Genomic DNA, 115,343 nt, shown 5'->3' with positions numbered 1-115,343 from the left:
CATCTGGGCCCGGCCGATCGCCGAGGCCGCGGGCACGCCGATGACGTTGCTGGAGTCTTCGCGGCTCTGCACCCGCAGCGCCACGCGGAGGTTCGTGTTCGCGAGGATGTCCTCGCTCACGACGCCGGCGGGGCGCTGCGTGGCCAGGATCATGTGTACGCCCAGTGTCCGGCCCACGGCTCCCACGCTGACGAGCGCCTTCAGCACGTCCGGGAAATCCTTGGCCAGCATGGCGAACTCGTCGATCACGAGGAGCAGCCTCGGCATGGGCTCGGCCGGATTCGTGGCGAGGTAGGCATTCAGGTTGTCGATGCCCTCGCCGGCCGCCGCGAAGACCCGCTGGCGCCGCTCCATCTCCGCTTCCAGGGCCAGGAGGGCCCGGTCGGCCAGTTGCTCGTCCAGGTTGGAGATGGTGCCGATGGTGTGCGGAAGGCGCTCGCAGGCCTTGAAGGCGGCACCACCCTTGAAGTCGACGAGGATGAAGTTCAGGCGCGTGGGATCGTTGCGGGCTGCGAGGCCGGCCACGAGCGAGCGCAGGAACTCGGACTTGCCGGAGCCGGTGGTGCCGCCCACCAGGCCGTGCGGGCCGTCCTTGACGAGGTCCAGCGTGAGGGTCCCGTTCTCGTCCGTGCCGATCGGCGTGGACACTCCCGGGGATGCCTCCCACATGCGGCGGATGGTCGCCGGGTCCGGGCGCTCGTAGCCCAGGAGCCGGGGGAGCCGCACGAGGGCGGGCAACGAGGCCCCGGGCACGCTGAGCTCCGGGTCGTCGAAGCGGGCGAGGCGCATGGCGCAGCGCAGGGCCTCCTCCTCGTCGAGACAGGCGAGGATGACGTCGTCCACGCGGGTCAGGTCCTCCGGCTGCTCCACGGTGGCCGCCGCGTCCGCACCCACCCTGATGATGGTGGTGCAGGCTGCCGGCAGTTGCTCCTCCGAGGTGGCGATGACGATGCCCGCCACCCGGGACGTGCGCTGGTGCGCCGTCAGGGAGGCCCCGGGCATGGAGCGGCCCATGCCGAGCAGTGCGCGGGCCGGGGCGTCCCGGCCCTCGGTGAGGACCTCGGAGTCCAGGACCACCAGCAGGGCCGGTGTGGGCAGGTCGGTGACCGTGTCCTTGAGCGTGCGCAGCATGGCGAGGCTCGTCTCGCGGTGCGCGGACATCCACCGCTGGCCCGTGCTGCTGCCGGCCTGGCGCGTGTGCGGGAGCCAGGAGGCCCACTCCCACTCGTCGGCGCGCCCGGCGTCGCAGAAGACGCCGACGGTGAGGTCCGCCGGTCCTACGTGCACCGTGGCCTGGGCGAGGAGGGACCGGGCCAGCGCCAGGGTCCCCTCCCGCGGTCCGACCATGCCCACCACGCCGGCGTCGGTCAGGTCCACCAGCACGGGGGCGGCCTGCAGGCGCGCGGCCATGAGGGAGTCCTTGACCTTCTCGTGCAGCCGCGGGCCCGCTCCCCGCTCCACCGGGGGCTTCCACGGGACGTCGCCGGTACCGGCGTGCAGGGCCAGGAAGTCGTCCGCGTCGGCGCGGCGCTGCCACAGGGAGGTGGCGGGGAGGGCCGCACGCCGCACGACGGTCGCGGGGTCGGGGATCAGCCGATGGCGCAGGGCGGTCTCGGTCTCGGCCGCCGTACGGATCTGCTGCTCGAACTCCTCGATCGCCCCGGTGAAGCGGGCGTCCTCGTCCTTGAGGCCGAGGGCATGACGGCGTTTCTGTTCGAACCACATGCCCACGGCCATCACTGGGCTGAGCATGGCGAACATCGCGAAGCGGAGGTCCCGCAGGATGATGACCATGGCCACGGCCATCACGAGGGGGGCGAGCACGCTGATGTAGCTGAACTTGCTGGCCGGCGGGACGTCCTTGGGGCTCGGAGGGACCAGCGCGTCGGCCGCCGGAGCCTTCCCGGGACGGGGCGGCCGGTTGAAGGGCGCCGTCGCTGCGGGCGTCAGGTTGTGCAGGCTGCCCGGCGCGGGGGCCGGTGTCTCGTCGAGGGACCGGCGCAGCAGGAGCACTGTCCCGCCCGCGGTGATCGTGGCGATCTCGGGGACCAGGACGCCGTCGTCCCCCACCTTCTCACCGTCCACGAGGGTGCCGTTCGTCGATCCGCTGTCCAGCACCCGCACGCCGTCGTCCTCCCGGCGCAGGCGGCAATGTTCCCACGATGCGCTCTCGGCAGGCAGGGTGAGGTCCGCGTGCGGGGACCGGCCGATGAGCATCTCGCGCCCCTGCGGGACGTCGACCACCCTGCCGGCGTGCTGCCCGCCGGCGAGGGTCACACTCCAGCCGTGGATGCGCGCGGGCACCTGCCACGGCGCCCGGGCGACGCGGCTGCCCTCCAGGAGGACGAGCTCCGACACGGGGGCGGAACCGCGGACCTCGGTCTCGTCGACGAACACGGACTCGTCGGGTGCGAGGCGCGGCCCGCCGGCGGTCTCCACCAGGTCGGCCAGCGTGGTGGCCGGCGCGGCGTGCGCCACCTCGCACTCGAAGCGACGCTCGTCCAGATCGATCAGCACACGCACGGTGGCGTTCCTTCTGTCGGTGGGGCCCGTCCGCTGAGGGCGGACCGGGGGAGATCGGTCAGGGGCTCGTCGGCGTGGGGGCCGGTGCCGGCACCCAGACGAGGCGCGGCGCGTTCTCGTCCGCCGGCCGCAGGCCCAGATCCTGGGGGGACGCATAGACCGGCATGGCCTTGGCGGTGAGCGCCTCGGGGCGCGAGAAGTCCAGCGGCGGCCCGGCAAGGCCCTCGCCGGGGCCCAGCGAGACGGCGCGGAGGGCTTCGCCGATCTCCGCCGGGTCGGCGCTGCCGGCCAGGGCGGTCGCCCGCACCAGGGCGACGACGGCATCGTGGCTGGCCGGGTCCGCCGCCCAGGCATCGGCGGAGAACGGCGCGTCACCCGTCAGGTTCTTGATGTCCGGGTCGCCGGCGGCCAGGCGCACGGCGGAGAGGAAGGCGGACATCCCGCGCCCCTGGGCGTCCTGCTGCAGGGCGGCGCTGTCGCCGGCGGACGATGCGATGCCGACCAGCTGCCCCGAGGCGGTCCCGTCGAGCTCGGAGAGCGCGGAGGCGAAGGCCGGGGCTGTCGCGCCGTCCGGGAGGATCAGGGGTACGGAGACGTCACGGGACTGCAGGGCCTGGACCAGGCGGGCCAGCCGCTGCGGTGTGGCGGCCGAGACGACCACGGCGTCCGCGGGACCGGCGACGCCTGCGGACCCGGTGCCCGCGGGGGCGTCCGGTGCGCGCTGCTGGTCGCCGGTGAGGATCGCGGCCTCCTGCGCCAGGCCCGTCACGTCGTCGAAATCCTGGAGGTCGAGGGTCTGCGCGGTCGGCACCGACGTCGGGGTGGGACCGCCGTCGACGACGAGCAGCACGCTGCTCCTGCCGTTCACCGCGGTCCGGAGGGCCACCTCCACGGAGCTGCCGGACGGCATCGTGGTCCAGACGGACGGCGCGGGCTCCGACGGTTGCGCGTACGGCAGGATGGCCGGGAGGCCGAGGTCCGCGGCGGTACGGGCCGCCGCCCGGGCCTGCGGGCCCGAGCTCGCCACGACGATGCCGGACACGCCCTGCTCCGCGAGCGCCTGGACAGCGGCGCGTGCGCCGTCCTCCGTGCCGCGGTCGTTCTCGGTGGGGAGGGCGACCGCGGCGCCTCCCTGGGCGAAGCGCTGGCCGGCGACGACCGCGCCCTGGGCCGCCCGGTTGTACTCGGAGCCGGGCTCGCCGGACTGGCCCAACGTCACGACGACGCCGATCGACACGTCCTCGGGCAGACCGTCGGCGTCCAGGGCGACGGGGACCGTCGCGGCCACCGGATCGGGCCGGATGGCCTCCGCGGGGCGGTTCAGCATCACGGTCACGGCGATCACGGCTGCGACGAGGACGGCCGCCCCGGCGACGACCAGCGTCATGAGCCCGGTGCGCGGGCTCATGCGCCGGCGTCGATCGTCAGCGTGTAGAGGGTCTGCGAGGTCGCGCCCTCCGGCACCTTGAGATGGAAGGGCGGCAGTTCCTCGACGGCGGCGAGGGAGGCCTTGAACTGTGCCTGGCGCAGCAGCAGCCCGGCGACGTCCCGGGAACGGATGTTGGTGTACCCCTCGGCGTTCTGGGAGGCGAGGGCCAGCTGGAAATCGGCGGTGTCCGCCTTGGCGGCGCTCGTGGCCATGGAGCCGAGGAGGCCGGAGCCGTTCACGGAGCGGTCGCCGAGATCGAGCATTACGTTGTTGAGGCTCGAGGCCAGCAGGGCACCGGCACCCTCGACATCGCGGGTGGAGCCGGACGTGCTGGAGGCGATGTTCGCGAGCGAGGCCTGCGTGCTCTCGTCCAGGCTCGCGGCCAGGGCGGCACCCCGCTGGTTCAGGTCGATCCGCTGCTTGTCCACGGTCCCCCCGGCGTCGGTCACGACCTCGTCCGAGGTGACCTTCAGGCCCGAGATGGAGCGGTCGAACGCCGTGATCACGGACGCGGAGCCCGCGTCTCCGATCTCGGCGACCTCGCGCACCTGGTTACCCACAGTCTTGTCGATCTCGGCTTTCGTGTCGGCCGATACTTTGCCGAGGGACTTCGTGATCTCGGCTCCGAGCCCGTCCTGCTGTGCCTTCAGCTCCGTGAGGGTTGCCCCGATCCGTTCGGAGGACACGATCGCTGTGCCCAGCAAGTCCTTCAGGTCCTCGAGTTCGCGTTCGATGCTCGTGACATCCGCGGTGGCGGTCTCGTCGAGCGCCTCCACGGCGTCCTCGACCGCGTCCAGCCCGGCCTCGGTGTCGTCGATCGTGGTGTCCAGGGCGTCGAACGCCTGGGCGATCTCCTGGTCGGGGTCGGTGGTGTCGACGGCGGCGAGGACGGAGTCCCAGGCGGTGGCCTGGTCGCGTAGCCGGACATCCAGCGGGTCGTCGAAGCCGAGCGGCGGGATCCCGTCCAGCGGAGGTAGCAGCTCGACCTGCATGACCCTGTCCATCGTGGCGCCCGCCGAGGCTCCGTCCGTCGCGGACACGCCGGGCGCGGGGTCGTCCGTCGCGGACCCGTCCGGGGTGGGCACCGGGGGTGCGGGCACGGTCGGCGCGGAGTCCGTGGGCGCAGGTGTGGGGTTGCTGGGCGTGGAGTCCGTGGGCTCGGGTGTTGGGGTGCCCGGCGCGGATCCGGTGGGCGTGGGCGCAGGGGGCTCGGGTGAAGGGGTCGGCTCGGTCTGCTCGGTCGGCTCGCACGGCGTGGACGTCAGGTAGGAGCGCAGCTGCTCCGCGTCCCGGGTGGACAGCCGGCCATTGCGCGGGAACTTGCCGTCGGCCAGTCGGCACAGCTCGTCGGCGAGTCGCTGGCTCTGCTGCATCATCGACCCGTCCAGCAGCGAGCCGTCGGCCAACTCGCTTCTGGCCGCCGTCGCCGTCCCGCCGATGACCTCCAGCCTGTCCCGTAGCTCGTCGATGCTGTCGCGGGCTGCTGCGGATGCGTCGCGGGTCGCGGTGACGGAGTCGCGCGCGGACTCGATCGCGTCCTCCACGGTAGCGAGGGCCGCCGTGTAGTCGTCGTCGGCCGCGGTGGTCTCGAGCAGCGCCTCGAGGACCTCGCTCACCTCCGCCAGCGAGCCTTCTGATGCCTCCTGATTCTTGAGCGCTCGCGGAAGCGACGTCAAGTCCAGGCTCGCGACGAGAGCGTCGCTCTTCGCGACCAGTCCCACCAGCGCGGCGGTGACGGTGACGGCGGAGCCGCGGAGGGAGCAGGTCACCGAGCCCTGTGCGGCGCACTCCTCCGGTGTAGGGTTCTCGGGGCCCACGGTGGTCCTGAGGGAGTCCGCCACCATGTCCCGGCAGTCAGCACTGACCTTCGCGTAGGCATCGAGCTGGGCCGCCATGGTCAGGATGCTCGAGTACACGGTGGCCGTCTGCCCGGGCCTGGGCACCTCGGCGGTGCAGCCGTCGCCGTTGACGGGGACCGTCGTGGGTGCAGCCGAGGTGTCTCCCAGCATCGAGTCCACCGCGGACACGGTCTGCTGCAACTGCGACAGGGTGGTGGACTGCGCCGTGCTCGTCGCGGCTTCCAGATCCGAGCCGAGCGACTGCAGCTGGTCCTTCAGGTCCTGCATGGTCCGGGCCAGGGCCTGGGAGTTGTCGCGCAGCTCACCGGCGGTCTCGACCCCCAGGGTCTCGGAGGTCGTCTCCAGGTTCTGCCGGACGTCCGTGATGGTGGCCCCTGCCTTGGTCAGCACGATGTTGACATCTGCGACGAGGGCGATGGTGCGGCGTTGCAGGTCGAGTTCGGAACCGGTCCCCGAGGAGAACGCGTCGGTGATCACGCCGTCCGCGCTGAGGTCGGTGTTGAGGCCCGGCTGCACCGCCAGATCGAAAGCGGGAACCTGGAAGTCCTCGACGTCGGCCACGAGGCGCAGCGTGGTGCTCGCTCCGGAGCGGGGCGGCGCCAGCACCGTCGCCCACTGCACGACGGCGGCGCCGTCCTCGGTGCTGCTCAGCACGCCATTGGTGCCGGCCGTGCCATCGGCGGAGCCCGGGGTGACGTCGTCGGTCCGGACGCCCTCGAGCTTCGTCGACGCGGCGATCGTCAGGGGGGCGCCTACGAGGGCGGTGGCGGAGCGGGTCTGGCCCGCGGCGTCGTACTCGATGGTCCGTGGCTCGACGGTGAGATTCTCGAGCGTCAGGTCGATCTCCACCGGACCGGTATGGCCCTGCAGCTCGGCGAGGTCGGAACCGGACTTCCCCCCGGCCCGGTACTGCAGGCTCACCCGCACCGGCAGTTCGCCCACCGTGTCGGCCGTGCTGTACTCCGTGTTCTCCGTGGAGGACGCACCGGTGGCGCTCACCGAGATGGTGGTTCCTTCGATCGTCTCGATGCCGGCGGCGGGGGAGAGGCCCACCCGGACGTGCTGCAGGAGCTTGACGGGATCGGACACCGGCTCCGGCTCGGGAGTCGGCGTACAGGATGTCGTGGCGATCAGTCCTGCGGCGATGACGACGGCGCCCAGCCCCCGTCCCGGCGCGCTACGGCGTCTCGAGTTGTGCTGGTGCGTGCGAGACCGTGTGGCCATGATCGTCCCCAATTCCGTTCGGTGCCTCGAGCATCATACTCACGCGCGAACATATTCATTGTTCGGCGCTCTCGAAGGGCTTTTCCTGGTGTTCCGGAATGGTGTTTGTGGCTGTGGTGGCTTTTATGGACCGGTGTTGGTAGCGTCGCGTGCGTCCGCTCGCCGGTGGTTGTTCGTCCGGCATTGAAGCGGTTGTCTCTTGGGGAGGATATTTTTCATGTCGCGTGTGTTGTCGACCGAGCAGGCGAAGGCTGCTATCGGTCAGGTGCAGTCGATCATCAATGGTGGTTTCACCGATCAGATCTCGGCATTGGATTCGCAGGGAAAGATCCTGTCCGATCCGAATATCTGGGACGGGCCGCTGGCTCAGCAGTTCCGTGGGTCGACGTGGCCGGAGACGAAGGCCGCCCTGGACAAGGCGAAGCAGGAGCTCGAGGAGCTGCGGACGCAGCTGCAGAAGATCTCCCAGGACATCTTCTCCGCGGGCGGCGGAGCCTGAGCACGTCGTCGCGGCTGTGAGGTCGGGCTGACCGCTCCACGCGTCTGCGTGGTGCGGTCAGCCCGTCCGTCACGGAAAGTGGTCTCCCCGGCGCTGGGTTCTCCCGGACCGGGTTTTTTTGGGTTGTCCTGCCGTGTGCGGGGCGTCCTCCGCGCCGGCCTTGTTCGGTGTAGGTCTCTTTCTTTGTAGGTCTCTATTCTTCGTGCTTTTCCCGTGCGGGTGCCTGCCGGCATGGTCGATGGTTTCTTCTTGCTGTTGTTCTTGTTCCTTGGGGGGGCGTTCGTTGTGACCGAATTCGTTGAGATGCCGTTGTTGCCGGAGTCGGATGCGTCCAATGGTGGCCGGTTCAGTTACGGGGTGGCCGGGTCGGTGCGGCGGGCTTTCGAGTCGGCCGCGACCCGGCTCGAGAACCAGTCCGGGACCCGGACCTCCTATGTCACGGCGGCGAAAGAGGATTTCAAGGGACATTTCTCCGAGGTCTTCCAGACCAATGGCTCTACCGCGGCCAGTGACGCAAGCGCGTTGGCATCAGCCCTGCGGACCGTGGCCGGCTATGTGGGGCAGATGATCGACGCCGCGCACGAGGAGGACGCCCGGCGCCGGGAGAACAACGAGTGGGTGCGCGAGCACAACGACCGCAACGCGCTCGAGAAGGGCTGGGACTGGCTTGTCGGTGAGGAGGAACGGCCGAACGCGGACCCGGGGAAGGCGCCGTCGTTCGCCCCTGCGTCGGCGTCCACGGGATCCCGTGAGACCCCGGGGCCCGGTAGCGGGTCCGGGGGCGGTGGGGGCGGGACGTCGTCGGCGCGCCCTGAGCACCTGCGCACCTTCGCCACCAACTCCCGCGGGTTGGATGACGGGTTGGCGTCGGCGCCGGGTTCCCTGGAAGGGCACCTCTCCGATTTCGCGTCCAGTTGCTCGTGGGGGTCCCTGGAGGCCTCGGGAGTCCTGGCCGCGTACCGGGCGTTCCTGACCGCCAACGAGAACGACGCGGCGTGGGCGGTCACGATCGCCGATGCGTTCGCGGCCGCCGGGGGCGAGGGGAACGTCTCGACCGTCTCGGACGCGGCGCTGAACGAGGCGTTGGCGGCGGCCGGGGTGAGCGCGTCCCGGTCCGCCCTGACGATCGACCCGCCCGCGGCGGCGGGCGCGATGCCGACCAGCGGGTACGCGAACGATCCGGTGAACACCGCCACCGGGAACTTCATCGAACCAAAGACCGACCTGGGGTTCACGGGGGCCGCCTCGAGCCTGGTGCTCTCGCGCATGTACAACTCGCTCGCTTCGGGCCTGGAGACGGCGGGGGTGTTCGGTCCGGGCTGGGCCTCGGTCCTGGACCAGCACCTGAGCCTTTCGGACGAGGGTGCCCGCTGGGTCATGGCCGACGGCCGGGCCGTCGACTTCCCCCGCACCGGGGACGCCTGGGGTCGGGCCGTGGGCGAGAACTACTGGCTCACCCGGGAACCCGCCACCGCTGCGCACCTCGGGGAACTGGACTCGGTGCCGGAGGGTTCCTCCGAGGTCCTGGTGGTCCGGGACAACCGGGGTGCCTGGTGGGTGTTCAGCGTTTCCGGCGTGTGGCTGGGTGCCGGGTCCGGTCCCGGCCGCACGGTCTCCGTTCACAGGGAGGCGCCGGTCGACGCAGCCGACTCTGATGCCGGCTTCTCCGATGCAAGTACGCCCGCCGATGGTGCTTCCGATGGTGCGGGGCTGATCAGCCGATTGGCGCATGTGCGGGGGCGGTTCCTGGACGTCGAGTACGTGGACGGGCGGGCCGCCGTCGTGCGGGCTTCGGATGGGCGTCGGGTGGAGTACGGGTACGACGACGCCGGCCGGCTGGTGACTGTCAGCACCGAAACCGGGACGCGCACGTACCGGTGGAACGAGGCCGGTCTGATCGACGCGGTGGTGTCCGCCGCGGGGGTTGTGGAGGCGGAGAACTCCTATGACGAGCAAGGCAGGGTGGTCCTGCAGGTCACCCAGCACGGGCGCCGGGTCCGGTTCGCGTATCTGCCGGGCCGGGTCACGGTCGTCTCGGACGAGGACGGGTCCCGGTCGAACTCGTGGGTCGCGGATGCCAAGGGACGCCTGGTGGGTGTCCTGGATTCGGAGGACAGGCGCCAGTCCATGGCCTACGACGTGCACGGGAACCTGGTGTCGTTGACCGAGCGCGACGGCTCCGTTACGGTCCACGGCTACGATGACCGGGGCCGAAGGACCCGGACGGTGACCCCGGAGGGCGCGGATCTGACCTACGGGTGGGACGAGCACGACCGCCTGATCACCCTGGTCACTGCGACCGGGTCCGTCGTCACGTACGAGTACGCCGACGAGGGTGCCGGCATTACCCGGGATCCCTGCGTGGTGGACGACGCCCTGGGCGGGCGGACCGAACTCCACTGGAAGGACGGGCAGCTTCGTCGGGTGACGGACCCGGTCGGGGTGAGTGTCGGGTTCGAGTACGACGGGTTCGGGGACCTGATCGCCACCCGCAACGCCGTCGGCGATGTCGCCCGGATCGTCCGGGATCAGGCGGGCCGCCCTGTGGCGGTGATCAGCCCGTCGGGGGCGCAGACCCGGTTCGTGTACGACAGCAAGGGTCTGCTGGTCCGCCAGGTCGACCCGGACGGGGCGGTGTGGGCGTTCGAGCACGACCCGCCGGGGCGCCTCACGGCGTCGATCGCCCCCGACGGGGGACGGACGAGCCTGGAGTACGGGCCGACGGGGGACCTGGTCCGCACCACCGACCCCCTCGGCCGGACCATCTCTCGGGTGGTCGACGAGCTCGGGAACGTCACCGGAGCGGTCCTGTCCGACGGCGCCCGCTGGGGTTTCACCCACGACACCCTGTCCCGGCTGGTCGGGATCACCGACCCGGCCGGACACGACTGGGTCCGCGAATACGACCGGGTCGGCGCCCTGACCGCCGTCGTGGACCCGACCGGGGTCCGCACTGACACCACCACGGACCGGACCGCCGGGACGGCGACCCTCGCCGACGCGTTCGCGACCACGACCTACAGCTTCGATCAGTACGGGCGCCCCACGAAAGTCCAGGGCGCGGACGGCACGACGGAGCTCACCACCTATGACGCAGCCGGGAATCCGGTCGAACTCCTCGACGGCGAGGGCGGGCTGACGGTCCTGGGCCGGGACGTCGCGGGAAAGATCACCTCCATCACCAGTCCTACCGGAGCAATCACCCGGTACGAGTACGACGTCTGCGGTCGCCCATGGCGGACCACCGACCCGACCGGGGCGGTCACCGAACTCACCTACGACGCCGACCAGCGCGTGGCCTCCCGGACCCTGCCCACCGGTGAGGTCGAGACCTTCACCTACGATCCGTGTGGGCGGCTCGTCCTGCACCGCACCCCGGGCAGTGGCACAGCCCAGTACGGGTACGACGCGTGCGGGCGGCTCACCTACTCCCAGGACACCTGGTACGGGACCCGCCGCTTCGCCTACAACACCGCCGGAGAACTCGTCTCGACCACCAACGGGGTCGGCGGAAAGACACGCTTCGAGTACGACACCCGCGGTCGCCTGATCCGGATCACCGATCCCCTCGGCGGGGTGACCACCCGCACCTACACCCAGACCGATCAGGTCGATTCCGTCACCGATCCGCTGGGTCGGGTCACCACCGCGACCTACGACCCGGCCGGCAGGCAACTGTCCCAGACCGACCCCGACGGTCACACCACCACCTGGACGTACGACGCCGCCGGCCAGGAGGCCACCACCAGTGTCGACGGACGACTGGTGGCTTCGATCGAGCGCGATGTCATGAACCGGCGGGTGGTCATCACCGACCACACCGGGAACACCGGGGCCGGGGCAAGCGGTGATGGGCTGGTCGTCGAGCATGAACTCGGCTTCGACCGGCGCGGACTGCTCACCAGCCGGACCCGGGGAGGTGCGGGCCTGTCCTGGAGCTATGACGCCGACGGGAACCGGACCTCCTTCACCGACGCTACCGGCACCACCACCACCTACACCCGCGACCCCGCAGGCAGGGTTTCCACCGTCACCAACCCGCACCTCGGCGACGCGGTGTTCACCCACGACGCCACCGGGCGCCTCACCCAGGTCACCGCCGAGGACCTCATCCAGGCATGGACCTACCGGGATGGCAGCCTTACAGAACACACCCGCACCCACAGCACCGACGCCGCCGGCGGCACGGATTTGACGCTGATCGGTTGGGACGAGGACGGCCGGATCACCGCCCTGACCCGCGCCGGCATGACCACCCGGTACGGGTACGACACCGCCGGACAGCTGATTTCTGCCGCCACCACCACTCAGATCGGTGGTCCGGAGGGTCCGGCATCGCAATCGGAGTGGGAGTACGACGCCGGCGGACGCCTGGTCCGCGAGGTTACGGCAACGGGGTCGAGGGTGTTCGAGTACGACGCCGCCGGAGAACTCCAAGCGGTCACGGGCCCGGAGGGGTCCCGGACGGAGTTCGTCCATGACGGGCTGGGCCGACGGACCCGGCAGATCGGCGCGGACGGGTCCTGGACCGAATACGCGTGGGGTCCCACCGGGCACCTGAACAGCACCTGTGAGCGGACCCCCGACGGCGAGGTCACCTCCCGGCACGAACTGTGGGTCGACGCCCTCGGCGAACTCGCCGGCATCGACGGCACCCAGCTGTGGTGGGACACCGCCAACCCCATCCCCACCCTGACCGGCATCACCAGTGGTGCCGCAGGTGGTGGCGGACAGGTCCTGTCCCTGCCCGGTGGTGTCACCGGAATCGGGGACGCGTGGATCGCGTCGGGGTGGCGGGCCGCCCGCCCCACTGATCAGACCGACCCGTGGGCGGTCCTCGGCACCCCCACCATCCCCACCCCGACGCGCGGAGGAATGCCCACCGGAATCTCGACCGGGATGGCCGGGGGACTCCCAGCGGGTGTCGGCCTGACCGGCCACGGCGGGGTGGACATCGCGGGCCTGGAATGGCTCGGCGCCAGGGCGTACGACCCCATAACCAGGGGCTTCCTGTCCACGGACCCGCTCGCCCCGGTCCTCGGTGCGGGCTGGGACGGCAACCCCTACGCCTACGCCGGCAACAACCCGCTGAACGCCACCGACCCCACCGGCCTTCGTCCCCTCACCGACGACCAACTCAAGGCCTACGACGGCACTGCCGGCGGGGCCATGGCCGCCGCAGGGGACTGGCTCGGCGACAACTGGGAATACGTCGTCGGCGGTGCCGCCATCGTCGGCGGAGCGGTACTGATGTTCGTCCCGGGTGGCCAGGTCGCCGGTATGGGACTGATCAGCTTCGGCGCCGACGTCGTGATCCAGAAAGCAACCACCGGCCAAGTCAACTGGGCACAATCTGCCGCGATGGGGGCTGTCGGGCTGCTTGGAGGCGGGGCGCTGACTGCCGGGCGGGCTGCCGCTGCTACTGCCTCATCGGTTTCAAGGCTCGGCAGCTACGTCGCCGTCAATGCGGGCGTCAACGGGGCAGCGGGCGCCGTTGGTGGCGCTGCGACTCATCTGATCAAGAACGGGGGCAGAGTCGATAACTGGCGGTCCTTCGCTGGATCCGTAGCCGGCGGTACTTTGAGCGGCGCCGTGGGCGGGCTGGCGGGACCTGCGGGCGGGACCCTGGCTCGTGCAGGCGGTCATGGCGCATATACGCTCACTGCCGCAGGCGCCAGGCCTACACTTCAGGCTGCGGCAGCAACCACTGCGCTTGGAAGTGGTGGTGCGATCGCGGGTACCGTGACTGACAAGTTCATCTCCGGGGAAGCAGTCACATGGGCCGACGTAGGGTGGTCGGGGGTCACCGGCGGTGCGCTCACCCACCTACCTGGCGGACCCAGCTCATCCAGTACACTCCAGCAAGCGGCACGAACGAATGTCAGTACGTTGTCGGGGCTCGCGAGTGGCGGCCCGAACTCGATGGCGTTGGTACGTTCCTCGCTCTATGGAACGACAACGGGATCGGGACTGGATGTTGCCAAGTTTTTCGTTGCTGGAAACTGAGACGCGGAGAAATTGATGGACAACCGTAAATCTGCTCGATTGCGTGGTTCAGGTGAGTCACGTGAATTCCGGCTCCGCCTGCTGATTCCCGCGATACTTCTGGTCCTGTTGTTGTTTCTGCTGGTCGGCTATGTGCCGCGCGAGGCGCTCGTGCCGGCGATCGTAGTAGTGGGAGCGGGGCTACTGATCAGTGGCGCTGTAGGTGTTCGTACGGGCATCCGCGGGCCGGCCTGGCTCATCTACGGTGTAATTCTTGCTGGACTGGCTCTGTTGCTCCTCGCGCCTGCCCCCTGGCGGGGGTTTGCCCTCCTGTCCGTTCCGGTGTCCGCCATCGGATACGTCATCGGGAAGGAACTCGCCTTCTTCGGATACAACCGTCGTCACCAGGCTTCACCGTCCGCATGGGTCGTGGCCGGAGAAGCGATCGACAGTGTCGCGGAAGCCAAACAGCGGGCGCTGTCCCGACTGGGGCGCTGGGAGAGTCTCGAGGATGGTCGGTTCGTCGTCGTTCTCGGTCACCGTCGCTTCGAGGCCTGGGGCGCTGCAGCGGAAGGATTTGTCGTACACATCGCTTCGGACGGTCGAGACCTTGAGACGTTGTCAGTGCTCACTCATATTCCCCACCAGAACGACGAAGTGTCGATCCGCCTGGATACACATGGTCTGACGGGCAGGGTGCCGCAGGGAGTGAAAGTTCCCACCGAAGTGGCGGAGCAGGCCCTCAACGGATTCTTCGAGACCCAGGGAGCCAAGGACCTGACCGGCTGGGCTTGGGAGAGCGGCGCTCAAGCCCAGGACCTTCGTTTCTCCTAGGCGACGGCCCGTATACGCCGGCACCGATTGCTATCCCGTTCGCATCGATGGTCCTGTCGATGCCTGGAGTCCGGAGCCAGCGGTCCCCAGCCCTCGAATGATGGCCGAACGGCGACGTCATGAAGATCTACGCGACCGACACATCGTCCTGGTCCGATACGACCAGGGGCGGAGCCGCGGTGAGAAGGTGTCGGCACGGTAAATCAGGAACGATGAACAGGAATATGAGACGACCAGCGCGTAAACGTGAATCGGGGTTGGGATACCTCGTCCTCGGCGCCGTCATTGCCTGCGGTACTGTCGCGCTGATCGTCTTCGGGCAACTCGAGGCGTCCTGGCCCGCGTTCGCAGCTCTCGCTGCGGGCGTCTTGCTGGGCCTCTGTCTGTTCAGGTTCGGGGTGCGTCACGCCTGGCTGGCGTTGCTGTGCCTGCTCGGCGCTCTGGCGGTCGGTCTGGTGCTTTTCGCCCGCACCGACGTGGCTGGCGCCGCGGGCATCGCCTGGATAGGAGGCTTCGTCGCCGGGACGCATCTGGGCGTCGCCTGGCGGATCGCTGCGAAGAACGGGAAGCCGGTGTCCGCGATTGCTGCCTGGACAGTGGACGGTCGAGGCATGAGCACCGTCGCGGAGGCGCGGAAAGCGGCTGGTGCTGCCCTGCATGCCCTGAACGGCACGAAGGGTGGGCGTCTGTCCGTCGAGCGGCGGGACGCGCGGTTCGAGGTGGCCGGTGCGGTACACCCGGGCTTCATTTGCCATCGCACCGCCGACGCCGCCGACGAAGGATCCTGGGCGGTCCTGGTGCGTACCGGGCCGGTGGCGGATCACTCGGTGGAGATACCGATGGGCGGTCCCAAGGGTTTCATGCCCCTGCGACTGGTTCATGACGTCGTGGCCGTCGAAGAGGCACTGGCCGAATGCTTCGCGGATCCGGGATCGTCCTCGTTCGGACAGGACTGGGAGACAGGCAATCAGGCCGAAGGTACCCGCCTGACAACCCGCTAGTTGTTCTGGGCCGGGAGCTCAGGCTTCCCGGGGAACGGCCGGGAGAGCATCGCTGCCGGGTGATCATCGACAGCACCGGGAGGTCGGGGCTGCTGTGCGGCACCCGCGCTCCGGTTCCCAGCCGAAGCAGAAGGCCCCGCATCCCTGTGTTCACAGGGGCTGCGGGGCCTTCTCAGTGGCGGTGACGGTGGGATTTGAACCCACGTTGGCTTTTACACCAAACAACATTTCGAGTGTTGCACCTTCGGCCGCTCGGACACGTCACCAACGCCACTACGTTACCGGGTGCACCGCCCAGGCCCAAAACGGGGCGCGCGGAGGGCCTAGGGGAGGTCGACGACGTCGTTCTTGCCGACGTCGGGCTTGGTGCCCGTCACGAGGCCCTTGACCATCTTCACGGCCGAGACGACGCGCGGCGCGTCCATGGACCAGTACTCGGCGGTGTCGGCGTCGACGTGGATGAGGGCGACGGCGGGATCCTCGCGCCCGTTCTCGAACCACGCGGACACCGACGGCCCCCACAGCTCGTCGATCTTCGCCTGGTCCTTCGTCAGGGTCGCCGTGCCCGCGATCGAGACGTACCCCTTGCCGGTGCTCGCCGAGACGTTGACCTGCGGGTTGGCGCGGATCTCGTCGGCCTTGGGGGAAGGGTCCTCCGTGAAGAACCAGAGGTCGCCGTCGAAGTCCTTCGCCTGGAGCGCGAGGGGCCTGCTCACGAGCTGGCCGTCGAGGCTCACGGTGGTGAGGATCGCGATGTCGGTCTTGCCGAGGATGTCCTGTACTTCTTTCAAGCCGTCCTGCTGATCTGCCACGTCTACTCCTTCGAGGGGGATGCTGCGGATTTCCTCAGCCTACGCACTATGCCCCCGGTCATCACCCCGGGCCGGAGCCGGACCGCTGGGCGGCGAAGAACTCCGTGAGCAGCTGGGCGCACTCGTCCTCGCGGACCCCCGCGAAGACCTCGGTCCAGTGGTTCAGCCGACGCTCGCGCAGCACGTCGAACACGGAGCCCGACGCTCCTGCCTTCTCGTCCCAGGCCCCGAACACCACGCGGGGGATGCGCGCCAGGACGGAGGCGCCGGCGCACATGGCACACGGTTCGAGCGTCACCACCAGGGTGCAGCCCCCGAGCCGCCACGCGCCGAGGCGGGCGGAGGCGACGCGGATGGCCTGCACCTCGGCGTGCGCCGTCGGGTCCCCGAGCTCCTCGCGCTGGTTCCAGCCCGTGCCGAGCACCTCGCCGTCGGGCCCGACGACGACCGCGCCGATCGGCACGTCGGCGCTCGCGCGGGTCAGTGCGGCCGCCTCCAGGGCCAGCCCCATCCACGCCCGGTGCTCGGGGAGGACAGGGAGGAGGGAGGGGGACATGGCTCCAATGGTACTTTTGAGGCATGCGTGTACTGGTAGTCGACCACCCCCTGGTAGCCCACAAACTCACGGTTCTCCGGGACAAGGACACGTCGTCGCCGGTGTTCCGGCTCCTCACCGAGGAGCTCGTCACCCTGCTGGCCTACGAGGCCACGCGTGACGTCCGCGTGGAGACCGTGTCCATCGAGACGCCCGTCACGAGGACCGAAGGCGTCGGACTCGTGAAGCCCACCCCCCTCGTGGTCCCCATCCTGCGCGCCGGCCTGGGGATGCTCGAGGGCATGACGCGCCTCGTGCCGACCGCCGAGGTGGGCTTCCTCGGCATGGCCCGCAACGAGGAGACCCTCGAGGCCATCACGTACGCCGAGCGACTGCCGGACGACCTCACCGGGCGCCAGGTGTTCGTGCTCGACCCGATGCTCGCCACGGGAGGCACCCTCCGCGAGGCCATCAAGTTCCTCTTCGCCCGGGGAGCCGCGGACATCACCTGCATCTGCCTGCTCGCCGCGCCCGAGGGACTCGCCACGCTGCAGGAGGAGCTCGAGGGCCGCAACGTCACGATCGTCCTGGCCTCGATCGACGAGCGGCTCAATGAGAAGTCGTACATCGTCCCGGGTCTCGGCGACGCCGGAGACCGCCTCTACGGCGTCGTCGGCTAGGACTTCCGCCCGGCCGCTTCGTCTCGTGACGGCTCGGCGTGCTCGGCCATCGGCCCTCCCGGGGGCTTGCAATCGGACGAATCGATCCTGTTCGGCCCAGAGCGTGGACATACTGCGCCATTTCAGAGGGACCGGCTCGCGTCGACGCGCGTTCCGTCTTCCGCGCAAGGCGTCCGCATGCTGGACTATCGACCTTTGTTACTTGCGCGTAGCCAATTGTTACATGCAATAATTCGTCACGTGAACACCCTTTCACTCGCATGTGCAGCCGCAGTCTCCTCCCCGGGCGTCCCGTCCAGAGCAGGCCGCTGCTGTCTTCGAATGCACGCGTAACGGTTACACCCCAACCCTTTTACGCACTTTCAGGCCCAACGGCGGGCGATCCTCTTCATCCCGACCGGGCACATCCCGCATTCGAGCCGCGATGACGGCACACTTCACGAGGTTGGTTCAATGTCAGTTAATCCGGGTTACGTCCATATCTCCCTCCGCTCGCCCCAGAACCGCCAGGCACGCCCGTCCTTCGGGCACGGTCACGCGCAGCAGCCCCAAGGCCCCCAGTCCCGCCTGCAGGCCGTCCCCGGCGGGGACATCGCGCCGGCCATGACGGCGCCCGTCCCCGTCGTCGCGCCCAACGGCGTGCCGGGCCCCCAGGCGGTCACCGGCGACACGACCGCGCGGGGCTTCGTGCTCTACGTCGCCCTCGACGAGGCCACCGCCGCGGCTGCGGGCACCACCTTCGCCAAACTTGCGCAGGACGTGCGGGCCTATGTGCGCTCCCTCGTGCCGACCGCCGAGAGCCACGCGGCCGTCGCCCTCGCCCCGGCGGATGCTCCTGGGTCGGACATCGACGTCGTCCGCGCTGCGCTCGGCGATCCGACCGTCGCCCGCCGTGCCCGCCCCGAGGCCGTGCCCGCGCCGTCCCGGGCGCAGCAGTCCCGCCCCACGGGAGTGCTCATCGACCTGTCGCGGCGCGAGGTCCACCTGGACGGCGAGACCCTGAACCTCACGTTCAAGGAGTTCGAACTCCTGAACTACCTCGTGGAGAACGCGACCCGCACCGTGGGCCGGGAGGAACTCCTCAGCGGCCTGTGGCGGAACGCCGACGAGGTGCCGAACGAGCGCACCATCGACGTGCACATCCGCCGCCTGCGCTCGAAGCTGGGCCGCCTGGCGAACACCGTCCGCACCGTCCGCGGCCAGGGCTACCGCTTCTACGACCACCCCGAAGTAGTGGTCTGGGCGGCGCCCGAGTACTCCATCTAGGCTGCTGGGAACGCCGGGGAAGCTCTAGACTGCGAGGATGGCCTCCCACCTGAAACGACTCATGCTGCTGCGCCACGCGAAGGCCGAGTTCCAGGAGGGCATCCCCGACCACGAGCGGTCGCTGAGTTCGCGCGGCCACGCCGACGCCCCGCTCGTGGGGCGCTGGATGCTGGAACACGATGCCGTCCCCGACTTCATCCTCGTCTCCACTGCCCTGCGCACCCGCCAGACCTGCACCTGGGTCTGCAAGGAGCTGGGGGACAAAGCGCCCACGCCCAAGCTGGAGGACGAGCTCTACGCGGCCCGTCCCTCCGAGATGCTCGCCCTCATCAACCACGTGCCGCAGACCGTGACGAGCCTGCTCGTCATCGCGCACAATCCCGGCGTCCAGGACCTGGCGATGCGCCTGGCTTCCGTCCGCTCCAGCGAACGCGCGGTCATGGATCTCGCGACGGACTACCCGACGTCGGGCCTCACCGTCATGGCGTTCGACGGTCCCTGGGCGGAGCTCGACGGGCGCGACGCCGACGTCACGGACTTCGTGGTCCGCCGGGCATCGACTCTCCGCTGACGGGTCCGGTCCGCTACAGACCGTATTTCTCGAGCAACCGCAGCCACACCTCGCTCACGGTGGGGTAGGAGGGCACGGCATGCCACAGGCGGTCGAGGGGCACCTCCCCGACGATGGCGATCGTGGCGGCGTGGAGCATCTCGGACACCTCGGGCCCGGCGAAGGTGACGCCCACGAGCACCTTCCGGTCCTCGTCGACGACCATCTGCGCCCAGCCCTTGTACCCGTCCGAGTGCAGGGCGGACCCGGCGACGGCGATCTCGAGGGACGTCTCGGAGGCGTTGACGCCGTCCTTCCGCGCCTGCTCGAGGGTGCGCCCCACCATGGCAATCTCCGGGTCGGTGAACACCACCTGGGGGACAGCGGTCCGGTCCGCCGTCGAGGCGTAGGCGCTCCAGTCCTCGGCGGCATCGCCGAGGGTGCCCCGGGCGCGGGCCGCGATTGCGTCACCGGTCACGCGCGCCTCGTACTTCCCCTGGTGCGTCAGTTGGACCACACCGCCCACGTCGCCGACCGCGTACAGCCAGCCGCCGGCGTCGGGGACGCGTCCGGTGGCGTCCCGGGTCAGCGTCTTCGGGTCCAGGCCGATACTCTCGAGCCCGAGTCCGGATGTGTGCGGGTGCCGCCCGGTCGAGACGAGGAGTTTCTCCGCCGTGACGGTCCGGCCGTCGCCGACGTCGAGTACGAAGCCGCCGTCCGCCTGGCGCACCGCGTTCGTCGCCGTGTCCGTCAGGATTGTGAGCCCTTCACCGCGGAGGGCGTCGACGACGAGGTCCGAGGCTTCCTTCGGGTAATTGCCGAGGATCCCGCTGCGGGCGATGACGGTGACCTCCGCGCCGAGTCGAGCATAGGCCTGGGCCAGTTCGACGCCGGCCACGCCGCCGCCGAGGACGGCGAGGCTTGCGGGGATCGTTTTCGCGGAGGTCGCGTCACGAGTGGTCCAGTAGTCGAGGTCGGCGAGCCCGTCGACGGGCGGGACCGTCGGCGTGGAGCCCGTGGCGAGCACGACGGCGTGGTTCGCGCGGTAGCTGGTCTCGGATCCGTCGCCGTGGCCGATGACGACCTCGCGCTCACCGGTGAGTTTCGCCCAGCCGCGTTCCAGGGTGATGCCCGTCGAGGTCACCCATTCCTCCTGTGAGGAGTCGTCCCAGTCGGAAGTGAAGGAGGTGCGGCGCTCGAGCACCTGCTGCGCGTCGAGTACACCCGTCACAGCTTCCCGTGCGCCGGCCACGCCGCGGGCCGCGTTGAGGACGGTGCCCGGGCGGAGGAGGGCCTTGGACGGCATGCAGGCCCAGTAGGAGCATTCACCCCCGACGAGATCGGCCTCGACGAGCACCGCAGAGAATCCCCGCTCGACCACCCGGCCCGCCACGTTCTCGCCGACTGCGCCGGCGCCGATCACGATGACATCGATGCTCTGGGGTTCGCTCATAGGCAGAGCCTTCCATCCGCCCCACCCGGGAGCAACCCACATGCGAAAGGCCCCGACCGGAGTCGGGGCCCTTCGTGGTCTGGTTCGACCGTGGTGCGCGCGAAGGGATTCGAACCCCCAACCTTCTGATCCGTAGTCAGATGCTCTATCCGTTGAGCTACGCACGCATTCGCAGTTCGTCGATCCGCCGGGCGGATGAGTCCCACAAACCGGCCGTTTGGCCGTAAATAACTCTAGCGTGGATTGGCTGCGGCGCCTAATCAGCGTACCCCTCCAGTCCCGGGTAGACCGGTCTACGTGACCTTCATCACAGCAGGGCGTAACGTAAGCGCTGGACATCGGCGCAGTGACGCGGAACACCCCAGGTCCAGGGTGCATGCTCCGCCGATCGGACCCTCACATGAAATATCCCGCCCCTAGCATCGGTACACACCAGGCACCCAACGAAGGGAAGAGTAATGGGCGATCCCGTACGGCAGCTCACGGTCGACACACCCCCCACTGCGCCGACCACCCACCGGGCCCTGCTCGCGTGGGTGGAGGAGGTGCGGCAGCTGACGCAGCCCGCCGACGTCGTCTGGGTGGACGGGTCGGAGGCCGAGAACCGGCGTCTCGCGGATGGTCTGGTCGAGAGCGGCACCTTCATCCGGCTCAACCCGGAGACCTTCCCCAACTCCTTCGCCGCGTTCTCGGACCCCAGGGACGTGGCCCGGGTCGAGGAGCAGACCTTCATCTGCTCGAAGGATGAGCGGGAAGCGGGCTTCACGAACAACTGGATGGATCCGGCCGAGATGAAGGCGAAGCTCACCGGCCTGTTCACCGGGGCCATGCGCGGGCGCACCATGTACGTCATCCCGTTCGTCATGGGCCACCTCGACGCCGAGGACCCCAAGTTCGGCGTCGAGATCACCGACAGCGCCTACGTGGTCACGTCCATGCGCATCATGGCGACGATCGGCACCCCCGTCCTGGACCGCATGACTGAACTCGACGCCGCGTTCGTGCCTGCCCTCCACTCGCTCGGAGCACCCCTGGCCGAGGGTGAGGCCGATGTCCCATGGCCCTGCAACGAGGACAAGTGGATCGTCCACTTCCCCGAGGAGCGCTCCATCTGGTCCTACGGTTCCGGCTACGGCGGCAACGCCCTGCTCGGCAAGAAGTGCTACGCGCTGCGGATCGCATCCGTCATGGCCCGCGACGAGGGCTGGCTGGCCGAGCACATGCTGATCCTCAAGCTCACCTCACCCCAGGACAAGACCTACTACCTCTCCGCGGCGTTCCCCTCGGCATGCGGCAAGACGAACCTCGCCTTGCTCGACCCCACGATCGACGGCTGGAAGGTCGAGACCCTGGGCGATGACATCACCTGGATGCGCTTCGGCAAGGAGGGCGAGCTGCGGGCCGTCAACCCCGAGGCAGGCCTGTTCGGCGTCGCCCCGGGCACCGGCTGGCACACGAACCCGAACGCGATGCGCGCCATCGCCAAGGGCAACTCGGTCTTCACGAACGTGGCCCTCACCGACGACGGCGGCGTCTGGTGGGAGGGCATGACGGAGGAGGTGCCGGCCCACCTCACGGACTGGCAGGGCCGCGACTGGACGCCGGACATGGATCACACCGCCGCGCACCCGAACGCCCGGTTCTGCACCCCGATCGACCAGATCGACATGCTCGCCGAGGAGTTCAACCGGCCCGACGGCGTCGAGCTCTCGGCCATCCTCTTCGGCGGACGCCGCAAGACGACGGTCCCTCTCGTCACGCAGTCGCGCAACTGGGCGAACGGCATCTTCATGGGATCGACGCTGTCGTCGGAGACCACGGCGGCCGCTGCCGGCGAGGTGGGCCGCGTGCGCCGTGACCCCATGGCCATGCTGCCCTTCATCGGCTACGACGCCGGCGACTACCTCCGGCACTGGCTCACCCTCAGCGCCGGCGCGGACCAGGCACGCCTGCCGAAGATCTTCCTCGTCAACTGGTTCCGCCGCACTGCGTCCGGAGGCTTCGCCTGGCCCGGCTTCGGCGACAATTCGCGGGTACTCAAGTGGGTCATCGAACGGCTGGAGGGCACAGCGGACGCCGTCGAGACCCCCATCGGCTTCGTCCCCACAGGGGAAGCGCTCGATCTCACGGGACTGGACATGACGCCGGCCGAGGTGGAGGCCGCCGTGCATGTCGACGCCGCCGAATGGGCCGAGGAACTCCGGGGCATCGAGCAGTGGTACGACCGCTTCGGTGAGTCCCTGCCCGACGAGCTCCGGGGCCAGCTCCACGAACTGAAGGAACGGTTCAGCGTCTCCTGACATCAGGGGCCGACGACGCCGGTCCTCGGTGGGTGCGCACCTGTGGCGGGTCCTGAGTGGTGGGACCCGCCATACGTGCGCTCCCGGCCGGTACCGCGCGGAGGGTCAGTCGCGGATGACCCCGAGGACGCGCTGCACGAGGTCCTGGAGCGTCCGGGGATCCACGGCCTCGGCGTTGAGCCGGAGGTACGGCTCGGTGTTCGAGGGGCGCAGGTTGAACCACCAGTTCCCGTGGTCCGGGGTGAAGGTCAGTCCGTCGAGGTCGTCGACGACGACGCCGTCCTGCTCGAACTCGGCGCGCGCCCGGGCGATGGACGCCGTGAGGTCCTCGACCTTCGAGTTGACTTCGCCCGAGGAGAAGTAGGGCTCGTATTCGCGGCCCAGCTCCGAGAGCGGCCCGTCCTGCTCGCCCAGGGCCGCGAGGACGTGCATCGCGGCGAGCATCCCCGTGTCCGCGTTCCAGAAGTCCCGGAAGTAGTAGTGGGCGGAGTGCTCGCCGCCGAACACGGCGCCCTCCTTCGCCATGACGGCCTTGATGAAGGAGTGGCCCACGCGCGTGCGGACCGGACGGCCGCCGTCGTGCCTGATCAGTTCCGGCACCGCGCGGGAGGTGATGAGGTTGTGGATGATCACGGGTTCGGCCTCGCCGGCGGCCTGCGCACGGGCGATCTCGCGGCGGGCGACCATCGCGGTGATGGCGCTGGGTGAGACGGGCTGGCCGAGCTCGTCGATGATGAAGCAGCGGTCGGCGTCGCCGTCGAACGCGATCCCGATGTCCGCGCCGTGCTCGACGACGGCGGCCTGCAGGTCGCGGAGGTTCTCCGGCTCGAGCGGGTTGGCCGGGTGGTTGGGGAAGGAGCCGTCGAGCTCGAAGTAGAGGGGCACGATCTCGAACGGCAGGGCGGGCAGGATCTTGTCGCCGAGGACGGCGGGGGTGGTCAGGCCCGCCATGCCGTTGCCGGCGTCCACCACCAGCTTGAGCGGGCGCGACGACGAGAGGTCCACCTGGGTGCGCAGGAACCGCGAGTACTCCTCGAGGACGTCGCGCACGCCGGTGGTGCCCTGCACCGCGGCGGCGGGGATCGAGCCGTCTGCGAGGTAGCGTTCGGCACGCTCCTGGACGTCGTTGAGGCCCGTCTCCGAGGACACGGGGACGGCACCGGGGCGCGTCATCTTCATCCCGTTGTACTGGGCCGGGTTGTGGCTGGCGGTGAACGTCACACCGGCCGCATTCAGGGTACCGCTGGCGTAGTAGAGCTCGTCGGTGGAGATGAGGTCGAGGTAGACCACGTTCGCCCCGCGGCGGGTGGCACCCTCGGCGAACGCCTTCGAGAACTCGGGCGACGACGGCCGCATGTCTCCGCCGACGAGGATGGTCTCACCGGACAGCTCGAGCGAGTCGACGAAGGCTGCTCCGACCGCCCGGACCGAGTCGGCGGTGATGGTCTCACCGACGATGCCGCGGACGTCGTAGGCCTTGAAGGATGCAGAGAGATCGAAGGTTGTAGTCACGTCTGGAAGTGTATCGGCTGGTGCCGGAGCGACAGCTGTGCACATAGCGGTTGCACCGCGGGGAGTGGGGGAGGCGGCTGGGATACTGGGGAGATGTCGCCGACCACCACGCTGAACGAGCAAGCCACCGATATCCTGACCACCCTCGTCGGGTCGCCGGACGCACGGTTCCACGACGGACAGTTCGAGGCCATCGAGGCCCTCGTGGAGGGCGGCCGACGCGCGCTGGTGGTCCAGCGCACCGGGTGGGGCAAGTCGGCGGTGTACTTCGTCGCGAGCCTGCTCCTGCGCGCGCGCGGCGCGGGGCCCACCCTGATCGTCTCGCCGCTCCTCGCGCTCATGCGGGACCAGGTCGCGGCCGCGGCCAGGGCCGGTGTCCGGGCGCAGGCCATCAACTCGGCCAACCAGACCGAGTGGCAGGACATCACCGCGAAGCTGCAGGCCGACGAGGTGGATGTCCTCCTCGTCTCCCCCGAGCGCCTCAACAACCCGTCCTTCCGCGAGCAGCACCTGCCGGAACTCATGCGGCGGACGGGCCTGCTCGTGATCGACGAGGCCCACTGCATCTCCGACTGGGGGCACGACTTCCGGCCGGACTACCGGCGCCTGCGTGAGCTGATCATGGGGCTGCCCGCCGGGGTGCCCGTGCTCGCCACGACCGCGACCGCCAACTCGCGCGTGGTGAAGGACGTCGAGGAGCAGCTGGGAGCGGACGGCACCGACGTCTTCACGCTGCGCGGGGAGCTCGCCCGGAAGTCCCTGCGGCTCGGGGTGCTGCGCCTGCCGAGTCCGCGATCGCGTCTCGCCTGGCTTCTCACCCACCTCTCGGACCTGCCGGGGAGCGGCATCATCTACGCCCTCACGGTCTCCGCCGCCGAGGACACCGCGCGTCTCCTCCGGGAGAACGGTCACGCGGTCCGGGCCTATACCGGGCGCACGGATCCGGCCGACCGCGAGGCCGCCGAGGCAGCCCTCAAGAACAACGAGGTGAAGGCCCTGGTGGCCACGAGCGCCCTGGGTATGGGCTTCGACAAGCCCGACCTCGGGTTCGTGGTGCACCTCGGGGCGCCCTCGTCCCCGGTCGCCTACTACCAGCAGGTCGGCCGCGCCGGGCGCGGGACGCCGAACGCGGACGTCCTGCTGCTGCCCGGCGCAGAGGACCGCGACATCTGGGAGTACTTCGCCACCGCCTCGATGCCGTCCCAGGACGCCGCGCTCCGGGTGATCGACGCCCTCCAGCCCGGTGTCGTCCTGTCCACCCCCGCACTCGAGACCCGGGTGAACCTGAAGCGCTCGCCGCTCGAGCTGCTGCTCAAGGTGCTCGACGTCGACGGCGCGGTCCGCAAGGTCACCGGCGGGTGGGAGGGCACCGGGGCGACCTGGGAATACGACGCCGAGCGGTACCGCCGCATCAGCGAGGCGCGCGTCGTGGAACAGAAGGCGATGCTCGACTACGAGAACACCACGGCCTGCCGCATGGAGTTCCTCTCGCGGTCCCTCGACGACCCCGCCGCCACCCCCTGCGGCCGCTGCGACAACTGCGCCGGCCCCTGGTACTCGGACGAGGTGGCTCGCGAGGCATCCGACTCCGCGAACCAGGCCCTCAGCAGGGTCGGCGTGGAGCTCGAGCCCCGCGGCCAGTGGCCCTCCGGCATGGACAAGCTCGGTGTGCCACTCAAGGGGAAGCTGAAGCCGGACGAGGTCAGCCTTCCGGGCCGCGCCCTCGCACGCCTCACCGACCTCGGCTGGGGCAACAGGCTCCGCGAACTCCTGGCGGACGCGACACCCGACGCCCCGCTCGATCCGGCGGTCGTCGAAGCCGTCGTGCGCGTGCTGGCCCAGTGGGGTTGGGAGGAGCGGCCCGTGGCCGTCGTCAGCATCCCCTCCCGGCGGCGTCCCCAGCTCGTCGGGTCCCTGGCGCAGGCGCTCGCCGGTGTGGGCCGCATCCCCTATCTCGGGCAGCTGACCACGCCGCACGGGTTTCCGCAGGGGCAGCCCGGCGGCAACAGCGCGTTCCGGCTCGCCTCCGTGTGGGATCACTTCGCCGTCCCTGACGAGGGCGCCGCATGGTTCGCGGCGAACCCCGGGCCGGTGCTGCTCGTCGACGACTTCGCGGACAGCCGGTGGACCATCACGGAGGCCGGGCGGGCGCTGCGCGCTGCCGGGGCGTCCGGGGTGCTGCCGTTCGCACTGGCGCTCAAGGCGTAGCTCCGGGGTGTCGGCGGGGCTGGATGCAGCAGCCCCTGGGCGTCGGCGGGGCCGGGGGAGCGTTGACACTCAGGGCTGCTGCGGGGCATCCCGGGCATCCCGGGCGTTGCTGTTGGCGCTGAGGCTGGATGTAGCGCCGGTCGTGACGTCTCCGGTTGCCCGGAGACGAAAAAAGAGCCCCTATTTCTAGGGGCCCTTCCAGCGGAGACGGGGGGATTTGAACCCCCGGTAGGCTTTAGGCCCACACTTCATTAGCAGTGAAGCCCATTCGGCCGCTCTGGCACGTCTCCATCGGCTATCGCTAGCCTCCCAAGGTTACCCAGAAGGGGACGGCAAGAGCAAAACAGGCACCCGGCCCCGGACGGACCGGCGACGGGTCGGGCGGGGCGAGCGGATCGCCGCCGGTCAGAGGGAGCCGGTCAGGGCCCGCCAGAGGAACTCGAAGCTCATGGCGTGCATCCTTGCGGCCTGCCGGTTGTCCGCCGCACCCGCATGCCCGCCCTCGAGCGCCTCGTGGAACCAGACGTTCCCGACGCCGAGGTCCTTCATCCTCGCGGCCATCTTGCGGGCCTGGACAGGCCCCACGCGGTCGTCGCTCGTCGCCGTCCAGATCAGGGTCTTCGGGTAGGCCACGTCGTCGCGCAGCAGGTGGTAGGGCGAGAACGTCCGGACGTACTCCCACTCCTCCGGCTTGTCCGGGTCGCCGTACTCGGCGATCCACGAGTACCCGGCGGAGAGCTTCGTGTACCGGCGCATGTCCAGCAGCGGGACACCGCAGGAGACGGCGCCGAACAGGTGCGGGTAGGCGGTGAGCATGTTGCCCACGAGGAGGCCGCCGTTGCTCCGACCGGTGCAGCCCAGCAGGGCCGGCGCCGTCACGCCGCGCTGCACCAGGTCCTCGGCGATCGCCGCGAAGTCCTCGTACGCGCGGTGCCGATCGGCGTGCAGGGCTGCGCGGTGCCACGCGGGTCCGTACTCGCCGCCGCCGCGGATGTTCGCCAGCACGTAGACACCGGCGCGGCCGTCGTCGGTGACGCGGTCCAGCCAGCCGCGGCCGATCACGCCGCTGTAGGCGGGCGTCATGGAGTGCTCGAAGCCGCCGTACCCGGAGAGCAGGGTGGGGTTCCCGCCGTCGAGCACCAGGTTCTTCGCGGCGATCTGGAAATACGGGACCCGCGTGCCGTCGTCGGAGACCGCGAAGTGCTGCTCGACCGCGTAGCGGTCCTCGTCGAAGTACGACGGCGACGACTTGACGGCGGTGTGGTCCCCGCCGATGGTCCCGCGGTAGAGCGTCGAGGGTGTGAGGAAGCCGGTGGCGATCAGCCAGTAGTCGTTGCCGGCGTCGTCGTCCTCGTCGTCGACGGCGTAGGCGTCCACGGAGTGCAGCGGCGGGCAGGCGTCGAGGAGTTCCGCCGCCCAGCCCTGCGCGGGGTCGAGGATGCGGATCTCTGAGGAGACGTCGCGCAGCAGGTTCAACAGCAGGTAGTCCCGGGTCCAGCTCCAGGACTGCAGGGACGTCGACGCGTCAGGGGCGAACACGGTGGCGAAGGAGCGCCCGCCGGCGAGGAACGCCTCGAACCCGATGACGAGCAGCGACCCGGCGGCGTGCGTGCTGCCGTCGACGGTCCAGTCCGTGCGGGGGCGCACGATCAGCCATTCGCGGTGCAGGGAGATACTCGCGTCCTCCGGCACCTCGATCAGCTGCCACGACCCGTCCCGCCGGAGGTAGGTGCGGCGCGTGTAGAAGTCGATGGTGTCGACGGCGACATCGCGCACGAAGCCGGGCGTGGAATCGTGCAGGACGAGGGCCATCATGTGGTCCTCGTCCACGCCGAAGTACTCGTCGGCGTCGTCCAGGGTGCCGCCGCGCTGCAGGGTGCGGACGGTCCGGGGGTAGGAACTCGATGTCATGGAGCCGGGCCCGAAGTCGGTGCCGACATACAGGGTGTCCGGCCCCGCCCACGTGATGCGGCTCTTGGCCGCCGGGATGTCGAACCCGCCGTCCACGAAGGCCAGGGTGCCGAGGTCGAACTCGCGGTACCGTGCGGCGTCGCCTCCGTCGGGGGAGAGCACCACGAGGACCCGCTCGTGGGCTTCGCCGTCCGCGGGGCGCAGGAAGAGCGCGCCGCCCCAGACCCAGTCCGTGCCCTCGGCGGCACTCAGGGCATCGACGTCGAGGAGGAGCTCCCACTGCGGGTCGTCGGAGGCATAGCTCTCCCAGGTCGTGCGGCGCCAGATGCCCTGCCGGTGCGCGGCGTCGCGCCAGAAGTTGTAGTAGAAGTCGCCGTGCTTGCCCACCATCGGGATGCGGTCGGTGGAGTCGAGCACTTCGAGGATCCCGCGCTCGCGGATTCCGAAGTCCGGGGTGACCAGAGCAGCCTCCGTCAGGGCATTCTCGGCGCGTACCCAGTCGAGCTGGCGCTCGCCGTAGATGTCCTCCAGCCAGAGGAAGGGGTCGTCCGTCATGGCGGGGTCATCCGTGTGCAGCGTCATGCGCCCATCCTATGCAGGGACGTGGAAGCGTCACCAAGCCCGGCATCCCGGCGGACCGGCGCAGGCGCCACGTTGGATACTCTTGCAAGGTGGAGAATCAGGACGCACGACAGGTGGCCGTCATCGGTGGTGGACCTCGCGGCACCTCCGTGGTCGAGCGGCTGATCGCCGGACATCGGGCCCTCGGGGCGTCCGCTCCCGCGCTGGTCATCCGCGTCGTCGAACCGCACGACCCCGGACCGGGCCACGTCTGGCGCCCGGACCAGTCACGGCTCTTCCTGATGAACACGCCCTGCCTGTATCCGACGGTGGTGCCGGTCGGGGCCCCGGCCGCGAGCATCCCGGAGTCGTCCGTGGGGCTGTCCTTCGACGCGTGGCGCGACCGTGTGGTCGCCGGCCTCGTCCCGGGGCTCGACAACGACGACGTGGCGGAATGCAGGGGACTCGCCTCGCGGGACTTCCCGAGCAGGGCGCTCTACGGCCGGTACCTCGCCTGGGTGTTCACCGAGGTGGTTCGGACGGCGCCGCCGGGTGTCGCAGTGGTCCATCACCGCAACGAGGCGGTCGGCCTCGACCACAGCGCGGCGGCTCGACACCGCGACGCTTCCGCCGGACGCGGTGGCCGGGAGTGGCGGATCACCCTCGACGACGGGTCGCAGTTCGATGCCGACGACGTCGTCCTGGCGCTCGGCCATCTCGCGGCGACCCTGACCCCGGACCAGGGCCGGCTCCAGGACGCCGCGGCGCGGCACGGACTGCAGTACTGGCCGCCCGCAGTCCCGGCCGACGTCGCCTGGAACCGCCTTCCGGCGGGGAAGACCGTCCTGGTCCGCGGACTCGGGCTCAACTTCTTCGACGCCATGATCCAGCTGACGGAGGGTCGCGGCGGCCGGTTCTCCAGCGAGGACGACGGTCGGCTCGTCTACACGCCGTCCGGGAAGGAGCCCCGCCTCGTGGCCGGGTCGAGACGCGGCGTCCCCTACCGTGCGAAGGCGTCCCTCGACTCGTACTTCCCGCGCAGCGTCGTGCTGCGTTTCTGCACCCCCGAACACGCCCTCGCGTTCCGGGCGTCCGGCGTCCAGCCGGGTTTCGACCACGACCTCTGGCCCCTCCTGCACCGCGACGTGCTCTGGACCTACTACTCGACCCTCAGCCGCACCGCGCCTGCTGCGCTCCTCACGCCGCCCGATATGTTCCTCGCCGGACTCGATGCTGCCCTCGTGAGCGACGGACCGGGCTGGGAGGCCGCCGCCGGGGAGGCCGTCGCGCGGGCCGTGCCGGTGGAGCTGAGGCTCGACGTCGAAGCCCTCGCCCACCCCTTCGCCGGACGTCGCTTCGCGGACGGTGCAGCCTTCACCGCGACGGTGCTCGCCTACCTCGACGCGGATGCCGCGGGGTCGGCGAAGGGCGAGGACGACCCGCTCAAGATGGCGATCGGTGCCCTGAATGCCGGGCGCACGGTGATCAAGCAGGCCGTGGCGGACGGCGGGATCTCCGTCTCGTCCTGGAACGCGGAGCTGCGCGGGTGGTTCGAGCCGCTGGTCGAGGGCCTTGCGAGCGGCCCGCCCCCGCTGCGCATCGCACAGCTCGCGGCGCTCGTCCGGGCCGGGATCGTCCGTTTCGTCGGGCCCAACCCCGGTTTCGGTTTCGACCCGGAGGCCGGTCTGTTCCGGGCTGCCTCACCGTGGGTCTCGGGGGACTCGTTCACGGCGCACTATCTCGTCGAGGCGATGATGCCGGCGAACCGGGTGTCCACGAGCCTCTCCCCACTGATGCGCCAGATGCTGCAGCAGGGGATGGTCCGGCCGGCGACGTTCATGGGGGAGACCGGGACCCCCGTCACCTCCGACGGGCTGGATGTCACCCCGCCGCCGTACCGGGCCGTCGACCGGTCCGGCCGGGAGCAGGAATCCCTCTTCGTCATCGGCCTCCAGCTCACGTCCGTGCAGTGGGGCACGGCGATCGCCGCCCACGCCGGCGCGGCGCTGGAGGCGGGCAGCAGGACCCTGCTCGACGCCGACGCGATCGCGGGCGCCGTCCTGGACCGGGCGTCGGCGCGGACACCGCGTGTGGTTCCGTCGGGCGAGCGGCGCTCCGGGGCCGAGCTGAACGAGGCCTGGACCCCAGTTGACGCGTCGGCGGCGGGCTGACGCCCGCCTCCGGTCAGGGGCGGAAGGCCGGACGGACAACGGAGTCCGCACCAGGCACGTCGAACGACAGAGGGACCCCCGCCCGTATCGAACCGGCGGGGGTCCCTCTGTCATCTCCGACCGGTCGCGGGGCGACCGGCGGCCGACCTAGCCCTTGAGGCAGCGGTCGTAGTTCGCCAGGTGCGCGCGGTAGCTGACCCAGCTGCCGTTGTTCGCGCCCTCGGCCGGTGCCGTCGGTTCGGAGCAGGCCGGCTTGCCGGGCTTGATCGGCTTGACGGGCTTCTCCGGCTTGACGGGCTTGACCGGTTTCACCGGCTTCTCCGGCTTCTCCGGTGCGGGCGGCACGGGCGGTTCCGTCGGGGTGACGGCCTCGACGGTGACCGGCAGGGTCACGGTCGTCGCGCTCGGAGCGGCCGTCAGGACGATGCGCCCCTGTCCGCTTGCCGTTGCGGGAACGGTGAGGTTCACCGTGGCGCTGCCGGCCGTGACCGGGACACTGCCCAGCTCGGTGACCGTGCCGTCCGCAGCCACGAAGCTCGCGGCCAGCGTGGTGTTGGTCGGGCTGCCGAGTGAGGTGAGATCCAGCTTCGACACCGTGAAGGAGACGGCGTCACCGGCCTTCACCGTGGTCGGGGCACCCTGCACCTGCACGCTGCGGCGGTCGAACGACGGCGACAGCGGGCTGTTGGCGCGCACGTAGTCGATCCACGCGTCACGGTCAACGAGTCCCGATTCGCGGGTGTCGGTGCCCTCACGGAAGACCGTGAAGTTGTCGCCACCCTGCGCCAGGAAGCTGAACGTGCCGATCCGGTAGTCCTTGGCCGGATCGAGCGGTGCGCCGTCGATCGTCACCGAGGTGATCCTCGAACCCCGGGCGAGGGCCGGGTCGTAGGTGACACTCACGTTGTCCGACAGGCCGAGGGCCAGGAAGGACCGCGTGTTGCCGTCCGGCTGCCACTGCTGCTCGAGCATGGCCTTGAACTGCGCACCGGTCAGGGTGGTGGTCCAGAGGTCGTTGACGAACGGCAGGACCGCATTCGCCTCGGCGAACGTCACGACGCCGTCCGGAGCGTAGTAGAGCTCGTTGCGGAGCCCGCCCGGGTTGACGACGCCGATCTGCGCACCGCCGCGTTCGGCCGGTGCGAGGCTGGCCCGCAGGGAGTCGGCGACGAGGTTGCCCAGCGTGGACTCGTTGGCGCGGTCGTCACGGGTTGCACCCGTGAAGGCCGTGGTGATGTCCCCGGTGACCGCACCGACCGGCTGGTCGCCGATGACCTTCGCCTGCGCGAGGGCCGCATCGACGATGGTCTTCACCGCGGCGACGCGCGGGTAGGCCGCGACGAGGGCTGCATCCGTCTCGGTGGAGCGTGCGACGTTGCGGGCCGTGTAGGACGCGACGTCGCCCGTCGTGGTGTCGACGGTCAGCGTGATCTGGCCGACGAACTCGCCGTAGGACCCGGTCTGGAGGATGGGCCGGGTCTCGCCTGCGGCGCCGGGGACGGGGGCGTCCCACGCGTACTGCTTGTGCGTGTGGCCGGTGAAGATGGCGTCCACGAGGGGCGTCGTCTCCGTGACGATCTCGGCGAACACGCCACCTGCTGCGACTTCCTGCTCCAGGGTTGCACCCTCGACGGCGCCGTCCCCGGCACCCTCGTGGTACTCGGCGACGATGACGTCGGCGAGGTCCTGTGCTTCGATCTCCTGCGCGACGCGGTTGACCGCCTCGACAGGATCCCCGAAGTCGACGGTCGCGATGCCGCCGGGGCTGACGAGTGACGCGGTCTCCTCGGTGACCACACCGATCACCGCGATGTCGACGCCGTCGACCGTGATGATCGAGTACTCGTCGAGGGCGGGCTCGGTGGTGCCCTTGGTGTACACGTTGGCGCCCAGGTACGGGAAGTCCGCGGCGTCGGCGACACGGCCGGTCAGATCGCCGAAGCCCTTGTCGAACTCGTGGTTGCCCACGGCGGATGCGCGGAGTTCCAGGGTGTTCAGGACGTCGATCGTCGGCTGGTCGTCCTGCAGCGCCGAAGCGAACAGGGACGCGCCGATGTTGTCACCGGCCGAGAGGAAGGCCGTCTTCTCATCGCCGAACTCGGCACGGAGCTTCTCGACGGTCCCGGCGAAGCGCACCGTGTTGGAGTCGATGCGACCGTGGAAGTCGTTGATGTTCAGGAGGTTGAGTTCCGCGGTGGTATCGGCCGGTGCGAGGTTCAGGCCGACCACCACGGGGTCGTGGTCGCTGGCGCGGTAGGGATCCGCCTGGTAGTAGTCGGTGACGTTGTTGTTGTAGCGGCTGTACTCGAGGGCCACCGACTCGACGGAGTTGATGTTCCACGTGTCCACCCCGGACACCGTGGCGTCCGCCGTCGGCGACGCCAGGATGTGGTCGAGGGAGCCGCTGAGGCCCGAGAAGACGTAGGAGAAGCTGTCGTCCTTCTCGGCCTGGTTGACGTATCCCGCCTCGTAGAGGACCTGCATGGGGTCCTCCTGCGTGTAGGAGTTGAAGTCGCCGGTCAGGAAGACCTTGTCCGTCTTCGCCGTCGTCTTCATGGAATCGGCGAACGCGACGAGGGCCCGGGCCTGGTCCACGCGCGCGGCGTTCCAGGCGCCCTGGCCGTCACCGGTGTCGGCGTTGGTGCCCGAGCTCGGACCGGATCCCTTGGACTTGAAGTGGTTGACGATGGCGAGGAAGGTCTCGTCCTCGGTCCCGCCGACGGGCTTGAAGGCCTGTGCCAGGGGCTTGCGCGCGTTGGTGAACACCACGTTGTCGTCGAGGATGACGGACTCGCCCACGGGCTCGGCGGTGGCCTTCTTGTAGATCAGGGCCGTGCGGATGACGTCCTCGTTCTCCAGCGCCGGCAGGGCCGCGGGGGAGCGGACGTAGTCCCAGGTGCCCGGCGCCTGCTCGTTGAGCGCGTCGGTGAGGGTCTTGAGGGCGAAGTCGCGATCCTTGCCGAACTTCGCCGAGTTCTCGATCTCCATGAGGGTGACGACGTCGGCGTCGAGTGCGTTGATCGCCGAGACGATCTTCGCCTCCTGGCGCTCGAAGCTCTCCTGGTTCGCGGCGCCGCGGGCATCGCATCCGCCTCTCACCGTGATGGGGTTCCCCGCGCGGTCCGTGTTGTAGGTGCAGCCCGTGAGCTGCTCACCGGTGGTCGCGAAGTAGTTCAGCACGTTGAACGAGGCGATCTTGACGTTCCCGCCGACCTCCTCGGGGGCGGCAGGGCGCTCGCCGGCGAACTGCACGGGCTGGACGCCGTCCGGGCGGGCGCCGTCGAGTTCGGCCAGCGGCTGGAACTTCCAGGCGCTGTTGCGGTAGTCGAGGACCACCGGGGAGGTGAACTGCGCGCTGTAGCCGACGCGGACGGGCTGCGACGGCGTGAGGTACGGCAGCACCTCGCCGCGGTTGACCTGGGTGAAGAAGTTGGTGGACGCACCGTCGTCGAGCCTGATGCTCCGGGCGGCGTTGTCGGCGATGACCGCAGCGTTCTCGGGCGTGCCGGGGCGTGCGACGTCGGTCGGCTGGCGGAGGCGCTCGGCCCCGGCCGCGAGGGTGACTTCGCCGTACTGGTTCAGGGCGTAGTTGTCGGCCACGGTGAAGGCCGTGGAGGGCTGGAAGAGCATGCCCTCCACGGCTTCACGCGCGGCATCCGTGGCGGGGAGCGCGATGGCGGAGGCCTTCGCTTCCTCGGCGGGCTCGGTGAGCTTGACCGTGCCGCCTGCGGCGACGGTGAGCTGCGTCAGGTTGAAGAACTCGCCGGCGATGCCGGTGACCTCTACGTAGTCGCCCACGGCGACGGAGCCGACGGTTGCGGGGGAGTAGACGAAGATGGCGTCCGAGGCGGTCTGGTCGGCGGCTGCCGAGCTGCCGGCGGCCTGGAGGTAGAAGCCCGCGAAGCCGCCCGTCGGGTAGGCCGCGGTGACCTTCCCGCGCGTGGTGACGGTCTGTCCGGCCAGGGGTGTGGCGGAGCCGGAGCCCTGGATGTCACGGATAGGGGTGACGACGCCCGGCACCGGGGGGTCGGTCGGCGTCGGAGTCGGCGTCGGGGTCGGCGTCGGGGTGGGCGTGCCGGCCTGGCCGGTCGCGTTCATCGGCGTGGTGTCCTGCAGCGTGAAGTCGGCGCCGTTGTTGTCCGTGTCCACGAATCCGGTGCGGTTGGCGGACTTCGTGCTGCCCGCGCCCGGTGTGGCGGCGGCGGTGCCCTCGAAGGCGTTCGCGGTGCCGTAACCCAGGGCGTCGACGACGCCGGGCGTGCCCACGATGCTGCCCAGCGGCAGGACCCCGACACTGGTGGTCTGGTTCGCCAGGATGATCACGCCGCCCGGCGCGCCGGGGTTGAAGCCGCTGGTGAGGTCAGGGGCGGGCAGGGCCGCGCCGTTCGCACCGTTGCTGCCGCCCTGGATCAGGAAGTAGCCCTTGGCCGGGATGGTGCCGCGGAGCACGGTGGCACTGGGTGTGGCGGTGGAGCCCGGTGCGCGGTACTGCAGCGACCAGCCGTCGAGGCTCACCGGAGCGTCGGTCGGGTTGTAGAGCTCCACGTACTTGTTGCTGAGGGGTGTTCCCGAAGAACCGCCCGTGAGGTACGCCTCGTTGATGATGACGCCGTCTCCTGTGACGGACGCCGTACCCGGGGGTGTCTCGACCGCGTTGGCCGGCAGTGCGATCATCGGTGAGGCCATGAGCCCTACCGACAGCGCCGCACAGAGCGCTCCCTTCCATGACGAATTAGCCATTCGTTCTTTCTTCTCCTTGACGATGGCCGCGACAGCGGCCGCGAGTGAAGCCCGCCGACCCGTGGTGGGTGGACGTATTGGCATGTGCACCGTATGTGACGCAGGTGACATTCCTATCCCCAGGAGTAGCCAACCAGAACATCGTTAACAACGGGTTACTAAAACACCAGAGGCCCCGGAAGATCCGGGGCCACTGGCCGTCATCCATGGACGAATGGTGCTATCGACCCGCATCTCGCAGCGTTCCTGTCACCGGCGTCTCCTCCTGTTCCGCGACGAAGCACAGGATCTTCCGGTCGCCCTCGGCGTCCCAGCTCTCCTCGACGGGATAGAAATAGAGCAGTTCGAGGACGGAGGTGTCGTAATCCACGCCGATGAAGCTCTCGAACTCCTCGGCGCAGAAGTCGGTGGCCGCGGTGTTGGCCCCGCCCTGGCCTGGATACTCGCCCTCGGGCATCTGCGTGGTGGCGAAGGCCTCGAACACGTGCTGTTCATCGCACGGGATCACGGCGATGTCCGAGTGGTCCTCCATGCCGGGGTCATCGATGCAATCACCCACGGCGATCCGGGAGGTCGCCGTGGGGGTCTCGGCCGTCCCGGCGGAGCCCGCGCGGCGCTCCGGCTCCGTCGTGGGGGTCTCGGCCGTCCCGGTGGAGCCGGGTCGGCGCTCCGGCTCCTCCGCCCCGAAGACGCCGCACCCTGCGATCAGGGCGGTCGTCGCGACCGACGCCAGGACCGACACCGCTGCACCCCGACGGCGCCGCGACGCCCGTCCGCCCTGCCGGCTACCCATAGAACCCCTGTCCCAGGCCACGCATTCGTGGCGCGGCTGCTGCTCCTCGGGACAGTACCGCACGACGGCGCGGGGCACCACGGCGGAGGCCACTGTCGAGGCGCGACGGCCCGACCAGGCGGTCGGGGACTCAGCCCAGGACGCTCCCCCCGCCGGTACCGGCAGGCTTGGGGTCGGGGATCCGCATCATACGGAAGGATGTGACGAGCCCTGCGAGCCCGGCGAGGATAGGGACGAACAGGGCGATCTGGAGGGCAAGGGGCCGTGCCTCCGTGTTGATGCGGATGATCTCGTCCTGGATCTCCTCCGGCTGGCCCACGAGGATCTCCTCGAGCTGGGTGTTGCTCACCACCTGGGCGTCCTCTTCGAGGGCCGTCGCCACCTGCTGCTGCTCGGCGGACGGGAGGACGGTGCTGGAGGTCGCCATGCCGATGAAGATGGTGGAGAGCGACGCCAGCATGATCCCGCCGGCGAAGGCGAGCCCGAACGACAGACCGAAGGATCCCGCGGCCGAATTCACGCTGGCGGCCTCACTGACCCGCTCGTCCGAAATGGGGGACAGGGTGTAGTTGTTGAGCTGGAATACCAGCAGTCCGAGCCCGCCACCGGCGATGACCAGCGGGATCAGGAGCCATCAGCCGGAGTCCGCGCGCGGCACGACCGGGACCAGCAGTGCCAGACCCACGAGCAGCAGCAGGAAGCCCCACCGCATGAGACCCGCCGGGCGTCGCGCGCCGGATTTCTTCCCGACCAGCAGGGCGACGGCGAACATGGTGAGGGAGAGCGGGGCGATCGAGAGCCCTGACTCCATCGCGTTGTAGCCGAGCACCATCTGCAGTTAGATGGGCAGCACGATCATCGTGCCCCCCAGGGCGATCTGCTGGAGCATCTGGCCGGTGGCGCCGAAGCGGAAGGTCTTCGCCTGGAACAGGTCCGGGTCCAGCAGCGTCGGCTTGCTGTGGCGTTTGCGCTGAACGAGCCAGTAGACCAGGCTGCCCAGCCCCACGACGCCCACCGTCAGGAGTGCTCCCACCGATTCGCCGCCCTCCTGCCACACCAGGATGCCGAGTACCACTCCGCCGATGCCCACGATGGACAGGATCGATCCGACGACATCCAGTGCCATGGATGAGGAACTGCGTGGCGGGAAGGAGGAGCGAGGCACCCAGGCCGCCGATCAGGGCCCAGAAGATGATGATCGGGAAGAGGCTCTGGGCCAGGGTCATCGCCACGGCGCCGTCTGGACGCCGCCTCTGCTCGGAAGGCTCATCAGGTACCTGCTCGACTCGCGGGATTCGGGATGGCGTAGGGGCCCGGGCAAGTCTCCCGCCCTCCGGGCGGTCCGGCCAGAGGACAAAGCCCCACCCGACGGCGATGGCCGAGCGGTCCGCGTGGTCACCCCCTGTGGAGGAGGTACACGACGATCGTGAGCACTACCGTGACCGGCGGCGCACTCGTCACTCCGCCGGGTTCGCCGTGGAACACCAAGACATGGCGCGTTCGCGCGCTGAGCACGGACCGCCCCCCGGACCCCCGGTGCCGGTTCCCTGACGGAAGAGGGAGGCCACCGATCATGGCCGAGACCAAGGTCAAGCACAGGAGTGCCGAGGAACGTGCTGCGAGGGGCAAGGCATGCCGGGAGAAGTCGCCGGTTTCCGGCCACAAGGGATGGGTCCCCTCGTCCGACCGCCCGGATCCGGTCGCGCTGCTCGAGGAACAGAACCTCACCCGCGACCAGGATCTCCTGCCGGTGCGGCACGGGCGGATGATGGCCTCACCGTTCACGTTCTACCGGGGTGCGGCCAGGATCATGGCCGCCGACCTGAAGGACACTCCGCGGGCGGGCCTGGTCTCCCAGCTGTGCGGGGACGCCCACCTGTCCAACTTCGGCGTCTTCGCCTCGCCGGAGCGGAACCTGCTGTTCGACCTGAACGACTTCGACGAGACCCTTCCGGGACCGTTCGAGTACGACGTCAAGCGCATGGCCGCGAGTTTCACGATCGCTGCACGGAACAACGCGTTCACCGCGGAGGAGGTGCGCGACGTGACGCTCACGGCCGTGCGGGCCTACCGCGAAGCGATGGCGGGGTTCGCGCAGATGCGCACGCTGGACATCTGGTACGCCCGTTTCTCCGAGGAGCGGCTGATGGAAGCCATGGACCTGGCCGTGGGTACCCAGAAGGGCAAGGCCCTGAAGAAGGCCGAGAGCGGGGCGAAGGCAGCTCGACGGAACGTCGACAAGGCCCGCGCCCGGGACAGCCTGCACGCACTGTCCAAACTTGCCGAGCTCGTGGACGGGAAGTACCGGATCGTCAGTCAGCCACCGATCGTCATCCCGGTGCGGGAGCTGGGCGAGGTGTACGGCATGTCGCCCGATGAGGTGGGACCCGCCATCCGTAAGCAGTTGCGGTCCTACCGTGCCACCCTGCCCGCCGACCGGCGCCAGCTGCTGGAACGCTTCGAGGTCGTCGACGTCGCCCGGAAGGTCGTGGGGGTCGGCAGCGTCGGCACGCGGGCGTTCATCGCCCTGCTGCAGGGCCGCGACCAGCAGGATCCCCTGTTCCTGCAGGTCAAGGAGGCCACGAGGTCGGTGCTCGAGGACCACTTGCCGAAGAGCCGGTTCAAGCAGCCGGGCGAGCGCGTGGTGCAGGGGCAGCGGATGATGCAGGCCGCGAGCGACATCTTCCTGGGATGGACCAAGGGTGTACAGGACAACCGGTACCTGTACTGGCGCCAACTGCGCGACATGAAGGGCTCGGCCGTCGTCGAGGAGATGAGACCGCTCGCCCTGACCTTCTACGCCGACGCCTGCGGCTGGACCCTGGCCCGGGCGCACGCCCGCTCCGGCGACCCGATCGCGATCTCCGCCTACCTCGGGAAGAGCGACAAATTCGACCGCTCCATCACCGACTTCTCACAGCGCTACGCCGATCAGAACGAACGCGACTACGAGGCCTTCGCGAAGGCGGTCCGTTCGGGCCGCCTGGAGGCATCCGACGCCGTATAGGCATACCGTCCGGCCCGTGAGAAGGCCTGCGCAACGACAGAGGCCGATCGAGCCGATCCTTCGATCGGCCCGACCGGCCTCGTGTCAGCGCAGGTGCGGCGCTCTCGCGGAAGGTAAGGGATTCGAACCCTTGAGACGGGGTAACCGCCCACTGGTTTTCAAGACCAGCTCCTTCGGCCGCTCGGACAACCTTCCCGCCGTTAGTGTTTCATGCGGGGCAGGTGACGCCCAAATACCCGGGAGAGAGTGGAGGTCGGCGTGCGCGCAGTCGTGATCGAGGGGGCTGGTGGGCCGGAGGTGCTCTCGGTGCAGGAGGTCTCCGCACCGGTGCGGGCCGCCGGCGAGGTGCTCATCGACGTCCTCGCCGCGGGCCTCAACCGCGCCGATGTGCAGCAGCGGCGCGGCTTCTACCCTCCGCCCGCCGGGGCGTCCGCCGTCCCGGGGCTGGAGGTCTCGGGGCACGTGGCGGACCCGGGCGAGACCGGCTTCGCGGTCGGGGACGCCGTCGTCGCACTGCTGGCCGGCGGCGGATACGCCGACCAGGTCGCTGTGCCGGCGGGGCAGGCGATTTTGGCGCCGGCGGGCGTGGGCCTCGTGGAGGCCGCCGCGCTCCCCGAGACCGCCGCGACCGTCTGGTCCAATCTCGTGCTGCAGGCCGGACTCGAGGCCGGTGACCACGTCCTGATCCACGGGGCGTCCGGCGGGATCGGCCTGATGGCGATCCAGGTGGTCCTCGCCCTCGGTGCGGTCCCGCACGTCACGGCGGGATCGGCTGCCAAGCTCGACGTCGCCCGGTCCCTGGGCGTGGGATCCCTGATCAACTACCGGGACCAGGACTTCGTCGCGGAGGTCCGGGCGGCAACGGACGGTCGGGGCGTGGACGTCATCCTCGACGTCGTCGGCGCGGGATACCTGGCGCGCAACATCGATGCGCTCGCCACAGGCGGGCGGCTCGTGGTGATCGGGCTGCAGGGCGGTGCGAAGGCGGAACTCGACCTCGCGGCGCTGATGGGCAAGCGTGCGAGCGTGGCCGGCACCACGCTGCGGTCCCGTCCCGTCGCGGAGAAGGCCGCGATCATGCGCGCTGTGCAGGAGCACGTCTGGCCGCTCGTGGCGTCCGGAGCGGTGCGGCCCTTCGTGGACCGGAGCTTCCCGCTCGCGGAGGTCGCGGACGCGCACACCTACTTCGACTCCGGGGAGCACACCGGCAAGGTCCTGCTGACCATGACCTAGGATCGCTGGTTCCCACGGGCCGGGTTCGGCACCGGAGGTGGCTGGAAGCGCCGGGAAGTGGCGGGAAGCGCCGGGAAGTGGCGGGAAGCGCCGGGAAGTGGCGGGAAGCGCCGTCCACTCGCCGCAGGTCCGGGCGCGTTCGGCGCAACCCGCGGCTCGAAGGGCTTGCGCTGTGATGCACGCCTCACTAAGTTGCTACCTTCGTGTGCATCACACTCTCGCCTTCGAGGAGCAACATGAGTAAGAAGCAGAACGGGTCCCACCGGCACGCCGACGTGCTGGTGACGGACCCGAACCTGCCGCCGGTCGCCGTCGACCCGCAGCGGGCTGAAGCAGAAGACCGCCGGTGGACGCCGGCGAAGATCGCCCTGTGGGTGGGCATCGCCCTCCTCGGCGGTGTTTCCTGGACCATCCTCGCGATCGTCCGCGGAGAGACCGTCAACGCCATCTGGTTCGTCTTCGCGGCGGTCTGCACGTATCTGATCGCCTACCGGTTCTACTCGAAGTTCATCGAGCGGAATCTGCTGAAGCCGGACGACCGTCGTGCGACCCCCGCCGAGTACAAGGCCGACGGCAAGGACTACGCCGCCACCGACCGCCGCGTCCTCTACGGCCACCACTTCGCCGCCATCGCCGGAGCCGGCCCCCTCGTGGGCCCGGTGCTCGCCGCGCAGATGGGCTACCTTCCCGGGACCCTGTGGATCATCATCGGCGTGATCTTCGCGGGCGCGGTGCAGGACTACCTCGTGATGTTCTTCTCCATGCGCCGGGGCGGCCGCTCGCTCGGCCAGATGGCGCGCGAGGAACTCGGCATCATCGGCGGCACGGCGGCGCTCATCGCCACCCTCGCGATCATGATCATCATCGTCGCGATCCTCGCCCTCGTCGTCGTCAACGCCCTGGGCGAGAGCCCGTGGGGCGTCTTCTCCGTCTCGATGACCATCCCGATCGCCCTGTTCATGGGCGTCTACCTGCGCTACCTCCGGCCCGGCAAGGTCACCGAGGTGTCCGTGATCGGGTTCGTGCTGCTGCTGCTCGCCATCATCGGCGGTGGCTGGATCTCCGAGACGGCGTGGGGCGTCGAACTCTTCACGCTCGACCGCATCACCATCGCCTGGGGCATCATCATCTACGGCTTCATCGCCGCCGTCCTGCCGGTCTGGCTCCTGCTCGCCCCGCGCGACTACCTCTCCACCTTCATGAAGATCGGCACGATCATCATGCTCGCGGTCGCGATCGTCGTCACGCGTCCCGAGATCAGTGTCCCCGCGGTCACCGAGTACGCGAGCTCGGGGCAGGGCCCGGTCGTCGCGGGCACGCTGTTCCCGTTCCTCTTCGTCACCATCGCCTGCGGTGCGCTCTCCGGGTTCCACGCCCTGATCGCCTCCGGTACCACGCCGAAGATGATCGAGAAGGAGCGCCAGACGCGCTTCATCGGCTACGGCGGCATGCTCATGGAGTCCTTCGTGGCGATCATGGCCCTCGTCGCGGCGCTGTCGATCGACCGCGGCATCTACTTCGCCATGAACTCCTCGGCGGCAGCGACGGGCGGCACCATCGAGGGTGCGGTCGCGTTCGTCAACGGCCTCGGCCTGACCGGCGTCAGCCTGACTCCCGAGGCGCTCAGCACCATGGCCTCCAACGTCGGTGAGGAGTCGATCGTCTCCCGCACGGGTGGCGCCCCGACCCTGGCCGTCGGCATCGCCCAGATCATGCAGGGCGTCTTCGGCGGCGCGGGGATGATGGCGTTCTGGTACCACTTCGCGATCATGTTCGAGGCCCTGTTCATCCTCACGGCGGTCGACGCCGGTACCCGCGTGGCGCGGTTCATGCTGCAGGACAGCATCGGCAACTTCGTGCCCCGCTTCCGCGACACCTCCTGGCGCACCGGGGCGTGGATCTGCACCGCGATCATGGTGGCCGGCTGGGGGGCGATCCTCATCATGGGCGTCACGGACCCGCTGGGCGGCATCAACACGCTGTTCCCGCTGTTCGGCATCGCGAACCAGCTGCTGGCGGCGATCGCGCTCGCGGTCTGCATGGCGATCTGCGCGAAGCGCGGGTACTTCAAGTTCCTGTGGATCCCCGCCCTGCCGCTGGCGTTCGCCGCCGTGGTGACCATCACGGCGTCGTTCCTGAAGATCTTCTCGCCGGTCCCGGCCATCGGCTACTGGGCGCAGCACAGGGCGTTCCGCGACGCGCTCGCGGCGGGGGAGGAGAGCTTCGGCGCAGCGCAGACCGTCGCCGCCATGGAGGCGGTGGTCCGCAACACCTTCATCCAGGGCACACTGTCGATCGTCTTCGTGGTGCTGGCCATCATCGTGATCACCACCTCGATCATCGCCACCATCAAGGCCTACCGGCACGGTGGCGGGGCGGATGCCGAGGATGCTCCCGTGGCCTCGCGTGTCTTCGCGCCGGCCGGCCTGATCGCCACCCCCGCCGAGAAGGACCTGGAGGCCCAGTGGGCGGCCCTCGAACCCGGCAAGCGTCCGGCGAGGACGGGCCACTGATGACCGTGCCGCACAGCCTCACCCGGGTGCGCGACACCGCACGGGAGCTGGCCTGGCTGTTCAAGGGCATCATGGGGGAGAACGCCTACCAGGCGTACCTCGACCACCACGAGCGCACGCACGCCGGTGGCCGGCCCATGACCGAGCGGGAGTTCTGGCGGGACAAGACGGACCGCCAGGACGCCAACCCGGAGGGCCGCTGCTGCTAGTCGGCACCTCACGCACGAAGAAGCCCGACGCCGGAGGATCGGCGTCGGGCTTCGTCGTCCCCGGGAGGTCAGCGCTTTTCCCACCGGAAGCGCTTCGCGGCAGCCAGGTAGGGAAGCGCGATCCATGCCAGGAGGGCGGCGGCGGCACCGGCCACTGTCAGGTCCAGCTCGGTGGCGCCCCACCCCGCCATCAGCAGGTTCTGCAGCGCGCCGCCCGGGGTCAGCCGGGACACGGCCTCGAAACCGTCGTCGAAGGCGGTCCAGAAGAAGGTGCCGATGACGACCGCGAGGAAGGGGAGGGTGGTGATCTGGGCGGCCGCCGCGGAGGGCGTGTAGATGCTGGTCAGCATGCCGGCGGTCGCACAGAGGGCGAGGAACCCGAGGACGGCGCCGAGCACCACGAGCGGCCGTGCCGGGGCGTCCATCCCCGCCACCCCGAAGCCGACGGCGATGATCGCGAGCTGCCCGGCGACGAGGGCGACGATCGGTGCCAGCATGCCGAGCCAGATGACGGTGTCGGAGGACTCACCGCTGCGCAGCCGCTTCAGGAAGAGCTCCTCGCGCCGCGTCGCGATCGTCGTCGTCGCGGTCAGGTAGACGCCGAGCAGGGCGACGATCATGAGGGTCAATCCCGCCATGACGGCGGTGGCCGAGGGCCCGACCATCTGCTCCGCACCGAAGTAGAAGAAGTACACGGCCATGGCGATCGGCATGAGGACGGCGCCGAGGAGCACCGTCTTGTTGCGGAAGATGATGCGCAGCTCCATGAGTGCGATGGACGTGATGCGGCCGGCGGCGGAAGGACCGCGGGGCGTCGAGTGGGCCTCTGCGAGGGTGGTCATGGTTTTCTCCTGTCGGACTGTTGGATCGGGAGCTAGGCGGTGTCGCCGAGGCTGACCCGGCGGAAGACCGCGGCGAGGGAGGCCTCCGACGCGGACAGGCGGTCGAGGCGGACGCCGTCCCCCTCCGCCCACGACAGGACCCTCCAGAGGTCCTGCTGGAGATCCAGGGACGGCACGGTCACCCGGGTCATGGCAGGGGTAGGGGTGAAGTCGGGGGACAGCCCGACGCCGCCGAGCTGCAGGACGTCGACGGACGCATCCACCTCGAAGGAGATGACCGACGGCTCGCGCCGCAGCACCTCCGGAAGGGTGCCCTCCACGGCGATCCGACCGTCGTGCATGATGGCGAGCCGGTCCGCGTAGCTCTCGGCCTCCTCGAGGTAGTGGGTCGTGAGGACCACCGTGGTCCCGGCGTCGTTCAGGCCCCGGACGAGCTCCCACGTCCGTTCCCGGGATTCCGGGTCGAGGCCCGTGGTGGGTTCGTCGAGGAACAGGAGGTCCGGTTCGTTCGCCGTCGCGAGGAGGAGGTCGAGGCGCCGCCGCTGACCGCCCGAGAGCATCTTGACCCGGGTGGTCGCCTTCGCCGCGAGGTCGAGGACCTCCAGTCCGCTCGCGATCACCTCCGCCTGGCTCCCGGTCCGCGGATGGGCCGACGAAAGCCGGAGCCAGAGGCGGCAGGTCTCCTCGACCGTGAGGTCGTCGGCGAACCCGGCTTCCTGCAGCATGATGCCGAGGCGGGGGCGGATCGAGGCCCTGTCGCTGTAGGGGTCGCCACCCAGGACCGACACGCTGCCGGAGGAGGCACGGCGGTGCCCCTCGAGTGCCTCCATGGTGGTGGTCTTGCCTGCGCCGTTGGTGCCGAGAAGCGCGAAGAACTCCCCGTTCCTGATGGACAGGTCGATGCCGCGCACGGCCTCGAATGAGCCGTAGGCGCAGCGCAGGCCCTCGGCCGAGACCGCGATGGTGTCGGCGGGTGCCTCGGACGCGGCCCGCCGGCCCTGCCTGGACGGGGATGCCTGGGTGCTGGGTGATGTGGTCATGGGTCAATCCTCGCCAGCCGCGCCGGCACGTGTCAGTGCCCGTCCGTCATGACCTCACCTGATGGTCTCCACACCGGGACCATGACAAATGTCATGGTCCTACCATGGTGACCATGGCGCTTTTCACTGCTCGACGCAGCACCCGGAACGGGGAGACGACGGAGCAGCCGGAGCCCGGGCGCGGAGTCAGGGCGACCTGGCGCTACACGGTCGGGACGATCGCAGCCTACGGACTCTTCGTGACGGCGGTCTCGACCCTGGTGATGCTCGGTGGCGGCGAGTACGGCATGCAGTTGCCCGACCTCGTGATCCTCGTGCTCGCGCTGACTTCCGCTGCATCGCTGGTCCGCTACTGCTGGTTCTTCAGGAGAGGCCTGGGCGGCGGACTGCCTGCGCGCCACTACACCCTGTGGCTGCTGCTGCCGGGCGGTGCCCTCTGGTTCATCGGCCTCGGACAGCCGCACACCCTGTGGGTGGGGGCCGTCCCGCTCTGGCTGGCCTGCAACGCACTGGCCGTCGTCGTCGGGCGGCGCCCCCGGTGGTGGATCCTCGGTGTCGGGCTGGTTGTGCTCCTCGTGCACGGGCCGCTCGGACTCCTGCTCGGCCACACGGTCGGCGGTCCATCCTGGGAGGGCGGCGCCGTGGCCTCCCTCGCTGTCTGGGCCCTGATGACTCCCATGCTCTTCGTGGCGAGTATCTGGTGGTGGGACATCGTGCTGCGCCTCGACGACAGCCGCCGCACCTCCGGGGAGCTCGCAGTGGCCAAGGAGCGGCTGCGCTTCGCAGCGGACCTGCACGACATCCAGGGTCACCACCTCCAGGTCATCGCGCTCAAGACGGAGCTCGCCGGCCGACTGCTCGACGCCGATCCCGAAGCGGCACGTGTCCAGATCACGGAGGCCCAGCAGCTGGCCCGGACCGCGCTGGAGGACACCCGGGCCCTCGTTCACGGGTATCGGACGGTGTCCCTTTCCGCCGAGGCCGCGAATGCCGCCGAGGTCCTCCGCGCCGCGGGCATCGAATGCTCGGTGGACGTCGACGCCGATGCGCTGCCCGCGGAGGAGAGGACCCTGTTCGGCCTCGTGATCCGCGAGGCCACGACCAACATCCTCCGTCACAGCGAGGCGATCGCGGTCACGCTGTGCCTCGCCCGGACCGGGACCGGATCCGTCCTGACCGTGATCAACGACGGCGTCGGCGCCGACGCCCGCCCCGGCGGATCAGGCATCGACGGGCTCCGACGGCGGTTCGAAGCCGTCGGCGGAGGGATCGAGGTCCGGCAGGAGGACGGGCTCTTCGTGCTCACGGCCACCACACCCGGGCTCCCGGGCACCGCCCTCGGGGCGTCGGGTGCAAGCCGCGCCACCCCTGGCCCGGTCTCCGTGCCGGCTGCACCGACGGAGACGGCCGTGGTCTCCTCAGCTGCCTCCGCCCTCACCGGGACCACCGGTGCCCGAGGGGACCGGACGTGATCCGGGTGGTCCTCGCCGACGACGAGCATCTCATCCGTGGTGCGCTCGAGGCACTGCTGGGGCTGGAACCGGACCTCGAGGTGGTGGCGAGCGCGGACAACGGGACGGACGCGACGCGCCTCGCGAAGGAGCACACCCCCGACGTGTGCGTCCTGGACCTCGAGATGCCGCCGACCGACGGCATCTACGCCGCGGAGGAGATCCTCCGGACGGTGGCGACGCGGGTTGTGATCGTCACCCGGCATGCCCGGCCCGGCGTGCTGCGCCGTGCCCTGGCGAGCAGGGTGTCCGGGTTCGTCCCGAAGTCGACCCCCGCCGACAAGCTGGCGGACGTCATCCGGGATGTCGCCGCGGGCCGCCGCTACGTGGATCCGGACATCGCGGCCAGCGCCCTCACCGGCGAATCGTGTCCGCTCACCGCCCGCGAACTCGACGTCCTGCGGCACAGCCGGCAGGGGGCAAGCCTGCAGACGATCGCCCGCGAGCTCCACCTGGCGCCGGGCACGGTACGGAACTACGTGTCCTCCGCGATGACCAAGCTGGACGCGCCGTCGCGCTACGAGGCCGCGACACTCGCCTGGGAGCAGGGCTGGATCTGACGTATCGGCCCCGGACGGTTGTGGGAGCATAGCGGGATGACTGAACAGCAGCCTGCCAGTCCGTCCGACCCGGCGCCCGCGGCACCCGCCGAGGGCGAGAGCCTCCCCGTGCCCGCCGAGGGGCGCACGGCGTCGCTCACGGACCTCGTCGACGAACCTGCCAAGGTCATGCGGATCGGTACCATGCTCAGGCAGCTGCTGGAGGAGGTCCGCAGCGCGCCGCTCGACGACGCCGGCCGCACCCGGCTCGCCTCCATCCACGAGCGCTCGGTGCGGGAGCTCGAGGACGGTCTCGCCCCGGAGCTGGTCGAGGAGCTGCATCGTATCAACCTGCCCTTCGACGAGGGGGTAGTTCCCACCGACGCAGAGCTACGCGTGGCACAGGCGCAACTCGTGGGTTGGCTCGAGGGCCTCTTCCACGGCATCCAGACGGCGCTCGCGGCGCAGCAGATGGCCAACCAGCAGCTGGCGGCCCGCCTCCAGCTCCGCCAGCTTCCCCCCGGCACCGTGATAGCCCCCGGTGTGGTCATCGGCGAGGACGGCGAACCGAAACGCACCCTGCCCGGCCGGCAGGCCGCCTCGAACCAGGCCGAGGGCCACGGCCCCGGCCAGTACCTGTAACAGCCAGGTGGCATTCTTCGCAGCGGCGCGGCAGGGTCGCAGGGACGACGCCGAGCTCGGCACCGGGGTGTGGCGCCGCGCGCACGACCGCTTCCGCCGGGGCCTCGACCGCTATCACCAGATCCTCGAAGGCATCGAGGACGACGACGTCTACAACGAGCTCGTGGCGGTCGCCGACGAGCTCGGCGCGATGCTGCCGCGTGTGCGGGCCATCTGCGTGAGCGCCCAGGCCTCGTCCCCGAGTACGGGCCTCGACATCCCCGGCGCCCTCCTGCAGGTGCACCGGGCGCTGTCCCGGGCCGGGAACACCCTCGCGACCACCGCGGAGGCCGCTGCGATGACGAGGCTCGACGGCGAACGGTGGGGGGTCGCGTCCTCGGGCCTCGACAACGTACGCCGCCGCGCCCAGCTCGTGGCGGAGGACGTCGAGGAGGCCGAGCGGGCGATGCCCGGCGGTCAGTAGGACAGCAGCGTGGTCCCGGGTTCCACGGCGATGTCCCAGACCTCGAGCTCCTGTCCGCCGCACTCGCCCTGTTCGCCGGTCGGCACGCCGCCGATGAACGGGGCCTGCCGCTGCTCGTCCACGTACGGGTAGCCGCGGTCGTTCAGGACCGTCAGCACCTGCCGACCGCGCCGGGGGTCCCCGTTCGGATAGGACAGGACCTCGATGCGCTCGTAGGCGGAGAAGCCCTCGGGCCAGCGGAGGAGGACCGACCGCCCGGTGTACTCGAAGACCACGCACGCCCGGCCGTCCCCCGCGGGCAGGACGCGGAACGTGCCGAGCCGGTCCGCGGGCAGGTTCTGGACGTCGCGGCCCTCGGCCGGGCGGGTGCCCACGACGGACTCGGCAGGCAGCGACCCCGGTGCCCTCCCGTTCGTGTCCAGCGTGAGCTCCTCCGCGGGTAGGGCACGGATGGCGTCGCGGAGCTCGTCCGGCAGCGGCGCCGGGTCTCCGCCGATCGTCGCCGCCTCCGGGGACCGGCGGTCGATCAGCGTCAGGACGGACCCCTCCCCCTCGATCGGCGAGAGGACGCCGTCGCCGTCACGCACCAGGAACACGAGTCGGTCCGGTGGGAAGAGTTCCCGGCCGTAGGGGCGCTCGAGAGTGCTCCGCCCGGTGACGTCGACGGTCAGGGTGGTTCCGTCGGCGTCCCCCTTCACGATCTGCACCACGGAGGAGGCCTGCAGCATCCGCAGTTCGCCGTCGACCGTCGTGGGTTCGACAGCTGCGACGGACACGACGGCCACGACGTCGGCGAGGGCGAACAGCCGTTCGACGTCGCCCGCGGGGCCGGGGGCGGCGCGCGGAATGAGGGCCGTGGCCAGACCCGCGACGACGACGAGCAGGAGGAGGGTCCCGAGGACCGCCTGGACCCGCCCGCGGGGCATCCCGGCGCGGGCGAGGAGTCGGGGGTGGTCCTCCCGCACAGCCGGGGCATGCTCCGCCGCAGCGGCGGCGGGTGCTGCCGGGGTGACCCGGGTGTTTGGGGTGCCTGGGGTGGCGGCGGCACGCCGCTCGCTGGTCGGAGGGGAGGCACGCCGCTCATCGGTCGAGGGCGCGACTCCGATGCCGGGAAGGCCGCGGCGGCTGCGGGCGAGGTCCTCGGAGGTGATCACGGCGGCGGGGTCGGCGGCGGCCAGTGCGGCGGAGAGCGCAGCGCCGGACGGCAGCTCACCGGCCGTCCCACGCCCGCGCAGGGCCGGATGGGCGCAGGCGGCCTCGACGGCAGGGAGGCGTCCCGGCTCGCCCCCGGCCACCCGCGCGGCGTCCTCGGCCGTGAGACCGTCCCAATGGTGCAGGAGGAGGAGCTCGCGGTCGGCGGGGGAGAGGTCGGAGAGGGCCGCCTGCAGGGAGGCATCGCCGCCGGCGCGCGGTGGCAGCGTCGAGGGAAGGTAACGCTCCAGGACGGCCCTGGTCGCCCGCAGGACGGCGTCGCGGTCCGAGCCGGCCTCGGGTGCGGAGAATCCGTCGTCGCCCGGATCGGGAGGTCCGGTGACGGGTCCGGCGTCCAGCGACTCGATGGCCTCGCGGGCGGCGGAGGACGCGAGCCGTGCCGAGAGCGATCGGCGGAAGGCATACCGGTAGGCGGCGTCATGCAGGGCTGCCTGGTCGTCGTCGAGCACGTCCCACCCCCGTCCCGCGGGCCGACCGGCGCGGCCGCCAGGGCCGGTCCGAAAGCACGCTGGCTGATAGTTGTCGGTGGGAACAGAAATAAACGGGCTGCATCGTTGGTTCCCGCCTATATGACTACATCACCGAATCTTACGTTCAACGACGGCCACACGATCCCGCAGCTCGGCTACGGTGTGTGGCAGGTCGAGGACAACGTTGCCGAGGACGTCGTCGGCAAGGCCTTCAAGGTCGGCTACCGCCACATCGACACCGCCAAGATCTACGGGAACGAAGCCGGCGTGGGCCGTGCCATCGCGTCGTCCGGCCTGAGCCACGACGAAATGTTCATCACCACCAAGCTGTGGAACGCCGACCAAGGCTACGAGAGCACCCTCAAGGCGTTCGAGGAGTCGATGGAGCGTCTCGGCCTCGAGACCCTCGACCTCTACCTCATCCACTGGCTGCAGCCCAAGCAGGGCAAGTACCTGGACACCTGGAAGGCCCTCATCGAGCTGCAGAAGCAGGGACGCGTGAAGAGCATCGGTGTCTCGAACTTCACCATCGAGGCCCTCAACGAGATCATCGACGCCACCGGCGTCGTCCCGGCCATCAACCAGGTGGAGACGCACCCCTTCCTGAACCAGGCCGAGCTCCGCGCGTTCGAGGCCGAGAAGGGCATCCTCCACCAGTCGTGGTCGCCCCTCGGTTCCGGCAAGGGACTGCTCGACGACGCCGTGCTGCAGGACATTGCGCAGAAGCGCAACGCCACCCCTGCGCAGGTCGTGCTCGCCTGGCACCTCGCGCTCGGCAACGTGGTCATCCCGAAGTCCGTCACGGAGTCGCGCATCATCGAGAACTGGGAGTCCCTCGATGTGAAGCTCGAGGACGAGGACATCGAGGCCATCAACGGGCTCGACAAGGGCGCGGCCGGCCGCATCGGCGCCGATCCCGCGACGGCCGACTTCGCGTAGCCTCCACGCACCGTCCGCTCGTTGAGCAGCTGTGGTGGGTGCGCGACAGCGTGACCAGCCACACCTGCACGACGACGTGAGATGACAAGAGCCGCCCGGCATCGCCGGGCGGCTCTTTCCGTCTCCGACCCGTGGTCAGGCGGCCTGGGCCAGGGACGCCCGGAGCGGGTAGTCAGTTCCCTCGAGGATCAGTTGAGCGCAGCGTCCCGTGGTCGGATCCAGGACGATCGGCGCGGCCAGGTTGACGGTGGTACCGCTGGGACCGGGATTGGCGACGACGAACAGGTGGGCCTCCGGGACGTCCGCTCCGAGGACGTCGCGCTGCGCGTCCGAGAAGCGGGGGCTGTACTGCGGGACGTACGTGGCGGCGTCGAGGAGGAACAGGCGCACGCCGGTGTCCTGCGCCGCGGTGAGCGTGAACAGCCCGTCCGCGCCCTGCACCTGCTCGAGGTGGAAGTCCGTGAGCGGCGCGAGCCCCGGGGGAGGGGTGACGAACGCGGCCCTCATCGCAGGAAGTCCATCAGGGAGGGCTGCAGCACGCGGGCCGAGACGGCGAGCGCGCTCTGGTAGGCGGTCTCCTGGAGCTTGAGGTCCAGGATGACGGAGGCGAGGTCGACGTCTTCCACGGTGGCGCGTTCTCCTTCGAGGGTCAGCGAGGCATCGGCGACGGCGTCCTTGGCTTCGAGCAGGCGCGCGTGGCGGGTGCCGATCTCGCTGTGCTCGGTGGTGAGGGCCTGGATGCGCTGCTGGAGCGGCGCGAGGTGCACCGAGACGTCCTTGCCGGCGTCCAGGTCCGCGGCGATCGCGTCCAGCAGGGCGAAGACCGAGCCGGTGCCGCTGCCGAAGACGGCCGTGCCGTCCGCATCGACGCGGATGTTCTGGTCGGGGCCGACCCTGCGCTCCACCGTCCCGCCGGGCTCGAACGTGAGATCCGCACGGAGGGCATCGTCGGCGTCGGAGTTCCCGGCGAACAGGAACCGGCCGGCGTAGGTCGCGTTGGCCTGGGCAGCGAGTTCACTGCGCAGGGACTTGACGTCGAGTGCGAGGGCTTCCCGGGCGGCCGGGGGGAGGGCGGAGTTCGAGCCCTGCAGCGTGAGGTCGTTGACGCGGTCGAGCGCACGCTTCGACGTCGTCATCGCGTTGTCGAGCTGCGAGAGCCAGCCCTCGCCGTTGGAGATGTTCCGGGCGTACTGCTCGTTCGCGCGGATCTCGGCGCGGACGCGCAGCGCCTCCCCTGCGGCGGCCGGATCGTCGGACGGGCGGCTGATCGCCTTCTGGCTGGACGCCTTCTCCTGCAGCTCGGCGAGCCGCGCGAGGTTGTGCTGCAGTGAGCGCTGGGCTCCCTGCATCATGGTGTGGTTGGTGACGCGCGTGATCATGGTGGCCTTTCCCTAGCGTCCGACGATTCCCATGCGGTTGATGAGGACATCGAGCATCTCGTCGACGGCCGTCATCACGCGCGCGGCGCCCTGGTAGGCGTGCTGGTACTGCAGCAGGTTGACCTGTTCCTCGTCCATGCTGACCGAGGTGGCGCTCAGCTGCTGCTGCAGGGCGCTGGTGGCGGAGACCTCCGCGAGGGAGTAGGCCTGCCGCTCGGTGCGCGCTACGGCACCGAGATCGACGACGAACGCCGACCATGCGGCGTCGGGCGATCCGCTGCCCGTGCCGAGCGCCGAGATGCTGTCGGCCACGGAGCCGTCGAGGCCGCCCGCTCCCGGTGCGCCGGCGGCGAGGTCCTCGCGGCGGGTCGGCAGCACGTCGAGGGAGGCGGCGGCGCGGTCCGGCTGGTACGCGAAGAACGGACCCTTGCCTGCGTCGCTGTGGAGTGTGTTCACCTGGTCGGCGAGCGTCGTCGCGAATGCGTTGTACCCGGCCGCTGCCTGGGCGAGGGGACCGCCGTCGCCGGCAGGGGCGAGGAGGGAGAGCGTCGCGGCGAGCTCTCCGCTCTCGACGCCGGCCGGAGTCCCCGGGCGATGCGACCACTCGACCTGCACGGTCCCGGCGCCGCCGAGCCCAGCCGGTCCGGTGACCTGCAGCGTGAGGGCCGTGGTGCCGGAGACGAGGGGGTTGCCGGCCACGAGGACGTCGGTCGTGCCGTCCGCGTTGTCGCGGACCGTGGCACCGGTCAGCCCTGCGAGAGTCGCCGTCAGCGTGGTGCGGCGGTCCATGAGTTCGTTGGCGGAGGTACCGGCGTTGACGGCGGAGCGGATCTGCCGGTTGAGGTCGGCGACCAGCGCGGCGGCGTCGTTGACCTCGGTGGCGAGGGAGGTGGCCGAGGATCGTGAGGTTGCCCACTGGGTCTCGACCTCGCGGTAGCCCGCGGCGATGCGGGAGGTGAGCTGCCCTGCGGCTGCGAGCAGCGTCGACGCCGGGGCGCCCTTCTCGGGTGCGTTGGAGACCTCCTGCCAGCCGGCCCAGAAGTCCTGGAGGGACGCCGAGACGCCGTGGGCGCCGGGCTCCCGTAGCCCGTCCTCGAGTGTGGCGAAGGCCTGCGCGCGGACAGCGGTGTAGCCGGCGGCGCCGGCCGTGATCCGGACGCGTGCCTCGAGGTGGGCGTCTCCGAGTCGGGCGATGCCCGTGGTGAGGACGCCTTCGCCGGGACGGATGCCGGTGGTGAAGAGCGAGGGCCGGGCCGGGGCGGCGGAAGCGGTCTCGAGCCGCTGCCGCGTGTACCCCTGCGTGGTCGCATTGGCGATGTTCTGCCCGGTGACGTCGAGGCCTGCGCGCGCTGCGGCCAGTCCGGAGTACGCCGTGGTGAGTCCGCTGAATGTGCTCATCGTCGCGCTACATGTCCTTGTCGAGGAGGGTGGGTTGTGCGTGGCCCTGGCGGTGACCGCGGGCCGCAGCGCCGTCCGCGGCGTATGTGCCTGTGCCGGTGCCGATCCCCGCGAGGGTCTCCTGGGCGGATCGGCTGGCCGCTTTCAGGAAGAGCTGGTTGCTGTCGCGCAGCGCGCCGATCTGCGCCACGAGGACCGTCATCGCCTGGAGGTGCGCGGTCAGCAGTTCACCCCAGGGTTCGTCGGGGGCTGCTGCGGCCAGCTCACGGAGGGTGGCGGTGCCATCGATGCCCCAGTCCTTCGCGACACCGGAGGCGTGCACGGCACGGGCGAGGCCTGTGTCGCGGAGCCGCTCGAGCACCTGTTCCACCTCACGGGTGGCGTGGTGGAGCCAGCGGGTCCTGCCGGAGGTGAGGAGGAGCTGTTCCTCCTCGAGTTTGAAGACGAGGAGCTCGAGCAGTTCACGCTCCTGCCAGAGCAGTGCCGACAGATTCTGGGCGCTCACGGTTCTACCTCCTCCCCGGTGCCACGAACGGTGGAACCGGGAGAACTATCGGCGGTGCCTGCAGCGATGTAAGGGCTTGTCGTCAGGCGCGTCGCCGACAACCTACCAGCAGGCGCTCATCCGAGAACGCTCGTGGCCGTTGCGGGCCGGGCGTGCCTGGTGAGCCAGGGGACCACCTTCGCGGCCGGCAGCGGCTTGGCGAAGTGGAAGCCCTGGGCCAGATCGCACCCCAGCGCACGCAGTTCCACGAGTGTCTCCCCGTTGTCGACTCCTTCGGCGACCACCCGCAGGTCGAGGCTGTGTGCGAGGTCGATGATGGAACCCACGAGCCCGCCGGCGCGTGGGTCGGTGCGCATCGCGGTGATGAAGGAGCGGTCCAGCTTCAGCTCGTCGGCGGGAAGGTCGCGCAGGTACGCCAGGGAGCTGTAACCGGTCCCGAAGTCGTCGATCGAGATCTGGATACCGGCGCTGCGAAGGCGTGCGAGGATCTTCGCGGAATGGGCGGGGTCGGCCATCAGCATGTCCTCGGTGATCTCGAGCATGAGGCACTCCGGCGGCGTGTTGTGCTGCTCGAGGAGGGTGAGGATCTGCCGGGGCAGATACTGCTGGATGCACGACCCGGACAGGTTCACGGCAACGCTGATCGCCAGCCCGTCGGCATGCCATCGCGAGACCTGGTCCACTGCGGCCTCGAGCACGAGCTCGGAGAGCTGGGGCATGAGGCCGGCTTCCTCCGCCAGGGGGAGGAACGACGTCGGCGGCAGCTGGCCGAGAACAGGGTGGTTCCACCGGACCAGGGCCTCGACGCTGGTCACGGCGTGGTCGGAGAGGTGCACCTTGGGCTGGTAGTGCAGTTCGAACTGCCGCTCGACCAGAGCCGTGCGGAGCTCCTGCAGGGTCCTGAGCTTCCGGGCGCCGCCGTCGTCGTCCATCGAACTGTAGAGATGGTGTCCGCTGCGGGTGGCCTTCGCCCGGAACATGGCGATGTCCGCCTTCCGCATCAGGAGGCTGATGTCCGAGCCGTTCTCGGGCGTGAGGGCGATACCGATGCTGACGCTGATCTTCAGGGAGGCCGTCCCGACCCGGATGGGTTCCGCGAGTTCTGCTTCCAGTCGTCGCGCCACGATCAGGGCTTCCTTCTGGGACAGGCCGTCGAGGAACACCGCGAACTCGTCGCCGCCGAGGCGTGCGAGGAGATCGTCATGCCTCAGCGCCCCGGCGAAGCGCTCGCTGACCTGGACGAGGAGGGCGTCCCCGACGTTGTGCCCCAGGGCGTCGTTGACGTCCTTGAAGCGGTCGAGGTCCAGGAAGAACAGGGCGCCGGGTCGATGCTTGCCCAGGCGTCCGTGAAGGTCCGTGACGAATCCCCGGCGGTTCGGCAGTCCCGTGAGGTCGTCCGTGGTCGCGAGGGTGACCAGCAGCCGGTTCCTGAAGAGGAGGGGTGCCGCGGCGAGGAGAAGGGTGAGGGCGGCGAGGACCTGGGCGAGGGGCGAGATGGGCATCTGGCACCCGATGATCAGGACGGCGAGGGCCGAGGTCGTGGACACCATCAGCGTGGTGAAGGCGGGCAGTCCACGGTCGTGGTGGCGGAAAGCCGTCCCGGCCCGGGCGACGCCGTCGATCCACAGGGAGATCGCGACGATACCCAGGATCCACCCGCTGTCGACGATCGAGCCGACGGCGTACTCCTGCGCGCCCAGCGCGAAGCCGATGTCCGCAGCGGCGAAGAGGATCAGGCCGGCGACGAGCACCAGCCAGCGCGGCCCGAGATCGAGCCCGCGGGAGGCCAGCAGGCCGCCGACGGCTGTGATCAGCAGGAGATCGAGCAGCGGGTAGATGACGACGACGACCATCCCGAACGTCGTGCCGCCGCCGGCGCCGGACCGCAGGACCGGCGCGAGGATCAGGGCCATGAGGGATGCGGCGGCCAGTGCTCCCACCAGGCTGTCCAGCAGCAGGGGCCACGCCGCGCCCTTCAGCTTCCGCACGGTCACGACGAGGGCGCCGAGCATCAGGGGGTAGAAGGCGAGGTAGGCCACGTCCGCGGCCGAGACGACGTCGTGGGCCTGCTGCCCGTTAAGTGTCGACAGGTAGTAGACATCGCCTGCGGTGTAGGCGGTCACGGCCGCGGCTCCGAGCACTACCTGCCATCGCGACAGGCGGGTCCTCAGGACCGCGGCAATGCACACGGCGACGGCGGAGAGCTCGGCGATGACGCCGAGCCACACGCCGAGGACGTCGAACCGCACCAGGTCGCCGAGCAGCAGGGCGACGACATACAGCGCCGAGATGGTGACCAGCACGATCACCGGGATCCGGGAGATCTGCGGCCGCGTCACACTGCCGCCATCGGATACACGGGCATCAGCATGCATCCGGTACTTCCTTCCGTTCAGGATCAGGATCAGGCACCTGACCGAACAGCGAGCTTACGGCCGCCCCGCGGGCCCGATCCCCGATCCGGCCTGTTCCGGCCCAACCCACGGCGAAAACTGGGGCTTCCTTGAGTTTGACCACGCCGCGACACGTGCACGAAAAAAAAGTTCGACGGATTCCTAACACTCCGTGGGACCGCTTCCGATAGCTACGGTTGCAGGCCCATGGATGGGCCTGCGATAGCAACCCTTTCACGGAGGAATACATCATGGGTTTCCAGATCAACACCAACACCGCGGCCAACACCGCATACCGCAACCTCTCCAGCACCCAGGGCGATATGTCCAAGTCGCTCGAGAAGCTGTCCAGCGGTCTCCGCATCAACCGTGCAGCCGACGACGCCGCCGGCCTGGCGATCTCCGAGGGCCTGCGCTCGCAGATCGGTGGCCTGGGAGTTGCAGCCCGCAACGCCCAGGACGGCATCAGCGTGGTCCAGACCGCTGAAGGTGCGCTGACCGAGGTCCACAGCATCCTGCAGCGTGTTCGCGATCTGGCGGTGCAGTCGGGTAACGACTCGAACAACGCAAATGCACGCGACGCGATCAAGGCCGAGGTCACCGCGCTGTCCGAAGAGCTGACGCGAATCGGCAACTCGACGAACTTCAACGGCACCAAGCTTCTCGACGGTAGCGCTGACCTCACCTTTCAGGTGGGTGCAGGAAGCACCGCGGCGAACGATCAGATCGGTGTCAATCTCACGGGTGCAAATATCTCGACTCTGGGTACCACTGTTGGCGGCCTGAACTTCGATTCTGCGGAGAACGCCCTGACGACGATTGCCGCACTGGACACTCAGATCACGGCTGTTTCCAAGTCGCGCTCCGAGCTCGGTGCCGTGCAGAACCGCTTCGAGTCCGCGATCAACAGCATCAACGTCTCGCAGGAGAACCTCTCGGCGGCCAAGTCCCGCATCACGGACACCGACATGGCGAAGGAGATGGCGGACTTCACCCGTTCGAACATCCTCTCGCAGGCCGGTACCGCGATGCTCGCGCAGGCCAACCAGATGAACCAGGGTGTCCTTCAGCTCCTCCGCTAGACGGTGAGTTCGTAGGCAAGAGTGCACGGTGGCGGGACCGATCCTGGACCGAGAGGTCCCGCCGCCGTGCATTCGCCGCGAAAAGCCACGGGGAATTCGCAGATGAACCTGCAGTCGAATCAGCAGCACCTTCCAGCCCCACCCGAGAGGTAGACCCATGGCGTTCTCCATCGACGGCATCGCCAGCGGGCTGGACACCACGAACATGATCAACCAGCTCATGCAGCTGGAAGCCCGCCCGCAGACGCTCCTGAGAGCGAAGGCCTCCTCGACGCAGGGCTTCGTCACCGCCCTGCAGCAGCTGAACACCCGCTTGAGCTCCCTGACCGAGCTCGCCACCAAGACCGCGAAGCCCGCAGCCCTCGACCTCTACAAGGTCGCCAGCAGCTCCGACGCTGCCACCGCCACCGCGACGTCCTCCGCCGGAGCCGGCACCCTCGACTTCACCGTCAGGCAGCTCGCCCAGTCCCAGTCCTCCGTCACCGCGGCCATGACGGCCTTCTCCGCGGAGGCCTCCACGCTCACCCTGCGGGCGAAGGACGGCACCACAACCGAGCTCGCCACCACCGGGACGCTCGACGACGTCGTCGCCCAGGTCAACAAGGCCGACGTCGGGATTACCGCCACGAAGGTCAGTACCGGGACCGTCGGCGGCGTGCAGCAGTATCGGCTCCAGTTCACCGCGCAGGAACCCGGCGCCGAGCACGGCTTCGAAGTCTTCCGCGGCACCGCGGCCGACGTCGCCGCCGGCACCGCGACCGACCTCTTCACCGAGACCGGCGCGGCCACTGTCCGCGCTGCGCAGGACGCCGAGGTGGTCCTCTGGGGCGGCACGGCGGCCGAGCAGACCGTCACGTCGTCGTCGAACACGTTCACGGACATCCTCCCCGGCGTCTCCGTGACCGTCGCCAAGACCACCACCGAACCGGTGTCCGTGACGGTCTCCCGTGATGCCGAGGCCACGTCGACGAAGGCGAAGGAGCTCGTGGACGCCCTGCGGGGCGTCTTCTCCTTCGTGGACGCCAATACGAAAGTCACCCCGGGCGCAACAGCCAGCGCGGCGCCGACGTCGGGCCGGTTCACGGGCGACAGCGCCGTCCGTGGGATCACCCAGTCGATGCTCACGGCGGCGACGGCGCCCATCAACGGCAGGTCCACATCGGAGCTCGGTATCACGCTGACCCGCTCCGGGACCGTGGAGTTCGACGCCGAGAAGTTCGCCGCCGCGCTTGCGAAGGATCCGGCCGTCGTTAAGGACGCCCTCACCCAGCTCTCCGCGCGGGTCGCGGACGCCGGCAAAGCCGCCTCGGACAAGTACGACGGCGAACTCACGCGCCGGATCACCAGCCAGGAATCGACGGTCCGCAGCCTCAACGACCAGGTGTCCGGCTGGGACACCCGGCTCGAGAAGCGCCGCGCGACCCTCGAACGCACCTACTCGGCGCTCGAGGTCCAGCTCTCACAACTCCAATCACAGGGGGACTGGCTGTCATCCCAGCTGGCAGGCCTCCCGACCGGAAGCGGGCTCTAGATGCTGCAGATGAACGGATACCAGGCCAAGCGGTCGCAGTACGTGCAGGACGCCGTCCTCTCGGCGACCCCCGCGGGGCTACTGACCATGCTCTACGACCGGCTGCTGCTCGACCTCGCGCGGGCCGGTGCCGCCCAGGAGGCGGGGGAGTGGACGCAAGCCTCGGAGAACCTGCTGCACGCGCAGGACATCGTGGGCGAGTTGATGTCCTCGCTGCGCACGGACATCTGGGACGGCGCGGCAGGCCTTCTGTCCCTCTATACCTATGTACGGCAGACCCTGGTCGAGGCCAACACCCGGCGGGACCGCGCGAAGACCGCGGAGTGCGCCGAGATCCTCGAGCCTCTGCGTCAGGCGTGGCACGAGGCGGCCCGCGCCGGTCACACGCAGCCAACCGGCCAGACTCCCGCGTTCCAGCAGGGCCAGGACGCGCCCCGCTCCCTCGGAGTGCTCGGTGTCGGCTGATCCCGACAGTCCGATGACTACCGCAGCTCTCACGGCCTGGACCACTGTTCTCGACGCGCTCGAAACCGCACTGGAGGCCGCGGCCGATTCCGTGGTCGACCACGCGGGAAACCCCGCGGCAGGCGACCTCATGCGTCAGACCGCCGTCCTCGCCGGCTGGATACCGCCGCAGGTCGACGGTCCCATCCCCGCCGAGCTCCTTCCGCGTGCGCAGCGCATCAGCGAACGCCAGCAGGCCGTGCTCACCCGCCTGACCGCCGACGCCGAGACCCTGCGGCGCCACCGCAGCGCCGTCGGATCGGTCCGTGCAGCGACAGTCGCACAGGAGTCGGCCGTGTACCTCGACGTCACGGGCTGAAGTTCCACCGGCGAGTACCTAACGGCAGGTACGGGCACGACCGATAGTTCCCGGTGAGCATGGATCGCTCACCCCCAGGCCATGGATCGGCCGCTCAGCCTTGCAAGAAGAGGTTCTGCCGCCGTGCTCGATTCCGTGTCCTCGCTCGCCCTGCGCAGTGCCCTCGACGGGCTCGCCCTGCGCCAGCGCGTCACCGCGAACAACATCGCCAACGTCAACACTCCCGGCTTCCACGCGCAGCGGGTCAGCTTCGAGGACGCCCTCGCGCGGTCGGTGTCGATGGGCAACGGCAGCGTGCAGGCCACCACCGACACCTCCCTCGAACCCACCCGGCTCAACGGCAGCAACGTCAACATGGACACGGAGACCCTCTCCAACATCGACACCGTGCTGCGCTTCCAGTTCGCGGCCCGCGCCGTCGAGGGCCCCTTCACCAGCATCCGCACCGCACTGAGGACCAACTGATGACCTTCGACGCCATCGGAATCTCCGGCACGGGGCTCACCCTGCACCGCAAGTGGCTCGACGCCGTCGCGGACAACATGGCCAACGCCAACACGGTCACTTCGACCGACGGCGCCGCCTTCCAGCAGCGCTACATCACGGTGAGCGCCGACGGGAACGGACAGGGCGCGTACGTCGCCGGGACCGAGTTCGGCAGTGCCGAGGGCCGTCTGGTCCACGAACCCACCCACCCTCTCGCGGACGCGGACGGCTACGTCCGCTACCCCGACATCGACATGAGCGCCCAGATGGGGCAGCTCATCATGGCGCAGCGCGGCTACCAGGCCAACGCCGCCGTCGTCGACCGCGCCAAAGCCACCTACGAAGCCGCCCTCCAGATCGGACGCTCCTGATGCCCGTCCCCGCCATCGGCGCCGTCCAGCCCGTTGCCACCTCCTACCTGCCGTCCGCCGGCGCCGTGTCCGGCACCGGCGGCGAGGGGTTCGCGACCTCCCTCACCTCCGCCGTGGACAACATCCAGGGCCTGCAGTCGGCCTCGAACGCGCTCTCGGTGCAGGCCGTCACCGGTGACCTCACCGACATCCACAACGCCACCCTCGCCTCCACGCGCGCCCAGGTGACGCTGGAGCTCGTCGCGGCCGTCCGGAACAAGGGCGTTGACGCCTTCAACGAGATCATGAGGATGCAGGCCTGATGCCCACGCCCCTGTCCACCGCCGCCACCCGTCTGGGTGACGCCGTGAAGAGTTTCACCATCGCCCAGCGCACCATCGCCATCATCGGCGTCGCCGTGCTGGTGCTCGGCGGGATCGCGCTCACGTCCTGGCTCTCGAAGCCCTCCTACACCCCGCTGTTCTCGGGGCTGAGCGGTGAGGACGCCAGCACCATCGTGGACCAGCTGCAGACCGACGGCGTGCCGTACGAGCTGACCCAGGGTGGCGGCACCATCCTCGTCCCCGAGACCGCCGTCTACGACCAGCGGATCAAGGCGGCCTCCGCGGGGCTGCCGTCGTCCTCCACCGGTGGCTACTCGCTGCTCGACGACATGGGGGTCACGTCCTCCGAGTTCCAGCAGTCCACCACCTACAAGCGGGCGCTCGAGGGAGAGCTTGCCGCGACCGTCTCCGCGATCGACGGCGTCAAGGCCGCGACCGTCCGCCTCGCCATCCCCGAGGACACCGTCTTCGTGGCCGAGCAGGGCAAGCCGACGGCGTCGGTGTTCGTGCAGACGAACCCGGGCGCCACCCTTTCGAGCGACCAGGTGCAGGCGATCACGCACCTCACCTCGGCCTCGATCGACCGCATGGACGCCGCCGACGTCGCCGTGATCGACTCCGAGGGCCGGGTGCTGTCCGCGGTCGGCGTCGGCGCCACCGGCGGCAGCGACCAGCAGGCCTCGGACTACGAGCAGCGCATCCAGGCCTCCGTGCAGGCCATGCTCGACCGCGTGGTCGGGGTCGGCAACGCGACCGTCGCCGTTGCTGCGGACATGCAGCGCGAGAGCGCCGAGCGCGTCGAGGAGACCTTCACGACGCCCGAGAACGCTCCCGCCCTCAACGAGTCCACCTCCACCGAGGAATACGAGGGCGCCGGAGGCGCCCGGGCCGGCGTCCTCGGCCCGGACAACATCGCTGTGCCGGAGGACGGCGCCGACGGCGACGGCACCTTCAACTCCGAGACGAGCACACGCAACAACGCCGTGAACAAGACCACGGAGTCCACCACGGTGCCCGCCGGCGGCATCAACCGCCAGACCATCTCCGTCGCCGTGAACCGGGGTGCCACGGCCAACATGGACGTCGCCGCGCTCACCGCGGTCGTCTCCAGCGCCGCCGGCGTGGACGCAGCCCGCGGCGACGTGGTGACGGTCGAGGAACTGCCGTTCAGCGACGCCGGGGCCAACGCCGCCGCGGATGCGCTGGCCGAGGCCGAGGCCGCCGCCGCGGCACAGCAGCGGGCGGACCTCATCCGGACGCTGTCCATCGTGGCGGCCATCCTGTTCGTCGCCATCGTGGCGCTCATCATCTACGCACGCCGCTCGCGCCGCCAGCGACGCGAACCGCTCGACCTCGGGGAGCTGCAGGGCGTCTACCCGGCGATCCCCGCGCCCAGCACCCCCGCGATCGATCCCGTGCCCGCTCTGCTCACCCCCCTGGAGCCGGCCCCGAGCACCACCACGATCGACGTCGCCGCGGTACAGGCCGCTCTGCAGGCAGGGGCGGCGGAATCCGACCTCGAGCGCATGCGTGCGGAGGTCGAGGCCCTCGCGTCCCAGGACCCCGCGAAGACGGCCGAGTTCCTGCGCAGCATGATGGATGACAGGCAGAGCGTATGAGCACCCTCGCCCGCGCCGCCGTGACCGGGACCCAGAAGGCGGCCATGGTGCTCATGCAGCTGGACCAGCACCGGGCGGCGGAGGTCCTCAAGCAGATGTCCGAGGCCGAGGCCGAGGAGATCGTCGCCGAGATCGTGCGCCTGCGCCGGGTGGAACCCGCCGCGGCGCAGGAGGCGCTCGCGGAGTTCCACGAGATCACCACCAGCGGCCTGCGCCGCACGCGCGGCGGCATGGACGTGGCCATCGGGCTGCTCGAGTCCTCCTTCGGCGCGGAGCGCGCGGCGGGCGTGGTGGGGCGCCTGGCCTCGACGGCGGCCGGCAAGTCGTTCGAGTTCCTCGACAGCGTGGAGCCCGGCCAGATCCAGACGGTCCTCGAGGGCGAGCTCCCGCAGACCATCGCCCTGGTCCTGGCGCACCTCAGGCCCGAACACGCGTCCACCGTTCTCACCGGGCTGAACCAGGACACCGGCACCGACGTGGCCCAGTGCATCGCGACCATGGGTTCCGCGACACCGGAGGCGGTGTCCATCGTGGCCGACACCATCAAGATCAGGGCCGGCGCCGTCGCGGCTCCGCGCCGGGGAACGACGGCGATCGGCGGCATCCAGCCCCTCGTCGACATCATCAACCGGGCGGACGTCAGCACCGAACGTGCGCTGCTCGACGGCCTCGAGCTCCGCGACCCGGTGCTGGCCGAGGAGGTCCGCGCGCGCATGCTGACCTTCGCGGACATCGTCCACCTCGAGCGCCGCGACGTCCAGCAGGTCCTGCGCGGGATCGATTCGGCCGTCCTCGCCCTCGCGATGAAGGGAGCTGCCGAGGCGGTGGTGACCGTGATCCGCTCCAACGTCTCCGAGCGAAACCGGGAGATCCTCGACGACGAGATCCGCGCCGTCGGTCCCGTCCGCATGTCGCAGGTCGAGGAGGCCCGCGCCGAGGTGGTGCGCGCCATCCGCGATCTCGAGGCGCAGGGCACCATCACCATCCAGCGCGGGGACGAGGACGAGTATGTCGACTGACGCCCTCGCACCCTTCGCCTTCCCACGTCTCGGCCCCGGCTCGGGCCAGGCCGCGCACCATGCCGCCGTCGCCCAGGGCCACGCCGCGGGGTACGCCGACGGGCTGGCCCTCGCGCGCGCCGAACTCGCCGAGCACCGGGCGCGGCTCGACGCCGAGCACGCCGCCGCCCGTGCGCAGGCGGACATTGTCCTCGCGCAGCGCCTGCGGGTCCTGGACACGGCCGCGCGGGCCTTCGACGCGCGGACCGCCCCGGTCATCGACGAGGCACGCACCCGGATCCTCGATGCCGCCGTCGGCATCACCGAGGCCCTGCTCGGCCGTGCCCTGGAGGACGGGCCGTCCTCGGCGCGTGCCGCCGTCGCGCGTGCCCTCCGGGGAGCGGAGGGTGTGGAGGTGCGTGCCGTGCGCCTGCATCCCGCGGACCTGGCCGTGCTCACCCCGGGGGACGCCCCGGCCGCCGTGCGCCTCGTGCCCGATGCCTCCCTCCAGCGCGGCGACGCCGTCGCGGAGTGCCCGGACGGTCATGTGGACGCGTGCCTCGGTACGGCGCTCGCCCGTGTGCGGTCCGCCCTGGCCGCCGGGGGTGCCGCATGAGCCTCGCCATCGAGGACGCCTTGGGGCGCGCACTCGCCGCCGCCGTGCCGCAGCGGTACGGCAGGGTCGCCTCCGTGGTGGGGCTCGGCGTCGATGTCGTGGGCCTCGACTGCGCCATCGGGGACGTCGTCACGATCGGCGATCCTGCAGCCGGTTCCGGGACCGTCGACGCCGAGGTCGTCGCCGCCTCGCTCACCGGGCTGCGCTGCATGCCGTACGCCCACCTCTCGGGCATCCAGGCGGGAGCGCCCGTGCGCGCCCAGGGAGGCCCGCTGCTGGTGCCGGTGGGACCGGGCCTCCTGGGCCGCGTGCTCGACGGCGTGGGCCGGCCCATCGACGGGCGCGGCCCGCTCACCGACGTCGCATGGGTGTCGCTGGACAACACCCCGCCGCCGGCGCTGGAACGCACCCGCATCACCGAACCCCTCCAGCTCGGCGTGCGGGTGATGGACACGCTCACCACCGTGGGCCGCGGGCAGCGCATGGGGCTGTTCGCCGGGTCCGGGGTCGGCAAGTCCTCGCTGCTGTCCATGATCGCCCGCGGCACCGACGCCGCCGTCTCGGTGATCGCCCTCGTGGGCGAGCGCGGCCGCGAGGTCAGGGACTTCCTGGAGGACGATCTCGGCGCCGAAGGCCTCGCCCGGTCGATCGTGGTGGTCTCGACGTCGGACGAGCCGGCACTCCTCCGCCTGCGCGCCGCGTTCGTGGCCACGCGGATCGCCGAGGCGTTCCGCGACGGCGGCGCCGACGTCATGCTCATGATGGACTCGCTCACACGGGTGGCGATGGCCCAGCGCGAGATCGGCCTCAGTGTCGGCGAACCCCCCGCCACCCGCGGCTACCCGCCCTCCACCTTCTCGCTGCTCGCCCAGCTCCTCGAACGGGCGGGGACCGGCGCGTCAGGCTCCGTGACCGGCATGTACACGGTGCTCGTGGACGGCGACGACCACAACGAGCCCGTCGCCGACGCCGCGCGGTCCATCCTCGACGGGCACGTGGTGCTCGACCGCAAGCTCGCCGTCGCAGGACACTTCCCGTCGATCGACCCGCTGGCCTCGATCTCCCGGGTGGCATCCCGTGTCACCACGCGCGAGCAGGCTGCGGTGGCCGCCGTGCTGCGCAGGACCCTTGCCGCACGGAAAGCTGCCCAGGACCTCATCGACGTCGGTGCGTACGCCCGCGGGTCCAACCCGCTCGTGGACGCAGCCCTGAACCACGAGGCCGGGATCAACGCCTTCCTGCAGCAGCGGATGGACGAGCAGACCCCGTTCGACGACGCCTGGAACCGCCTGGCCGGCCTCACGACATCGATGGGAGTCTCCTGATGGCACGACAGTTCCCCCTCGCGGGCCTGCTCCGGCTGCGCCAGTTGCGGGAGGAAGAGGCCGCGGGTTCCCTGGCGGCAGCGAACGAACGCCTCCGGGCTTCGCGCACCCACACCGACGACCTCAGCGACGCCCTCGACGGCACGGACATCAGCCCCGCCGGCTCGGCGTCGCTGTACGCGGTGGCCGCGGCCAGGGCGTCGGCCCGCAGCATGCTCGCCGACCTGCACGCTCTCGAGCAGCAGCTGCAGGGTGAGCAGTGCCGCGCCCAGGACCAGTACCGCGCCGCTCGCGCGGCGACCATGGGCCTCGAGAAACTCGAGGACCGCCACCGGGACGCGGAGGCGACGGCGCTGATCGGTGCCGAGCAGCGTGTCCTCGACGAACTCGCCTCGGTCAGCAGTGCCCGGCGCAGTGCAGAGGAGAGATCATGACCATCACCGACGCGGTAGGCCGCATCCAGCAGATCCAGTCCACCCTGACCATGCTCTCCGCCCCGGCGGCGCGGGCGCAGGCTGCTCCGGCGGCGGCGACGACGGGCGCCACCTCGGCAGGTTCGTCCAGGACACCCGCGAGTAGCTCCGCGGACCTGTTCGCCGATGCACTCGCGGGTGTCTCCGGTGCTTCCGGTGGTGCTGCAGCCGCCGAGGCCGTCGACCCGGCGCCCGCCGTCGCACCCGCTGTCAGTTCCCCGGCGCCCGTCGCCGGAGCAGGCACCGCACCTGTACCCGTTCCGGCCTCGGCGGACGCGGCCCGGCTCATCGAGGCCGCACGGTCCTACGAGGGCGTCCCGTACGTGTGGGGAGGCACCGACCCCGCGTCCGGCCTCGACTGTTCGGGCTTCGTGCAGCGCGCATACGCGGATATCGGCATCCAGATCCCGCGCGTGACCTGGGACCAGATGAACGCCGGGACCCACGTCCCGTCGCTCGCGGAGGCCCAGCCCGGCGACCTGCTGTTCAGCCTCGAGGGCGGCCACGTGTCCATGTACCTGGGGGGAGGCAAGGCGATCGACGCCCCGCAGCCCGGCAAGACCGTCGCGGTCCGGGACATGTGGGAGACCGACGCGAACATCACCACCATCCGCCGCCTCCTGCCGACGGCTCCCGCCGGAGCCGCGTCCGTGGCGGCCCCGGTGGTCGGCGCTGCCGCAACTCCGGAGTCTGCCGAGCCGGCCTACGCGGCCCAGGCGGCCTTCCTCGCGAGCATGGCGCGATGACCCCCGTGCAGGGGCTTCCCGTGGCAGCCGTTCCGCGCGCGGCAGCGGATCCGTCGCGCCCGGGTGCCGGTGCCCGGGACACGCACTCGGCGTCGTCCTTCGGCGAGCTGTACCGGAGGCATGCGGGGGAGCGCCCGGGCGAGCGCGGGATCGGCCGTGGTGGCGATGTCGCGGGCGGCGCCGCGGGGCGTGCGACGGATCGCACCGCCACCCCGGTTGTCGGCCGCACCTCCGGCCCTGTTCCTGGCAGTGGCTCCGGTCCTGCAGCGGGCACGGCAGCCGGACCCGGCTCGGGCCCGGCCGTGAGCCGAGCTCGCTGGACCGCGCATGCCGAAGCGAATTGCCCGGATCACGACGCCCCAGGCGGTGTCCGTCCCACGGCCCCTCCCACGGGCCGTCCCCACGGCCCGGACGCCGGCTCGAGGGTGATGCCGGCAGCCTCCGCTGCGGAGGGAACCGACACTGTCATTGCAGCAGCGGTTCCAGGTGCCGGATCCACGGAAGCCCTGACGTCGAGCGTCACCACTGCCTCAGCAGCGTCCGCCCCGGCGCACGGGCACGGGGGCGGACCGGCCACGCAGACATCGCCGGGGCCCGTGGTCGCCCCTGCCGTCGAGGGGACCACCGGCCCCACCGTCCCCGGAGCCGCAGCGTCGTCCAGCGGTGATGCCGGCGTACCCGGTGGCCCGGTATCCCCTGCACGGGCGATTCCGGGAACGGTCCCCGGCGCGGTGCCGACGGAGGAGAACAGTGAGGCGACGCCGGTCATGGACGCGGGAACGGCGACGCCGCGGGCAACAGCCGTTTCCGGTGCGGCGACGTCGGGCACGGACACTGGCGCGCCATCGGCAGATACAGACGCAGACGCAGGCACAGACACCGTCCCGGCGTCGTCGTCGGATTCTCGTGCCACGGCGGGTCCCGTCGGTACGGGCGCCGCGTCTGCTCCAACTGGTACGGGCGCCGGAGCGGCTCCTACCGCCACAGGCGCCGCACCAGGTCCAACCGGCCCAGGCGTCGCAGCTGCTCCTACTGCTTCTACCGTTCCGGCGGACGGCGTCGTGCCTGCATCCGACCCCACACCCGAGGCGACCGCCCCCGCAGCGGTGGCCGGCATGCAGGACACCACCGATTCCGGCACGCCGACCCAGGCCGGTGACGGAGCGGCCGCCGACGGGATCACCGAGCAGGCCGGGGCGGCCCCGCAGCCGGCACCCGGACGCGCCGAACTGCCCGTGCCCTTGCCGCCGGTGTCCGGGACCGCCGTCGTCGGAGCCGGTGATGCGGCAGCAGCGGCTCCGGTCCGACCGGCCACGGTACCCCTGCCGCAGCAACTCGGCGGCCACGCGTTCGCGCTCGCCCGGTCCGCGGCCGACGCCCCGGGCGGGACGAGCACCATCACCGTCACCGTCGCACCCGACGATCTCGGACCCATCACCATCCGCGCCAGCTTCGCCCCGGATGGCACGCGGCTCGAGTTCTTCTCCTCCACGGACGTCGGGCGCGAGGCCCTGAAGCAGGCCATGCCGGACCTGCGGCGCGAGGCGTCGTCGTCGGGACTGTCCGCATCGCTCGATCTCGGGACCGGCACGCCCGAGGACCGCAGGGACGAGCGGCGCGACGAGCCGTCCGGCCATGCCGCTACAGCGATCCACCGCCCGGTGCAGGGCACCCCCTGGACCCCGAGCCCCGCCGCGGGCTCCTCCACCCTCGATCTGTTCGCCTGACCCGGAAGGACACCATGCCCATCGACCCCGTCGCGTCCGCGACCTTCGCCCCCACCGAGGCCCCGGCCACCGGAACCCGGAAGCAGACCATGGACTCCGAGGTGTTCATGTCCCTGCTCGTCAGCCAGCTCCGCAACCAGGACCCCAGCGCTCCCATGGACACCAACGAGATGATCGCGCAGACCACGCAGCTGGCCATGATGGAGAAGATCACGCAGATGACCGGCGTCAGCGAGGAGAACTTCCACCTCCAGATGCGCTCCTCGGCGGCCGCGCTGATCGGCAACGAGGTCTCCTACACGGGGGCGGACGGCGTCGAGGCCCGCGGCCTGGCAACGGCCGTCTCCTACAGCGGTCCCGTCCCCACCGTCACGATCGGCGGCAAGAGCATCGCCCTCGACCTCGTCTCCGGCGTGGGCGTGCTCCCTGCGCCGTCGCCCGCACCCGTTTCCTGATCCCGCACCCCACTTCCTGATCCGCCCGCTCCGCTTTCGAAAGGCACCATCATGCTTCGCTCGCTCTACTCCGGCATCTCGGGGCTCCGCTCCCACCAGACCATGCTCGATGTCACCGGCAACAACATCGCCAACGTCAACACCACGGGCTACAAGGCCTCCGCCACCCAGTTCCAGGACACGCTGTCCCAGCTGACGCAGGGGGCCGGTGCTCCGCAGGAAGCCCTCGGTGGCACCAACCCCGCCCAGGTGGGCCTCGGCGCGCAGGTGGCCGGCATCATCACCAACTTCTCGCAGGGCTCCACCCAGGCAACTGGCCGCGCCACGGACATGATGATCTCCGGCGACGGCTTCTTCATCACCCGCAACGGCGCGGAGACGCTCTACACCCGTGCCGGTGCCTTCACTCCCGACGCGGACGGCAGGCTCGTCACGCCGGACGGCTCCATCGTCCAGGGATGGCCCGCTGTCAACGGCGTCCTTCAGGAGGGTGGCCCGGTCAGCGATCTGCGGATGCCCCGGAAGGGCGAGGTCTCCGCGGCCGGTACCCTCGAGTCCTTCACCGTGGGCCCTGACGGCACCCTGATAGGTGCGTTCAGCGACGGCTCCCGCCAGCCCCTCGGACGCGTGGCGCTTGCCGGTTTCACGAACCCCGCGGGCCTGGAGAAGGCGGGCGGCTCCTCCTACCGCGCGACGGCGAACTCGGGTGCGGCGGAGATCGGCACCGCCGACAGCAACGGCCTCGGATCGCTCGACGCGGGATCGCTCGAGATGTCCAACGTGGACCTCTCCCAGGAGTTCACGAATCTCATCGTGGCGCAGCGCGGTTTCCAGGCGAACGCGCGCATCATCACGACGTCGGACGAAGTGCTCCAGGAGCTCACGAACCTCAAGAGGTAATGATCCGGAACTCCATGCCGTCCCCGGCTCACCGATGGTCCCGAAGGGCTGCCGTCCAAGGCTGCAGGGGACGCTGCCTCCACCAGAGGTCGCATGATTGCAGCAGGCCGAGTCGGCCTGGAGTGAGCGCCGACTCTGCCTGCTGCAGTAGAGGGGAGCGTGCGCCGGGGGCTTGGGCGTGGCGGGCAGCAGCAGTCCCACGGGCAATGGATGAGCAAGAAGAGGTCGCGGGTGACTTTAGGGTTATCTGGTGATGGGTGTCGAGCGGGATCGGCCGCGTGGGGGTCTGGCGGCGCTGTGTGTCGCGCAGACCACGAGCTGGGGCCTGCTCTACTACTCGCTGCCGGTGGCCCTCGTCCCGATCAGCAAGGACACCGGCTGGTCCGTGCCGGCGATGACGGCCGCGTTCTCGGCTGGACTGATCGTCTCCGCGTTCGCCGGTGTGCGGGTAGGGCGTGCGCTGGACCGGACGGGGCCACGGCTTCTGATGAGTATCGGAAGTGTCATAGGCGTCGTGGCGCTGGTGCTGGTGGGTCTGGCCCCGAACTTCCCGGTGTTCGCTGCCGCGTGGATCGTCGCGGGATTCGCGCAGGCTGCGGTGTTCTACCAGCCGGCGTTCGTCGTCATCACCCGCTGGTTCGGGCCGTCCAGGGTGCGGGCCCTGACGGCTCTGACCCTGGTGGCGGGGTTCGCGTCGACGATCTTCGCGCCTGTCACTGCGGCGTTGATCGACGGGCTGGGATGGCGCACCGCCTACCTCGTCCTGGCGGGGATCCTGGCCGTCGTGACGATCCCGCTGCACTGGTTCTTCCTCAACGCCCACTGGTCTTCCACTGCCGCTCCACCTGCCGGGGCAGGGCCGCCGCAGGACACTCGTACGGTGTCCCGAAGCCGGCCGTTCCGTCTGCTCCAGGCCACCATGGCCCTCTCGACGCTCGCCCTCTACGCGGTCACCTTCAATCTGGTAGCCCTGTTCCTGGAGCGCGGCGTGAGTTACCAGAGTGCGGCAGTGGCCTTCGGCCTGATCGGGGTAGGGCAGGTCATCGGCCGGATCGTGTACTCGGCGCTGCCGTCGAACACGTCAGCCGTGGCTCGGACCGTGGTGCTCACCGCCGTCGGAGCCGCATCGGTGTGGGCCCTCGCGCTGATACCGGGCCCACCAGGACTGCTCGTCATCGTGGTGGTGATCGCCGGGATGGTGCGCGGCTGCAACACGCTCCTGCTGGCCACTTCCGTATCGGACCGGTGGGGAACACGGAATTTCGGCGCCCTGCAGGGCGTCTTCGCGGCGCCGGTGACCGTGGTCGGAGCGCTGGCTCCCGCCGCGGGCCCCGCGCTCGCGTCAGTGCTCGGCGGCTACCCGGAGATGGCTCTGGTGATGGCCGTACTCGCCACTATCGGTGTCCTCACCGCTTCGCGCACCCGCACACCCGAGCACCCGCCCGCCTGATCGGCGGCCCGCCGGGCGGCTGCTCCGCGCCACGACTCCCCGGTGGGTGCCCGCCCTTACGAAGCCGGTGCCCGTGCCGACAGTGGGAGGAAGAGACCCCGCCGGGGTGTCCCGACCCCAGGATGTCCGATGATCGTGGTGACCCGGCTCAACGAGAGCCAGTTCGCGGTGAACCCTGACCTCATCGAGCGCATCCACGAGAATCCGGACACCACGCTCGTGATGGTCGACGGCGCGAAGTACATCGTCACGGAGTCCCTCATCGAGGTGATCGAACTCATCGCCGCTTACCGCGCGCGCATCATCTCGCTGGCGCGGTTCATGCCCGGCGACCCGTTCGGTGACCCGTCCGAGGGCAGGGACCAGGCAGCCCAGCGTCCGCTCGGCCTCGTCCGAAATGCGGATACCGCGGCCCCCACCGACACCAGCCAGAGCGGGTCGGCCGGCACCGAGGGTGCCGGCCAGCCCGTCCAGTTCAGACCAAGGACCACGTAATGGATCCCGCAACAATCATCGGTATCCTCGTCGCCTTCGGCGCGCTGTACGCGATGATCACCCTGGAGCACGCGAGCGTCGAGGCGCTCCTGCTGCCGGCGCCCATGATCCTCGTGTTCGGCGCCACGATCGCCATCGGGATCGCCGGCGGCACCTTCAAGGACTTCCTGGTCGCGGTGAAGGCCGTCCCGCCGGCCATGATGGGCAAGACCGTCCCGCCGCAGGAGACGATCGACAGCGTGGTGGTCCTCGCGGAGAAGGCCCGCAGTGAGGGTCTGCTCGCGCTCGAGGAGGAAGCCAACACCGTAGGCGACCCTTTCCTGCGCGGGGCTCTCCAGAACATCGCGGACGGGACGGATGGAGAGGAGCTGCGCGAGATCCTCGAGGACGAGATCGACTCCGCCTCCCAGACGCACCGCACGGCCTCGAAGTTCTTCGCGAGCCTCGGCGGCTACGCCCCGACGGTGGGCATCATCGGGACCGTCGTCTCGCTGACCCACGTGCTCGAGAACCTCTCCAGCCCCGACAAGCTGGGGCCCATGATCGCCGCCGCCTTCGTCGCGACGCTCTGGGGGCTGCTCTCGGCGAACTTCCTGTGGCTGCCCATCGGCACCCGCATCAAGCGCCTGGGTGAGATGGAGACGGCGCGCATGACGCTCCTGATGGAGGGAGTCCTCGCGGTGCAGGCCGGCAGCCAGCCCCGCCTGCTCGGCGAGCGGTTGAAGGCCATGGTGCCGCAGCATGCGCAGGGCAAGGGTGGCAAGGACTCCGGCAAGGGCGCGAAGGGCGCCGCCGACGGGCCGGCCGCGCAGGGCAAGGCCGCGGCGTGAGCAGACGCCCGCACCGCCGCCGGCGCAGCGAGGAGCACGGCGAGGAACATCCGGACGAGCGCTGGATGGCGTCCTACATGGACATGGTCACCGTGCTGATGTGCATGTTCATCGTCCTGTACGCGATGTCCAGTGTGGACCAGCAGAAGTTCGAACAGCTGCGCGCCTCGCTCGCCACGGGCTTCGGCACGGTCGAGACCGCAACCGTGGACACGGCGGAGGGAACCGTCGTCGCCGCGGAGAACGTCAACGCCGAGGGGGAGTCCTTCACCGGGGGAGCCGCACTCGCGGACGTCGCCCCGGAAACACCGAAGGACGAACCCGGCGCCACGGACGTCGCCGTCCCGACGCCGTCGCCGTCGCCATCGGCCGGCGGAGCGTCCGAGACCACCGCACCGACGCCGTCGCCCTCACCATCGGCCGGCGGGGACGCTGCGGAGCCGACGACGGACCGCGAGCGCGCGACGGCGGAAGTGGAGAACCTCCGGGCACTGCAGGAGCGAATCGACGCCGGGCTGCGCGAGCGGGACCTCGAGACGGCCGTCCGCTACGTGATCGACGAGCGTGGCCTCACCATCCGGCTCGTCGGTTCCGAGACCTTCTTCCTCCCGGACAGCGCGCAGCTGACCGAACAGACGCAGCGCGTGCTCGAGAGCGTGGGACCGATCCTGGCGACCATCCCCAACGAGGTGGGCGTCGAGGGACACACCGCGCGCCTGCCCGACTCCGTGCCGCGGCCGCTCGACTGGGAACTGTCCACCGAACGGGCCGTCAACGTGGTGCGGAACCTCATCGACTCCGGCGGAGTCCCCGCGCCCCGCCTGGTGGCCATCGGCTACGGCGAATCGCGGCCGCTGGCGCCCGGCACCACCGAGGCGGAGCTCGAACTGAACCGCCGCGTGGACATCGTGGTGCACTCCGACGAACCCGAGAGCGTGCGCGCTCTCATCCCGGGAATCACCGGCGGCACCTGAACCGCTAACGACCGGCCGACGTCGTCCGATAGTCGTTGGCGTGACGGTCCAGGAACAACTCTCCTTTGGCGTGCCCTCGGCACCCGCAAGGGCGGTGGATGTCTATGACTTCCGCCGGCCCACCACGCTCGCCCGCGAGCACTCCCGAGTACTCGAACTCGCGTTCGAGACCTTCGCGCGCCAGTGGGGCACGCAGCTCACCGCGAAGGTCCGCGTGATCTCGCAGGTGACGAGCGAGCAGGTCCTCATGCAGACCTACAACGAGTACGCGGCGTCGCTGCCCGCCACCACGGCGATGGTCCTGTGCACCATCCCGGACCACACGAGCAAGGCCGTGATCCAGTTCCCCGCCTCCGCGGGCCTGTTCTGGGTGGACTCCATGCTCGGCGGCCACGGGACGGTGCCTCCGGGCGAACGGAAGTTCACGCAGATCGAGCAGGCCCTGATCCGGCGGCTCATGGACGACGCCCTCGAGGGGCTCCACTACTCGCTCGGGTCCGTGCTGACGCACCAGCTTGGGATCGACTCCCTCCAGTACAACTCGCAGTTCGCCCAGGCGGCCTCGACCACGGAGCTCATGATCGTGGGCACCTTCGAGATCCGCGTCGGCGAGCGGTCCTGCCCCGCGACGGTCGCCATCCCCGCGCAGCTCCTGCTCGCACAGCTCGGGGACACGAACCCGACCGCGACCGGCGAGGACGCCCGCGAGCTGATCGAACAGCAGGTCGCGCACGTGCCCGTCGACGTCGCCGTACAGCTCGCGGCGCTGCCCGTCCTGCCCTCACGCATCCTCGACCTGGCCGTCGGGGACGTCCTGAAGCTGCCGCATCCGCAGCACCGGCCCTTCGAGCTCGCCGTCAACGGGCAGCGGCTCGGCGAGGCCGCCCTGGGCCAGAACGGATCCCGTCTTGCCTGCGTAGTAGTGACCACCGAGGAGAACCCCGCACCATGAACACCACCACCGCCGAGTTCGACGCCGCCGCATCCCTCGCCGCGCGTCTGCCCCTTCCCGGGCCGCTCACGGCCCAGACCTGCAACGCCTCCGAGGTGCCGTCCGCCAGCGCGTCGACCGCCGTCGTCGCGTCCTTCGTGGGCGCGGCCTCCGCCGACCTCGCCGTCGTCCTGATCGACACCCAGCCCCTGGCCGCGGCCGCCGGCACGTCGTCACCCCTCGTCTCCCCGGCCGATGTGCTCGTGCCGGCGCTCGAGGCCGCCTCCTCGTCCCTCGGCGACGGCGTGCTCGGCGCCCCCGCCGTGCAGGACGCCCTGCCGCTGTTCCGCGACGCCGAGACCTCCGTGTTCCGGCTCGCCGGGCCCGCCGGCACCGTGGGATGGTTCGCCCTGCGCCTGCGCGGCGCGCGCCCCGGCGCCGCCCCCCGCCGCTCCTCCGCGTCCGCCGGCGCGGCGAACCTCGGGCGCATCAGCAACGTGGAGATGGCCATGACGGTCGAGATCGGCCGCACCCGCATGTCCGTCCGGGACGTCCTGGACCTCGAACCCGGTGCCGTCATCGAGCTCGACCGCTCCGCCGGCGCTCCTGCCGACGTCCTGCTCAACGGCCGGCTCGTCGCGCACGGCGAGGTCGTGGTGGTCGACCAGGACTACGCGGTCCGCATCACGCAGATCCTCGACGTCACCGACGGCGCCCTCTAGTGGACGTCGTGGTCCTCGCGCTGCGGGTGCTGCTGTCCCTCGGCGTCGTCCTCGCGCTGCTCTTCGTGCTGCACCGCAAGATCTCGAAGCTCAACGGCACGCGGGCCGGTGCGGGCCTCGTGTCCGTCGTCGCCCGCCAGGGCCTCGGCGCGAAGGCCTCCCTCGTGGTGGTCGACGCCGAGGGCACCCGGTTCTACCTGGGCGTCACCGAGCAGGCGGTGTCGGTACTGCACTCCGCTGCGGCCCCGCGGACGCTGCAAGCCGTTCCCGCGGCCGACGCCGTCGCCCTGCCGCCCCGTGCCGTCCCGTCCGGAGACTCCGGATCGGATCCTTCCTCCGGCCCGGCACCCGACGCGGACTTCGCCGCATCGCTGCGCCTCGCCACGACCGGGAACGATCCGGTGCCCGCCACACGCCGTGCGGCCCGGGCTGCCCGGGCGGTCGAGCCCGTGCGCCCCACGGCACCACTGCACGGCTCGATCCTCGCGCCGGCCACCTGGAAGCAGACCGCAGCCTTCCTGCGCCAGGGACGGGTCGGGTGACGACGGCGTTCCTGCCGTCGGTCAGCCCGGCACGCTTCGCCGGCGTACCTCACCCCGCTCCGGGCGTGGCCGTGCGCTCTGACGCGGGTGCACGCTCCGCCCGGTGCTTCCCCGCCCGGTCCTTCCGCGCGCCGCTCCCGACGGTGCTCACGGCGCTCGCGGCCCTCGTGCTCGCCGTCGTCGTCGTCCTCCTCGGTGCCGCCGCCGGCCATGCGGGCGAACTGGACCCGGGTGTCCCCGAACCCACGGCGCCGTCCGCACCCGCGGACCCCACCGCCCCCTTGGCGCCGGGCAGCGACGACGGGCTCTCGGTCGAGATCAACGGCGTCAACGGTGCACCGAGCTCCGCGGTCCTGACCCTCATCGGCATCACCCTGCTGTCGGTGGCGCCGGCCCTGCTGCTGATGATGACGTCCTTCACGAAGATCTTCGTGGTGCTCGCCATGACCCGGAACGCCCTGTCCCTGCCGTCCATCCCGCCCAACCAGGTGCTCGCGGGGCTCGCCCTGTTCCTGTCGCTGTTCATCATGGCGCCGGTCCTCACCGAGATCAACAACCTCGCCGTCCAGCCCTACCTCGATGGCTCGACGACGTTCACGGAGGCACTCACGGACGGCTCCGGACCGCTCCAGACCTTCATGCTGGCCCACACCCGCGAGGAGGACCTGGCGCTCATGACGCGGGCCGCCGGGCAACCGAATCCCGAGGACGCCGCGAGCGTCCCGCTGACCACCCTGATCCCCGCCTTCATGATCTCCGAGCTGCGGGCCGCGTTCATCATCGGCTTCGTGATCTTCGTGCCGTTCCTCGTGATCGACCTCGTGGTCTCCGCGGCCCTGATGTCCATGGGCATGATGATGCTGCCGCCGGTCATGATCTCGCTGCCCTTCAAGATCCTGCTGTTCGTCCTCGTGGACGGATGGGGCCTCATCATCACGGCCCTCATCAACAGCTACCAGGGCGGTTGACATGGATACCAACGCCGTCCTCGACATCGGGCTCGCCGGGATCTGGGTCGCCGCGAAGCTGTCCGCGCCCGTCCTCCTGACGGCCCTCGTGGTCGGGTTCGCGATCTCGCTGCTGCAGTCCATCACCCAGATCCAGGAGGTCACGCTCTCCTTCGTCCCGAAGGCCGCCGCCGTGTGCCTGGCCCTGCTCGTCTGCGGCCACTGGATGATCTCCGAGATGATCTCCTTCACGCACGAGATGTTCGAGCGCATCCCCGGGCTCCTCGGGGGCGGCTGACATGGAGATCGTCCTGGACCAGTCCCGCATCGAAGCGATCATGCTCGCGGGTGTGCGGATCGTCGCGTTCCTCGTGATCGCGCCGCCCTTCTCCTACAAGGGCATCCCCGCACGCGTGAAGGCGATGCTCGCCGTCGGGCTCGCCCTCGCGGTGTCCCCGACGGTCGAGGCCGGGTACGAGACCGGCGGGACCGGCCAGTACATCGGCGCACTGGTCCTCGAACTCGTGGTCGGCGCCGCACTCGGCTTCCTCGTCCTGGTCGTGTTCTCCGCGGTCCAGTCCGCCGGCAGCCTCATCGACCTCTTCGGCGGCTTCTCGCTGGCCCAGGGCTTCGACCCGCAGTCCATGGTCAACGGCGCCCAGTTCGCGCGCCTGTTCCAGCTGACCGCCCTGACGCTGCTCTTCACCTCGGACGGCTACCAGTTGATCATCGGCGGGCTCGTGCGCACCTTCGACGCCCTGCCACTCGGCGGCGGGCTGGACCTCGCGGAGCCCGCGGAGGCACTCACCGGCGCCGTGACCGGGATGTTCCTGGCCGCGGTGCAGATCGCCGGGCCGCTCATCGTCGTCCTCTTCCTGGCCGACGTCGGCCTGGGGCTCCTCACGCGTGTGGCCCCCGCGCTCAATGCGTTCGCGCTGGGCTTCCCGCTCAAGATCTTCATCACGCTCAGCCTCGGCGGCGTGGTGTTCATCGCGCTCCCGCGGGTGGTCTCGACCCTCGCGGACACCGCCGCCGAACTCCTGATGGGGGTGGGCTGACGATGGCGGAGGACTCCGGGGAGAAGACCGAGCAGGCCACTGACAAGCGGATGAAGGACGTCCGCTCGAAGGGCCAGCTGTCCAAGTCCGAGGACTTCACGGCGTGGATCGGCGTCGGGGCGGCCGCCCTCATGCTGCCCTCCCTCCTCTCCCGATCGGCCGACGCCGCCACCGAGCAGCTCGTCCGCGTGACCGACACCATTGCGAGTCCCGACCCCGCGGCCGCCCTGGACGCCCTGGCCGACGGCGGCGCCTCGCTCGCCGGGACCCTCGGCCCCTTCCTCGGTGTGCTGCTGGTCGCCGTCCTCGGGACCGCGGCCCTGCAGGGCGGGATCCACGTCAAGAAGTTCTCCGGCAAGTTCGAGCAGTTCAACGTGGTCACCGGCCTCAAGCGGATCCTGGGCGGGCAGGCCCTCTGGCAGGGCGCGAAGGCGCTCCTGAAGACCGGCGTGGTCGGCCTGGTGCTCGTCGTCGTCGTGCAGAACCTGATGCCCGTGCTCATGGCGGCCGGCGGGCTGTCGGTGGCTGCCCTCCTGAACACCGCGGGGGAGGGGACGGCGGCACTCCTGCAGGCCGCCGTCGTCGCAGGCCTCGCCCTCGCGGCGATGGACGTCCTGGTGGTGCAGCGCCGCAACCGCAAGAAGACCCGCATGACCAAGAAGGAGGTCAAGGACGAGAACAAGAACTCGGACGGCGACCCCCTCATCAAATCCCAGCGGCGCTCACGCCAGCTCGCCATGAGCAGGAACCGCATGATCGCCGCCGTGGGCGGGGCCGACGTCGTCCTCGTCAACCCCACGCACGTCGCCGTCGCCCTGAAGTACGAACCCGGACGCTCCGCGCCGCGCGTCGTCGCGAAGGGTGCCGGGGTGATCGCCGCGAGAATCCGCGAGGAAGCGGAGAAGGAGAACGTCCCGATGGTCTCCGACATCCCGCTCGCCCGAGCGCTGCACGCCGCGTGCGAGCTCGGCCAGGAGATCCCCTTCGAGAACTACGACCAGGTGGCCCGCATCCTCGCGTTCGTCATGTCCCTGAAGACCAGGGGAGCCGCACGCGGCGTCCACACCCTGCCCGTCCGACCCGCAACCGCCGGAGGCCTCTAGATCATGCGCTCATCCGCCCCCAAGTTCCTCGTGCCCGTCGGGGTCGTCGGCATCATCCTGCTCCTCGTGGTGCCCGTGCCCTCGGTACTGCTGGACCTGCTGATCATCGTGAACATCCTGCTCGCACTGGTGATCCTGCTCAACACCATGTTCATCCGCAAGCCGCTGGACTTCTCGGTGTTCCCGTCCCTGCTGCTCGTGGCCACGCTGTTCCGCCTGGGCCTCAACGTCGCCTCCACCCGTCTCGTCCTCGGGGAAGGCTACGCCGGGGAGGTCATCGCCGCGTTCGGGCACGTCGCGGTCGGCGGATCGATCATCATCGGAGCCGTGGTCTTCCTCATCCTCGTGGTCATCCAGTTCGTGGTGGTCACCAAGGGCGCCGAGCGCGTGGCCGAGGTGGGAGCCCGCTTCACCCTCGATGCGATGCCGGGCAAGCAGATGGCCATCGACGCCGATCTCAACGCCGGGCTGATCACGGACACGCAGGCCCGCGAGCGGCGCGCCGAGGTCTCTGCGGAGGCCGACTTCTACGGGGCCATGGACGGTGCGTCCAAGTTCGTGAAGGGTGATGCGATCGCCGGCATCATCATCATCATCATCAACCTCGTGGGCGGCATCGCGATCGGGATGCTGCAGGACGGCCTGCCCGTCTCCGAGGCGCTCACCACCTACGGCCTGCTCACCATCGGCGACGGCCTCGTGACCCAGATCCCTGCGCTGCTCATGGCCGTGTCCACCGGCATGATCGTCACGCGCTCCAACGCCGAGGCGGACATGGGTTCCACCGCGGCCCAGCAGCTCGGCCAGTCGCAGAACGCCCTGCGCATCGCGGGTGCGGCGGCGGTCGTCATGGCGCTGATCCCGGGGATGCCGAAGCTGCCCTTCATCGTGGTGGGCGCGGGCCTGATCGTCATCGCGCAGAGCATCAGGAAGTCCGAGGCCGACGCCCGGACGGCCGCCGCCGCGCTCGAGGCCGAGGCGGCCCGGCCGTCGACGGACAACACCGACGACCTGCTGGAGCAGATGCGCGTCCACTCTCTGGAGGTGCTGCTCGCGCCCGACCTGGTGGACGTCGTCACCGGGGCGCCGGACGACCTCCTCGGCCGTGTCCGCGCCCTACGGCGCAAGATCGCCCTCGAACTCGGCGTCGTGGTGCCTCCGGTGCGCACGCGGGACAGCGTGGAGCTGCCTCCGGCCACGTACGTCATCAAGATCGCCGGTGTCGAGGCGGGGCGTGGTGAAGCTCCGCGCGGCAAGGTCCTGGCTCTCGGCGACCACCTCGCGCACCTGCCGGGCACCGCCGTCGTCGAGCCGGTCTTCGGACTCGCCGGGAAGTGGGTGCCCGCCGAGCTCCGGCACAACGCGGAGCTGGCCGGCGCCACGGTGATCGACCGCGTATCCGTGCTCGTGACGCACCTGTCCTCGGTCATCACCGCGAACGCCGCGCGCCTGCTGTCCCGCGAGGATGTCCGGGTGCTGACCGACGGCGTCCGCCAGGTGAACCCATCGGCCGTCGAGGAGCTCGTCCCCGGGCTGCTGTCCCTGGCCGAGGTCCAGCGCGTCCTGCAGGGACTCCTGTCCGAGCAGGTGCCGATCAACGACCTCGCCCGCATCTACGAGGCGCTGACGCTCAAGGCCAAATCGTCCTCCGAGCCCGAGGGCCTCATCGAGGCGGCGCGGCTGGCCCTCGGGCCGGCGGTCACCCAGCAGTACCTCGACGGCACGCTGCTGCGGGTGATCATGATCGACCCCCTGCTCGAGCAGTCGATGCTCGAGGGGCTCCGGCCGTCCGATCAGGGCACACAGATCATGCTCGATCCTGCGCGGACCGACGCCGTGCTCTCCTCCGTCCGTTCGACGGTCGCCGACATCGAGACAGCCGGGAACTCCGCCGTGCTCGTGTGTGCGCCTGCGCTGCGGCCGGCCCTCAGGCGGCTCGTCGGACCGCAGGCGGCGAACCTGCCGGTGTTGTCCTATCAGGAGGTCACGAGCGCCAACGTCGCGATCGAGACAGTAGGAGTGGTCCGTGGCACCGCAGTTATTTCATCTTGAGGGTCCCTCCCTAGAGGAGCTGAAGGCGAAGGTCGCAGGGCTGTACGGTCCGCGCGCCCTCATCGTGTCCGCGGAACTCGTGACGGTCGGTGGGATCCGCGGCGTCCTCGCGCGGAAGCACTACGAGATCGTGGTCGAGGTGCCGGAGCCCGACGGCGACGGTGGTTCTCGCGAGGGCGCGGGCGACGGTTCCACCGGTGGTGCCGGTGCCGTGCGCCGGGGCGATGCCTCCAGCGGGCGTCCTCGCGGACGCCGGAGCGCGGCCGTGGCCCCCTCAGGCCTCGATGCTCTCCTCCAGCAGGCCGAACTCGACGAGGTCCGTATCGCGGGAGGGCCCGACGCCGACCGCGGCGGGACCCAGGAGCGCGGCAACTCGCTCCCGGCTGCGGTCTCCACGGATTCCGGTCTCTTCGCGGCACTCATGGACGAGCTGACGTTCGCGACGAACCCCGCGCCGGTAACGCCGGTATCCTCCTCGGCGCCGGTCGCGCCGGTCGCGCCGGTCGCGCCGGTCGCGCCGGTCGCGCCGGTCGCGCCGGTCGCGCCGGTCGCGCCGGTCACCTCCGGGGCCGGGGCGGCCGGGTCGCGGCAGCCGTTCGCCGTGGGGCCGGATGCGGTGGCCGAGCACCCTCCCGGAGGATCCTCCGGGACTGGAACCGCTGAACCCCGGCGGTCGTTCGCCGTGGACCCGGACGTGGTGGCCGAGAAGCCGGACGCCGATCCGTCCCGGCCCGGGTCCGGATCCGAGTCCGGAGCCGCGTTCCTCCGGGAAGGTGCAGGCGACCCGACCGATCTGCCCGACGTCCCTGGCCAGGTCCTCCGTGCTCCCGCCGCCGCGCCGCCCGCGCCCTCGGTGCTGCGTGCACCCGGCGATCTCGTCGTCGTCATCGGAGCGCCCGCCACAGCGTGGGGGGTTGCCTCCTCGATGGCCACCGTCCTGGGCAGGGGAGCGCCCACGGCCGTCGCGGTCTCGGGACCGCCGCACTGGGTACGTCCTGAGGCCCGATCCGTCGATGACAGCCTGGAGGCGAATGCCGCTCGTGCGGCGGGGGTCGACGGCGGTCACGCCGTTTTCGTCGCGCTGTCCTCGGAGGATCCCGTGGCGGACGGTCGCGCCCTGCTCGCGCTGAGGCCCGACCAGGTATGGCTCGTCGTCGACGCCGGGCGCAAGGAGGCGGACACCGCGGCGTGGGTCGGGGCGCTACGACGCAGCATGGAGCGTGCCGGGCTCGCTCCGGCAGGGCTCGCCGTCGTCGGGTCGGCAGGCACGGCGACACCGGAGACCGTGCAGGCGCTCGGTCTCCCCATCGGATGGCTGGAGGGGCGCCCCGCAGGGGAGGCTCCACCTGTCTCGGCCTCTGCCCCGGCGTCCGCCTCTGCACCGGCCTCCGCCTCTGCACCTGCCGGGCCGCGCAGGCCGGGCGGCGGTCGACGTCGTGCGGAGCCGGCCGGGATAGAGTGACACGGTGCTTGTACTAACGCGAAAGGTCGGCGAGCAGATCCTGATCGGCGACGACATCGTCATCACCGTGCTCGATTCCCGCGGTGATGGTGTGCGCATCGGCATCGACGCTCCTCGGGGCGTCAAGATCCAGCGCGAGGAAGTGCTCCGCGCGGTCACCGAGGCGAACCTGGCGGCCGCGTCGGCCGGGGCCGACGGCGCCGATGCTTTGAAAGCCCTGCTGCAGTCCGGGGCGAAGGTCTCCGCCGACGACGCGGGCGCCGACCAGCCGAATCCCTGACGGGGGCTGCCAGGAGCCTGACCCACGCCTCCACCATGCCGCGGACCCACGGCGGCCCGGCCGATGTCGCCGCGGAACCTCCACCCCATGCGGTCCGACGCCACCGGGCCGAGGCCTGCCGGAGTCGGCCGGCCCGGTGACGCGTGCGCCCCGGCGCTCACCGCACCGATGGTTCCCGGCGCTCGCCGCCTCGGTGGGTCCCGGTTCTCGCCGTCCCTGAAGGCGGAGAAGTATCCGGACACGAAAAAGCCCCGGTTGCGGACCAACCAGGGCGATCGTGGAGCCTCCTGCCAGAGTCGAACTGGCGACCTTCTCATTACGAGTGAGACGCTCTACCGACTGAGCTAAGGAGGCAATGCTTCCTGACCGGGAACATCGTCCGGGCCGATCCACCAGGCACAACTTTATAGGAGGGGTCGGCCCGCGGTCAAAATGGTGTCCCTGCCCGGGAGTTCGCCGACAGTTCACGCGCCGTCAGCCTTGCGGACGGTGACGCGTCAGCACCCTCGGAGAGTGTGGACAGCAGACTTGTCCCGCATCGGAGCGGGGCGGCCACCAAGGGGGATGCCGCATGACACAGGACCGTTCGTTCTCGCTCGCCGTCATCGACATGGCCGGAACCACCGTGGACGAGGGCCGACTGCAGGACGAAGCGCTGACGCGTACCCTCACCTCGCACGGGGTGCAGGAAGGCACCCGCGCGTTCGACCGGATGACGGCGTACGCCCGTCAGGAGATGGGGACGTCGAAGGAGCTCGTCTTCCGGCGCCTGTTTCCCGACGTCGCCGTCGCGGCCCAGGTCAACCGGACCTTCGAGACGGCGTACGACGACCTGCTGGCACGTTACGGAGTGGAGCCCATCCCCGGCGCCGAGGAAGCGATCCTGGAGCTGCGGAATGCCGGGCTCAGGATCTGCCTCGCCACCGGGTTCGGCCGGCACACCCAGAACATGATCCTGGAGTCCCTCGGCTGGATGGGGCTGGCGGATCTCAGCCTGTGCCCCTCGGACGCGGGACGCGGCCGCCCCTACCCCGACATCATCCTCACCGCGGTCCTCGCGCTCGACATCGAGGACGTGCGCTCCGTGCTGGTCGCGGGGGACACGACGTCGGACGTCGTCGCGGGACGGCGCGCGGGGGCGGGCGCCGTCGTCGGGGTCCTGACCGGCGCCCACCCCGAGGCCGAGCTGCGGCTCGCGGGCGCCGACGTCGTGCTGCCCTCCATGTGCCACCTGCCCCGATGGCTTGCGGCAGGGCTCGCCGTCGCCGCGCCGCGCCATGCGTCCGCGGCCGCTTCTCGATCCATCGACCTGCCGGGCTCGCCGGACGGCCTCGGCGTCACGCAGCGGAACTGACTCCTCAGCAGCGGACGCCGTCCTCCGGGACCGTCCCGTCGATGAAGAAATCATCGACCAGGTCCAGGATGCAGTCGTTGGAGCGGCCGTACGCGGTATGGCCCTCGCCTTCCCACGTCACATGGACGCCGGACTCCAGCTGGTCCGCCAGTGCCGTCGACCACTCGTACGGCGTCGCCGGATCGCCGGTGGTGCCGATGACGACGATCGGATCGGCGCCGGCAGCCTCCACGGGCGCGGGGCCGAGGGCCGGCGGGTACTTCCAGGGGGCGCAGGTGACGCCGCCGAACGCGAGGAACCGGCCGAAGGTCGGTGATGCCGAGACGAGTTCGTTCTCGTCGGTGCGCATCTGGAGGGGATCGCTCGTCATCGGGTAGTCGAGGCAGTTGACGGAGAGGAACGCCGCGGTCGAGTTGCCTGCATAGGTGCCGTCCGGCCCACGTTCAGCGGCGAGATCCGCGAGGTAGAGCATGGTGGACGCATCGCCGTCGAGGGCGTCGGAGACGGCCTGGGTGAGCGTGGGCCAGTTGCCGTTGTCGTACAGGGGCAGGATGAAGCCCTGGACGAAGGTGGAGATCGGCACGAGGCGGCCGTCCTCCGCCGTCATCGGTTCGCGCTCGACAGCGGCGAACAGGTCCTGGATCTGCCGGATACCGTCGTCCACCGTCCCGGTGTAGGGGCACTCCGGGCCCTGCTGGCAGTCGGCGACGTAGGCGCGCAGGGCGTTCTCGAAGCCGCGGGCCTGGCCGAGGGTGATGTTCTCGCTGCTCAGCGACGGGTCGATCGCGCCGTCGAGGACGAGGCGCCCGGCCCGCTCCGGGAACAGTTCCGCGTAGGTCGCTCCGAGCTGCGACCCGTAGGAGAAGCCCAGGAAGTTCAGTTTCTCGTCGCTCACGAGGGCACGCAGGATGTCCATGTCCCGTGCGGCGGATTCGGTGTCCACGAAGCCCAGCAGTTCACCCGTGCGTTCGGCGCACAGGTCCGCGAACTCCTCCGCGTCCGCCGTCATGAGGTCGAGGAGCTCATCGGGGGAGGCCTCGGCCGGGTAGGTCTCCTGCCGCGCCTCGTCCTGCTCGGCGTCGGTGTAGCACTCCACGGCGCTGGACCTGTTCACCCCCCGGGGGTCGAAGCCCACGACGTCGTAGTCCTCCCGTAGGCGCTCGCTCGTGACGTAGTCGAGGGAGTCCTTCACGATGTTGAAGCCCGAGCCGCCCGGTCCGCCCGGGTTGATGAGGATCGTCCCCTGCGCCTCACCCGAGGCATCGGCGCGGATGGCCGCGATCTCGATGCTGTCCCGCCCTGGGTCGGTGTAGTCCAGGGGCACCTCGATCGTCGCGCACGAGAACGATCCCTCACAGCTCTCCCACCGCACGTCCTGCGTGTAGAAGGTCCGGAGGCCCTCGGCCACGTCACCGATCGCCGCGGGGTCGGCGGTCTCGAGCCCGCCCGCAGGCGGGACGGGCCCGTCGTCGGGTGCCAGCAGCATGCATCCGGAAAGCCCCAGCACGACGGCGGTGGATGCGGCGAGGAGCGCGGCGGCGCGGCCGAGAGGGCTACGGGGGCTGCTGTCGAGGATGCTGCGGGGGCCGCGGCCGAGGAGGTGGAGCGGTCCGCCGGTCATCGGTCGAGGTCCTTCCGGGACAGGAGGCTCACCGTCATCGCTTCGATCGCTAGCAGCGGCGACACGTTGGTGCTCACGAGCCGGGAACGCACTTCGTTGATGGACTCGAGCCGGAGGAGGGTGTCTTCGGGGCTCTCCCGGCGGGCGAACTCCTCGAGTTCGGGCCGCAGGGGCTCGTTGACGAGCATCTGCCCGCTGGAGACCTGGAGCATCAGCACATCCCTGTAGAAGGAGATGAGATCCGTCAGCGCGCGGTCGAAGTAGTCGTTCTTGGAACGCTTGGCCCGTCGCGTCTGATCGTCCTCCAACCGCTTGACCTGTGCGCGCATCGACGGCGGCAGGACGCCCGTCTCGGGAGCGCCGAGGGTGGTGAGCAGTGCTGTCCTCTCCTCGGCGTCGCGCTGCTCGAAGGAACTCTGGGCCTCCGCCTCGGCGAGCTTCACCAGGTCCGCAGCAGCACGCATGGCACCGGCCACCGAGCGCAGTGTCAGCGGGAGCCGGACGATCTGGTTGCGGCGCTCGCGGGCGCCGTCGTCCGTGGCGAGCCTCTTCGCGATGCCGATGTGGCTCTGGGCGGCGCGGGCGGCCGCTTCCGCCGTCGCGGGATCGATCCCGTCGCGGGCGACGAGCAGATTGGCGACGTCCTGCACGGGGGGTAGGCGGAGGCCGACGGACCGGCACCGGGAGCGGATGGTGACGAGCACGTCGCCGGGACTCGGAGCGCACAGCAGCCAGATGGTCCGCGGCGGCGGTTCCTCGATGGCCTTGAGCAGCACGTTGGTGCTGCGCTCCTGCATGCGGTCGGCGTCCTCGACGATGATGATCCGCCAGCGCCCGGTCGACGGTTTGTCCTGTGCCTTGCGGACCAGTTCACGTGCCTCGTCGATGCTGATGGTCACCTTCTCAGTGGTGACGTTGGTCAGATCGGCGTGTGCCCCGGAGAGGACGGTGTGGCAGGCCTTGCATGTGCCGCAACCACGCTCGGCGAGATTCTCGCGCTCGCAGAGCAGGGCGGCGGCGAAAGCGCGGGCGGCATTGGACCGGCCGGAGCCGGGCGGGCCGGTGAAGAGCCAGGCGTGCGTCGGTGTACCGGATTCCGCGGCACGGCGCAGTTGCTCGACCACCTGTTCCTGCCCGCGGAGGTCCGCCCACACTCCGGATGCGGGGAGGCTGTGCGTCACGGCGCTCATGCCGAGACCCGGGGGAGGGCTCCGAGGATGGAGCGGTGAAGGTCCTCGGGCGTCCTCGACGCGGCCAGGACGAGGTACCGTTCGGGTTCCGCGCGGGCGAGGTCCAGGAAGGCGGCGCGGATCCGGGCGTGGAAGTCGTCGGGTTCCGACTCGAGGCGGTCCTCGGCGGCCGCGCCGGTGGTGCGGCGGCTCCGCCCTTCGGCGGGCTCGACGTCGAGCAGGACGGTGAGGTCTGGGCGGAGCCCGTCGGTGGCCCAGAGGTTCACGTCCAGGACGGCCTGCGCACCCAGTCCGCGCCCGGCACCTTGGTAGGCGACCGAGGAGTCGATGAAACGGTCGCAGACGACGACGTCGCCGCGTTCCAGTGCGGGCACGATCACCTGCTGGACGTGGGCTGCCCGCGAGGCCGCGAACATGAGGGCTTCGGTGCGCGCGTCGATCTGGCCGTGACCGTGGTCGAGGACGAGGGAGCGCAGCTTCTCCCCGATGGCAGTGCCCCCGGGTTCACGTGTGCGGATCACTGTGCGCCCACCGGATTCGAGGGCCGCGCAGAGCAGTGCGGCCTGCGTGGACTTGCCCGCGCCGTCGCCGCCTTCGAGCGCGATGAAGAGCCCGGGAAGCCCGTGCGGGAGGGGAAAGGTCACGCGCCCAGCCTACCGAGTGCCCGTGACATCGAGGTCACACGATCGGCGTTGCGTGCTTCGTGTGCCTTCCCAGGGATGATTCGCGAGAGTTGTCCACATACGGAGTGACCCCCGATTATTCGAATCTCCGTACTAATACGCTGGTCCCATGGCGACAGCAGTAGCAGAGGCACGATCGACGACGGCGCAGGCCGTCGGCGGGGTGCAGTCCCACCTGGCACATATCGCCGAGCAGTTCGAGGTCGAAGCCGGTCTGGCCTCGACGGCCGATCTTGCTGCGGCACTGGGGGCTGTGGAGCACCTTGCCCGGTTGGTCGAGTACCTGCAGGTGGTGGGTGCGGCAGCGGCGGATCAGCAGGAGATCGCGAGGTTCGGGGAGACCCGGCAGGGCCTGGGCTGGAGCGGTCCTCTGGCCGTTCCCGGCGACAGCCACGAGTTCAGGGACACTGCCGAATATCTCCGTGCCCGCCTGGGTATCACGCGGCAGGAGGCGCAACGGCGGATCCGCCTCGGGAAGTCGGTGCTTCCACGACGAACGGCCACCGGTGAGCCTTGCCCCGCCATGCTCGAATCCGTCGGGGACGGGTTCAGGGCCGGTGTGATCAGTTCCTACTCCGCAACCCGTATCAGTGATGCAGTGGAACGCGTCCGGCCCTGTGCCTCGACCCTGCAACTGCAGGCCATGGAGGAGGGCCTGGCCGCACAGGCCGCGGAATCGGATGCCGATCTGTTGAACGTGGTCATCCGACGATGGGAATCCGTCCTCGATCCTGACGGGGCCGAACCCACCGAGGAGCTGTTGAAGGCACAGCAGGGCGTGTTCCTGCGGGGCAGGCGACGCGGACTGCACCGGCTCGAGATCGCGGCGGACGACGAACAGTTCGAGTACCTCCTCACCGTCATGAACACCGCCACCAACCCGCGCACCGCGCGGGACCGCGGTGGCCCAGGAGGGGGCGAGCCCCGGGCGGAAGCCGGGAACGACTGCACCGGCGTTCCCGACCCTGACGGCAGTGGCACTGACGGCATCGGCGCTCCCGCGGGGCCGGTGCCGGACTGTCCGGTGCCAGGTGGGGCGATGTCGAACGACCCGCTGCCGGCCGACTCCGCGTCGAAGTGGGAACGTCGGACCCGGCCCCAACGCCACCTCGACGGGTTGGTCGGTGCCTGCCAGGTCGCCCTCGCCACGGACACGCTTCCTGCCACCGGCGGCCATCGACCGCAGGTGATGGTCACCATCGATTACCGGGCTCTCACCGAGGACCTGCGTAGCCGCGGAGTGGTCCGGCGGCGAGCACAAGGCTCGTACGGGCGTGCGGTCGATTCATCGGACGACGGGTCGGGTGGGGACTTCGGGCTGGACGGGCACGACGGGTCGGGTGGGGACTTCGGGCCGGACGGGCCGGACGAGTCGGGTGGGGACTTCGGGCAGGACGGGCCGGACGAGTCGGGTGGGGACTTCGGGCGGGTCGTGCGCTCCTGGCAGGACCGGCAGTCGGCGCAGGACGGTCGTCCGAAGCGCGACATGGGACCCGCAGGCTTCAGCGACCCCTCAGGCGCTCCACGAACGCATCCCGAAGGTGGCTACAGCGTCTTCGGTGGTCCTGTCACCGCGCGGATCGTTCGCAAGATCGCGTGCGACGCGGACATCATCCCGGTCGTGCTGGGAGGGCACGGGGAGGTCCTCGACGTCGGTCGTGCCCGAAGGTTCTTCGGCGTGGCGCAGCGGCGAGCACTGGTCGCCCGGGACAGGGGGTGCGCCTTCCCCGATTGCACTGTCCCGGCCGTCTGGTCGGAGGCACACCACATCGCACCGTGGGCCGAGGGCGGAAGAACCGACGTCTCCAATGGATGCCTCCTGTGTTCCTTCCACCACCGGCTCGTCGAGCGGGGCAACTGGAGTATTCAGATGAAGCACGGCATCCCCTGGTTCACGCCACCGCCCTACATCGACCCCGATCGCACTCCGCGGCGGAACCGGCACCGTGAGCTCACACTTGGCGGGACGCCGTGACGCCGGTCATCCAGGCGGGCGCGACGGGTGGGGGACCGCACGGGGTCGGCGATTGTGACCTCCCTCTTTTTCAGGCACGCGCTCTCCCCATTTACGCTGACCCCATGACGACATCTCGCGAGGATCTGCCGCACACCGGGCTCGCCCCGGACACCCTCACCGTCGCGGCAGGCAGACCCCCACGCGAGCACGATGCCCCGGTCAACGTGCCGATCGTGCTCTCGACGACCTACCACGAGACGCGCGCCCCCGTCCCGGGCGACCGTATCTACGCCCGTGGCTCCAACCCCACCTGGGATCCGTTCGAGGAAGCGCTCGGTGCACTCGAGGCAGCAGGCCTCCCGGCCCTCGTCTTCAGCTCCGGCCTCGGTGCGGCAGCGGCCGCTTTGTCCCTCGTCCCGACCGGGGGAGCGGTGGTGATGCCACGGCATGCCTATGCCGGGTCGATCAGTCTCGCCGCTGATCTCGCAGCACAGGGCAGGTTCGAACTGCGCACCGTCGACGTCGCCGACACGGCGGGTGTCCTTGCGGAGCTTGACGCGCTCGCCGCGCGGTTCGATGAAGGTCAGGTGATGCTGTGGCTGGAGAGTCCCACCAATCCGATGCTCGAGGTCGCCGACCTGGCGGTACTGACCGACGCAGCCCATGCGACCGGCGCGATCGTCGTCGCAGACAACACGTTCAACACGCCGATCGTCCACCGCCCCCTCGAGTCCGGCGTCGACGTCGTGCTGCACTCCGTCACGAAGTGGCTGGCCGGGCATTCCGACGTCGTCCTCGGCGCGCTGGTCACCTCCGACTCGGCACTCCGTGAGCGACTGTTGGCGCACCGCACCCTGCATGGTGCTGTCGCCGGGCCCTTCGAGGTCTGGCTCGCACTACGCGGACTGCGCACTCTCGCACTGCGCATGGAGCGGAGTCAGGCCACCGCGGCCTTCCTCGCGCACCTCCTCGTGGACCATCCCGTCGTCCGCCGCGTGCGATATCCGGGCCTTCCCGCCGATCCCGGGCACGAGCGTGCGGCCCGCCAGTTCAAAGGTTTCGGCGGGATCGTCAGTATCGAGCTCGACGACGTCCCGACGGCGGATGCCCTCGTCGCGGCCGTGCGCCTCTGGCTTCCGGCGACCTCGCTGGGCGGCGTCGAGTCACTCATCGAACGCCGTCGGCGACAGCCCGCCGAGCCGAAGACCGTCCCCGAAGCACTCGTCCGCCTGTCCGTGGGTATCGAGAACCCCGAGGATTTGTGGGCGGACCTCGACCAGGCCCTCCGGCAGGCGTCGGGCGATCAGCTTGCAAGCGCGACGGCGGGCAAGACGGGCACGCTGACGGACTGGATGACGGACTAGATGACGGACTAGACGGCGGGCGCGCCAGCGGACGGAACGGCAGCCGCGCGAAGGGGCGGCGGGCACGCCGGCGGACGTGACGGCAGACGGGCCGGCAGACGGGCCGGCAGGCGCGCCGGCCGACAGGGCGGCGGAGGTGACGGCGTATGTGGCGGCGGACGTGCACACCGACGTGACGGCCGACGTTACGAGAGACAGGGCGGTGGACGTGAGGACGAACAGGGCGACGGACATGCAGACGGATGCGACAGGGGGCACGACGGCGGGGCGCAGGCCCGCCGCATCCGAAGTGGAAGTCCCGGCTGCGGTGTCATCCGCACCGCGTCCGAGGCAAGCCAGCTAAGCTGATTCCGTGGCCCTCGTATTTGCAATCCAGTCCTACCTGTACCTCGCCCTGGGCGTCGTGGCCCTCGGCATCGAAGTGTGGGCCCTCTCGGACTGCGTGCGGCGTCCCGGCACCGCCTTCGAAGCCGCGTTCAAGCGGACCAAGGGGTTCTGGCTGGCACTCACGGGTGGCGCCGTCGTCGTCGGCCTGTTGTCCGTACTCGGTGGCGGGAGCGGCTTCAACCTCTTCCAGCTGGTCGCCATCATCGCGGCCTGTGTGTACCTCGCCGACGTCAAGCCGGCCGTCAGCCAGACCTCGGGTCGCGGCGGCAATCAGGGCCCGTACGGTCCCTGGTAGCCGTTCCTACCCCGGAGCGACCGCGTCCCAGGCTACGGTGACCTCGCCCAGACGCCATCGCGAGGGTCCGTCCCGCAGCGGCCAGCCCGCTGCCCTCATCGCTGCGCACATCGCCATCCACCGCTGCTGGTTCCCGAAGGATGCGAGGGACGCGGCGTCGAGCCATGACCGGTCGAGCGCCTGCAGGTATCCGTGTACCCGCTCGCCCTCCACGTTCCGGTGGATCAGCGCCTTCGGCAGCCTTTCCGCGACATCGGACGGGAGCGTAAACGCACCGAACCGCAGGGAGATGCTCAGCGACTCCGGTCCCGACGGCCCGATGGCCGCCCAGGTGGAGCGGCGCCCTATCTCGTCGCACGTCCCGTCGATGAGCAGACCATCGGGAGCCAGGCGTCCTCGGACCTCGTCCCAGTGGGCCCCGTACTGGTCCTCGCCGTACTGTCGCAGCACATTGAATGCACGGACGACGACGGGACGCCGGCCGGCGAGCGGCAACTCGAAGCCTCCCTGTCGGAAGCTGAGGCCGGGGCGCGCGAGGGGTTCGGCGCTCGCCACGCGCGCCGGGTCTATCTCGATGCCGACCACCTCGACGTCGTCGCGTACGGACCGAAGGCGGGTGAACAGCTCGACGGCAGTGACGGGAGCGGCGCCGTAGCCGAGGTCGACCACGAGCGGGTCGGCAGTCCGGCGCAGCCGGGAGCCATGGGATCCGGCGAGCCAGCGATCGACGCGGCGAAGCCGGTTGGGGTTTGTGGTGCCGCGGGTGATGGTCCCCAGGGGCTTGGGGGGACGGAGACGCGAAGGCACCCATCAACACTAGGGCACGGGAGGAGTGCCGCCGTGCCGGGTGCCCCGGGCCCGTGCGCGTTCCCCCGGATTCATGCAGAGCGCCCTGCACCGTCCCGGGCTCTGCACCGCCGATCGTCACACGACGCTGCAGCATGACCGCCGCAACACGATGCGGCAGACTAGGACCCATGACCTACACACTGATCCTGCTGCGCCATGGCCAGAGCGAATGGAACGAGAAGAACCTCTTCACCGGCTGGGTGGATGTCGCCCTCACGGAGAAGGGACGCGAGGAAGCAACCCGCGGCGGCCACCTCCTGACCGAAGCCGGCATCCTTCCCGACATCGTGTACACGTCCCGGCAGAAGCGCGCCATCATCACCGCCAACCTCGCCCTCGAGGCCGCTGACCGCAGCTGGATCGACGTCAAGAGGAACTGGCGGCTCAACGAACGCCACTACGGAGCGCTGCAGGGCAAGGACAAGGCCCAGACCCTCGCGGAGTACGGCGAGCAGCAGTTCATGGAATGGCGCCGGTCCTACGACACGCCGCCGCCGCCGCTCGACGACGCCAGCGAGTACTCGCAGGCCGCCGACCCCCGCTACGCCGATCTCGGCGACGCCGTGCCGCGCACCGAATGCCTGAAGGACGTCCTCGAGCGCTTCCTGCCGTACTGGGAATCGGACATCACGGTGGACATCAAGGCCGGCAGGACCGTGCTCATCGCCGCCCACGGCAACTCGCTCCGGGCCCTCGTCAAGCACCTCGACGGCATCAGTGACAAGGACATCGCCTCGCTGAACATCCCCACGGGCATCCCCCTCGTGTACGAGCTCGACGAGGACCTCAAGCCCGTCAAGGCAGGCGGCACCTACCTCGACGCCGACGCCGCGGCCGCCGCGATCGAGGCCGTCGCGAACCAGGGCAAGCACTAGCGCCAGCGCCTCGACGCACGCACGAACACGACGACGGCGGCCCTTGCGGGGCCGCCGTCGTCGTGTCAGTACCGGGGAGGAGTCAGTTCAGCGGAGCGGTAGGGTGCCATTCTCCCGTGACGAGGTAGGTGACCTTCCGGGCCACCGAGACGCCGTGGTCCGCGAAGCGCTCGTAGTACCGGCTGGCGAGGGTGACGTCCACCGTCGTCGGTGCGCTCTCGGACCAGTCGTCGGCCGCGACAGCCTTGAAGACGCTGGCGTGCAGCTCATTGACACGGGCATTGGCGGCACTGATCTCGTTGGTCAGATCGAGGTTGCGCGTCTCGAGGAGCTCCTTGACCTTCGTTGCGATCTGCACGTCGAGTTCGGCGAGTTCGTCGAAGGTCCCGCGAATACCTTCCGGGATCACGTTCGCGGGGAAACGCAGACGGGCGAGCTGGGCCACGTGACGGGCGAGGTCACCCATCCGCTCCAGCGACGCGCTCATGCGCAGCGCACCCACGATCATGCGGAGATCGGACGCCACCGGGCCTTGAAGTGCGAGGATGTCGATGGCCCGCTCGTCGAGGGAGTTCTGCAGGAAATCGATGCGCGCATCGGCCGCGATCACTTCCTGTGCAAGCTCGGTGTCGGCGCCCTGGAAAGCACTGTTGGCCTTCTGAATGGCCTCGGTCACCAGTTGGGAGATCTCGATGAGCTCCTCGCCGATCTGATGAAGCTCGGCCTGAAAAACCTTACGCACGTAGGCGTCCTTCCCTGGAAGTTTCGAATCGAACCGTTCCCACAGTTCTGCCGACGACCCTTCCAGCCAGCGGTGAACTGTTTCTCCGCATTGTGTGAACGTTAGTTGAACCCCTCGCCCAACGCCACCGGATGGGGCGGACCCGAAATACCAGCGCATAAGCTAGGTCCGTGGACCCCCTTCTCCTGACGCTCGTGGCCGGGCTGGTAGGCCTGGCCCTCGGCGTGACCGGTATGGCGGCGTTCCGCGCGAGCGAGGTACAACGGCTCCGACTCCACTACGAGGACGAGCCCTCCCTGCCCGACGGTGCCGCGGAGGTCCTCTCCATCATCGGCAGGGCGTACGTGGTCGTGGACGCGATCGACGGCGTCGTCCGCGCCAGTCCCGCGGCCTACGCCTTCGGCCTCGTCAGGGGACATACCGTGGTGCACTCCGAGCTCCTCGAGCTCACGGCCCGCGTCCGGCGCGACGGCGTGATCGAGCAGCAGCAACTCGAACTGCCGCGTGGCCCCCTCGGCCAGGGGACGATCGTGGTCCAGGTCCGTGTAGCGGCCCTCGGCGCCGAGTACATCCTTATCCTGGCGGACGACCGCACCGAGATCACCCGCACCGAGGAGATCCGCAACGACTTCGTCGCGAACGTCTCCCACGAGCTCAAGACGCCCGTGGGTGCGATCTCCCTCCTCGCCGAGGCGATCGACGACGCCGCCGAGGACGAGGTGGCCGTCCGACGCTTCGCCCAGCGCATGCACAAGGAATCCAGTCGGCTGTCCGCGCTGGTGCAGGACATCATCGAGCTCTCCCGTCTCCAGGGGGCCGACGTCGTCCGCCGCGGCAAGCCGGTGGACATCAACTCCGTCGTCGCCGAAGCCGTGGACCGCAACAAGCTTCCCGCCGAGAGCAAGCAGATCGACATGGTGGTCGGCGGATCGGTCTCCACCCCCGTACACGGGGACCGCGACCTGCTCATGACGGCCTTCCGCAACCTCATCGACAACGCCATCCGCTATTCGCCCGAGGGTACGCGGGTGGGCGTGGGACTCCGGTCCCGGGACGGCCTCGTGCAAGTGTCGGTCACGGACCAGGGCCCGGGCATCACGCCCGAGGAACAGGAACGCATCTTCGAGCGCTTCTACCGCATCGACGCCGCCCGGTCCCGCCAGACCGGCGGCACAGGCCTCGGTCTCAGCATCGTCAAGCATGTGGTGTCCAATCACGGCGGCGAGGTCACCGTGTGGTCGCAGCCCGGACAGGGCAGTACCTTCACGGTCCGGTTGCCCGAGATGGAGGGCGCCGTGGACGACGACGCCGCAGCGGACGAATCTGCCCCGGGCGACGTCGGCAACGGTGCCGTCCCGTCGGTCGAGCGGAAGCCAGGAAAGAAGGGCAGCAGTGCTGCCCATGAGCAGGGAGTCAAGGCTTGAGCCGAATTCTGATCGTTGAGGACGAGGAGTCGTTCAGCGACCCGCTGTCCTATCTCCTCGGCAAGGAAGGGTACGAGGTGTCCGTCGTGGACAACGGCCTCGACGCCCTCACCGAGTTCGACCGCTCAGGCGCCGACCTCGTGCTGCTCGATCTCCAACTGCCGGGACTGCCCGGTACCGAGGTCTGCCGGCAGCTCCGCCAGCGCTCCAGCGTCCCGGTCATCATGCTGACCGCGAAGGACGCCGAGATCGACAAGGTGGTGGGACTGGAGCTCGGGGCTGACGACTACGTCACCAAGCCCTACTCCTCCCGTGAACTCGTGGCCCGTATCCGAGCAGTGCTGCGGCGCCAGGGCGAACCCGAGGAACTGATCTCGAACACCATCCAGGCCGGTCCGGTCCGCATGGACATCGAACGGCACGTCGTGAGTGTCGACGGCGACCAGGTGGCACTTCCGCTGAAGGAGTTCGAGCTGCTCGAGATGCTGCTCCGTAATTCGGGCAGGGTGCTGACCCGCGGCCAGCTGATCGATCGGGTCTGGGGGTCCGACTACGTGGGGGACACCAAGACCCTCGACGTCCACGTGAAGCGGCTGCGTGGCAAGGTGGAACCCGATCCCTCGAATCCCCGCTACCTCATCACCGTGCGGGGGCTCGGCTACAAGTTCGAGCCCTGAGTCCGGCCCCCGGACCAGGATGATCCTGGACCCCGGTGCCGGCCGAACGGCGTGAGGGCCTGCCGACATGACACTGCCCGCACCCGATCGATCGGGTGCGGGCAGTCACGGTGCCGGGGGCTATTCGCCCCCGGCTGCTTCCTCGCCCTCGGATGCTTCCTCGGTCGCCGCGGGTTCACTCGGCCGGGGCGTGAAGCCGCCGGGTACGAAGTCGCGGTATTCCTCGAGGGTCCCGTCCAGTACGGGCACCTGGAAGGTGGCCTCTTCGCCGTCGACCTCGAAGTCGACGTCGACCAGCGAGCCGGGGTTGTTCTCCAGCCCGTCGAGCGTGGCGTCGTCCTCGGTCTCGTCCTCGAACCTGAACTCCCCGTCCCCCTCGACGGTGATGGTGGTTTCGATGCCATCTGCACGGATGGACAGGTCCACGGGCTGGTCTGTCGTGTTGAACACGGTACCGACGATCCGCCCCGCGGCCTCGTCCTCGCTGCCCACGATCAGGAGGTTGCGCAGCAGGACGGGTCCGAAATCCTTCACGATGCCATCCGAGGCGGCGTACTGGGTCGTCGTGGACTGCTCGGTGGTGAAGGTGCAGCCGGAGACACCCAGCATCACCAGCACGGCGCCGGCAGCCACGGACCGCTGCACTCGGTTCTTCGGTGCGAAATTCACAGCACAAACTCCTGGGGTTGAACAGGTGGGACAGGGACGGAATCCGGAGGGGACCTACAGGACAGACTATCGGCAACGCCGTCCGATCGTGGTGTCGGTTTCGGCCGCGCAGGAGCCCCGGATCACTTAATGCCCGGTCCGTCAAGAGGCGAATGATAGACACTTCCGCTTGATTCGAGCCCCTGACCTGCGAAAACGCGCTCATCGGCGTGTCGTTGCCGTGATAAACTGATTCCCGGGAAAGGGGAAAGTCCACATGGTTTTTGAGGTCGGCGAAACAGTTGTTTACCCGCATCACGGCGCAGCGAAGATCGAGGAGATCAAGATGCGTGTCGTCAAGGGCGAAGAGAAGATGTATCTCAAGCTCAAGGTGGCCCAGGGCGATCTGACGATTGAAGTACCAGCAGAGAACGTCGACCTCGTAGGGGTTCGCGACGTGGTGGGCAAGGAGGGCCTCGAGCATGTGTTCGACGTCCTGCGGGCCGAGTTCACCGAAGAGCCGACCAACTGGTCACGCCGTTACAAGGCGAACCTCGAGAAGCTCGCCTCCGGCGATGTCATCAAGGTCGCCGAGGTGGTACGTGACCTCTGGCGCCGCGACCACGACCGCGGCCTGTCGGCCGGCGAGAAGAGGATGCTCGCCAAGGCGCGGCAGATCCTGATCTCCGAGCTCGCACTGGCCGAGAAGACCGACGAGGAGAAGGCCGCAAGCGTTCTCGACGAGGTCCTCGCCTCCTAGGAGATGGGCCGACCACGAAAGAGGGACCTCCGGGTCCCTCTTTTTTGTTGCGCTGTCATAGGGTGACGGAGTGTCCGAGATGAATCCCCAGCACCGCACCCCGGCCGAGGTCGGCGTCGTCATCGTCGCCGCCGGCTCCGGACAACGCCTCGGCCACGGCATCCCGAAGGCCCGCGTCCTCTGTGGCGGACGCACCCTCCTGGACCACGCGGTGGACGCCGTGCTCCTGGCAGGCGTCGCGACCGCCGTCGTCGTGGTGCTTCCCGAGGGCGACGACGTCCTGGCTGCCGTCGTCGCGGAGGCAGCCGCCCGCAGCGCAGCGTCCCGCACGGCCGACACCGCCTCCGGCGCGGCGACGGACAGTCCGGATCCGGCCGGGAGCACAGGGGACGCCGTACTGACGCATCCCCCGGTCGTCGTCTCGGCAGTGGTGGGGGGATCCACGCGGACGGCGTCCGTGCGCGCCGGGCTCGACGCCCTGCCGCCGACGGTCGGCGTCGTGCTGGTCCACGACGCCGCGCGGGCGCTCACACCTCCTGCCGTCTTCCGGCGGGTCGCCACCGCCGTCGCGGAGGGTGCGACGGCGGTCATCCCGGTCCTGCCGGTGGTCGACACCGTCAAGGCCGTCGACGGCGACCTCGTCACGGCAACCCCCGATCGCGCGGCACTGCGGGCCGTGCAGACCCCCCAGGGCTTCGACGCCGGTGCTCTCCGGGCGGCCCATGCCGGCGATGCCGCAGCGCACCCCGGCATCACGGACGACGCCATGCTCATGGAGGCACTCGGCCACGCGGTACGGGTGGTCGAGGGGGACCCCCTGGCGTTCAAGGTCACGACCCCGCTCGATCTCGTCATCGCCGAAGCAGTCCTCGCACAGAGGGCTGCCGGCAGCGCCCAGCGGTCCGACCGGGGCCCGAGCGACCCGGCCCCGGGCGCCATCCCCACCAGCAGGAGCAGCCGTGTACCTGAGTGAGCACCTCCACCTTCCCCGCACCGGGATCGGCGTCGACGTCCACGCCTTCGCAGCCGAGCCCGCGGGCGGCACGCCGGCCGCCCCGCTCTGGCTGGCAGGCCTGCTGTGGGAGGGGGAGCGCGGACTGTCGGGACATTCCGACGGCGACGTGGTGGCCCACGCGGCGGCCGATGCCCTGTTCTCGGCGGCCGGAGTCGGCGATCTCGGGACGCACTTCGGTACGGACCGCCCCGAGTACGCCGGCGCCTCGGGCCATACCCTCCTCTCGGCCGCCGCGGGGATCGTGCGCGCGGCGGGGTTCGATATCGGCAACATCGCGGTGCAACTGATCGGCAACCGCCCGAAGTTCGGACCGCGCCGGGCCGAGGCCGAGGCCGTGCTGTCCGACGCCGCGCAGGCACCCGTGAGCATCTCGGCGACCACCACCGACGGCCTCGGCCTCACCGGCCGGGGGGAGGGCGTCGCGGCCATCGCCACCGCCGTCGTCGTCCGGTCCGCTGCCCGGGCGGCTCCTCCCGCTCCGCAAGAGTGAAGCCCGTCGGCGGGTAATCTGGACCGGTGAGCCTGCGATTCTATGACACCGCCCGCGCCGAGGTGCGCCCCTTCGAACCCCTCGAACCGGGCAGGGCGAGTCTCTACTACTGCGGTGCCACCGTGCAGGGCATGCCCCACGTGGGGCACGTGCGCTCCGCCATCGCCTTCGACCAGCTCACGCGCTGGCTCGAGGCGCGGGGACTGCGCGTCACCGTGGTCCGGAACGTCACGGACATCGACGACAAGATCCTCGCCCGGTCCCAGGACTCCTTCCGCCCCGGGGCGACGGACGAGGACCCGTCCCTGGTGCCGGAGGAACCGTGGTGGGCGCTCGCGTTCCGCTTCGAGCAGGAGTTCCACCGGGCGTATGCGGCTCTCGGCGTCCGGCCCCCCACCTACGAGCCGCGGGCCACAGGCCACGTCCCGGAGATGCACGCCCTCATCCAGCTCCTCATCGACCGCGGCCACGCCTACCCGGCACCGGACGGCTCCGGTGACGTCTACTTCGACGTCCGCTCCTGGCCCGCCTACGGCAGCCTGACGCGGCAGGACATCGACGACATGCAGGCCGCCCCCGACGCCGATCCCCGGGGCAAGAAGGATCCGCGCGACTTCGCGCTCTGGAAGGGGTCCAAGGAATCCGACCCGCCGACGGCGTCGTGGTCGAGCCCATGGGGTGCAGGCCGGCCCGGCTGGCATCTCGAATGCTCGAGCATGGTGACCAAGTACCTCGGCACGGAGTTCGACATCCATGGCGGCGGGCTCGACCTGCGCTTCCCGCACCACGAGAACGAGATGGCCCAGTCCCAGGCCGCGGGGCACGCCTTCGCCCGCTTCTGGATGCACAACGGGATGGTCACCTACGGCGGCGAGAAGATGTCGAAGTCGATCGGCAACACCGTGAGCCCGCAGGAGATGATCGATGCCGCCGGTCCCCGCGTGGTGCGCTACTACCTCGGCCAGGCACACTACCGCTCGGTGCTCGACTACCGGGAGACCTCGCTGCAGGAGGCGGCAGCCGCCGTGGCCCGCATCGACGGCTTCATCGCGAAGGCGTCCGCGCGCGTCGGCGCCCCGGACCGTGACGCACTCTCCTCGGCCGACCTCCCCGCGGCCTTCGCGGACGCGATGGACGACGACCTCAACGTCCCCCAGGCCCTCGCGGTGCTCCACACCACGGTGCGCTCCGGCAACACCAGCCTCGCCGAGGGTGACGACGACGCCGTGCGCGCCGCCCTCGCCGCCGTCGTCGCCATGACCCGTGTGCTCGGGCTCGACGACGCCGGAGCCCCCGTCACGGCGGGGGACACGGCGGCAGCCGCGGCTCTCGACGCTCTCGTCGTCGACCGCATCGACGAACGCAGCGCCGCCCGCAGTGCCCGGGACTGGGCGAGGGCGGACGGCATCCGCGACACCCTGGCAGCTGCTGGGATCACGCTCGAGGACTCCGCCGACGGCGCCACCTGGTCGCTGTCGGGGGACTGACCGGGAGCTCCCCGACGGCGCCGGTCGACGCCCGGATGGCGCCGGGACGAGGCGTGCTGAGGCAGTCGACGCGCTCCGCGTAAACTGGAGTCGATTCTTCTTCTATATAAAGGTGTTCTTCCATGGCCAGTCACGGACGTCCAGGCGCGGTTCGCAAAACGAAAAAGGGCCCCACCATCGGCACCGGCGGCCACGGACGCAAGTCGCTCGAGGGCAAGGGCCCCACTCCCAAGGCGGAGGACCGCCCGTACCACAAGTCGTTCAAGAACAAGGAGCTGGCCGAACGTTCGGCGGCGAAGCGGGCCGGCGGCAAGAGTGCCGGCACCGGCCGCACGAAGGGCAAGGCCGCCGAAGAGGTCGTCACCGGCCGCAACTCCGTCGTCGAGGCGCTTCGCGCGGGCATCCCGGCCAAGGCGCTGCACGTCGCCATCCGTGTCGAGATGGACGACCGCGTCCGCGAGTCCCTGAAGATGGCGGCCGAACGCGGCATCCCCGTCATGGAGACCGGCAAGCCCGAGCTGGACCGCATGACCGACGGCGCCGTGCACCAGGGCCTCATGCTGCAGATCCCGCCCTACGAGTATGCGGACGCGCTCGACCTCGTCGACGAGACCATCGAGCGTTTCCGGCGCGGGCACATCGGCAACGCGCCGCTCTTCGTCGCCCTGGACGGCATCACGGACCCCCGCAACCTCGGCGCCATCATCCGTTCGGCGTCGGCCTTCAGCAGCCACGGCGTGATCGTTCCCGAGCGACGCGCGGTCGGCGTGACGGCGTCCGCCTGGAAGACCAGCGCCGGCGCCGCCGTACGCGTCCCCGTGGCGCGCGTCGGCAACCTGAACTCGGCGTTGAAGTCCCTCAAGTCCAAGGGCATCTTCGTCCTCGGGCTCGACGGCGACGGCGATGTCTCCCTCCCGGAGCTGTCCCTCGGCCGCGACCCCATCTGCATCGTCGTCGGCTCGGAGGGCAAGGGCCTCTCCCGCCTGGTACGTGAGAACTGCGACCAGATCGTGTCCATCCCGATCGACTCCGCCATGGAATCGCTCAATGCCTCGATGGCGGTGGGGATCACGCTGTACGAGGTCTCCCGCCAGCGCTCCGCCTGACCGTCGATGGTGAATCCCGCGCCGTCGCCCCATCCGTCGCGCGAGTTCCCGCTCGGACTCCAGGCCATCGCCGGAGCCTGGGGTCAGGAAGCGCATGCCAACGCCGCGGTATGGGCGCCGGCCATCCCGTCCATCGACGTGCACTGGCGCCGCGCTGACGGGTCCTGGACGTCGGAGACGCTGGTCGGGCTCGACGGCGGCGTCCACCACGGCGTCGTGGGCCCGGTGTCCCCGGGCTCGCTCTACGCCTTCTGGCCCACGGGCAAGGAGCTGCCGGGTGCGGTCGGCGAGGCGCAGCTGCTCCTCGATCCCTACTCCCGTGCGATCGAGGTCGTCGACACACCGCCCGGGGTGGACGAGCCGACGTCGCGCTCCTACTACTCCGTGTTCCTCGAGCACGCCTTCGACTGGGGAACGAGCGAACGGCCCCAGACCCCGTGGCGTGACACCGTCATCTACGAGGCCCATGTCAAAGGGCTCACGAAGCTCCACCCGGACATCCCCGAGGAACTGCGGGGCACGTACGCGGGGCTGGGGCATCCGGCCATGGTCGGGTATCTCCGCGACCTCGGGGTGACCGCCGTCGAGCTCCTGCCCATCCACTTCCACCTCGACGAGCCGCACCTCGAGCCGCTGGGCCTCAGCAACTACTGGGGGTACAACACCCTCGGGTTCTTCTCGGCGCACACCGACTACGCGACGGCGGCCGCACGGGCCGCGGGCCCCGCCGCGGTGCTCGACGAGTTCAAGGGCATGGTCCGCGCGCTCCACGAGGCCGGACTCGAGGTGATCCTCGACGTCGTGTACAACCACACGGCGGAGGGTGAGCAGCATCGGCCGGCCCTCTGCTGGCGCGGACTCGGCGATCTCGACTACTACCGGCACGACCACGCCGGCCACTACGTGGACACGACCGGTTGCGGCAACAGCCTGGACTTCTCCCAGCCCCGCGTCGTCGAGTTCGCGCTGGACTCGCTGCGTTACTGGGTGGAGGAATGCCGGATCGACGGATTCCGGTTCGACCTCGCCGTCACGCTGTCCCGCGACGAGCACAACGCCTTCACCCCGAGGCACCCCTTCCTGGTCGCGGCGGGCGCCTCCAAGGCGCTCCGCGGCACGAAGCTCATCTCGGAGCCGTGGGACATCGGCCCTCACGGCTGGCAGACCGGGCGGTTCCCCGTCGGCTGGGCAGACTGGAACGACGGCTTCCGCGACACCGTGCGTGACTTCTGGCTTCGCGATATCGCATCCCTGACCCATGGCGGCACCGGGTCCTCGCCCGCCCGCCTGGCGGGCTGCCTCGCCGGCTCGGCGGACACCTTCGCACACTCCGGCCGCAGCGCCCTCGCCTCCGTCAACCTCGTCACCGCCCACGACGGCTTCACGCTCGCGGACCTGACGGCGTACGAGCGCAAGCACAACGAGGCCAACGGTGAGGGCAACCGCGACGGCCACAACGACAACCGCAGCTACAACCATGGTGCCGAGGGCCGCACGGAGGACGAGGCGATCCTCGCGGCCCGCGAGCGGACGGCGCGCAACATCATGGCCTCGCTGCTCATCTCGCTGGGGGTCCCGATGCTCACGGCCGGCGACGAGTTCGGACGCACCCAGGCCGGGAACAACAACGCCTACTGCCAGGACAACGAGCTCGCCTGGATGCACTGGCCCGACGACGCCGCATCCCGGCGCCTGCTCGATTCGACCCGCACGCTGCTGGCCGTCCGACGGGCCTTCCTGGCCCAGCAGCCGCCGTCCTTCCCGTCCCGCGGCGACCAGTCGACCCTGCTGTGGTTCAACGCCGCCGGGCTCCCGATGACCGCGCACGAGTGGGAGGACCCGCGGACCCGGACCGTGCAGCTGATCCTCGGATCGGCCGGCGGGACGGTGGACGGGCTCGTCGTGATCAATGGCTCGCTCGAGGACACACGCATCCACCTGCCCTCGGCCTGGATCCTGCAGGGACAGGGCATAGAACAGGAACAACCGCGCTGGTTCAGTCCGATCTTCGACTCCGCCTCCCGCGAACCGATGCCCGCCCGCGTGCGGTTGCGGTCCGGCGACGCCGACACCGTCGCCGCCGACTCGGTGCGCATCTACCGCTGCTGACGCGCCCCCATCGCAGAGCAGTGCCCGTCCGGCGCGGACCGGAAAGGGTGGGCGCGGACCGGCGGCCGGCTCGAGCGAGGTCCGTTCACGACGAAGCCCGGGACCATCCGGTCCCGGGCTTCGTCCTGCACCGCCTGCAGGCGGTCGACGGTCAGGCGTTGACGACGAGTCCCAGTTCCGCCTTCGTGGCGAGGGTCGCGTGCTTCGGCAGCACGCGGACGGTGTATCCGAAGGAGCCGGAGTGGTCGATCCGGATGCCGCCCCTGAACAGGTAGCGCCCGCTGCCGAGGTTCTCGGCGACCTCCAGGTCCTTGACCGTGACGTCGCTCAGCTCGTCGGTCTCGAGGGCACGGCCGTAGGCCACCTCGACGGCGACGTCGTCCGGGTCGAGCCCGCCCAGGGACACGTAGGCGTCGACCGTCAGCGAGTCACCGATCTGCGGGTACTCCGTGACGCCGGTGGAATCGACGTGTTCCACCTGGACGGCCGGCCAACTGCCCTGGACACGGGAACGCCACGCGGCGGTCCGCTTCGCGAGCGAGTAGTTGTCGGCCGCTGCGGCGTGGCCGGCGCGCCAGGCCGGGCGGTAGAGCTTCTCCACGTAGTCCTGCAGCATGCGCTCGGCAGACACCGCGGGGCCGAGGGTCGCCATGGTGTGCTTGATCATCGCGATCCACTGGTGCGGCACGCCGTCGCGCGAGGGCTCCGACGGGCCGGCGGCCCCGGCTCCCTCGGCAGGGACCTGTGAGTAGAAGCGCGGAGCGACCTGCGTCTCCAGGAGGTCGTAGAGTGCGCTCGCCTCGATGTCGTCGCGGGCATCGGCGGAGGCCCCGTTGTTGGCCGTCGGGATCGCCCAGCCGTTGTCGCCGTCGTACATCTCGTCCCACCAGCCGTCCAGCACGGACAGGTTGAGGCCGCCGTTGATGGCGGCCTTCATGCCCGAGGTGCCGCAGGCCTCCAGGGGTCGGAGCGGGTTGTTCAGCCAGACGTCGCAGCCGGGGAACAGGGTGCGTGCCATCGCGATGTCGTAGTTGGGCAGGAACACGATCCGGTGGCGGACCTCGGGGTCGTCGGTGAAACGGACCAGGTCCTGGATCATCCGCTTGCCCTGTTCGTCCGCGGGGTGGGACTTGCCGGCGATCACGAGCTGGATGGGGTGCTCCGGGTGCAGGAGCAGGGCCTTCAGGCGGGCCGGGTCACGCAGCATGAGCGTGAGGCGCTTGTAGGTCGGCACACGGCGCGCGAACCCGATCGTGAGGACGTCCGGGTCCAGCACCGAATCGGTCCACTTCAAGGCGGCGTCGGCCGCGCCACGCTTCTTCCACGAGGAGCGCAGGCGCTGGCGCACGTCGTCGACGAGGTTGGAGCGGAGGCTGCGGCGCAGCGCCCAGATGTCGGTGTCCGGGACGTCGTACACCTTGTTCCACTGCGGGTCGAGGACGGACTCGGCACCGAAGTTGGCACGGGCGAAGTCCGCGATCTCGGGATCCACCCAGCTCGGCACATGCACGCCGTTGGTCACCGACGTGATCGGCACCTCCTGGGTGTCGAACCCCGGCCAGAGCCCCGAGAACATCCCCCGGGACACCTCGCCGTGCAGCTTCGCCACACCATTGGCGCGCTGGGCCAGGCGGAGGCCCATGACGGCCATGTTGAACTTCGAGCGGTCGCCGTCCTCGTAGTTCTCCGCTCCGAGGGCCAGGACCCGGTCCGTCGGGACGGCGGGCGCGAGGCCCGCGTGGAAGAAGTGCTCGATCTGCGCGCGGTCGAACCTGTCGATGCCGGCCGGCACCGGGGTGTGGGTGGTGAAGACGGTCGAGGCCCGGCCGGCCGTGAGCGCTTCCTCCCAGCTCATGGGCGTCTCGTTGGACGGATCCATGAGTTCGCGGATGCGCTCGATGCCGAGGAAGCCGGCGTGGCCCTCGTTGGTGTGGAACACCTCGGGCGCGGGTGTGCCGGTGAGCCGCTCGAAGATGCGCAGCGCCTTCACACCGCCCATGCCGAGGAGCAGTTCCTGCTGCAGCCGCTGGTCGCCGCCACCGCCGTAGAGGCGATCGGTGACGTTGCGCGCCGCCTCGTCGTTGCCCGGGACGTTGGAGTCGAGGAGCAGGAGCGGGACGCGGCCGACGTCGGCACGCCAGATGTGCGCGGAGAGCTGGCGGCCGTTGGGCAGCGGCAGCACCACCTTCGCGGCCGAGCCGTCCTGCTCGCGGAGCAGGGTCAGGGGGAGGCCGTCCGGGTCGAGGACGGGGTAGGTCTCCTGCTGCCAGGCATCCTGCGAGAGGGACTGCTTGAAGTAGCCGGACTGGTAGAGCAGGCCGACGCCGATCAGGGGGATGCCGAGGTCGGAGGCCGACTTCAGGTGGTCGCCTGCCAGGATCCCGAGGCCGCCGGAGTACTGGGGGAGGACCGCGGCGATGCCGTACTCGGGGGAGAAGTACGCGATGCTGCGCGGAGCGTCGTCGCCGAGCCCCTGGTACCAGCGCGGCTTCGTCAGGTAGTCGTCGAGATCGGCACCCACCTCCTGGATGCGCTGGACCAGCGTCTCGTCGTCGGCGAGCTGCTCGAGCTTCTCGCGTGTCACGGAGCCCAGGAAGGACACCGGATCGTGGCCGCTCTGCTCCCAGGCCGCGCGGTCTATCTCCTCGAACAAGCGCGAGGTCGGCAGGTGCCACGACCAGCGCAGATTGCCCGCGAGTTTGCCGAGCGGTGCGATCTTCTCGGGGAGGACGGTTCGGACGGTAAATCTGCGGATTGCCTTCACCCCGATTACGCTAGCGCACTTGCCGAGCAGTAGCGCGGAAGCGTTGCGTAAACGCTTGCTCGATGTGTTATCGGCGCCGATGTTACGCAAAGCTCCCTTAGCAATTCAGGCCATTACTCGCTAACGTCGTACGGGTGACCACCACAACCGACCAGAACCGAAATGCCCCTTATCCCGAAGGACTGCGGTTCGGCCGCATCCCCATCACCGCGGTCAGTCCCGTCGTCGAGGACGGACGCTTCCCTGCCAAGGCGCTTCCCGGCTCGGACATCGCCGTGGGCGCGACCGTCTTCAGGGAAGGACACGACCAGCTGGGTGTGTCGGCAGTCCTGTACGACCCCAGGGGCAAGGAGGTGCAGCGCATCCGGATGACACCGGTCGGCTCGGGGCTGGACCGCTGGGCGGGCATCCTGACCCCGCGCACGAAGGGCCTGCACACCTTCACCATCGAAGGCTGGTCCGACCTCTTCGGGACGTGGGAGCACGATGCGACCATCAAGATCGCGGCCGGCGTCGACGTCGAGCTGATGCTGATGGAGGGCGCAGCGCTTTTCACCCGCGCGGCAGGGGAGCGCAGCGCACGCGATGCGGCTCTCTTCCGCCGCACCGCCGCGACCCTCTCCGACACCTCCCTGGCCGTCGACGAGCGCCTCGCCGCCGGCCTCACGCCCCAGATCCACGAGGCGATCGCCCGCCGGCCCCTCCGCTCGCTGGTCACCGCGTCGCGGGCGTACCCGATCGACGTCGAGCGGGAGCTCGCCGGTCGCGCCGCCTGGTACGAGTTCTTCCCGCGGTCGGAAGGCGCCACCTACGACCCGGAGACGGCGCAGTGGACCTCCGGCACGTTCCGTGAGGCCGCAAAGCGCCTCGACGCCGTGGCCGCCATGAACTTCGACGTCGTCTACCTGCCGCCGATCCACCCGATCGGACACACGCACCGCAAGGGCCCGAACAACACCCTCACGGCCGGCCCCGGCGACCCGGGCTCGCCCTGGGCGATCGGATCCGCGGACGGTGGCCACGACGCCATCCACCCCGACCTCGGCACCTTCGAGGACTTCGATGCCTTCGTCGCACGCGCCGGGGAGCTCGGTCTCGAGGTGGCCCTGGACCTCGCGCTGCAGGCCGCACCCGACCACCCATGGGTCAAGACTCATCCCGAGTGGTTCACCACCCGCGTCGACGGCACCATCGCCTACGCGGAGAACCCGCCGAAGAAGTACCAGGACATCTACCCCATCAACTTCGACAACGACCCCCAGGGCCTGTCGAAGGAGATCCTGCGGATCGTCCTCATGTGGGTCCAGCACGGAGTGAAGATCTTCCGGGTGGACAACCCCCACACCAAGCCCGTGCAGTTCTGGGAGTGGCTCATCGCCAAGGTGAACAAGAAGCACCCCGACGTCATCTTCCTCGCCGAGGCCTTCACGCGCCCGCCCATGATGCACGCCCTGGGCCGCGCCGGGTTCCAGCAGTCCTACTCCTACTTCACGTGGCGCAACACCAAGACGGAGCTCGAGGAGTACTTCACCGAGATCAGCCAGGTCTCCCCGGCGTACTTCAGGCCCAACTTCTTCGTCAACACCCCGGACATCCTCACCGAGTACCTCCAGTACGGGGGACCGGCCGCCTTCAAGATCCGGGCCGTGCTCGCCTCCATGGCGAGCCCCCTCTGGGGTGTCTACTCCGGCTACGAGCTGTTCGAGCACGTTGCCCGGCCGGGTGCCGAGGAGTACATCGACAACGAGAAGTTCCAGTACCGTCCGCGGGACTACGCCGCCGCGGAGGCCGAAGGCCGCTCGCTGGCCCCGTTCATCACGCGGCTCAACGCCATCCGGCGCGCGCACCCCGCGCTCGGTGATCTCGAGAACCTGTCGATCCACAGCAGCACCGACCCGGCCACGCTGGTCTTCGTCAAGCACAAGCAGACGGCGGAGGGCAAGGACACCATCATCGTCGTCGTCAACGTCGATCCCCACAGCACCCGGGAGAGCACGGTGTCGCTCGACCTGGCGAAGCTGGGCCTCGATGCTGCGGATCTCGACGAGAGCGGTACGTTCCTCGTGGACGATCTCATCACGGGACAGACGTTCGCCTGGGGCGAGCACAACTACGTCCGGCTGGACGCCCACGTGGAACCGGCCCACATTCTCTCGATCAGGAGGCAGCACTAGTGCCCAACCCCTTCCAGCTCAATGCACCTGGACTGGCCCACGACCCCCTCTGGTACCGCAAGGCGGTCTTCTACGAGGCTCTGGTGCGCGGCTTCGCCGATGCGAACGGGGATGGCTCCGGCGACCTGTCCGGCCTGATCGAGAAACTGGACTACCTCCAGTGGCTCGGTGTCGACTGCCTCTGGCTGCCCCCCTTCTTCAAGTCCCCGCTGCGGGACGGCGGGTACGACATCTCGGACTACTACGACGTCCTCGACGAATTCGGTTCCCTCAGCGACTTCAAGCGGCTCGTCGCCGAGGCACACGCCCGCGGCGTCCGGGTCATCATCGACCTGCCCGTGAACCACACCTCGGACCAGCACCACTGGTTCCAGGAATCGCGCCGCGACCCCGAGGGACCCTACGGGGACTTCTACGTCTGGAGTGACACCGACGAGAAGTACGAGGACGCGCGCATCATCTTCGTCGACACCGAGGAGTCCAACTGGACGTTCGACCCGGTGCGTCGGCAGTTCTTCTGGCACCGTTTCTTCAGCCACCAGCCGGACCTCAACTTCGAGAACCCCAAGGTGCAGGAAGCCATCTTCGACGTCGTGAGGTTCTGGCTCGACCAGGGCATCGACGGTTTCCGCGCGGACGCCATCCCCTACCTGTTCGAGGAGGAGGGCACCAACTGCGAGAACCTGCCGAAGACGCACGAGTTCCTCAAGCGTCTGCGAGCGATGGTCGACGAGACCTACCCGGGCCGCGTCATCATCGCCGAGGCCAACCAGATGCCGGACGAGGTCGTCGAGTACTTCGGGGACGCGGACGGTCCCGAGTGCCACATGGCGTTCCACTTCCCGATCATGCCGAGGCTCTTCTACGCGCTGCGCGACCAGAAGGCGGCGCCCATCATCGAGACGATGAAGGAGACGCCCGACATCCCGGCCGGGGCGCAGTGGGGCACCTTCCTCCGCAACCATGACGAGCTCACGCTCGAGATGGTCACCAGCGAGGAACGCGAGGCCATGCTGGGCTGGTACGCGCCGGACCCCCGCATGCGGGCGAACGTCGGTATCCGCCGTCGCCTGTCCCCGCTCCTGGACAATTCACGGGCCGAGGTGGAGCTCATCCACGCCCTCCTGCTGTCCCTGCCCGGCAGCCCGTTCCTCTACTACGGGGACGAGATCGGCATGGGCGACAACATCTGGCTGGAGGACCGCGACGCGTCACGCACGCCGATGCAGTGGAACCCGGACCGCAACGCGGGCTTCTCCCCGGTGGATCCCGGCAAGCTGTACCTGCCGGTCGTCCAGTCGCTCGTCTACCACTACAACCACGTGAACGTCGAAGCGCAGATGGCCAGCTCGAGCTCGCTGCTCCACTGGGTGCGCCAGATGCTCGCGGTGCGCAAGACCCACCCCGCGTTCGGGCTGGGCTCCTACCGCCATGTAGCCGTCGAGTCCGAGCATGTGCTCGCCTTCCTCCGGGAGATCGACGAGGGCAACACCGAGGGCGAGCAGGCGGAGTCGGTCCTGTGCGTCTTCAACCTCTCGCAGCACCCGGTCGCGGCGAGGATGCGGCTTCCCGAGTTCGCGGGCCGCGGACTGCGGGACCTCTTCGGGGGTTCGGTGTTCCCGGCGTTCGCGGAGGACGGAGAGGTCACCCTGACGCTCGGCAGCCACGACTTCTTCTGGCTCCGCGTCCGCTCCGCCAGTTCCAACACGTCCTCCCCGCACACCCAGGCACTCCCGGTCATCCCCGTCCCGGAGGCGACCCGATGATGGCGGCGCACACACCGTTCATCCCGGAGATCCTCACGGCGTGGCTTCCCACCCAGCGATGGTTCCCGGCACGGGGCCAGTCGGTGGACCTGACGGTCGTCGGCGGCACGGTGCTCGAGGACCCGACGGGCACAGCCCGCTTCGAGCTCCATTTCCTCGCCGTCGATTCCGGACGGCGCACCGACGTCGTCAGCGTGCCGATCAGCTACCGGAGCGAACCGCTCGACGACGGCGCGTCCGGCCTGATCGGACAGGTGGAACACCCCGACCTGGGTCCGCGGTGGGCCTATGACGCGACACACGACGCCGACTTCGTGCGCCTCTGGGTGGACTTCATGCTCAGCGCGGGCAGCACCTCGGACGGCCGCCTGAACGGCGTCGCCATCAAGGCGCCGGCCCACCAGGAGCCCGGCACCGTCCAGCCCGTCAAGATCATGCAGGGCGAGCAGTCGAACACCTCGGTGATCTACGGCTCCGGGCCCGGCTCCATGATCGTGAAGTTCTTCCGGGTACTCGCTGCGGGCGAGAGCCCCGACGTGGAGCTCAGCGCCCAGCTCACCGCGGGCGGCTCCACCGACACACCGGACACCTTCAGCTGGGTGACGGGCACCTGGCAGCACGCCGGCGCCGAACCCGGCTCCCACGTCACGGGGCACGTGAGCGTGCTGCGCGACTTCGTGGAGGGCAGCACCGACGCCTGGCGCACGGCGTCCCTCGCCGCATCCACCGCCGCAGACTTCACCGCGGAGGCCCGCGGGCTCGGTCAGGCCGTCGCGAGGATCCACCGGCAGCTCGACGTCGCCCTCGGGCACCGCATGGCGACCGACGCCGAGAAGAAGGACTTCAGGGAGGCCCTCGCGGCGCGCATCCGCTGGGCCTGGGAGGAGGCCGGCGACGCTGTCGGACCGCTCGGCGCAGAGGTGGAGCGCATCATCCGCGCCGTGGAGACGCTCGAGGACATCCCGCCCCTGCAGCGGATCCACGCGGACCTGCACCTCGGTCAGGTCCTGCAGGCGCCGGACGGCACCTGGCTCGTCATCGACTTCGAGGGCGAGCCCCTCCGGCCCACGGCCGAGCGGAGCGTCCCGGACGTGCCGCTGCGTGACGTCGTCGGCATGGTCCGCTCGCTCGAATACGCTGCCGCGTCCCGGGGAGCCGCGCCGGTCGGCTCGCCCGCGTCGGCCGAGACGGAGCGGTGGTCCGTCGCCGCCCGCGAGGCGTTCCTCGCCGGGTACGCGGAGGAAGCCGGGACGCCCGTCGACACCGACGGTCCGCTCTTCCGCGCCCTCTGGCTCGACAAGGCCCTGTACGAAGTCGTCTACGAGATCCGCAACAGACCGGACTGGGTCGAGATGCCCGTCCGGGATGTCCGACGCGCGCTGGGTGCACATCCCGGTGCGGACGCCACGAAAGCAGCTGACATGAATCCCCCCAAGAAAGCCGGTCCCGCCAAGGGTGCAGGCAAGGAAACCCTCGCGGGCAAGGCAGCAAAGGCCGTCACCGAGACCGCGAAGGCGGTAGCCGACAAGGCGAAGAGCGCCACGGCGGACATCGCCGACAAGGCGAAGGACGTGGCCCCGGAAGTGAAGGGTTCATCCCCGGCCCCGGCAGCCGACCTCACGCCCGCCGCGGTCGAGCCGTCCGTGCTGCAGCAGGTCTCCGAGGGCTCCTACCACCAGCCCCACGCCGTGCTCGGTGCGCACCTGAGCAGCGACGACGTCGTCACCGTCCGGACGCTGCGACGCCTCGCCCGGTCCGTCGTCCTCGTCACCGGAACCGGCCGCACCGAACTGACCCACGAGCACAACGGGATCTGGGTCGGCGCAATGCCGGCCGAGAACCCCGGGCACGTCCCCGACTACCGGCTCGAGGTGACCTACGACGGCGACCCCGTCACCGTCGACGACCCCTACCGGTTCCTGCCGACCCTCGGCGAGATCGACATGCACCTCATCGGTGAGGGCCGGCACGAGACCCTGTGGACCGCGCTCGGCGCGCATGTCCGGCGGTACTCGTCCGTCCTCGGAGACATCCAGGGTGTCTCGTTCGCGGTCTGGGCTCCGAACGCCCGCGCGGTCCGTGTCATGGGCGATTTCAACGGCTGGGACGGCAGCATCAGCGCGATGCGCGTGCTGGGCAGCACGGGGATCTGGGAGATCTTCATCCCCGGGGCCGGTGCCGGCACGTGCTACAAGTTCGAGATCCTCGGCAACGACGGGCAGTGGCGCCAGAAGGCCGACCCGATGGCCCGGGGCACCGAGATCCCGCCGCTCACCGGCTCGAAGGTCGTCGAGTCGACCTACGTCTTCGGTGACGACGAATGGATGCAGGCGCGCGCGGCCACCGATCCGCACAATGGGCCCATGAGCGTGTACGAGGTGCACCTGGGGTCCTGGCGCCAGGGGCTCAGCTATCAGGAACTGGCGGAGCAGCTCGTGGAGTACGTCTCCTGGCAGGGCTTCACCCACGTGGAACTCATGCCCGTCGCCGAGCACCCGTTCGGCGGATCGTGGGGCTACCAGGTCACCTCCTACTTCGCGCCCACGTCCCGTTTCGGCTCGCCCGACGACTTCAAGTACCTCGTCGACAAGCTGCACCAGGCCGGTATCGGCGTGATCATGGACTGGGTCCCCGCGCACTTCCCCAAGGACGAGTGGGCGCTGGCCAATTTCGACGGCGGAACCCTGTACGAGCACGGCGACCCGTTCCTCGGGGAGCACCGTGACTGGGGGACGCTCATCTTCGACTTCGGTCGTCGTGAGGTCCGCAACTTCCTCGTCGCGAACGCCCTGTACTGGCTCGAGGAATTCCACATCGACGGCCTCCGGGTCGACGCCGTGGCATCGATGCTGTACCTCAACTACTCCCGCGAGGAAGGCCAGTGGCGTCCGAACAAGTTCGGCGGCCAAGAGAACCTGGAAGCCATCTCGTTCCTGCAGGAGGTCAATGCGACCGCCTACAAGAGGGCTCCGGGAATCGTCATGGTGGCCGAGGAGTCGACGGCGTTCGACGGCGTCACCCGGGCGACCAGCGCAGGCGGCCTCGGGTTCGGTATCAAGTGGAACATGGGCTGGATGCACGACACCCTCGAGTACATCGCCGAGGAACCGATCAACCGGATGTACCACCACGGCAAGGCGACCTTCTCCATGGTGTACGCGTACACGGAGAACTTCATGCTGCCCATCAGCCACGACGAGGTCGTGCACGGCAAGGGTTCCCTGCTGCGCAAGATGCCGGGCGACCGCTGGCAGCAGCTCGCCAACGTCCGCGCGTACCTCGCATTCCAGTGGGCGCATCCGGGCAAGCAGCTGATCTTCATGGGGACCGAGTTCGCCCAGGAGTCGGAATGGGCCGAGCACCACAGCCTCGACTGGTGGCTGACGGAGACCCCGTCCCACCAGGGAGTCCAGCAGCTCGTCCGGTCCCTCAATGCGGTGTACCGGGAGACACCGGCACTGTATGCACGCGACAACGAGCCCGCCGGCTTCCAGTGGATCGACGAGAACGACGGCGAGCACAACACGCTGTCCTTCATCCGCTGGGATCACCAGGGCAACCCGCTCGTCTGCATCGCGAACTTCGCCGGCGGCCCGCACGAAGGGTTCCGGGTGGGACTCCCCTGGGCAGGGGAGTGGACCGAGGTGCTCAACACCGACTCGGAGGAGTTCGGCGGATCGGGTGTGGGTAACGCCGGGGTCGTGACGGCCCGCGAGGGAGCGCACAACGGCCAGCCCGCCTATGGGGACGTCCGCGTTCCGCCACTCGGCGTGCTGTACCTGAAGCCCGCCACCTCCTGACACCCGCCACGGCAGCAGCGGACCCCGGCCCGGGGTCCGCTGCTGTTTTGCATCCGGTCCCCGCCGGTGCTATCGTTTATATCCGCGCCGACGAAGTAATCTGGTCGGCCGACAACCTCGGAACCAAGGCTCACCTCCTGTCCACGTGGACGGGAACGGGGAGCGGGGACGACGGGAATCGGCGGATTTGTGGTTGCGGGGTGGGTGCGGGTAGGCTTGAAAAGTTGCTCCGGAGCGATGACATGATGGTTTGGTCGTGTTTGGTGCCGGTTGTTCCTGTTGTTTGAGAACTCAATAGTGTGCCAAGTTTGTTGATACCGATTGTTTTTTGATTGGTTGAATTT

At 69.9% G+C, this 115,343-nt stretch carries 93 protein-coding genes and 5 tRNA genes (1 of these 98 running past the window's edge); 65 read left to right on the top strand and 33 right to left on the bottom strand.

The genetic code is table 11. The annotated features are described in order from the left end of the window. The 3 genes in view from CXQ92_RS07930 to CXQ92_RS07920 are tightly spaced (at most 58 nt apart) and all read right to left on the bottom strand, a layout consistent with a single transcriptional unit that may run on beyond the window. A protein-coding gene (locus CXQ92_RS07930; RefSeq protein WP_104167024.1) for an FtsK/SpoIIIE domain-containing protein crosses the window boundary here: on the bottom strand, positions 1–2,523 show its 5' portion. It extends 1,773 nt beyond the left edge of the window; 2,523 of the gene's 4,296 nt are visible here — the first part of the coding sequence; its start codon is at positions 2,521–2,523; the stop codon falls past the left edge of the window. Between the two features lie 58 nt (positions 2,524–2,581). Continuing rightward, positions 2,582–3,931 carry a hypothetical protein gene (locus CXQ92_RS07925; protein WP_104167022.1) on the bottom strand — a complete coding sequence of 450 codons (1,350 nt, stop codon included), beginning with the start codon at positions 3,929–3,931 and terminating at the stop codon, positions 2,582–2,584. Beyond that, positions 3,928–7,035, bottom strand: coding sequence for a hypothetical protein (locus CXQ92_RS07920; protein WP_104167020.1), 3,108 nt, complete (start codon positions 7,033–7,035; stop codon positions 3,928–3,930). Before CXQ92_RS07920 ends, CXQ92_RS07925 begins: the two co-directional genes overlap by 4 nt. A gap of 217 nt (positions 7,036–7,252) precedes the next feature. Between CXQ92_RS07920 and CXQ92_RS07915 the strand changes: the two genes are divergently transcribed. From CXQ92_RS07915 to CXQ92_RS07900, 4 genes are all read left to right on the top strand, one after another. Beyond that, positions 7,253–7,534 (top strand): pyrophosphorylase, encoded by a 282-nt coding sequence (locus CXQ92_RS07915; protein ID WP_104167018.1) that lies wholly within the window; start codon positions 7,253–7,255, stop codon positions 7,532–7,534. Between the two features lie 285 nt (positions 7,535–7,819). Beyond that, positions 7,820–13,540 carry a DUF6531 domain-containing protein gene (locus tag CXQ92_RS07910; protein ID WP_146067416.1) on the top strand — a complete coding sequence of 1,907 codons (5,721 nt, stop codon included), beginning with the start codon at positions 7,820–7,822 and terminating at the stop codon, positions 13,538–13,540. A 15-nt stretch (positions 13,541–13,555) separates the two neighbouring features. After that, positions 13,556–14,353, top strand: coding sequence for a hypothetical protein (locus CXQ92_RS07905; protein ID WP_146067415.1), 798 nt, complete (start codon positions 13,556–13,558; stop codon positions 14,351–14,353). 119 nt (positions 14,354–14,472) lie between these two features. Beyond that, positions 14,473–15,354 carry a hypothetical protein gene (locus tag CXQ92_RS07900; protein WP_219815699.1) on the top strand — a complete coding sequence of 294 codons (882 nt, stop codon included), beginning with the start codon at positions 14,473–14,475 and terminating at the stop codon, positions 15,352–15,354. 176 nt (positions 15,355–15,530) lie between these two features. On the opposite strand, the gene CXQ92_RS07895 is transcribed toward CXQ92_RS07900, so the two are convergent. The 3 genes from CXQ92_RS07895 to tadA all read right to left on the bottom strand — a co-directional run bounded on the left by CXQ92_RS07895 (position 15,531) and on the right by tadA (position 16,722). Then, positions 15,531–15,620: transfer RNA gene (locus CXQ92_RS07895), tRNA-Ser, on the bottom strand. Between the two features lie 57 nt (positions 15,621–15,677). Continuing rightward, positions 15,678–16,166: a pyridoxamine 5'-phosphate oxidase family protein gene (locus CXQ92_RS07890; protein ID WP_104167010.1), complete on the bottom strand. Its 489-nt coding sequence runs from the start codon at positions 16,164–16,166 to the stop codon at positions 15,678–15,680. 61 nt (positions 16,167–16,227) lie between these two features. After that, positions 16,228–16,722 carry a tRNA adenosine(34) deaminase TadA gene (tadA, locus tag CXQ92_RS07885; RefSeq protein WP_104167008.1) on the bottom strand — a complete coding sequence of 165 codons (495 nt, stop codon included), beginning with the start codon at positions 16,720–16,722 and terminating at the stop codon, positions 16,228–16,230. A gap of 23 nt (positions 16,723–16,745) precedes the next feature. Between tadA and upp the strand changes: the two genes are divergently transcribed. From upp to CXQ92_RS07870, 3 genes are all read left to right on the top strand, one after another. Beyond that, the gene (gene upp, locus CXQ92_RS07880) at positions 16,746–17,381 is read left to right on the top strand and encodes a uracil phosphoribosyltransferase (protein WP_104167006.1); all 636 of its coding nucleotides are present in this window, start codon (positions 16,746–16,748) and stop codon (positions 17,379–17,381) included. 453 nt (positions 17,382–17,834) lie between these two features. After that, positions 17,835–18,647 carry a winged helix-turn-helix domain-containing protein gene (locus tag CXQ92_RS07875; protein WP_104167004.1) on the top strand — a complete coding sequence of 271 codons (813 nt, stop codon included), beginning with the start codon at positions 17,835–17,837 and terminating at the stop codon, positions 18,645–18,647. 37 nt (positions 18,648–18,684) lie between these two features. Next, a complete protein-coding gene (locus tag CXQ92_RS07870; protein ID WP_181033593.1) occupies positions 18,685–19,218 on the top strand; it encodes a histidine phosphatase family protein in 534 nt (177 codons plus the stop codon). A 13-nt stretch (positions 19,219–19,231) separates the two neighbouring features. On the opposite strand, the gene CXQ92_RS07865 is transcribed toward CXQ92_RS07870, so the two are convergent. Continuing rightward, positions 19,232–20,650 (bottom strand): NAD(P)/FAD-dependent oxidoreductase, encoded by a 1,419-nt coding sequence (locus CXQ92_RS07865; protein ID WP_181033592.1) that lies wholly within the window; start codon positions 20,648–20,650, stop codon positions 19,232–19,234. Between the two features lie 91 nt (positions 20,651–20,741). Further along, positions 20,742–20,817, bottom strand: a tRNA-Arg gene (locus CXQ92_RS07860). A 291-nt stretch (positions 20,818–21,108) separates the two neighbouring features. On the opposite strand from CXQ92_RS07860, the gene CXQ92_RS07855 reads away from it, so the two are divergent. Beyond that, positions 21,109–22,950 (top strand): phosphoenolpyruvate carboxykinase (GTP), encoded by a 1,842-nt coding sequence (locus CXQ92_RS07855; RefSeq protein ID WP_104166998.1) that lies wholly within the window; start codon positions 21,109–21,111, stop codon positions 22,948–22,950. 105 nt (positions 22,951–23,055) lie between these two features. Here CXQ92_RS07855 and CXQ92_RS07850 read toward each other — a convergent pair whose 3' ends face one another. After that, positions 23,056–24,462 carry a phosphomannomutase/phosphoglucomutase gene (locus CXQ92_RS07850; protein WP_258069810.1) on the bottom strand — a complete coding sequence of 469 codons (1,407 nt, stop codon included), beginning with the start codon at positions 24,460–24,462 and terminating at the stop codon, positions 23,056–23,058. A 93-nt stretch (positions 24,463–24,555) separates the two neighbouring features. On the opposite strand from CXQ92_RS07850, the gene CXQ92_RS07845 reads away from it, so the two are divergent. Next, complete coding sequence (locus CXQ92_RS07845) at positions 24,556–26,670, top strand: ATP-dependent DNA helicase RecQ (protein WP_104166994.1); 2,115 nt, start codon at positions 24,556–24,558, stop codon at positions 26,668–26,670. A gap of 202 nt (positions 26,671–26,872) precedes the next feature. On the opposite strand, the gene CXQ92_RS07840 is transcribed toward CXQ92_RS07845, so the two are convergent. Together CXQ92_RS07840 and CXQ92_RS07835 are read right to left on the bottom strand one after the other, a co-directional pair. Next, positions 26,873–26,960 (bottom strand) — tRNA-Ser (locus CXQ92_RS07840). Between the two features lie 115 nt (positions 26,961–27,075). Further along, complete coding sequence (locus CXQ92_RS07835; protein WP_104166992.1) at positions 27,076–29,163, bottom strand: prolyl oligopeptidase family protein; 2,088 nt, start codon at positions 29,161–29,163, stop codon at positions 27,076–27,078. Between the two features lie 89 nt (positions 29,164–29,252). Between CXQ92_RS07835 and CXQ92_RS07830 the strand changes: the two genes are divergently transcribed. Beyond that, on the top strand, positions 29,253–31,313 hold the full coding sequence (locus CXQ92_RS07830; RefSeq protein ID WP_258069809.1) for an FAD/NAD(P)-binding domain-containing protein: 2,061 nt from the start codon (positions 29,253–29,255) through the stop codon (positions 31,311–31,313). Positions 31,314–31,460: 147 nt separating this feature from the next. Here CXQ92_RS07830 and CXQ92_RS07825 read toward each other — a convergent pair whose 3' ends face one another. The 5 genes from CXQ92_RS07825 to CXQ92_RS18795 all read right to left on the bottom strand — a co-directional run bounded on the left by CXQ92_RS07825 (position 31,461) and on the right by CXQ92_RS18795 (position 37,972). Continuing rightward, positions 31,461–36,053 carry an ExeM/NucH family extracellular endonuclease gene (locus CXQ92_RS07825; RefSeq protein ID WP_104166988.1) on the bottom strand — a complete coding sequence of 1,531 codons (4,593 nt, stop codon included), beginning with the start codon at positions 36,051–36,053 and terminating at the stop codon, positions 31,461–31,463. Positions 36,054–36,273: 220 nt separating this feature from the next. Further along, positions 36,274–36,846 (bottom strand): septum formation family protein, encoded by a 573-nt coding sequence (locus CXQ92_RS07820; protein ID WP_104166986.1) that lies wholly within the window; start codon positions 36,844–36,846, stop codon positions 36,274–36,276. A gap of 130 nt (positions 36,847–36,976) precedes the next feature. Then, positions 36,977–37,366, bottom strand: coding sequence for a hypothetical protein (locus tag CXQ92_RS18805; protein ID WP_219815698.1), 390 nt, complete (start codon positions 37,364–37,366; stop codon positions 36,977–36,979). Between the two features lie 114 nt (positions 37,367–37,480). Next, positions 37,481–37,678 (bottom strand): hypothetical protein, encoded by a 198-nt coding sequence (locus CXQ92_RS18800; protein ID WP_219815697.1) that lies wholly within the window; start codon positions 37,676–37,678, stop codon positions 37,481–37,483. 6 nt (positions 37,679–37,684) lie between these two features. After that, positions 37,685–37,972, bottom strand: coding sequence for a hypothetical protein (locus CXQ92_RS18795; RefSeq protein WP_219815696.1), 288 nt, complete (start codon positions 37,970–37,972; stop codon positions 37,685–37,687). A gap of 447 nt (positions 37,973–38,419) precedes the next feature. Between CXQ92_RS18795 and CXQ92_RS07810 the strand changes: the two genes are divergently transcribed. Beyond that, positions 38,420–39,853, top strand: coding sequence for a DUF2252 domain-containing protein (locus CXQ92_RS07810; RefSeq protein ID WP_104166984.1), 1,434 nt, complete (start codon positions 38,420–38,422; stop codon positions 39,851–39,853). Between the two features lie 107 nt (positions 39,854–39,960). On the opposite strand, the gene CXQ92_RS07805 is transcribed toward CXQ92_RS07810, so the two are convergent. After that, positions 39,961–40,048 (bottom strand) — tRNA-Ser (locus tag CXQ92_RS07805). Positions 40,049–40,111: 63 nt separating this feature from the next. On the opposite strand from CXQ92_RS07805, the gene CXQ92_RS07800 reads away from it, so the two are divergent. From CXQ92_RS07800 to CXQ92_RS07790, 3 genes are all read left to right on the top strand, one after another. Further along, entirely contained in the window at positions 40,112–41,086 is a 975-nt protein-coding gene (locus tag CXQ92_RS07800; RefSeq protein ID WP_104168145.1) for an NAD(P)H-quinone oxidoreductase, read from the top strand. A 236-nt stretch (positions 41,087–41,322) separates the two neighbouring features. Beyond that, entirely contained in the window at positions 41,323–43,599 is a 2,277-nt protein-coding gene (locus CXQ92_RS07795; protein WP_104166982.1) for a carbon starvation CstA family protein, read from the top strand. Further along, positions 43,599–43,808: a YbdD/YjiX family protein gene (locus CXQ92_RS07790; protein ID WP_104166980.1), complete on the top strand. Its 210-nt coding sequence runs from the start codon at positions 43,599–43,601 to the stop codon at positions 43,806–43,808. The genes CXQ92_RS07795 and CXQ92_RS07790 overlap by 1 nt, the downstream gene beginning before the upstream one ends. 68 nt (positions 43,809–43,876) lie before the next feature. On the opposite strand, the gene CXQ92_RS07785 is transcribed toward CXQ92_RS07790, so the two are convergent. Beyond that, on the bottom strand, positions 43,877–44,650 hold the full coding sequence (locus CXQ92_RS07785) for a hypothetical protein (protein ID WP_104166978.1): 774 nt from the start codon (positions 44,648–44,650) through the stop codon (positions 43,877–43,879). Between the two features lie 32 nt (positions 44,651–44,682). Beyond that, on the bottom strand, positions 44,683–45,690 hold the full coding sequence (locus tag CXQ92_RS07780) for an ABC transporter ATP-binding protein (RefSeq protein WP_104166976.1): 1,008 nt from the start codon (positions 45,688–45,690) through the stop codon (positions 44,683–44,685). A gap of 113 nt (positions 45,691–45,803) precedes the next feature. Between CXQ92_RS07780 and CXQ92_RS07775 the strand changes: the two genes are divergently transcribed. From CXQ92_RS07775 to CXQ92_RS07760, 4 genes are read left to right on the top strand one after another with little or no spacing between them, the layout of a single operon-like run. Continuing rightward, a complete protein-coding gene (locus CXQ92_RS07775; RefSeq protein ID WP_181033591.1) occupies positions 45,804–47,162 on the top strand; it encodes a sensor histidine kinase in 1,359 nt (452 codons plus the stop codon). Beyond that, on the top strand, positions 47,159–47,761 hold the full coding sequence (locus CXQ92_RS07770) for a DNA-binding response regulator (protein WP_104166972.1): 603 nt from the start codon (positions 47,159–47,161) through the stop codon (positions 47,759–47,761). Before CXQ92_RS07775 ends, CXQ92_RS07770 begins: the two co-directional genes overlap by 4 nt. 36 nt (positions 47,762–47,797) lie before the next feature. Beyond that, positions 47,798–48,382: a bacterial proteasome activator family protein gene (locus CXQ92_RS07765; protein WP_104166970.1), complete on the top strand. Its 585-nt coding sequence runs from the start codon at positions 47,798–47,800 to the stop codon at positions 48,380–48,382. Positions 48,383–48,389: 7 nt separating this feature from the next. Continuing rightward, a complete protein-coding gene (locus CXQ92_RS07760) occupies positions 48,390–48,845 on the top strand; it encodes a hypothetical protein (RefSeq protein WP_104166968.1) in 456 nt (151 codons plus the stop codon). Here the strand turns inward: CXQ92_RS07760 and CXQ92_RS07755 are convergent. Next, positions 48,839–50,506 (bottom strand): hypothetical protein, encoded by a 1,668-nt coding sequence (locus tag CXQ92_RS07755; RefSeq protein WP_104166966.1) that lies wholly within the window; start codon positions 50,504–50,506, stop codon positions 48,839–48,841. The genes CXQ92_RS07760 and CXQ92_RS07755 overlap by 7 nt on opposite strands. A 120-nt stretch (positions 50,507–50,626) precedes the next feature. On the opposite strand from CXQ92_RS07755, the gene CXQ92_RS07750 reads away from it, so the two are divergent. Beyond that, complete coding sequence (locus tag CXQ92_RS07750) at positions 50,627–51,466, top strand: aldo/keto reductase (protein ID WP_104166964.1); 840 nt, start codon at positions 50,627–50,629, stop codon at positions 51,464–51,466. 135 nt (positions 51,467–51,601) lie between these two features. On the opposite strand, the gene CXQ92_RS07745 is transcribed toward CXQ92_RS07750, so the two are convergent. The 5 genes from CXQ92_RS07745 to CXQ92_RS07725 all read right to left on the bottom strand — a co-directional run bounded on the left by CXQ92_RS07745 (position 51,602) and on the right by CXQ92_RS07725 (position 57,123). Then, positions 51,602–51,973 carry a flagellar assembly protein FliW gene (locus CXQ92_RS07745; protein WP_104166962.1) on the bottom strand — a complete coding sequence of 124 codons (372 nt, stop codon included), beginning with the start codon at positions 51,971–51,973 and terminating at the stop codon, positions 51,602–51,604. Continuing rightward, positions 51,970–52,845, bottom strand: a complete 876-nt coding sequence (flgL, locus tag CXQ92_RS07740; protein ID WP_104166960.1) for a flagellar hook-associated protein FlgL — start codon at positions 52,843–52,845, stop codon at positions 51,970–51,972. The genes CXQ92_RS07745 and flgL overlap by 4 nt, the downstream gene beginning before the upstream one ends. Positions 52,846–52,857: 12 nt before the next feature. Further along, positions 52,858–54,243, bottom strand: a complete 1,386-nt coding sequence (gene flgK, locus CXQ92_RS07735; RefSeq protein ID WP_104166958.1) for a flagellar hook-associated protein FlgK — start codon at positions 54,241–54,243, stop codon at positions 52,858–52,860. Between the two features lie 7 nt (positions 54,244–54,250). Beyond that, positions 54,251–54,748, bottom strand: a complete 498-nt coding sequence (locus CXQ92_RS07730) for a flagellar protein FlgN (protein WP_104166956.1) — start codon at positions 54,746–54,748, stop codon at positions 54,251–54,253. 116 nt (positions 54,749–54,864) lie between these two features. Further along, entirely contained in the window at positions 54,865–57,123 is a 2,259-nt protein-coding gene (locus tag CXQ92_RS07725) for a bifunctional diguanylate cyclase/phosphodiesterase (protein WP_104166954.1), read from the bottom strand. 269 nt (positions 57,124–57,392) lie between these two features. Between CXQ92_RS07725 and CXQ92_RS07720 the strand changes: the two genes are divergently transcribed. The 30 genes from CXQ92_RS07720 to csrA all read left to right on the top strand — a co-directional run bounded on the left by CXQ92_RS07720 (position 57,393) and on the right by csrA (position 83,462). After that, the gene (locus CXQ92_RS07720) at positions 57,393–58,223 is read left to right on the top strand and encodes a flagellin (protein ID WP_104166952.1); all 831 of its coding nucleotides are present in this window, start codon (positions 57,393–57,395) and stop codon (positions 58,221–58,223) included. Between the two features lie 157 nt (positions 58,224–58,380). Next, positions 58,381–59,754 (top strand): flagellar filament capping protein FliD, encoded by a 1,374-nt coding sequence (fliD, locus tag CXQ92_RS07715; protein ID WP_104166950.1) that lies wholly within the window; start codon positions 58,381–58,383, stop codon positions 59,752–59,754. Beyond that, entirely contained in the window at positions 59,755–60,219 is a 465-nt protein-coding gene (gene fliS, locus CXQ92_RS07710) for a flagellar export chaperone FliS (protein ID WP_104166948.1), read from the top strand. A gap of 13 nt (positions 60,220–60,232) precedes the next feature. Then, positions 60,233–60,577 carry a hypothetical protein gene (locus CXQ92_RS07705; RefSeq protein WP_146067412.1) on the top strand — a complete coding sequence of 115 codons (345 nt, stop codon included), beginning with the start codon at positions 60,233–60,235 and terminating at the stop codon, positions 60,575–60,577. Between the two features lie 123 nt (positions 60,578–60,700). Then, the gene (locus CXQ92_RS07700; protein WP_104166945.1) at positions 60,701–61,042 is read left to right on the top strand and encodes a flagellar basal body protein; all 342 of its coding nucleotides are present in this window, start codon (positions 60,701–60,703) and stop codon (positions 61,040–61,042) included. Beyond that, positions 61,042–61,434, top strand: a complete 393-nt coding sequence (locus CXQ92_RS07695; RefSeq protein WP_104166943.1) for a flagellar basal body rod C-terminal domain-containing protein — start codon at positions 61,042–61,044, stop codon at positions 61,432–61,434. The genes CXQ92_RS07700 and CXQ92_RS07695 overlap by 1 nt, the downstream gene beginning before the upstream one ends. Beyond that, positions 61,434–61,736 carry a flagellar hook-basal body complex protein FliE gene (gene fliE / locus CXQ92_RS07690; protein ID WP_104166941.1) on the top strand — a complete coding sequence of 101 codons (303 nt, stop codon included), beginning with the start codon at positions 61,434–61,436 and terminating at the stop codon, positions 61,734–61,736. Before CXQ92_RS07695 ends, fliE begins: the two co-directional genes overlap by 1 nt. Next, positions 61,736–63,376 (top strand): flagellar basal-body MS-ring/collar protein FliF, encoded by a 1,641-nt coding sequence (gene fliF, locus CXQ92_RS07685; protein WP_104166939.1) that lies wholly within the window; start codon positions 61,736–61,738, stop codon positions 63,374–63,376. Before fliE ends, fliF begins: the two co-directional genes overlap by 1 nt. Next, positions 63,373–64,395: a flagellar motor switch protein FliG gene (gene fliG, locus CXQ92_RS07680; RefSeq protein WP_104166937.1), complete on the top strand. Its 1,023-nt coding sequence runs from the start codon at positions 63,373–63,375 to the stop codon at positions 64,393–64,395. The genes fliF and fliG overlap by 4 nt, the downstream gene beginning before the upstream one ends. Next, the gene (locus CXQ92_RS07675; RefSeq protein WP_104166935.1) at positions 64,385–64,990 is read left to right on the top strand and encodes a FliH/SctL family protein; all 606 of its coding nucleotides are present in this window, start codon (positions 64,385–64,387) and stop codon (positions 64,988–64,990) included. Before fliG ends, CXQ92_RS07675 begins: the two co-directional genes overlap by 11 nt. Then, positions 64,987–66,315, top strand: a complete 1,329-nt coding sequence (locus tag CXQ92_RS07670) for a FliI/YscN family ATPase (RefSeq protein WP_104166933.1) — start codon at positions 64,987–64,989, stop codon at positions 66,313–66,315. The genes CXQ92_RS07675 and CXQ92_RS07670 overlap by 4 nt, the downstream gene beginning before the upstream one ends. Then, complete coding sequence (locus CXQ92_RS07665) at positions 66,315–66,749, top strand: flagellar FliJ family protein (RefSeq protein WP_104166931.1); 435 nt, start codon at positions 66,315–66,317, stop codon at positions 66,747–66,749. The genes CXQ92_RS07670 and CXQ92_RS07665 overlap by 1 nt, the downstream gene beginning before the upstream one ends. Further along, on the top strand, positions 66,746–67,534 hold the full coding sequence (locus CXQ92_RS07660; RefSeq protein WP_104166929.1) for a C40 family peptidase: 789 nt from the start codon (positions 66,746–66,748) through the stop codon (positions 67,532–67,534). Before CXQ92_RS07665 ends, CXQ92_RS07660 begins: the two co-directional genes overlap by 4 nt. Positions 67,535–68,595: 1,061 nt before the next feature. Next, entirely contained in the window at positions 68,596–69,261 is a 666-nt protein-coding gene (locus CXQ92_RS18100) for a flagellar hook-length control protein FliK (RefSeq protein ID WP_181033590.1), read from the top strand. A 14-nt stretch (positions 69,262–69,275) separates the two neighbouring features. Continuing rightward, positions 69,276–69,716 (top strand): flagellar hook assembly protein FlgD, encoded by a 441-nt coding sequence (locus CXQ92_RS07650; RefSeq protein WP_104166925.1) that lies wholly within the window; start codon positions 69,276–69,278, stop codon positions 69,714–69,716. 51 nt (positions 69,717–69,767) lie between these two features. Then, a complete protein-coding gene (locus tag CXQ92_RS07645; protein WP_104166923.1) occupies positions 69,768–70,616 on the top strand; it encodes a flagellar hook-basal body complex protein in 849 nt (282 codons plus the stop codon). 253 nt (positions 70,617–70,869) lie between these two features. Continuing rightward, positions 70,870–72,066, top strand: a complete 1,197-nt coding sequence (locus CXQ92_RS07640) for an MFS transporter (RefSeq protein ID WP_104166921.1) — start codon at positions 70,870–70,872, stop codon at positions 72,064–72,066. A 129-nt stretch (positions 72,067–72,195) separates the two neighbouring features. Then, positions 72,196–72,561 (top strand): flagellar FlbD family protein, encoded by a 366-nt coding sequence (locus CXQ92_RS07635; RefSeq protein WP_104166919.1) that lies wholly within the window; start codon positions 72,196–72,198, stop codon positions 72,559–72,561. Continuing rightward, on the top strand, positions 72,561–73,391 hold the full coding sequence (locus tag CXQ92_RS07630) for a motility protein A (RefSeq protein ID WP_104166917.1): 831 nt from the start codon (positions 72,561–72,563) through the stop codon (positions 73,389–73,391). The genes CXQ92_RS07635 and CXQ92_RS07630 overlap by 1 nt, the downstream gene beginning before the upstream one ends. After that, positions 73,388–74,365 (top strand): flagellar motor protein MotB, encoded by a 978-nt coding sequence (locus tag CXQ92_RS07625; RefSeq protein WP_104166915.1) that lies wholly within the window; start codon positions 73,388–73,390, stop codon positions 74,363–74,365. The genes CXQ92_RS07630 and CXQ92_RS07625 overlap by 4 nt, the downstream gene beginning before the upstream one ends. Before the next feature lie 94 nt (positions 74,366–74,459). Then, positions 74,460–75,317 (top strand): flagellar motor switch protein FliM, encoded by an 858-nt coding sequence (locus tag CXQ92_RS07620; protein ID WP_258069808.1) that lies wholly within the window; start codon positions 74,460–74,462, stop codon positions 75,315–75,317. Then, on the top strand, positions 75,314–76,018 hold the full coding sequence (gene fliN / locus CXQ92_RS07615; RefSeq protein WP_104166912.1) for a flagellar motor switch protein FliN: 705 nt from the start codon (positions 75,314–75,316) through the stop codon (positions 76,016–76,018). Before CXQ92_RS07620 ends, fliN begins: the two co-directional genes overlap by 4 nt. Beyond that, on the top strand, positions 76,018–76,560 hold the full coding sequence (locus CXQ92_RS07610) for a flagellar biosynthetic protein FliO (RefSeq protein WP_104166910.1): 543 nt from the start codon (positions 76,018–76,020) through the stop codon (positions 76,558–76,560). The genes fliN and CXQ92_RS07610 overlap by 1 nt, the downstream gene beginning before the upstream one ends. Positions 76,561–76,703: 143 nt before the next feature. Continuing rightward, complete coding sequence (gene fliP / locus CXQ92_RS07605) at positions 76,704–77,528, top strand: flagellar type III secretion system pore protein FliP (protein WP_258069910.1); 825 nt, start codon at positions 76,704–76,706, stop codon at positions 77,526–77,528. 1 nt (position 77,529) lies between these two features. Next, positions 77,530–77,805 carry a flagellar biosynthesis protein FliQ gene (fliQ, locus tag CXQ92_RS07600; protein WP_104166908.1) on the top strand — a complete coding sequence of 92 codons (276 nt, stop codon included), beginning with the start codon at positions 77,530–77,532 and terminating at the stop codon, positions 77,803–77,805. A gap of 1 nt (position 77,806) precedes the next feature. Continuing rightward, complete coding sequence (gene fliR, locus CXQ92_RS07595) at positions 77,807–78,565, top strand: flagellar biosynthetic protein FliR (RefSeq protein WP_104166906.1); 759 nt, start codon at positions 77,807–77,809, stop codon at positions 78,563–78,565. Between the two features lie 2 nt (positions 78,566–78,567). Next, positions 78,568–79,668, top strand: coding sequence for a flagellar biosynthesis protein FlhB (locus CXQ92_RS07590; RefSeq protein WP_104166904.1), 1,101 nt, complete (start codon positions 78,568–78,570; stop codon positions 79,666–79,668). A gap of 3 nt (positions 79,669–79,671) precedes the next feature. After that, the gene (locus CXQ92_RS07585) at positions 79,672–81,720 is read left to right on the top strand and encodes a flagellar biosynthesis protein FlhA (protein WP_104166902.1); all 2,049 of its coding nucleotides are present in this window, start codon (positions 79,672–79,674) and stop codon (positions 81,718–81,720) included. After that, positions 81,695–83,182, top strand: a complete 1,488-nt coding sequence (locus CXQ92_RS18095; RefSeq protein ID WP_181033589.1) for a hypothetical protein — start codon at positions 81,695–81,697, stop codon at positions 83,180–83,182. Before CXQ92_RS07585 ends, CXQ92_RS18095 begins: the two co-directional genes overlap by 26 nt. A 4-nt stretch (positions 83,183–83,186) precedes the next feature. Further along, complete coding sequence (gene csrA, locus CXQ92_RS07570) at positions 83,187–83,462, top strand: carbon storage regulator CsrA (RefSeq protein ID WP_104166898.1); 276 nt, start codon at positions 83,187–83,189, stop codon at positions 83,460–83,462. Positions 83,463–83,740: 278 nt separating this feature from the next. Here csrA and CXQ92_RS07565 read toward each other — a convergent pair. Further along, positions 83,741–83,816, bottom strand: a tRNA-Thr gene (locus CXQ92_RS07565). 217 nt (positions 83,817–84,033) lie between these two features. On the opposite strand from CXQ92_RS07565, the gene CXQ92_RS07560 reads away from it, so the two are divergent. Further along, positions 84,034–84,816 carry an HAD-IA family hydrolase gene (locus CXQ92_RS07560; protein ID WP_104166896.1) on the top strand — a complete coding sequence of 261 codons (783 nt, stop codon included), beginning with the start codon at positions 84,034–84,036 and terminating at the stop codon, positions 84,814–84,816. Positions 84,817–84,820: 4 nt separating this feature from the next. Here the strand turns inward: CXQ92_RS07560 and CXQ92_RS07555 are convergent, their stop codons facing one another. From CXQ92_RS07555 to tmk, 3 genes are read right to left on the bottom strand one after another with little or no spacing between them, the layout of a single operon-like run. Beyond that, a complete protein-coding gene (locus CXQ92_RS07555; protein WP_104166894.1) occupies positions 84,821–86,437 on the bottom strand; it encodes an alpha/beta hydrolase in 1,617 nt (538 codons plus the stop codon). After that, a complete protein-coding gene (locus CXQ92_RS07550) occupies positions 86,434–87,627 on the bottom strand; it encodes a DNA polymerase III subunit delta' (RefSeq protein ID WP_104166892.1) in 1,194 nt (397 codons plus the stop codon). Before CXQ92_RS07550 ends, CXQ92_RS07555 begins: the two co-directional genes overlap by 4 nt. Continuing rightward, on the bottom strand, positions 87,624–88,271 hold the full coding sequence (tmk, locus tag CXQ92_RS07545; protein ID WP_104166890.1) for a dTMP kinase: 648 nt from the start codon (positions 88,269–88,271) through the stop codon (positions 87,624–87,626). Before tmk ends, CXQ92_RS07550 begins: the two co-directional genes overlap by 4 nt. 148 nt (positions 88,272–88,419) lie before the next feature. Here tmk and CXQ92_RS17805 point away from each other — a divergent pair, with 148 nt between their 5' ends. The 3 genes from CXQ92_RS17805 to CXQ92_RS07525 all read left to right on the top strand — a co-directional run bounded on the left by CXQ92_RS17805 (position 88,420) and on the right by CXQ92_RS07525 (position 92,313). After that, a complete protein-coding gene (locus tag CXQ92_RS17805; RefSeq protein ID WP_146067411.1) occupies positions 88,420–90,285 on the top strand; it encodes an HNH endonuclease signature motif containing protein in 1,866 nt (621 codons plus the stop codon). Between the two features lie 104 nt (positions 90,286–90,389). After that, entirely contained in the window at positions 90,390–91,631 is a 1,242-nt protein-coding gene (locus CXQ92_RS07535; protein ID WP_104166888.1) for a PLP-dependent aspartate aminotransferase family protein, read from the top strand. A 352-nt stretch (positions 91,632–91,983) separates the two neighbouring features. Continuing rightward, a complete protein-coding gene (locus CXQ92_RS07525) occupies positions 91,984–92,313 on the top strand; it encodes a DUF2516 family protein (RefSeq protein ID WP_104166884.1) in 330 nt (109 codons plus the stop codon). Positions 92,314–92,319: 6 nt separating this feature from the next. On the opposite strand, the gene CXQ92_RS07520 is transcribed toward CXQ92_RS07525, so the two are convergent. Further along, on the bottom strand, positions 92,320–93,120 hold the full coding sequence (locus CXQ92_RS07520; RefSeq protein WP_104166882.1) for a class I SAM-dependent methyltransferase: 801 nt from the start codon (positions 93,118–93,120) through the stop codon (positions 92,320–92,322). 170 nt (positions 93,121–93,290) lie between these two features. Here CXQ92_RS07520 and CXQ92_RS07515 point away from each other — a divergent pair, with 170 nt between their 5' ends. After that, positions 93,291–94,037, top strand: coding sequence for a phosphoglyceromutase (locus CXQ92_RS07515; protein WP_104166880.1), 747 nt, complete (start codon positions 93,291–93,293; stop codon positions 94,035–94,037). 82 nt (positions 94,038–94,119) lie between these two features. Here CXQ92_RS07515 and phoU read toward each other — a convergent pair whose 3' ends face one another. Continuing rightward, on the bottom strand, positions 94,120–94,779 hold the full coding sequence (phoU, locus tag CXQ92_RS07510; RefSeq protein ID WP_104166878.1) for a phosphate signaling complex protein PhoU: 660 nt from the start codon (positions 94,777–94,779) through the stop codon (positions 94,120–94,122). A 170-nt stretch (positions 94,780–94,949) separates the two neighbouring features. Between phoU and CXQ92_RS07505 the strand changes: the two genes are divergently transcribed. Both CXQ92_RS07505 and CXQ92_RS07500 read left to right on the top strand, forming a co-directional pair. Continuing rightward, positions 94,950–96,203 (top strand): cell wall metabolism sensor histidine kinase WalK, encoded by a 1,254-nt coding sequence (locus tag CXQ92_RS07505; RefSeq protein ID WP_104166876.1) that lies wholly within the window; start codon positions 94,950–94,952, stop codon positions 96,201–96,203. Then, positions 96,200–96,880, top strand: coding sequence for a response regulator transcription factor (locus CXQ92_RS07500; protein WP_104166874.1), 681 nt, complete (start codon positions 96,200–96,202; stop codon positions 96,878–96,880). The genes CXQ92_RS07505 and CXQ92_RS07500 overlap by 4 nt, the downstream gene beginning before the upstream one ends. A gap of 120 nt (positions 96,881–97,000) precedes the next feature. On the opposite strand, the gene CXQ92_RS07495 is transcribed toward CXQ92_RS07500, so the two are convergent. Continuing rightward, a complete protein-coding gene (locus tag CXQ92_RS07495; protein ID WP_104166872.1) occupies positions 97,001–97,549 on the bottom strand; it encodes a hypothetical protein in 549 nt (182 codons plus the stop codon). A gap of 256 nt (positions 97,550–97,805) precedes the next feature. Here CXQ92_RS07495 and CXQ92_RS07490 point away from each other — a divergent pair, with 256 nt between their 5' ends. The 6 genes from CXQ92_RS07490 to glgX all read left to right on the top strand — a co-directional run bounded on the left by CXQ92_RS07490 (position 97,806) and on the right by glgX (position 104,495). Beyond that, a complete protein-coding gene (locus CXQ92_RS07490) occupies positions 97,806–98,288 on the top strand; it encodes a CarD family transcriptional regulator (protein WP_043443336.1) in 483 nt (160 codons plus the stop codon). Between the two features lie 79 nt (positions 98,289–98,367). Further along, positions 98,368–99,261, top strand: coding sequence for a 2-C-methyl-D-erythritol 4-phosphate cytidylyltransferase (locus tag CXQ92_RS07485; protein WP_104166870.1), 894 nt, complete (start codon positions 98,368–98,370; stop codon positions 99,259–99,261). Beyond that, entirely contained in the window at positions 99,248–99,793 is a 546-nt protein-coding gene (gene ispF, locus CXQ92_RS07480; RefSeq protein WP_104166868.1) for a 2-C-methyl-D-erythritol 2,4-cyclodiphosphate synthase, read from the top strand. The genes CXQ92_RS07485 and ispF overlap by 14 nt, the downstream gene beginning before the upstream one ends. Positions 99,794–99,819: 26 nt before the next feature. Then, entirely contained in the window at positions 99,820–101,280 is a 1,461-nt protein-coding gene (cysS, locus tag CXQ92_RS07475) for a cysteine--tRNA ligase (protein ID WP_104166866.1), read from the top strand. 122 nt (positions 101,281–101,402) lie between these two features. Then, positions 101,403–102,386, top strand: coding sequence for a 23S rRNA (guanosine(2251)-2'-O)-methyltransferase RlmB (gene rlmB / locus CXQ92_RS07470; RefSeq protein ID WP_104166864.1), 984 nt, complete (start codon positions 101,403–101,405; stop codon positions 102,384–102,386). Between the two features lie 6 nt (positions 102,387–102,392). Then, complete coding sequence (glgX, locus tag CXQ92_RS07465) at positions 102,393–104,495, top strand: glycogen debranching protein GlgX (RefSeq protein ID WP_104166862.1); 2,103 nt, start codon at positions 102,393–102,395, stop codon at positions 104,493–104,495. A gap of 151 nt (positions 104,496–104,646) precedes the next feature. Here the strand turns inward: glgX and glgP are convergent, their stop codons facing one another. Continuing rightward, positions 104,647–107,259 carry an alpha-glucan family phosphorylase gene (gene glgP, locus CXQ92_RS07460; protein WP_104166860.1) on the bottom strand — a complete coding sequence of 871 codons (2,613 nt, stop codon included), beginning with the start codon at positions 107,257–107,259 and terminating at the stop codon, positions 104,647–104,649. A 134-nt stretch (positions 107,260–107,393) separates the two neighbouring features. On the opposite strand from glgP, the gene CXQ92_RS07455 reads away from it, so the two are divergent. Genes CXQ92_RS07455 through glgB form a run of 3 tightly spaced genes read left to right on the top strand, consistent with a single transcriptional unit; the run spans position 107,394 to position 114,999 of the window. Next, positions 107,394–109,433 carry an alpha-1,4-glucan--maltose-1-phosphate maltosyltransferase gene (locus CXQ92_RS07455; RefSeq protein WP_104166858.1) on the top strand — a complete coding sequence of 680 codons (2,040 nt, stop codon included), beginning with the start codon at positions 107,394–107,396 and terminating at the stop codon, positions 109,431–109,433. Further along, the gene (gene treS / locus CXQ92_RS07450) at positions 109,433–111,199 is read left to right on the top strand and encodes a maltose alpha-D-glucosyltransferase (RefSeq protein ID WP_104166856.1); all 1,767 of its coding nucleotides are present in this window, start codon (positions 109,433–109,435) and stop codon (positions 111,197–111,199) included. The genes CXQ92_RS07455 and treS overlap by 1 nt, the downstream gene beginning before the upstream one ends. Further along, complete coding sequence (gene glgB, locus CXQ92_RS07445; RefSeq protein WP_104166854.1) at positions 111,199–114,999, top strand: 1,4-alpha-glucan branching protein GlgB; 3,801 nt, start codon at positions 111,199–111,201, stop codon at positions 114,997–114,999. Before treS ends, glgB begins: the two co-directional genes overlap by 1 nt. Positions 115,000–115,343: the final 344 nt, after the last annotated feature.

This window comes from Arthrobacter sp. SX1312 (assembly GCF_002929295.1).
Classification (GTDB): Bacteria; Actinomycetota; Actinomycetes; order Actinomycetales; family Micrococcaceae; genus Arthrobacter_D.
This window is presented reverse-complemented; position numbering and strand designations above follow the sequence as displayed.

Bases quoted from the DNA above. Each gene is read 5' to 3' on its own strand.
- CXQ92_RS07925 (WP_104167022.1), bottom strand. From the start codon at position 3,931: ATGAGCCCGCGCACCGGGCTCATGACGCTGGTCGTCGCCGGGGCGGCC.
- CXQ92_RS07920 (WP_104167020.1), bottom strand. From the start codon at position 7,035: ATGGCCACACGGTCTCGCACGCACCAGCACAACTCGAGACGCCGTAGC.
- CXQ92_RS07915 (WP_104167018.1), top strand. From the start codon at position 7,253: ATGTCGCGTGTGTTGTCGACCGAGCAGGCGAAGGCTGCTATCGGTCAG.
- CXQ92_RS07905 (WP_146067415.1), top strand. From the start codon at position 13,556: ATGGACAACCGTAAATCTGCTCGATTGCGTGGTTCAGGTGAGTCACGT.
- CXQ92_RS07900 (WP_219815699.1), top strand. From the start codon at position 14,473: ATGAAGATCTACGCGACCGACACATCGTCCTGGTCCGATACGACCAGG.
- tadA (WP_104167008.1), bottom strand. From the start codon at position 16,722: ATGTCCCCCTCCCTCCTCCCTGTCCTCCCCGAGCACCGGGCGTGGATG.
- upp (WP_104167006.1), top strand. From the start codon at position 16,746: ATGCGTGTACTGGTAGTCGACCACCCCCTGGTAGCCCACAAACTCACG.
- CXQ92_RS07875 (WP_104167004.1), top strand. From the start codon at position 17,835: ATGTCAGTTAATCCGGGTTACGTCCATATCTCCCTCCGCTCGCCCCAG.
- CXQ92_RS07870 (WP_181033593.1), top strand. From the start codon at position 18,685: ATGGCCTCCCACCTGAAACGACTCATGCTGCTGCGCCACGCGAAGGCC.
- CXQ92_RS07865 (WP_181033592.1), bottom strand. From the start codon at position 20,650: ATGAGCGAACCCCAGAGCATCGATGTCATCGTGATCGGCGCCGGCGCA.
- CXQ92_RS07855 (WP_104166998.1), top strand. From the start codon at position 21,109: ATGGGCGATCCCGTACGGCAGCTCACGGTCGACACACCCCCCACTGCG.
- CXQ92_RS07845 (WP_104166994.1), top strand. From the start codon at position 24,556: ATGTCGCCGACCACCACGCTGAACGAGCAAGCCACCGATATCCTGACC.
- CXQ92_RS07835 (WP_104166992.1), bottom strand. From the start codon at position 29,163: ATGACGCTGCACACGGATGACCCCGCCATGACGGACGACCCCTTCCTC.
- CXQ92_RS07825 (WP_104166988.1), bottom strand. From the start codon at position 36,053: ATGGCTAATTCGTCATGGAAGGGAGCGCTCTGTGCGGCGCTGTCGGTA.
- CXQ92_RS07820 (WP_104166986.1), bottom strand. From the start codon at position 36,846: ATGGGTAGCCGGCAGGGCGGACGGGCGTCGCGGCGCCGTCGGGGTGCA.
- CXQ92_RS18800 (WP_219815697.1), bottom strand. From the start codon at position 37,678: ATGGTGCTCGGCTACAACGCGATGGAGTCAGGGCTCTCGATCGCCCCG.
- CXQ92_RS18795 (WP_219815696.1), bottom strand. From the start codon at position 37,972: ATGGCACTGGATGTCGTCGGATCGATCCTGTCCATCGTGGGCATCGGC.
- CXQ92_RS07810 (WP_104166984.1), top strand. From the start codon at position 38,420: ATGGCCGAGACCAAGGTCAAGCACAGGAGTGCCGAGGAACGTGCTGCG.
- CXQ92_RS07795 (WP_104166982.1), top strand. From the start codon at position 41,323: ATGAGTAAGAAGCAGAACGGGTCCCACCGGCACGCCGACGTGCTGGTG.
- CXQ92_RS07790 (WP_104166980.1), top strand. From the start codon at position 43,599: ATGACCGTGCCGCACAGCCTCACCCGGGTGCGCGACACCGCACGGGAG.
- CXQ92_RS07785 (WP_104166978.1), bottom strand. From the start codon at position 44,650: ATGACCACCCTCGCAGAGGCCCACTCGACGCCCCGCGGTCCTTCCGCC.
- CXQ92_RS07780 (WP_104166976.1), bottom strand. From the start codon at position 45,690: ATGACCACATCACCCAGCACCCAGGCATCCCCGTCCAGGCAGGGCCGG.
- CXQ92_RS07775 (WP_181033591.1), top strand. From the start codon at position 45,804: ATGGCGCTTTTCACTGCTCGACGCAGCACCCGGAACGGGGAGACGACG.
- CXQ92_RS07765 (WP_104166970.1), top strand. From the start codon at position 47,798: ATGACTGAACAGCAGCCTGCCAGTCCGTCCGACCCGGCGCCCGCGGCA.
- CXQ92_RS07750 (WP_104166964.1), top strand. From the start codon at position 50,627: ATGACTACATCACCGAATCTTACGTTCAACGACGGCCACACGATCCCG.
- CXQ92_RS07745 (WP_104166962.1), bottom strand. From the start codon at position 51,973: ATGAGGGCCGCGTTCGTCACCCCTCCCCCGGGGCTCGCGCCGCTCACG.
- flgL (WP_104166960.1), bottom strand. From the start codon at position 52,845: ATGATCACGCGCGTCACCAACCACACCATGATGCAGGGAGCCCAGCGC.
- flgK (WP_104166958.1), bottom strand. From the start codon at position 54,243: ATGAGCACATTCAGCGGACTCACCACGGCGTACTCCGGACTGGCCGCA.
- CXQ92_RS07725 (WP_104166954.1), bottom strand. From the start codon at position 57,123: ATGCATGCTGATGCCCGTGTATCCGATGGCGGCAGTGTGACGCGGCCG.
- CXQ92_RS07720 (WP_104166952.1), top strand. From the start codon at position 57,393: ATGGGTTTCCAGATCAACACCAACACCGCGGCCAACACCGCATACCGC.
- fliD (WP_104166950.1), top strand. From the start codon at position 58,381: ATGGCGTTCTCCATCGACGGCATCGCCAGCGGGCTGGACACCACGAAC.
- fliS (WP_104166948.1), top strand. From the start codon at position 59,755: ATGCTGCAGATGAACGGATACCAGGCCAAGCGGTCGCAGTACGTGCAG.
- CXQ92_RS07705 (WP_146067412.1), top strand. From the start codon at position 60,233: ATGACTACCGCAGCTCTCACGGCCTGGACCACTGTTCTCGACGCGCTC.
- CXQ92_RS07695 (WP_104166943.1), top strand. From the start codon at position 61,042: ATGACCTTCGACGCCATCGGAATCTCCGGCACGGGGCTCACCCTGCAC.
- fliE (WP_104166941.1), top strand. From the start codon at position 61,434: ATGCCCGTCCCCGCCATCGGCGCCGTCCAGCCCGTTGCCACCTCCTAC.
- fliF (WP_104166939.1), top strand. From the start codon at position 61,736: ATGCCCACGCCCCTGTCCACCGCCGCCACCCGTCTGGGTGACGCCGTG.
- fliG (WP_104166937.1), top strand. From the start codon at position 63,373: ATGAGCACCCTCGCCCGCGCCGCCGTGACCGGGACCCAGAAGGCGGCC.
- CXQ92_RS07675 (WP_104166935.1), top strand. From the start codon at position 64,385: ATGTCGACTGACGCCCTCGCACCCTTCGCCTTCCCACGTCTCGGCCCC.
- CXQ92_RS07670 (WP_104166933.1), top strand. From the start codon at position 64,987: ATGAGCCTCGCCATCGAGGACGCCTTGGGGCGCGCACTCGCCGCCGCC.
- CXQ92_RS07665 (WP_104166931.1), top strand. From the start codon at position 66,315: ATGGCACGACAGTTCCCCCTCGCGGGCCTGCTCCGGCTGCGCCAGTTG.
- CXQ92_RS07660 (WP_104166929.1), top strand. From the start codon at position 66,746: ATGACCATCACCGACGCGGTAGGCCGCATCCAGCAGATCCAGTCCACC.
- CXQ92_RS07650 (WP_104166925.1), top strand. From the start codon at position 69,276: ATGCCCATCGACCCCGTCGCGTCCGCGACCTTCGCCCCCACCGAGGCC.
- CXQ92_RS07645 (WP_104166923.1), top strand. From the start codon at position 69,768: ATGCTTCGCTCGCTCTACTCCGGCATCTCGGGGCTCCGCTCCCACCAG.
- CXQ92_RS07640 (WP_104166921.1), top strand. From the start codon at position 70,870: ATGGGTGTCGAGCGGGATCGGCCGCGTGGGGGTCTGGCGGCGCTGTGT.
- CXQ92_RS07635 (WP_104166919.1), top strand. From the start codon at position 72,196: ATGATCGTGGTGACCCGGCTCAACGAGAGCCAGTTCGCGGTGAACCCT.
- CXQ92_RS07630 (WP_104166917.1), top strand. From the start codon at position 72,561: ATGGATCCCGCAACAATCATCGGTATCCTCGTCGCCTTCGGCGCGCTG.
- fliN (WP_104166912.1), top strand. From the start codon at position 75,314: ATGAACACCACCACCGCCGAGTTCGACGCCGCCGCATCCCTCGCCGCG.
- fliQ (WP_104166908.1), top strand. From the start codon at position 77,530: ATGGATACCAACGCCGTCCTCGACATCGGGCTCGCCGGGATCTGGGTC.
- fliR (WP_104166906.1), top strand. From the start codon at position 77,807: ATGGAGATCGTCCTGGACCAGTCCCGCATCGAAGCGATCATGCTCGCG.
- CXQ92_RS07590 (WP_104166904.1), top strand. From the start codon at position 78,568: ATGGCGGAGGACTCCGGGGAGAAGACCGAGCAGGCCACTGACAAGCGG.
- CXQ92_RS07585 (WP_104166902.1), top strand. From the start codon at position 79,672: ATGCGCTCATCCGCCCCCAAGTTCCTCGTGCCCGTCGGGGTCGTCGGC.
- CXQ92_RS07560 (WP_104166896.1), top strand. From the start codon at position 84,034: ATGACACAGGACCGTTCGTTCTCGCTCGCCGTCATCGACATGGCCGGA.
- CXQ92_RS07555 (WP_104166894.1), bottom strand. From the start codon at position 86,437: ATGACCGGCGGACCGCTCCACCTCCTCGGCCGCGGCCCCCGCAGCATC.
- CXQ92_RS07550 (WP_104166892.1), bottom strand. From the start codon at position 87,627: ATGAGCGCCGTGACGCACAGCCTCCCCGCATCCGGAGTGTGGGCGGAC.
- CXQ92_RS17805 (WP_146067411.1), top strand. From the start codon at position 88,420: ATGGCGACAGCAGTAGCAGAGGCACGATCGACGACGGCGCAGGCCGTC.
- CXQ92_RS07535 (WP_104166888.1), top strand. From the start codon at position 90,390: ATGACGACATCTCGCGAGGATCTGCCGCACACCGGGCTCGCCCCGGAC.
- CXQ92_RS07515 (WP_104166880.1), top strand. From the start codon at position 93,291: ATGACCTACACACTGATCCTGCTGCGCCATGGCCAGAGCGAATGGAAC.
- CXQ92_RS07490 (WP_043443336.1), top strand. From the start codon at position 97,806: ATGGTTTTTGAGGTCGGCGAAACAGTTGTTTACCCGCATCACGGCGCA.
- CXQ92_RS07485 (WP_104166870.1), top strand. From the start codon at position 98,368: ATGAATCCCCAGCACCGCACCCCGGCCGAGGTCGGCGTCGTCATCGTC.
- rlmB (WP_104166864.1), top strand. From the start codon at position 101,403: ATGGCCAGTCACGGACGTCCAGGCGCGGTTCGCAAAACGAAAAAGGGC.
- glgX (WP_104166862.1), top strand. From the start codon at position 102,393: ATGGTGAATCCCGCGCCGTCGCCCCATCCGTCGCGCGAGTTCCCGCTC.
- glgB (WP_104166854.1), top strand. From the start codon at position 111,199: ATGGCGGCGCACACACCGTTCATCCCGGAGATCCTCACGGCGTGGCTT.